The 88835-nt window shown below is 61.1% G+C and carries 109 protein-coding genes and 2 pseudogenes; 41 read left to right on the forward strand and 70 right to left on the reverse strand.

Annotation, left to right across the window (positions count from 1 at the left end; all coding sequences use genetic code 11):
* The coding region (locus APH35_RS12165; RefSeq protein WP_060514858.1) for a peroxidase family protein at positions 1–8187 on the reverse strand (8187 nt) is incomplete at its 3' end.
* A 545-nt stretch (positions 8188–8732) separates the two neighbouring features.
* Between APH35_RS12165 and APH35_RS12170 the strand changes: the two genes are divergently transcribed.
* From APH35_RS12170 to APH35_RS12185, 4 genes are all read left to right on the forward strand, one after another.
* The gene (locus tag APH35_RS12170; protein WP_012272975.1) at positions 8733–10469 is read left to right on the forward strand and encodes a type I secretion system permease/ATPase; all 1737 of its coding nucleotides are present in this window, start codon (positions 8733–8735) and stop codon (positions 10467–10469) included.
* A 6-nt stretch (positions 10470–10475) separates the two neighbouring features.
* Positions 10476–11816: an HlyD family type I secretion periplasmic adaptor subunit gene (locus APH35_RS12175; protein WP_060514859.1), complete on the forward strand. Its 1341-nt coding sequence runs from the start codon at positions 10476–10478 to the stop codon at positions 11814–11816.
* A 1-nt stretch (position 11817) separates the two neighbouring features.
* The gene (locus APH35_RS12180) at positions 11818–13146 is read left to right on the forward strand and encodes a TolC family outer membrane protein (RefSeq protein ID WP_012272977.1); all 1329 of its coding nucleotides are present in this window, start codon (positions 11818–11820) and stop codon (positions 13144–13146) included.
* Between the two features lie 73 nt (positions 13147–13219).
* Positions 13220–14083, forward strand: a complete 864-nt coding sequence (locus APH35_RS12185; RefSeq protein ID WP_060514860.1) for a sensor domain-containing diguanylate cyclase — start codon at positions 13220–13222, stop codon at positions 14081–14083.
* Positions 14084–14116: 33 nt separating this feature from the next.
* Here the strand turns inward: APH35_RS12185 and APH35_RS12190 are convergent, their stop codons facing one another.
* The 3 genes from APH35_RS12190 to APH35_RS12200 all read right to left on the reverse strand — a co-directional run bounded on the left by APH35_RS12190 (position 14117) and on the right by APH35_RS12200 (position 18147).
* Positions 14117–16543 (reverse strand): TonB-dependent receptor, encoded by a 2427-nt coding sequence (locus APH35_RS12190; RefSeq protein WP_082425784.1) that lies wholly within the window; start codon positions 16541–16543, stop codon positions 14117–14119.
* 107 nt (positions 16544–16650) lie between these two features.
* The gene (locus APH35_RS12195) at positions 16651–17634 is read right to left on the reverse strand and encodes a FecR domain-containing protein (protein WP_060514861.1); all 984 of its coding nucleotides are present in this window, start codon (positions 17632–17634) and stop codon (positions 16651–16653) included.
* The gene (locus APH35_RS12200) at positions 17635–18147 is read right to left on the reverse strand and encodes a sigma-70 family RNA polymerase sigma factor (RefSeq protein ID WP_012272981.1); all 513 of its coding nucleotides are present in this window, start codon (positions 18145–18147) and stop codon (positions 17635–17637) included. It abuts the gene before it with no gap.
* 90 nt (positions 18148–18237) lie between these two features.
* Between APH35_RS12200 and APH35_RS12205 the strand changes: the two genes are divergently transcribed.
* Complete coding sequence (locus APH35_RS12205) at positions 18238–18906, forward strand: class I SAM-dependent methyltransferase (protein ID WP_060493911.1); 669 nt, start codon at positions 18238–18240, stop codon at positions 18904–18906.
* A gap of 136 nt (positions 18907–19042) precedes the next feature.
* On the opposite strand, the gene quiC is transcribed toward APH35_RS12205, so the two are convergent.
* Positions 19043–20950 (reverse strand): 3-dehydroshikimate dehydratase QuiC, encoded by a 1908-nt coding sequence (gene quiC, locus APH35_RS12210; protein WP_060514862.1) that lies wholly within the window; start codon positions 20948–20950, stop codon positions 19043–19045.
* Between the two features lie 288 nt (positions 20951–21238).
* Between quiC and APH35_RS12215 the strand changes: the two genes are divergently transcribed.
* Complete coding sequence (locus APH35_RS12215; protein ID WP_012272984.1) at positions 21239–22612, forward strand: MFS transporter; 1374 nt, start codon at positions 21239–21241, stop codon at positions 22610–22612.
* 35 nt (positions 22613–22647) lie between these two features.
* Here the strand turns inward: APH35_RS12215 and APH35_RS12220 are convergent, their stop codons facing one another.
* The 5 genes from APH35_RS12220 to APH35_RS12240 all read right to left on the reverse strand — a co-directional run bounded on the left by APH35_RS12220 (position 22648) and on the right by APH35_RS12240 (position 28758).
* Positions 22648–24060 (reverse strand): DOPA decarboxylase, encoded by a 1413-nt coding sequence (locus APH35_RS12220; RefSeq protein WP_060514863.1) that lies wholly within the window; start codon positions 24058–24060, stop codon positions 22648–22650.
* Positions 24061–24142: 82 nt separating this feature from the next.
* Positions 24143–25087 carry a LysR family transcriptional regulator gene (locus tag APH35_RS12225; RefSeq protein WP_060514864.1) on the reverse strand — a complete coding sequence of 315 codons (945 nt, stop codon included), beginning with the start codon at positions 25085–25087 and terminating at the stop codon, positions 24143–24145.
* 137 nt (positions 25088–25224) lie between these two features.
* Positions 25225–25938: a YebC/PmpR family DNA-binding transcriptional regulator gene (locus tag APH35_RS12230; RefSeq protein WP_012272987.1), complete on the reverse strand. Its 714-nt coding sequence runs from the start codon at positions 25936–25938 to the stop codon at positions 25225–25227.
* Between the two features lie 97 nt (positions 25939–26035).
* Positions 26036–27427, reverse strand: coding sequence for an FAD-dependent oxidoreductase (locus tag APH35_RS12235; RefSeq protein WP_060514865.1), 1392 nt, complete (start codon positions 27425–27427; stop codon positions 26036–26038).
* A 14-nt stretch (positions 27428–27441) separates the two neighbouring features.
* On the reverse strand, positions 27442–28758 hold the full coding sequence (locus APH35_RS12240; RefSeq protein ID WP_060493914.1) for an MFS transporter: 1317 nt from the start codon (positions 28756–28758) through the stop codon (positions 27442–27444).
* 243 nt (positions 28759–29001) lie between these two features.
* On the opposite strand from APH35_RS12240, the gene APH35_RS12245 reads away from it, so the two are divergent.
* Both APH35_RS12245 and APH35_RS12250 read left to right on the forward strand, forming a co-directional pair.
* Positions 29002–29898, forward strand: a complete 897-nt coding sequence (locus APH35_RS12245; RefSeq protein ID WP_012272990.1) for a LysR substrate-binding domain-containing protein — start codon at positions 29002–29004, stop codon at positions 29896–29898.
* A 23-nt stretch (positions 29899–29921) separates the two neighbouring features.
* Positions 29922–30293 carry a DUF2784 domain-containing protein gene (locus APH35_RS12250; RefSeq protein WP_012272991.1) on the forward strand — a complete coding sequence of 124 codons (372 nt, stop codon included), beginning with the start codon at positions 29922–29924 and terminating at the stop codon, positions 30291–30293.
* On the opposite strand, the gene tam is transcribed toward APH35_RS12250, so the two are convergent.
* The 3 genes from tam to APH35_RS12265 form a co-directional block, all read right to left on the reverse strand.
* On the reverse strand, positions 30283–31059 hold the full coding sequence (gene tam / locus APH35_RS12255) for a trans-aconitate 2-methyltransferase (RefSeq protein ID WP_012272992.1): 777 nt from the start codon (positions 31057–31059) through the stop codon (positions 30283–30285). The two genes, APH35_RS12250 and tam, sit on opposite strands and share 11 nt — an antisense overlap.
* Positions 31060–31195: 136 nt before the next feature.
* The gene (locus APH35_RS12260) at positions 31196–32587 is read right to left on the reverse strand and encodes an amino acid permease (protein ID WP_012272993.1); all 1392 of its coding nucleotides are present in this window, start codon (positions 32585–32587) and stop codon (positions 31196–31198) included.
* Positions 32588–32667: 80 nt separating this feature from the next.
* Positions 32668–33492, reverse strand: a complete 825-nt coding sequence (locus APH35_RS12265) for a phytanoyl-CoA dioxygenase family protein (protein WP_012272994.1) — start codon at positions 33490–33492, stop codon at positions 32668–32670.
* 135 nt (positions 33493–33627) lie between these two features.
* On the opposite strand from APH35_RS12265, the gene APH35_RS12270 reads away from it, so the two are divergent.
* Positions 33628–34554: a LysR family transcriptional regulator gene (locus APH35_RS12270; protein WP_060493916.1), complete on the forward strand. Its 927-nt coding sequence runs from the start codon at positions 33628–33630 to the stop codon at positions 34552–34554.
* Positions 34555–34579: 25 nt separating this feature from the next.
* Here APH35_RS12270 and APH35_RS28290 read toward each other — a convergent pair whose 3' ends face one another.
* The gene (locus APH35_RS28290; RefSeq protein ID WP_082421421.1) at positions 34580–35038 is read right to left on the reverse strand and encodes a GNAT family N-acetyltransferase; all 459 of its coding nucleotides are present in this window, start codon (positions 35036–35038) and stop codon (positions 34580–34582) included.
* 138 nt (positions 35039–35176) lie between these two features.
* On the reverse strand, positions 35177–35575 hold the full coding sequence (locus APH35_RS12275; protein ID WP_060514919.1) for a DUF3224 domain-containing protein: 399 nt from the start codon (positions 35573–35575) through the stop codon (positions 35177–35179).
* Between the two features lie 480 nt (positions 35576–36055).
* Here APH35_RS12275 and APH35_RS12280 point away from each other — a divergent pair, with 480 nt between their 5' ends.
* Positions 36056–36886: a hypothetical protein gene (locus tag APH35_RS12280; RefSeq protein ID WP_060493917.1), complete on the forward strand. Its 831-nt coding sequence runs from the start codon at positions 36056–36058 to the stop codon at positions 36884–36886.
* Positions 36887–36997: 111 nt separating this feature from the next.
* On the opposite strand, the gene APH35_RS12285 is transcribed toward APH35_RS12280, so the two are convergent.
* A complete protein-coding gene (locus APH35_RS12285; RefSeq protein ID WP_060493918.1) occupies positions 36998–37606 on the reverse strand; it encodes a hypothetical protein in 609 nt (202 codons plus the stop codon).
* 178 nt (positions 37607–37784) lie between these two features.
* On the opposite strand from APH35_RS12285, the gene APH35_RS12290 reads away from it, so the two are divergent.
* On the forward strand, positions 37785–38324 hold the full coding sequence (locus tag APH35_RS12290; RefSeq protein WP_060493919.1) for a hypothetical protein: 540 nt from the start codon (positions 37785–37787) through the stop codon (positions 38322–38324).
* Positions 38325–38582: 258 nt separating this feature from the next.
* Positions 38583–38810, forward strand: a pseudogene (locus APH35_RS28295) (integrase); the annotation flags it as partial.
* A 294-nt stretch (positions 38811–39104) separates the two neighbouring features.
* On the opposite strand, the gene APH35_RS12295 reads toward APH35_RS28295, so the two are convergent.
* The 51 genes from APH35_RS12295 to APH35_RS12540 form a co-directional block, all read right to left on the reverse strand.
* On the reverse strand, positions 39105–39404 hold the full coding sequence (locus APH35_RS12295; RefSeq protein WP_060514866.1) for a hypothetical protein: 300 nt from the start codon (positions 39402–39404) through the stop codon (positions 39105–39107).
* Positions 39401–39694 (reverse strand): hypothetical protein, encoded by a 294-nt coding sequence (locus APH35_RS12300; RefSeq protein WP_060514867.1) that lies wholly within the window; start codon positions 39692–39694, stop codon positions 39401–39403. Before APH35_RS12300 ends, APH35_RS12295 begins: the two co-directional genes overlap by 4 nt.
* 66 nt (positions 39695–39760) lie before the next feature.
* Complete coding sequence (locus APH35_RS12305; RefSeq protein ID WP_060514868.1) at positions 39761–40279, reverse strand: DUF2514 family protein; 519 nt, start codon at positions 40277–40279, stop codon at positions 39761–39763.
* Positions 40264–40581, reverse strand: a complete 318-nt coding sequence (locus tag APH35_RS12310; protein WP_060514869.1) for a DUF6527 family protein — start codon at positions 40579–40581, stop codon at positions 40264–40266. The genes APH35_RS12305 and APH35_RS12310 overlap by 16 nt, the downstream gene beginning before the upstream one ends.
* On the reverse strand, positions 40578–41066 hold the full coding sequence (locus APH35_RS12315) for a glycoside hydrolase family 24 protein (RefSeq protein WP_060514870.1): 489 nt from the start codon (positions 41064–41066) through the stop codon (positions 40578–40580). The genes APH35_RS12310 and APH35_RS12315 overlap by 4 nt, the downstream gene beginning before the upstream one ends.
* A 60-nt stretch (positions 41067–41126) precedes the next feature.
* Entirely contained in the window at positions 41127–41861 is a 735-nt protein-coding gene (locus APH35_RS12320; RefSeq protein WP_060514871.1) for an SGNH/GDSL hydrolase family protein, read from the reverse strand.
* 38 nt (positions 41862–41899) lie between these two features.
* The gene (locus tag APH35_RS12325; protein WP_060514872.1) at positions 41900–43870 is read right to left on the reverse strand and encodes a hypothetical protein; all 1971 of its coding nucleotides are present in this window, start codon (positions 43868–43870) and stop codon (positions 41900–41902) included.
* Positions 43871–43926: 56 nt separating this feature from the next.
* Entirely contained in the window at positions 43927–46650 is a 2724-nt protein-coding gene (locus APH35_RS12330; RefSeq protein ID WP_060514873.1) for a host specificity factor TipJ family phage tail protein, read from the reverse strand.
* Positions 46647–47042, reverse strand: a complete 396-nt coding sequence (locus tag APH35_RS12335; RefSeq protein ID WP_060514874.1) for a hypothetical protein — start codon at positions 47040–47042, stop codon at positions 46647–46649. Before APH35_RS12335 ends, APH35_RS12330 begins: the two co-directional genes overlap by 4 nt.
* Before the next feature lie 11 nt (positions 47043–47053).
* The gene (locus APH35_RS12340) at positions 47054–47551 is read right to left on the reverse strand and encodes a DUF1833 family protein (protein ID WP_060514875.1); all 498 of its coding nucleotides are present in this window, start codon (positions 47549–47551) and stop codon (positions 47054–47056) included.
* A complete protein-coding gene (locus APH35_RS12345) occupies positions 47548–48702 on the reverse strand; it encodes a phage head spike fiber domain-containing protein (protein ID WP_060514876.1) in 1155 nt (384 codons plus the stop codon). Before APH35_RS12345 ends, APH35_RS12340 begins: the two co-directional genes overlap by 4 nt.
* Positions 48692–49369 carry a hypothetical protein gene (locus tag APH35_RS12350; RefSeq protein ID WP_218187672.1) on the reverse strand — a complete coding sequence of 226 codons (678 nt, stop codon included), beginning with the start codon at positions 49367–49369 and terminating at the stop codon, positions 48692–48694. The genes APH35_RS12345 and APH35_RS12350 overlap by 11 nt, the downstream gene beginning before the upstream one ends.
* Positions 49366–52239 (reverse strand): phage tail length tape measure family protein, encoded by a 2874-nt coding sequence (locus tag APH35_RS12355; RefSeq protein ID WP_060514877.1) that lies wholly within the window; start codon positions 52237–52239, stop codon positions 49366–49368. Before APH35_RS12355 ends, APH35_RS12350 begins: the two co-directional genes overlap by 4 nt.
* A gap of 57 nt (positions 52240–52296) precedes the next feature.
* Complete coding sequence (locus tag APH35_RS12360) at positions 52297–52596, reverse strand: hypothetical protein (RefSeq protein WP_148043764.1); 300 nt, start codon at positions 52594–52596, stop codon at positions 52297–52299.
* 52 nt (positions 52597–52648) lie between these two features.
* Entirely contained in the window at positions 52649–52900 is a 252-nt protein-coding gene (locus APH35_RS12365; protein WP_060514920.1) for a hypothetical protein, read from the reverse strand.
* Between the two features lie 107 nt (positions 52901–53007).
* Positions 53008–53451 (reverse strand): hypothetical protein, encoded by a 444-nt coding sequence (locus tag APH35_RS12370; RefSeq protein ID WP_060514879.1) that lies wholly within the window; start codon positions 53449–53451, stop codon positions 53008–53010.
* A 57-nt stretch (positions 53452–53508) separates the two neighbouring features.
* The gene (locus APH35_RS12375; protein ID WP_060514880.1) at positions 53509–54678 is read right to left on the reverse strand and encodes a phage tail tube protein; all 1170 of its coding nucleotides are present in this window, start codon (positions 54676–54678) and stop codon (positions 53509–53511) included.
* Positions 54679–54772: 94 nt separating this feature from the next.
* Positions 54773–54961, reverse strand: a complete 189-nt coding sequence (locus APH35_RS12380; protein WP_060514881.1) for a hypothetical protein — start codon at positions 54959–54961, stop codon at positions 54773–54775.
* A 293-nt stretch (positions 54962–55254) separates the two neighbouring features.
* Complete coding sequence (locus APH35_RS12390; protein WP_060514883.1) at positions 55255–55659, reverse strand: phage tail terminator-like protein; 405 nt, start codon at positions 55657–55659, stop codon at positions 55255–55257.
* Positions 55656–56042, reverse strand: coding sequence for a hypothetical protein (locus tag APH35_RS12395; protein WP_060514884.1), 387 nt, complete (start codon positions 56040–56042; stop codon positions 55656–55658). Before APH35_RS12395 ends, APH35_RS12390 begins: the two co-directional genes overlap by 4 nt.
* Positions 56043–56045: 3 nt before the next feature.
* Complete coding sequence (locus APH35_RS12400; protein ID WP_060514885.1) at positions 56046–56429, reverse strand: hypothetical protein; 384 nt, start codon at positions 56427–56429, stop codon at positions 56046–56048.
* Between the two features lies 1 nt (position 56430).
* Positions 56431–56802: a hypothetical protein gene (locus APH35_RS12405; protein WP_028699406.1), complete on the reverse strand. Its 372-nt coding sequence runs from the start codon at positions 56800–56802 to the stop codon at positions 56431–56433.
* On the reverse strand, positions 56802–57104 hold the full coding sequence (locus APH35_RS12410; RefSeq protein WP_028699407.1) for a hypothetical protein: 303 nt from the start codon (positions 57102–57104) through the stop codon (positions 56802–56804). Before APH35_RS12410 ends, APH35_RS12405 begins: the two co-directional genes overlap by 1 nt.
* Before the next feature lie 42 nt (positions 57105–57146).
* On the reverse strand, positions 57147–58115 hold the full coding sequence (locus APH35_RS12415; protein WP_028699408.1) for a major capsid protein: 969 nt from the start codon (positions 58113–58115) through the stop codon (positions 57147–57149).
* Between the two features lie 9 nt (positions 58116–58124).
* Complete coding sequence (locus APH35_RS12420; protein WP_028699409.1) at positions 58125–58871, reverse strand: DUF6651 domain-containing protein; 747 nt, start codon at positions 58869–58871, stop codon at positions 58125–58127.
* Between the two features lie 149 nt (positions 58872–59020).
* Complete coding sequence (locus APH35_RS12425) at positions 59021–60097, reverse strand: hypothetical protein (protein ID WP_028699410.1); 1077 nt, start codon at positions 60095–60097, stop codon at positions 59021–59023.
* On the reverse strand, positions 60097–61476 hold the full coding sequence (locus tag APH35_RS12430; protein ID WP_060514886.1) for a DUF4055 domain-containing protein: 1380 nt from the start codon (positions 61474–61476) through the stop codon (positions 60097–60099). Before APH35_RS12430 ends, APH35_RS12425 begins: the two co-directional genes overlap by 1 nt.
* A 2-nt stretch (positions 61477–61478) precedes the next feature.
* A complete protein-coding gene (locus APH35_RS12435) occupies positions 61479–62798 on the reverse strand; it encodes a phage terminase large subunit family protein (protein ID WP_060514887.1) in 1320 nt (439 codons plus the stop codon).
* Positions 62773–63249: a DUF2280 domain-containing protein gene (locus APH35_RS12440; RefSeq protein ID WP_060514888.1), complete on the reverse strand. Its 477-nt coding sequence runs from the start codon at positions 63247–63249 to the stop codon at positions 62773–62775. The genes APH35_RS12435 and APH35_RS12440 overlap by 26 nt, the downstream gene beginning before the upstream one ends.
* Positions 63250–63279: 30 nt before the next feature.
* The gene (locus tag APH35_RS12445; RefSeq protein WP_060514889.1) at positions 63280–63903 is read right to left on the reverse strand and encodes a putative metallopeptidase; all 624 of its coding nucleotides are present in this window, start codon (positions 63901–63903) and stop codon (positions 63280–63282) included.
* Positions 63878–64330, reverse strand: a complete 453-nt coding sequence (locus APH35_RS12450) for a proteasome subunit beta (protein WP_016487771.1) — start codon at positions 64328–64330, stop codon at positions 63878–63880. The genes APH35_RS12445 and APH35_RS12450 overlap by 26 nt, the downstream gene beginning before the upstream one ends.
* Positions 64327–64491: a hypothetical protein gene (locus APH35_RS29005; protein ID WP_177335368.1), complete on the reverse strand. Its 165-nt coding sequence runs from the start codon at positions 64489–64491 to the stop codon at positions 64327–64329. Before APH35_RS29005 ends, APH35_RS12450 begins: the two co-directional genes overlap by 4 nt.
* Positions 64492–64541: 50 nt before the next feature.
* Positions 64542–64805 (reverse strand): hypothetical protein, encoded by a 264-nt coding sequence (locus APH35_RS12455; RefSeq protein WP_012273045.1) that lies wholly within the window; start codon positions 64803–64805, stop codon positions 64542–64544.
* 1 nt (position 64806) lies between these two features.
* Positions 64807–65130 carry a hypothetical protein gene (locus tag APH35_RS12460; RefSeq protein ID WP_054882101.1) on the reverse strand — a complete coding sequence of 108 codons (324 nt, stop codon included), beginning with the start codon at positions 65128–65130 and terminating at the stop codon, positions 64807–64809.
* 155 nt (positions 65131–65285) lie between these two features.
* Positions 65286–65957: a hypothetical protein gene (locus APH35_RS12465; RefSeq protein WP_060514890.1), complete on the reverse strand. Its 672-nt coding sequence runs from the start codon at positions 65955–65957 to the stop codon at positions 65286–65288.
* Complete coding sequence (locus APH35_RS29010; RefSeq protein WP_177335369.1) at positions 65954–66100, reverse strand: hypothetical protein; 147 nt, start codon at positions 66098–66100, stop codon at positions 65954–65956. Before APH35_RS29010 ends, APH35_RS12465 begins: the two co-directional genes overlap by 4 nt.
* Positions 66097–66456 (reverse strand): endodeoxyribonuclease RusA, encoded by a 360-nt coding sequence (locus tag APH35_RS12470; RefSeq protein ID WP_060514891.1) that lies wholly within the window; start codon positions 66454–66456, stop codon positions 66097–66099. The genes APH35_RS29010 and APH35_RS12470 overlap by 4 nt, the downstream gene beginning before the upstream one ends.
* Positions 66453–66755 (reverse strand): nuclease domain-containing protein, encoded by a 303-nt coding sequence (locus APH35_RS12475; protein ID WP_060514892.1) that lies wholly within the window; start codon positions 66753–66755, stop codon positions 66453–66455. The genes APH35_RS12470 and APH35_RS12475 overlap by 4 nt, the downstream gene beginning before the upstream one ends.
* A complete protein-coding gene (locus tag APH35_RS12480; RefSeq protein WP_060514893.1) occupies positions 66746–67045 on the reverse strand; it encodes a response regulator transcription factor in 300 nt (99 codons plus the stop codon). Before APH35_RS12480 ends, APH35_RS12475 begins: the two co-directional genes overlap by 10 nt.
* Positions 67042–67512, reverse strand: coding sequence for a hypothetical protein (locus APH35_RS12485; protein ID WP_060514894.1), 471 nt, complete (start codon positions 67510–67512; stop codon positions 67042–67044). The genes APH35_RS12480 and APH35_RS12485 overlap by 4 nt, the downstream gene beginning before the upstream one ends.
* Entirely contained in the window at positions 67505–68077 is a 573-nt protein-coding gene (locus APH35_RS12490) for an ead/Ea22-like family protein (RefSeq protein WP_060514895.1), read from the reverse strand. Before APH35_RS12490 ends, APH35_RS12485 begins: the two co-directional genes overlap by 8 nt.
* Positions 68074–68271, reverse strand: a complete 198-nt coding sequence (locus tag APH35_RS29015; RefSeq protein WP_060514896.1) for a hypothetical protein — start codon at positions 68269–68271, stop codon at positions 68074–68076. The genes APH35_RS12490 and APH35_RS29015 overlap by 4 nt, the downstream gene beginning before the upstream one ends.
* Positions 68268–68582, reverse strand: coding sequence for a hypothetical protein (locus tag APH35_RS12500; protein ID WP_060514897.1), 315 nt, complete (start codon positions 68580–68582; stop codon positions 68268–68270). The genes APH35_RS29015 and APH35_RS12500 overlap by 4 nt, the downstream gene beginning before the upstream one ends.
* Positions 68582–68851: a hypothetical protein gene (locus tag APH35_RS12505; protein ID WP_060514898.1), complete on the reverse strand. Its 270-nt coding sequence runs from the start codon at positions 68849–68851 to the stop codon at positions 68582–68584. Before APH35_RS12505 ends, APH35_RS12500 begins: the two co-directional genes overlap by 1 nt.
* Positions 68848–69039, reverse strand: coding sequence for a hypothetical protein (locus tag APH35_RS12510; RefSeq protein WP_053870490.1), 192 nt, complete (start codon positions 69037–69039; stop codon positions 68848–68850). The genes APH35_RS12505 and APH35_RS12510 overlap by 4 nt, the downstream gene beginning before the upstream one ends.
* The gene (locus APH35_RS12515; protein WP_060514899.1) at positions 69039–69845 is read right to left on the reverse strand and encodes an ATP-binding protein; all 807 of its coding nucleotides are present in this window, start codon (positions 69843–69845) and stop codon (positions 69039–69041) included. The genes APH35_RS12510 and APH35_RS12515 overlap by 1 nt, the downstream gene beginning before the upstream one ends.
* Complete coding sequence (locus APH35_RS12520; RefSeq protein WP_028697945.1) at positions 69835–70644, reverse strand: hypothetical protein; 810 nt, start codon at positions 70642–70644, stop codon at positions 69835–69837. The genes APH35_RS12515 and APH35_RS12520 overlap by 11 nt, the downstream gene beginning before the upstream one ends.
* A complete protein-coding gene (locus APH35_RS12525; protein ID WP_080694549.1) occupies positions 70644–71279 on the reverse strand; it encodes an HNH endonuclease in 636 nt (211 codons plus the stop codon). The genes APH35_RS12520 and APH35_RS12525 overlap by 1 nt, the downstream gene beginning before the upstream one ends.
* 87 nt (positions 71280–71366) lie before the next feature.
* Positions 71367–71603 carry a hypothetical protein gene (locus tag APH35_RS12530; RefSeq protein ID WP_028697944.1) on the reverse strand — a complete coding sequence of 79 codons (237 nt, stop codon included), beginning with the start codon at positions 71601–71603 and terminating at the stop codon, positions 71367–71369.
* A 20-nt stretch (positions 71604–71623) separates the two neighbouring features.
* Positions 71624–71818 carry a hypothetical protein gene (locus APH35_RS12535; RefSeq protein ID WP_028697943.1) on the reverse strand — a complete coding sequence of 65 codons (195 nt, stop codon included), beginning with the start codon at positions 71816–71818 and terminating at the stop codon, positions 71624–71626.
* A 30-nt stretch (positions 71819–71848) separates the two neighbouring features.
* Positions 71849–72088 (reverse strand): hypothetical protein, encoded by a 240-nt coding sequence (locus APH35_RS12540; RefSeq protein WP_028697942.1) that lies wholly within the window; start codon positions 72086–72088, stop codon positions 71849–71851.
* A 38-nt stretch (positions 72089–72126) separates the two neighbouring features.
* Here APH35_RS12540 and APH35_RS12545 point away from each other — a divergent pair, with 38 nt between their 5' ends.
* The 18 genes from APH35_RS12545 (at position 72127) to APH35_RS12630 (ending at position 83263) form a co-directional block, all read left to right on the forward strand.
* Positions 72127–72924 (forward strand): S24 family peptidase, encoded by a 798-nt coding sequence (locus APH35_RS12545; protein ID WP_226342910.1) that lies wholly within the window; start codon positions 72127–72129, stop codon positions 72922–72924.
* A gap of 3 nt (positions 72925–72927) precedes the next feature.
* Positions 72928–73368: a hypothetical protein gene (locus tag APH35_RS12550; RefSeq protein WP_028697940.1), complete on the forward strand. Its 441-nt coding sequence runs from the start codon at positions 72928–72930 to the stop codon at positions 73366–73368.
* A gap of 2 nt (positions 73369–73370) precedes the next feature.
* Positions 73371–73616: a hypothetical protein gene (locus tag APH35_RS12555; RefSeq protein ID WP_060514900.1), complete on the forward strand. Its 246-nt coding sequence runs from the start codon at positions 73371–73373 to the stop codon at positions 73614–73616.
* A 54-nt stretch (positions 73617–73670) separates the two neighbouring features.
* Positions 73671–74138, forward strand: a complete 468-nt coding sequence (locus APH35_RS12560) for a DUF6932 family protein (RefSeq protein WP_060514901.1) — start codon at positions 73671–73673, stop codon at positions 74136–74138.
* Positions 74139–74161: 23 nt separating this feature from the next.
* Positions 74162–75088 (forward strand): hypothetical protein, encoded by a 927-nt coding sequence (locus APH35_RS12565; protein ID WP_152606249.1) that lies wholly within the window; start codon positions 74162–74164, stop codon positions 75086–75088.
* 1176 nt (positions 75089–76264) lie between these two features.
* Positions 76265–76471, forward strand: a complete 207-nt coding sequence (locus APH35_RS12575) for a hypothetical protein (RefSeq protein ID WP_060514902.1) — start codon at positions 76265–76267, stop codon at positions 76469–76471.
* Positions 76468–76683, forward strand: coding sequence for a hypothetical protein (locus APH35_RS12580; protein ID WP_060514903.1), 216 nt, complete (start codon positions 76468–76470; stop codon positions 76681–76683). The genes APH35_RS12575 and APH35_RS12580 overlap by 4 nt, the downstream gene beginning before the upstream one ends.
* 78 nt (positions 76684–76761) lie before the next feature.
* The gene (locus APH35_RS12585) at positions 76762–77160 is read left to right on the forward strand and encodes a hypothetical protein (protein WP_060514904.1); all 399 of its coding nucleotides are present in this window, start codon (positions 76762–76764) and stop codon (positions 77158–77160) included.
* Positions 77161–77598: 438 nt separating this feature from the next.
* Positions 77599–78087: an HNH endonuclease gene (locus APH35_RS12590; protein ID WP_060514905.1), complete on the forward strand. Its 489-nt coding sequence runs from the start codon at positions 77599–77601 to the stop codon at positions 78085–78087.
* Between the two features lie 122 nt (positions 78088–78209).
* Positions 78210–78407 carry a hypothetical protein gene (locus APH35_RS12595; RefSeq protein WP_060514906.1) on the forward strand — a complete coding sequence of 66 codons (198 nt, stop codon included), beginning with the start codon at positions 78210–78212 and terminating at the stop codon, positions 78405–78407.
* Positions 78408–78430: 23 nt separating this feature from the next.
* On the forward strand, positions 78431–78850 hold the full coding sequence (locus tag APH35_RS12600) for a hypothetical protein (RefSeq protein ID WP_060514907.1): 420 nt from the start codon (positions 78431–78433) through the stop codon (positions 78848–78850).
* On the forward strand, positions 78847–79050 hold the full coding sequence (locus tag APH35_RS12605; RefSeq protein WP_012273069.1) for a hypothetical protein: 204 nt from the start codon (positions 78847–78849) through the stop codon (positions 79048–79050). The genes APH35_RS12600 and APH35_RS12605 overlap by 4 nt, the downstream gene beginning before the upstream one ends.
* A complete protein-coding gene (locus APH35_RS29020; RefSeq protein ID WP_165919294.1) occupies positions 79047–79217 on the forward strand; it encodes a hypothetical protein in 171 nt (56 codons plus the stop codon). Before APH35_RS12605 ends, APH35_RS29020 begins: the two co-directional genes overlap by 4 nt.
* Before the next feature lie 286 nt (positions 79218–79503).
* Positions 79504–80628: a hypothetical protein gene (locus APH35_RS12610; RefSeq protein ID WP_060514908.1), complete on the forward strand. Its 1125-nt coding sequence runs from the start codon at positions 79504–79506 to the stop codon at positions 80626–80628.
* A gap of 7 nt (positions 80629–80635) precedes the next feature.
* The gene (locus tag APH35_RS12615) at positions 80636–81580 is read left to right on the forward strand and encodes a recombinase RecT (protein WP_060514909.1); all 945 of its coding nucleotides are present in this window, start codon (positions 80636–80638) and stop codon (positions 81578–81580) included.
* Positions 81567–82196: a lambda exonuclease family protein gene (locus APH35_RS12620; protein ID WP_028697928.1), complete on the forward strand. Its 630-nt coding sequence runs from the start codon at positions 81567–81569 to the stop codon at positions 82194–82196. Before APH35_RS12615 ends, APH35_RS12620 begins: the two co-directional genes overlap by 14 nt.
* Positions 82193–82705, forward strand: coding sequence for a hypothetical protein (locus tag APH35_RS12625; RefSeq protein ID WP_060514910.1), 513 nt, complete (start codon positions 82193–82195; stop codon positions 82703–82705). The genes APH35_RS12620 and APH35_RS12625 overlap by 4 nt, the downstream gene beginning before the upstream one ends.
* A gap of 249 nt (positions 82706–82954) precedes the next feature.
* Complete coding sequence (locus tag APH35_RS12630; RefSeq protein WP_060514911.1) at positions 82955–83263, forward strand: hypothetical protein; 309 nt, start codon at positions 82955–82957, stop codon at positions 83261–83263.
* Between the two features lie 3 nt (positions 83264–83266).
* Here the strand turns inward: APH35_RS12630 and APH35_RS12635 are convergent, their stop codons facing one another.
* Positions 83267–83566 (reverse strand): hypothetical protein, encoded by a 300-nt coding sequence (locus APH35_RS12635; protein WP_156341216.1) that lies wholly within the window; start codon positions 83564–83566, stop codon positions 83267–83269.
* Between the two features lie 11 nt (positions 83567–83577).
* On the opposite strand from APH35_RS12635, the gene APH35_RS29345 reads away from it, so the two are divergent.
* Positions 83578–83700: a hypothetical protein gene (locus APH35_RS29345; RefSeq protein ID WP_256213763.1), complete on the forward strand. Its 123-nt coding sequence runs from the start codon at positions 83578–83580 to the stop codon at positions 83698–83700.
* Between the two features lie 30 nt (positions 83701–83730).
* On the forward strand, positions 83731–84123 hold the full coding sequence (locus APH35_RS12640) for a hypothetical protein (RefSeq protein WP_256213764.1): 393 nt from the start codon (positions 83731–83733) through the stop codon (positions 84121–84123).
* Positions 84124–84146: 23 nt separating this feature from the next.
* Here APH35_RS12640 and APH35_RS12645 read toward each other — a convergent pair whose 3' ends face one another.
* Positions 84147–84368: a sigma-70 domain-containing protein gene (locus APH35_RS12645; protein WP_028697923.1), complete on the reverse strand. Its 222-nt coding sequence runs from the start codon at positions 84366–84368 to the stop codon at positions 84147–84149.
* Positions 84369–84574: 206 nt separating this feature from the next.
* Positions 84575–84877 (reverse strand): hypothetical protein, encoded by a 303-nt coding sequence (locus APH35_RS29350; protein WP_028697922.1) that lies wholly within the window; start codon positions 84875–84877, stop codon positions 84575–84577.
* A 172-nt stretch (positions 84878–85049) separates the two neighbouring features.
* Here APH35_RS29350 and APH35_RS29600 point away from each other — a divergent pair, with 172 nt between their 5' ends.
* The 9 genes and pseudogenes from APH35_RS29600 to APH35_RS12685 form a co-directional block, all read left to right on the forward strand.
* Positions 85050–85793, forward strand: coding sequence for a hypothetical protein (locus APH35_RS29600; protein ID WP_306303409.1), 744 nt, complete (start codon positions 85050–85052; stop codon positions 85791–85793).
* On the forward strand, positions 85790–86143 hold the full coding sequence (locus tag APH35_RS29720) for a hypothetical protein (protein ID WP_082425782.1): 354 nt from the start codon (positions 85790–85792) through the stop codon (positions 86141–86143). The genes APH35_RS29600 and APH35_RS29720 overlap by 4 nt, the downstream gene beginning before the upstream one ends.
* Positions 86140–86352, forward strand: coding sequence for a hypothetical protein (locus tag APH35_RS12660; RefSeq protein WP_060514913.1), 213 nt, complete (start codon positions 86140–86142; stop codon positions 86350–86352). The genes APH35_RS29720 and APH35_RS12660 overlap by 4 nt, the downstream gene beginning before the upstream one ends.
* Entirely contained in the window at positions 86349–86738 is a 390-nt protein-coding gene (locus APH35_RS12665) for a phage protein NinX family protein (protein WP_060514914.1), read from the forward strand. Before APH35_RS12660 ends, APH35_RS12665 begins: the two co-directional genes overlap by 4 nt.
* A complete protein-coding gene (locus APH35_RS12670; protein WP_060514915.1) occupies positions 86735–87220 on the forward strand; it encodes a class I SAM-dependent methyltransferase in 486 nt (161 codons plus the stop codon). The genes APH35_RS12665 and APH35_RS12670 overlap by 4 nt, the downstream gene beginning before the upstream one ends.
* 51 nt (positions 87221–87271) lie before the next feature.
* A complete protein-coding gene (locus APH35_RS12675) occupies positions 87272–87628 on the forward strand; it encodes a hypothetical protein (RefSeq protein ID WP_060514916.1) in 357 nt (118 codons plus the stop codon).
* A gap of 36 nt (positions 87629–87664) precedes the next feature.
* A complete protein-coding gene (locus APH35_RS12680; protein ID WP_060514917.1) occupies positions 87665–88402 on the forward strand; it encodes a metallophosphoesterase in 738 nt (245 codons plus the stop codon).
* A 14-nt stretch (positions 88403–88416) separates the two neighbouring features.
* Positions 88417–88593 (forward strand): hypothetical protein, encoded by a 177-nt coding sequence (locus tag APH35_RS29025; protein WP_177335370.1) that lies wholly within the window; start codon positions 88417–88419, stop codon positions 88591–88593.
* A gap of 17 nt (positions 88594–88610) precedes the next feature.
* Positions 88611–88835 (forward strand): annotated as a pseudogene (locus APH35_RS12685) (hypothetical protein); the annotation flags it as partial.

An 88835-nucleotide genomic window follows, 5' to 3' on the forward strand; every position in this document is an offset into this window, starting at 1 on the left:
GAGGATGTCATCGCCGCCACGGCCTTCGATCAGGTCGCTGCCGCTGCCACCGAGGATGATGTTGCCGCCATCGTAGAATGTCGCACCCGCCGCCAGCAGGCTGGACAGGCCGTTGATCAGGCTGATGTTGGTCAGCACGCTGCCCGTGGCGCCATTGGTCGGCAAGCTGGCGGCATCTTCGTTGTCACCGCGCAGGAAGTCGCCATGGGCCGAACCCGACAGGCCCTCCATGATGTCGAAGCGCACCAGCGCCGAAGCGCCCGAACCCGGTACTGGCGGCACATCGAAGAAGCGGTCGCTGTAGTCGATGGTCACGCCTTGGGCCAGGCCCTTGAAGGTGGCCCAGTCGTAGCCCGAGCCGCCGATATAGCGGTCGCCGAAGCCCAAACTGCCGACCATGATGTCATCGCCGCCTTCACCGTTGAACTTGTCGTTCTCGTTACCGCCGATGAACACGTCGTTGCCGATGATCGGGTCGTTGCCCAACGGGTCGAAGTTATCGCCAGGCGCACCGTCCGAGGTGCCCTTCTCGATCCAGTCGTCGCCTTCGTTACCCATGTCCTGCTCGTTGGCCTTGCTGCCCAGGATAAAGTCGTTGCCCTGGCCGCCGATGGCTTCGGAGGCGTCTTCACCGGTGACGATGAAGTCGTTGCCGAAACCGCCGATGATCAGGTTGACGCCATTGCCGCCGTGCAGCACATCGTTGCCGTCGCCGCCCTGGATGTTGTCGTCACCGCCCATGTCGCTGATGATGTCGTCGCCGGCACCACCGCGCAGCTGGTCGTTGCCGTCACCGCCCTCGATGCGGTCGTTGCCGGCATCGCCCCAGACCGTGTCGTCACCCTCGCTGGACACCAGGATGTCGTCACCGTTGGTGCCGCCCAGCACGATGTGCTCGGCACCGGCATAGCGGATGTAGTTGCTGTCCGGGCCAGCCGTCAGCGGGCTGTCGCGGAACACCACCTGTTCGCCGTTTTCGCCCAGCGGGTCGGCATGACCAAGGCCGTCGTTGTATTGCTTGCTCTGGTCCAGCTCCAGGTACAAGCCTGGGTCGGAGAACACCAGGCCCGGCAGGTGGGTGGCCGAGGTGTTGGCCATGATCAGCTTGGCGAACGAGTTGCTTTCCAGCTCGGCGTTCATCGACAGGCCAGAGGTGCGCTCCAGGTAGTAGAAGCGGTCACCGTCCTGCAGTTTCTCCATCTGGTTTTCGAACACGAAGTTGAAGGTGCTGCCGAGCATGCCACCGAACGGGGTCTTCTCTTCGGCCAGGCCGCCGATCCACAGGTCGATGGCATCGACACCGGTGATGGTGACGGCCTTCAGGTCGTCGGCAGTACCCAGCACACCGTCCTTGCCGGGCAGCGTCACATTGGCCCAGGCGCCACTGCTGTTGAGGAAGTCCAGGCGGTCGGCCGGCGCACCCTCGCCGCCGAACACCAGGGCCATGGCCGCAGCGCGTTTTTCCAGCAATGTGGTGGCCCCGGTGATGCTGCTGTGGGTGCCATAGGCCGCGATGAAGTTGATCAGCGACTCAGGGTGCTTCAGGTGCTGCACCAGGTCGACCCAGCTGGTGTACGGCTTGAGCTGGGTATCACCGGTTTGCCCGTAGACATCACGGCGCACGGCGTTCAGCGAAGGGATGCCAACGTCGCGACCACGGGCGATGTTGATCGCTGGCAGGTCCAACGGCAGGCCGAGCAGGTTGTTGCGCAGCGCTTCGGTGACGAACTCGTCGATCTCGTTACCGCCCTGGCGGGTGACGCCACGCACGATGGCGCTGGTGGCGTCCTCGGGGGTAACGCCACTGGCGGCATACGCCAGCGGGTTGAGGAACGCGGCGATCAGGCCCAGTTGCTGGTCGGGGTTGGCGCTGGCCGGGTCCTTGATGACGTTGAAGTCGATGTCGAAGCGGTCGACAGTCTCGGTCAGCATGGAGTGGCCGAAACGGTAGACGGTGTGGGCGAACTCGGCCACGATCGACGCGTCGAGGTCGACGTCGTACACCTGGGTCGGGGCAAAGAACAGGTCGACCCGTGGCTGCACGGTACGGGCGAACTCCTCGAACACCAGATGCTGGTATTGCATCTCGGTACCGAACTTGGCCGCCTGGAACAACCGCTCGCCGTTCCATACCAGTGCGTCGATCTCGGCCGGGGTGACCGGCAATGCGGTGACCGGGTTGAGCAGCCATTCGTTGAGGAACGCCAGATCGTGCGAGTCGAGCACGGTGTCCATGGTCTGCGCCACCAGCCGGTTGTGCTCGGCGTGGAAGATCGCATGCACGGCAGTCAGGCCGATGTTCTCGTTGACCCGACCGTCGCCGGCGATGTAGTGCGCATCCAGCAGTTCGTTGTCGTAGGCCAGGTTGGCACCGGTCTGCGGGTTGACCGGCACGGCGTTGCCAACGGCGTTGTCGGCGTCCGGCGCCAATACCCCACCACTGAACACCGGCACAGCATTGTGGGCAATGTCGGCGAGGAACTGGTGCCCGGTACGCACGGCGTTGGTGAGGCTGATCGGCGCCAACGGGTTGCCTTCGACCTGCTGGTCATCGGCCGTGCCGGCAATGCCGTCGAGGCCCTTCATCACCACCATGGGGTAGCCGTTCGGCCCCTTGATGAAGTTGCCGTAGGCGTCGGTGGCCAGCAGCGGCACGTTGTCGACGTCGGCATCGGTCAGGTTGATGCCGAGCAGGTCGCGGGCCTGGGCCTTGACCACCTTCCAGGTCGCCATGCCGCCGATTTCGGTATCGTCGGCGGTGCCGAACTTGCCATCGGCGCCCAGGTCGCGGTTGGTGATCAGCCGGCCAGTGGCAACGGGGCCGTCGTCGGTCATCACATAGGCACGCAGGAACACCTGGTGCGAAGGGTGCGAGCTGTAGGTCTGGTTCTGGTCAACGAACGGCGTAGTGGTGTTGGTGTGCTCGTGGATATCGTCGGCGTTGCCGAGGATGCCATCCGGCCCTGGCAGGTTGGTGGCACGGGTCACCACCATGAAGTTGGTGAAACCACCCTCCACGTACAGCGGGTCATCCGGTTGCAGCGGGATGTAGATGGTACCCGAGCCGCCCTTGGTGACCAGGTCCAGGCCATGGTCGAAGAACTGCCCGAAGAACGTCATCCAGGCGTTGAACGGCGCGGACAGGCCGGCATCGGCAGCGGTGTTCTCGAACAGGTACACATCGTGGTCGTCCGTGGTGCCGAACTGGCCATCCATACCTGGGCTGGCGACGATGCGTACGCCATCCTTGAGTACGTCATCGTTGCCAGGCGCGCCGAAGTTGAGCACGCCATCGGCACCTGGGTCATAGGCGGTGGCATAAGCTGCCGGGTTATTGGAGGTCTGGTCGACGATCAGGTTGCTGATGGTGCGCGGCTGCGAGTCGAACACCGGGCCGCTGGTCTGCTGGTACGACGAGCCGGGAATGGCCGGCGAGCCAGGGCCGAAGAAGCCGGCCGGGGCGCCTTCCGCGGGGTTGAACACCGGGTCGGTCAAGCGCGGGAAGACATTGTCGGCGGCACCGAACTGGGTGTTGTTGTGGCCATTGAGGTTCATCAGGTTGTTGTTCGAGCCATCGACCGCCCGCAGGCCCAGGGGCGCGCGGATGTTGGGGATCAACGAGAGGATGTCCTGCCCGGCGGCATCGGCTTCGGCGATCTTGATCTGGGCCAGGATGAAGTTGAGGTCGGAGCGCACCATGTGCAACCCCTCCCCCCCTGCCGTGGCGTCCACCACCGGGGTGGCCGGCGTCGGCACCACGGGCGCACCGGGCTGCACAACGGCCGTTGGCGCAGAGAACAGCACTTCGGTGGTGCCATGGGCGTCCTGGTAGATCGCCTTGACCCGCAGGCTCAGCCCGGCCAGGTCTGGCGATACCTTGAACGAGGTGCCATCGGCGCTCTGGAATGCCAAGTCGCCGGCCGGCAGCAGGATGATGTCCTGGAACACACCGCTACCGGGATCCGCCTCGAACTGCCAGTAGTACGACACCGAGCGGTCGGCCAGCGTACCCAGCGGGTTGCCTGCGCTGATGTTGTCGGCGTCACGCACACCGGCCACGCTCACCGTAAGCAGATCACCTACCGTAATGGCAGCACCGTTGCCATCGGTGATGGTCGGGCTGCCCGTGGGTTGTGCGTTCACGCCTGTCACCAGCACGCGCTGGCTGTCGGCGAACTGCAGGCGTTCGATATGCAGCAGTGTATCGACGCCATCGCGGCCCGCCACGGTGTCGGTCACCGTCCACACATCATCGGCAACATCGGCCGTGCCTTTGGTGTTCTGGCTCACTACATATTCGCTTTGCACCCCCGAGAAAATGGCAGTGTCAAAGGCCGCGCCGCCCGTCGAGGTGCCAGGCAAAATTTCACGCACAGCCTTCAGCTGGCCTGGGTTGTAGGTGCGATCGAGCATGAACGGGATCATGTCGACCATGCTGTCGAAGCTGGCGATTTCGGGGCCGGTGTGGTTGACGTCACCCGGCGCGTACACGGCAATGCGCACGTTCAGCCATTTGTCACCGTCGATCAGGTCATCGCCGCCTCGGCCTTCGATCAGGTCGCTGCCATTGCCACCGAGCATGATGTTACCGGTGGCAAAGCCCGTGGTAGGCAAGCCCGCATCGGCCAGGAACTGCTGCAGGCCACGAATCAGCGCCACGTTGGTCAGGGCGCTACCGGTGGCGCCACCATGGTTGAGGATGGTCACGGCATCGACATCATCGCCCTTGAGCACGTCGGCGTAGTTGGAACCGGACACCCCTTCGACCTCGGCAAAGCGGTCGAGGATACTGGCCGGCGAAGCACCGACCGGGTTGAACACGCCGGCGTTCTGGTTCGGTGCATTGCCATGGGGCTGGGCCAATGCGGCCAGGCTCAGGTCCACGGTGACACCGACCTTGTCGTTCTTGTTGGTAATCCAGTCGAAGCCGGACATGCCGTCCATCTTGTCCTGGGCATCGCTGCCGACGAAGATATCGTCGCCGCCCTCACCGATCATTTCGTCGAAGCCACCACCGCCGACGAAAATGTCGTTGCCGACCACTTCGTCACCCAGCAGCGGTGCAAAGTTGTCGCCGGGCGCACCGTCCTGGGTGCCCTTCTCGATCCAGTCGTCACCCTCGTTGCCGGTCGGTGGCAGGTTGGTCTTGGCGCCGAGGATGAAGTCGTCGCCCTGGCCGCCGAAGGTGGTGGAAATGTCTTCGGTGGTGATGATGAAATCCTGGCCGTCACCGCCCAGGATCAGGTTGCCGGCTGCCAGCATGCTGCCGGCGACGATCACGTCGTTACCGGCGTTGCCCTCAAGACGGTTGTCGCCGAACGAGTCGGTGATGATGTCGTCGCCGGCACCGCCCAACACCGCATCGTTGCCCGCACCGCCTTCAAGCACGTCGTCACCGGCATCGCCATAGACGGTATCGTCGCCGTCGCCAGAGATGATGATGTCGTTGCCGGAGGTGCCACCCAGCACCACGTGATCTTCGCCGGTGTAATGCAGATAGTTGCTGTCTGGCCCGACGGTGTCGGGGTTGTCGCGAATCACCAGCGGTACGATTTCCACGCCGTTGATCTCGATGCCGCCAGTCGGGTCGGCCTTGCCGTCGGCGCCCAGCCCGGTGAACTGGTTGGCCTGGTTGACTTCGAGGGTGAAGGTCGGCGTGAGGAACACGGTATTGGACAGGTGGGTCACGTCGGAGTTGAGCATGATCAGCTTGGCAAAGGAGTTGTTTTCCAGTTCCGTCCCGAAGTTCATGCCCGCCGTGCGCGACAGGTAGTAGAAGCGGTCGCCGTTCTGCAGCGCTTCCAGCTGGGTCTCGAAGACGAAGTTGAAGCTGGAACCCAGCATGCCGCCAAAGGGCATTTTTTTCTCGGCCAGGCCGCCGACCCAGAAGTCGATGGCATCGACCCCGCTGACCGTCACCCCGGCAATATCGTCAGCCGTGCCGGCGATGCCGTCTTTGCCGGCCAGCGTCACGTTGGCCCAGGCACCGGTGCTGTTGAGGAAGTCCAGGCGGTCGGCCGGCGCACCCGCGCCGCCAAGCACCAGCGCCACCGCGGCAGCCCGCTTGGCCGCTTCGGTGGTGGCCCCGGTGATGCTGCTGTGGGTACCGTAGGCGGCGATGAAGTTGATCAGCGAGGCCGGGTGCTTGAGGTGGTCGGCAAAGTCGGCCCAACTGATGTAGGCCTTGAGCTGGCTGTCACCGGTAGCGCCATAGAACTCGCGGCGCGCCTCGTTCAGGCTGGGGATGCCGGTGTCGCGGCCACGGGCGATGTTCAGCGCCGGCAGGTCGAGCGGCAAGCCGAGCAGGTTGTTGCGCAGGGCTTCGGTGACGAACTCGTCGATTTCGTTGCCCAGCTGGCGGGTAACGCCGCGAATGATCGCGCCTGCCGCTTCGTCGGCGGTGGCACCGCTGCCGGCGAATGCCAATGGGTTGAGGAACGCGGCGATCAGGCCCAGTTGCTGGTCAGGGTTGGCTGGGTCGCCGGAGACTGGGTTGAACGATGGGTCGAAGCGGTCGACAGTTTCGGTGAGCATCGAGTGGCCGAAGCGGTACACCACATGCGCGAATTCGGCGAGGATGGCCGGGTTGATCGAGGTGTCGTAGCCATTGGGGGCGAGGAACTCGTCGATCTGCGGCTGGATGGTGCGAGCGAACTCTTCGAACACCAGGTGCTGATACTGCATTTCGGTGCCGAACTTGGCGGCCTGGAACAGCCGCTCGCCGTCCCACACCAGGGCGGCGATGCCGGCGGGCGTGGTGGGGATGGCGATGACGTCATCGATCAGCCATTCGTTGAGGAACGCCAGGTCGCCTGCGGCCAACAGGGTGTCCTTGGTCTGCTGCACCAGGCGGTTGTGCTCGGAGTGGAACACGTGGTGCACGGCGGTCAGGCCGATGTTTTCGTTGACCCGGCCGTCGCCTGCGATGTAGTGGGCGTCGAGCAGTTCGTTGTCGTAGGTCAGGTTGTTGCCGCCTGGGCCCACTGGCTGCACGTTGCCGACGGCGCTGTCGGTGTCGGCTTGCAGTACCCCGCCAACCTTCACCGGCTCGGCATTGTGGGCGATATCGTCGAGGAAGCCATGCCCGGTACTCACGGCATTGGCCAAGCTGATGGGCGCGGCGCGGTTGCCTTCGACCAGCGTCGTGACGTCGTCGGCGGTACCGGCGATGCCGTCGGCGCCGTTGTTCACGCGCATGACCACCTGCGGCATGCCGTTGGGCCCACGCAGGAAGTTGCCGTAGGCATCGGTGGCCAGCAGCGGCACGCTGTGCACATCGGCGTCGGTGAGGTTGATGCCCAGCAGGTCGCGCGCCTGGGCCTTGACCACCGCCCAGGTGGCCATGCCGCCATTTTCGCTGTTGCCGTCGTCGGCAGTGCCGAATTTGCCGTCCGCGCCAAGGTCGCGGTTGGTGATCAGCCGGCCGGTTGCCACCGGGTCACCTGCGGCGTCGAGCATGTACTCACGCAGGAACACCTGGTGCGAGGGGTGCGAGCTGTAGGTCTGGCTTTGGTCGACGAAAGGCGAGGTGGTGTTGGGCTGGCCATCATCGGCGGTGCCCACCACGCCATCGGCGCCGGCGGTGCGGACGGCGCGTGACAACACCATGAAGTTGGTCGGGCTGCTGGCGTTGTACAGCGGGTCGTCCGGGCGCAGCGGGATGAACACGATGTCGGTACTGCTCTTGGTGACCAGGTCCAGGCCATGGTCGAAAAACTGGCCGAAGAAGGTCATCCAGGCATTGAAACCGGCAGTCAGGCCCACGTCCGGCGACACGTTGGGGATGAAGAACACCGGTTTGTCGTCGGCGGTGCCGAACACCCCGTCGATGCCGGGGCTCATTACCGGGGCGGCGCCCCCGTTGGCCTCGACTGCAGCCGGGTTGTTCGCCGTCTGGTCGACGATCAGGTTGCTGATGGTACGGGGCTGCGAATCGACAACATTGCCGGTGCCTACATAGTTGGCACGGTAGGAGGCATCGAGCAGACGCAGGAATGAGTTGTCGGCGGCACCGAACTCGCTTTGTCCGGCCACCAGGTTGTTGTAGCTGCCGTCGACGGTGCGCAGGCCAAATGGCACCTGGCTGTTGGGCAGCAGGTCGATCAGGCTGGCGCCATCTGCGTGGGCTTCGGCGATGAAAATTTGTTTGAGAATGAATTCCAGGTCCGACTTGCTGAAATTGGCCATTGCAATTGCCCTCGATCTTTCGGGAGAAATCACAGGGCAACAGGGTCCATCCCGCGCCCAGTCAGTGTTGACGTGCGCAGTATCTGGTCATGGGTTCTGGGGACAGGTGGGCGGTGCAGTACGGGCGCCACTGGCCTCATCGCCGGCAAGCCGGCCCCCGCTGACACAGCGGAGGCCTTGTTAATTGTGCGAAACAGCGGTGTAACGCACATGTATCGGCCCCAGCTCGCACAGGGCCCGAATACATCAGACTAAAGTCGTAGGCGAAAAGCTTGTCAATATCCCGTCAAAAATATCGCTCACCGATGATAATGCGATGCAACTAACTGTTTTCACGGCACTTATGAAAAGTTCAAAGTATTTATAGAGCAAAAAGATATTACCGAATATTTCGTTGCAACCTACGCTCCAGCATGTGGGAGCAACGCAGCGATTTGGACTATTCGCCCTGAGAGCGACCCGTCTGCGCGCCGACCAAGAAGCCACAACTACCGTTGTACGGGGGCCGCAAGGGCTTCCCGCTTAGCGATAAAGGGAGGCCCCCGATGCCTAAGCCACCGCGCACCCGCTCCGAGCTGGCCGACGTGTTGTTTCGCTTGCGTCGCAGCTTTTACGCCCTGGCCGCCTTCAGCGGCGTGATCAACGTCATGATGTTGACGCCAGCCATTTACATGCTGCAGGTGTACGACCGCGCCCTGGTGAGCCGCAATGTCACGACCTTGGCCATGCTTACCCTGCTGGTGGTAGGGCTGTTCCTGCTGATGTCGGCGCTGGAGATGGTCCGCACCCGGGTGCTGATCCGGGTCGGTAACTGCCTGGACATGAACCTCAACCGGCGCCTTTTCAGCGCCGCCTTCGAGCGCAACCTGAACCGCGCCGGCGGGAACCCGGCCCAGGCACTGCAGGACTTGGCGCAGGTGCGCCAATTTCTTACTGGCAACGGCCTGTTCGCCTTCTTCGACGCGCCCTGGACGCCGATCTACCTGCTGGTCTGTTACCTGATCCACCCGTGGCTTGGGCTGGTGACGACAATCGGCTCGCTGATTCTGGTCGGCCTGGCCTACCTCACGGAAAAAGCCACGCAAAAGCCCTTGGCCGAAGCCAACCAGGCGGCCATGTCGTCGGCCAGCTACGCCAACAACAACTTGCGCAACGCTGAAGTGATCGAGGCCATGGGCATGCTGCCGGCAATCGGCAAGCGCTGGTACCAGGGCCACTTGCGCATCCTGCAGATGCAGACCCTGGCCTCCGACCGCGCGGCACTGATCAGCAGCACCGGGCGCTTCGTGCGTATCACCTTGCAGTCACTGATTCTTGGCACCGGCGCACTGCTGGCGATCGAGGGCAAGATCACCCCCGGCATGATGATCGCCTGCTCGATCCTGACCGGCCGCGCATTGGGCCCGGTGGAGCAGGTGATCGCGTCCTGGAAGCAACTGCTGGGCTGCCGCCTGGCCTGGGGCCGGCTCAACGACCTGCTACAGGACTACCCGCAACGGCCACCGAGCATGTCCCTGCAGCGCCCGATGGGCATGCTGGCCGTGGAAAATGTGATCGCTGGCGCCCCCGGCAGCAGCACCAGCATCGTGCGCGGGGTGAGCTTCAGCCTGGCCCAGGGCGACAGCCTGGGCATCATTGGCCCCTCGGCCTCGGGCAAATCCACCCTTGCCCGCCTGCTGGTGGGGGTGTGGCCGACCCAGGCCGGCAAGGTGCGCCTGGACGGTGCCGACATCTTCAACTGGAACAAGGCCGAACTGGGCCCGTGGCTGGGCTACCTGCCACAGGACGTGGAGCTGTTCGAAGGCACCATCGCCGAAAACATCGCACGCTTTGCCGAGGTGGACAGCGACGCGGTGATCCGTGCTGCCCGCAGCAGTGGCGTGCATGACATGATCCTGCGTTTCCCGCAGGGCTACGACACCCGCCTGGCCGCCGACGGCAGCCCGCTGTCCGGTGGCCAGAAGCAACGCATCGCCCTGGCCCGCGCATTGTACGGCGAGCCTAACCTGGTAGTGCTGGACGAGCCAAACGCCAACCTTGATGACGTCGGCGAAAAGGCCCTGGTCGATGCCCTGGCCGAACTCAAGACGCGCGGGGCCACGGTGGTCCTCATCTCTCACCGGCCTAACGTGCTGTGCGCGGTGGACCAGATACTGATGCTGCGCGACGGTGGAGTGCACATGCTCGGCAGCCGCGACGAAGTGTTCGCAGCCTTGCGCAAGGCTGCGGTGATTCCGGCGACCGCGGCCGCCCCGCTGGCTTCGGTGAAAGTACGGGAGTAACCGATCATGCAGATCATTCAGCACGCCGAATTGATCCCCGCCGAAGCCAACAACCTGATCGACCTGGATGCAGGCCGTCCGGCACGCTGGGGCGTATGGATGGTCATTGCCGGCTTTGGCGGCTTTCTGCTGTGGTCTTGCCTGGCGCCACTGGATGCCGGGGTGGTCGCCACCGGCACGGTCAAGGTCACCAGCAACCGCAAGGCGGTACAACACCTGAGCGGCGGCACGGTCGAGGCGATCCTGGTGCGCGAAGGCGATGTGGTGAAAAAAGGCCAGGAAGTGGTGCGCCTCGATGCCCTGCGCGCGGTGGCCGAACAAGGCGCGCTCAGCGCCCAGTACATCGTCAGCAAAACCGTGGAAAACCGCCTGGAAGCCGAACGCGACGGCCGCGACAGCGTCACGTTCGACCCCGCCCTGCTCGAACACTATGGCAGTGACCCACGCTTGCTGGCAGCCATGGACCTGCAGCAGCGGCTGCTCGACACCCGCCGCGCCGGGCTCGCCGGTGAACTGAGCATCCTCGAAGAAAACCTCACGGCCTCGGCGGTGCAACTCAAGGGCCTGCAGCAGGTATACGGCGCCCGCGCCTCGCAGATCGGCTTCCTCAACCAGGAACTGCAAGGCACCCGCGTACTCGCCGCCGAAGGCTATGTGCCGCGCAACCGCCTGCTGGAGCTGGAGCGCAGCAATGCCGACCTGGCCGCAGGCCAGGCCGAAAACCTCAACAACATTGCCCGGGCGCGTAGCCAGGCCACCGAAATCAAGCTGCGCATGCTGCAACGCCAGCACGACTACCTGAAGGAAGTGGAATCGCAACTGACCGACACCGCCAAGGAAAACACCACCCTGGCCGACCGGTTGCGCGCGCTGGACTATGAAGTGACCCACACGGTGATCCGCTCGCCCATCGACGGCATGGTCCAGGGCCTGAGCATCGCCACGGTCGGCGGCATTATCCAGCCAGGTGCCAAGATCATGGAAGTGGTGCCGCTCGACCAGCCGCTGCAGGTCGATGCGATGATCCCGGTACAGGCCATCGACAAGATGGTGCCAGGCCTGGCCGTAGACATCGCCTTCCCGGCTTTCAACCATGCTCAGACGCCGAACATTCCGGGGCGGGTGAAGACCATTTCCGCCGACCGCCTGCTCGACGAAGAAAGCAAGCAGCCGTTCTACCTGGCCCAGGTGGAAGTGACGCCAACCGGCATGGGGCTGCTGGGCAGCAACCATATTCGCCCCGGCATGCCCGCCACCGTCACCATCAAGACCGGCGAACGCAACCTGCTCAGCTACCTGCTCAAACCCATGCTCGAACGCGTAGACGCCGCGTTCAAGGAGCAATGACATGAAACGCCCATGCCTGCTGTTGTGCCTGTTGGGGGTGGCCGTTCAGGCCAGTGCCATGGACCTGAAGGAAGCCTGGGACCTGTTGCAATACCAGGGCCCGATCTACCGCGCCGCGGTGCATGAGAAACAAGCCGGCGGCGAGAACCGCGCCATCGGTGAGGCGGGCCTGCTGCCGCAGATCAACGCAGCGGCCTACTTCAACAGGGTCAATGGCAGCCAGCGCCAGAATGGCCAGGACAACGACCTGGACTACGACTCCAAAGGCGCCAACGTGCGCCTGCGCCAGCCTCTGTTCAACAAGCAGAAGATGGCCGAGTACCGCCAGGGTCAGCAACGGGCCGACTATAGCGTGGCGGTGTTCGATGCCAAGAGCCAGGACGCCGCCGTGCGCCTGGCCGACGCCTACTTCGATGTGCTGCTGGCCAGCGAAACCATCACCCTGGCCAAGGCCAAGTTGAACGCCTTCGAAGAGCAACTGGCCTCGGCAAAGCGGCGCAAGGAGCTGGGGGCCGGCACCATCACCGATGTCGACGAATCGGTGGCCCGCCGTGACCTCGCCGAAGCCGACCTGATCGAGGCCCAGGACAACCTGATCAACGCCCGGCGCAAGCTGGAGGAATACATTGGCGAAACCCCGCAGTCGCTGACCACCCTGCAGCCAGGCTTCGCCACGCCGCCGCTGATGCCAGGCAACCTGCAGGACTGGCTGGTGAAAGCCCAGGCCGACAGCCCGCTGATTCATGCGCGCCGGCACAACTACGAGCTGGCCGAAGAAGAAGTCAACCGCGCCCGCGCCGGGCACTACCCCACCCTGGATTTCGTGGCGGGCTATACCGCTGGCAGCAGCCAGTCGATATCCGAGTTGAACCAGCGCAACCACTACAGCTCGATCGGGCTGGAGCTGAACATTCCGCTGTACAGCGGCGGCAGTACGAGCGCCCTGACCCGTCAGGCCAGCGCCAACAGTTCCAAAGCCCTGGACGAACTCGACGCAACGCGCCAGGAGGTGATTTCCGACACCACCCGCGAGTACCGTGGCGTGCAGAGTGGCGCCTTGCGCGTTCATGCGCTGGAAAAGGCCGTGGCCTCCAACGAACGCTCGCTGACTTCGACCCGCAAGGGCTTCAAGGAAGGCGGCACCAGCACCAATTCGGACGTGCTCAACGCCGAGGAACTGCTGTATGACGCCCGCCATGATCTGTTCGAGGCCAAGTTGAACTACCTGATGTCACGGTTGCGCCTGGCCTCCTCGGTGGGCAGCCTCGGGGATGACGATATCGAACAGGTCAACAGCTACCTGGGGCCGGAACTCATGGTGAGCAACTGACGCTGACTTCCCATAGCTGCGACGCATTTCTTCGCGCTATGATCGGTCACCCTTGCCGCGGACGTCCTGAACCATGCCCGTAGACCTGCAAGCCTTGTACCCCAGGCTGATCCACCTGATGCTGGATACGGTGTTCGTGGTCGACAGGGACAACCAGATCGTCTTCGTCAGCGATGCCTGCGAAGTGTTGCTGGGCTACAAAGCCTGCGAACTGGTTGGCACACCGATCACCGACTACATGCACCCTGACGACCTTGCAGCCACGCGCGCCTCTATTGTGCGGGTGATGAACGGCCAGGCGCACTACGACTTCCGCAACCGCTATGTACGCAAGGACGGCGGCGTCGTGCACATCCTGTGGGCAGCCAGCTGGTCCGAAGAGGCTCAAGCGCGTATCGGTGTGGCGCGGGATGTGACCGCCTTGCGCCAGGCCGAAGATGAACTGCGCTTCCTCGCCCATCACGACCCGCTGACCCGGCTGGCCAACCGGGCCATGTTCAATGAACGCCTGGACACTGCCCTTGCCACGGCACGGCGACACGATCACACGCTGGCGTTGCTGTTTCTGGACATCAACGACTTCAAGGAAATCAACGATGTGCACGGGCATGCCGTGGGTGACCGGGTGCTGTGCACGCTTGCACGGCGGCTGGAAGGTTGCGTAAGTGCAACCGACACGGTGGCGCGCATGGGCGGTGACGAGTTCACCGTGCTGTTGACCGACTGCCCATCGCCAGAGGCCATCGCCGAGCAGGTAGCCCGTATTCTCGCAGCCATGGCCGAGCCACTCGGCATGGAGTTGTCCGGCATCGACGCGCCCTCCTGCAGCATCGGCGTGGCGTGCTTCCCTGAAGATGGCCACGATGCCGACATGCTGCTGCGCCATGCCGACGGGGATATGTACCGGGTCAAGCGAAAACACACAGCGACCGGGTAACGATACCCCCTGCGCTTTGGCACCGGGCCTGCATCAGAAGTCTACCGTGGCCGACAACTGCAACGCCCTCGGGTAACCCGGCGATATCGCGCCGTACGAAGCTACGCCCGACCAATACTCGCGGTCGAACACGTTCTGCACCGTTGCCCGGAATGTTGTAGGGCGGCCATCGATCCGGGTGGCATAGCGCGCCCCAACGTCGAACCGTGTCCAGGCATCGAGTGCCTGGGTATTGGCCTGGTCGATGTACTGGCTGTCGGTATAGATAGCACCACCGGTCAGCGTCACGCCCTCAGCCCAAGGTGTATCCCACTCCGCCCACAGGTTGGCCTGCACGTCCGGCACGCCGACCGCTTCGTTACCCTTGTTGGCGGGGGTTGCCGAATCCGTCAGCTTGCCGTCCAGCACCGTCACGCCGCCCAGCAACCGGGTGCCCGGTGCAACCTCACCGAACATGCTCAGCTCGATACCGCGGTTACGTTGCTGGGCCTCGACCGAGAAGCGGCGGTCGGCGCCAAGCTCACCGCTAGGTTTTTCTATCTGGAACACCGAAACTGTGGTCATGAACGTGTTGTGTTCGTACTTCACACCCAGCTCGTGCTGTTTGGTCTTGTAGGGTGCAAAGGCATCACCGCCATTGGTTGCCGTGTCCGGTGCGATATCGCCTTTGCTCAAGCCTTCGACATAGTTGTAGTACAGCGCGACGTTTTCCCACGGCTTGACCACCACGCCTACGACGGGGGTAATTGCACTGTCGTTGTAGCGCGTGGTGAACACCCCCGCTGTGTAGTTGCGCGACTCGATTTCCTGCCGGCGCACCCCCAGCGTCAATTGCACGCGGTCGTCGAGTACCGACAAGGTGTCTGTCAGGGCAACGCCGGTCAGCTCGGACTCAGACACCCGGCTCACCTTCGGCGCAGCGATGTATTGCTTGGGCACATCCACCGGGTGATAGATGTTCGAAACGATCTCCTTGCCGAAGTTGATGCCGCGTGACAGCTCATCCTGGTAGCGGGTAGCCATGGCCGTTACCGTATGATTGACCGCTCCGGTTTCAAACAGCGCACGCAGCCCCACATCGGCGGTGGAACGATCGACGTTGAACTTGTAGTAACCGGGGGTGTTGCTGGTGTCGCCCGCCGCATTGAGAATTTTCGGTACTTGGTCGGACATCCGCGCCACATCTGCCCTGCCGCCACCGGCATGTGCAAACACCGTCAGTGAGTCACTGATGTCATATTCTCCACCCAGCAACGCTGATTGTTCGCGGGTATTCGACCAGCCCCAGTCCTGCGGCAGGTTGGTTCGACCACTGGCGGCAGAGGGCACACCGAAGCCAGGCGCTACGGTGAAGGGCCGCGAGGCGGCATCCCAACGCTCTTTCTGGCTGATGAAGTCCAGGTTCAGGCGCAAGCGCTCACCTTGATAGTCCAGGGCGATGGCGCCAATGTCCAAGGCACGCTGCTGGTCATCGATAGCCGTGTCGCCCTGGGCGAGGCTGCCGTTGAAACGCACGCCCCATTGCCGCTGGTCCCCGAAACGGCGGCTGATGTCGAGGTGGCCACCCACCTGGGTGTCAGAGCTGTAGCTGGCGGTGACACGCGTCAAATCCTCGGCGAGCGCGCGTTTGGGCACGATGTTGATCACGCCGCCAACGCCGCTGTTCGGGGAAATACCGTACATCAAAGCCCCCGGCCCCTTGAGCACTTCTACCCGCTCGGCATATTCGGTGAACACGCGGTAATTGGGGGCAACCCCGTACACACCATCGAACGCCTGTTCGCCCAGGTTGCCTTCACCCACCGGGAACCCGCGAATGAAGAACGAATCGACGATGCCACCCGTTTGCCCGGTAGAACGCACAGAAGGGTCACGCTCCAGGGCATCGGCCACGGTAACCGTCTGCAGGTCGGCGAGGGTTTTTGCGGTGTAGCTGGTAACGCTGAAAGGCGTATCCATCACGTCCTTGTTGCCAAGCATGCCTAGCCGCCCACCCCGCGCAACCTGCCCCCCGGCGTAGGCTTCAGGCAAGGTTTCGTGGCGTATGCCATTGGCTTCGATGGTGGTAGCGGCCAGCGTGAGGCTATCACCACTGCTTGGCTGGCGGATCAATTGATAGCTGCCGTTACTCAGCTCCACCAGCTCAAGGCCGCTGCCGGCAAGCAACTGGGCGATACCATCCCGCGCCGAATAGGCGCCGCTAAGCCCGGGGCTGTGCAGGCCATCGGTCAATGCCGGTTCAAACGAAAGCGCAACGCCGCAAGCCAGCGCGAAACTGGACAAGACCCGCCCTAGCGGGCCCGGGGCAATCTGGTAAGTGCGGATGGCCACCGCGTCCAGGGGCTGCGCGACAGCTGGCAGCAACTGGCCAACCCCTGCCACCAGAACTGCGCCAAAAAGGGAGCCGCGCACAGCAACAGCTAAAGCACGCTTACGGAATGGACGACTTGCAACAGGCATGAAAGGCGGGTCCTTCTGGCTGGGAATGGAAGTGTTCATTCCTGTTGCCAGCCGAGATTGAAAAAAGTATCACCCGGGTAGCCGTTTTTTTTGCTGTACCTTGCATTTCAGGGCTGCGCGGGAGAAAGCAGGGTCCAGTAGCCATTCATGTGCGCGGAGACCTGCAAGGCATAGGTCGACTCCAGCATGCTCAGGCTGCGCCTGGTATCGCTGACCGGAAAGGCCCCCGAAATGCGCAGGCCGGCAATACGAGGGTCGCAGCGAATGAAGCCCCGTTGGTAGCGCGCCAGCTCGGCCACAAATTCGTCCAGCCGCATGCTGTCTGCCAGCAGCATGCCTTGGGTCCAGGCCGTTGCAGTGAGGTCGACCGGCATGGGCCGGCCGACCTTGTGCGCATTGAAATCAACACGCTCGCCGGCCTGGACAACGGCGCCTGCATTGGCGCCTCCACCGGCGGGTTCGATGCGAACGGCCCCTTCGACAACGGCCAGCCAGGTGCGCCCATCCCGCTCTCGCACACTGAAGCGAGTACCCAAGGCTTGCATGCGCCCTTCCCGTGTTCCCACCCGTAGGGGCCGCGCCGGGACCACGATGTCGGGCGCAGTCTGCACCAGGATTTCACCGCGGCGCAGTTGAATGAAACGCTCGTTGCCATCGAAGCGGATGTCGATTGCAGAGTCGGTATTGAGGTAGACCTGCGTACCATCGGCCAGGGTGAGCTGGCGGCATTCGCCTACGCTCGAGCGATAGTCGGCGGCCCAACCATGTTGGTCGGTCAGCCTCCAGCTGGCCCAACCTGCCGGAAGCACGGCCAGCAGCAACGCCACCCGGCTGATCATCGCCCGACGGCCGGGGTCGGCCGGGCGGTCGAGTGCCGACATCGACAGCGCCGGCGGTAGACCTTCCAGCTTGCCCATCAGCCGTTCGGCACGCTGCCAGGCCTGCGCACGCGCCGGGCTGCTGCTGCGCCAGGCCAACCAGTCGGCCCGTTGCGCCTCGGTGACATCACCGGCACTCAGGGTCATCAACCACTCGGCCGCTTCTTCAAGCACTTCGGTATCCGCCGGGCCGGCACGCTGGACATCGACCATCTAGTCGACCAGCCTCAAGCACTGGAGAAACGCCTGTTTCATGTAACGCTTGATGGTGATGAGCGATACCCCCAGCTGTTCGGCAATGGCTGCGTACTTCATGCCGCCCAGCTGGGATAGCAGAAACGCGCGCCTGACCAACGGCGGCAAGGTGTCGAGCATGGCATCTATCTCGTGCAGGGTTTCCAGAATCAGCAAGCGGGCCTCGGGCGAAGGCACCTCGGGTTCCGGCAAGTGTTCAAGGGCCTTGAGGTAGGCACGCTCCAGCGATTTGCGCTGGCACCAGTTGGCTAGGATGCCGCCTGCGACACAGCTCAAGTAGGCGCGTGGCTCGTCAAACACCACGGTCTTCGAGGCCAGAATGCGCGCGAAGGTATCCTGCACCAGGTCGGCTGCATCCACCGCGTTGCCCAGGCGCCTGCGCAATCTGGCATGCAGCCAGCCTTGGTGGCCGTTGTAGAGTGCCTCTACATTGCGCAGGTGATTGTCGGAGCCAGGTAGCACGTCGCTCATGGGGGCGATTCTGTTTGCGCAAGTGAGAATTGTTTTCAATATTAAGGTAGCGTTTCAACGCAACGCAAGTTCAACTACCGGGACACCACCATGTCTGACCCTGAAAGCACCCTGCTCGACAGTTGGCAGCACAACGCCCAGGCCTGGATCGATGCCGTGCGCAGCGGCGCCATCGAGAGCCGCCGGCAAGTCACTGACCAGGCCATTCTGCTGGCCATCCTCGGCCGTCAGCCCGAACGGGTACTTGACCTGGGCTGTGGCGAGGGCTGGCTGCTGCGCGCGCTGGACGACCGTGGAATCGAGGCTGTGGGCGTCGATGGTGACAGGGCTCTGGTGGATGCCGCACGTGCTGTGGGCGCCGCCGAGGTGCACCTGGCCAGCTACGCACAATTGGCCGAGGGCCAGGTTTACGTGGGCAAGGGTTATGACCTCGTTTGTGCCAACTTTGCGCTGCTGCACCAGGACATCATCCCGCTGCTGGCGGCAATGAATGACCTGCTGGTGCCGGGCGGCGCACTGGTGATCCAGACGTTGCACCCATGGAGCGTGGCCGGTGGGGATTATCAGGATGGCTGGCGGGAAGAATCATTTGCCGGTTTTGCGGGGGATTGGCAACCGATGCCGTGGTACTTCCGTACCCTGGCCAGCTGGCTGAATGCGCTGGACATGGCAGGGTTGAGGCTGGTCAGCCTGCAGGAGCCACAGCACCCGCAGAGTGCGGTTCCGCAGTCGTTGTTGCTGGTGGCTGAGCGCCGCTGATGCATACACGGTCGGTGTAGGAGCGGCCTTGTGTCGCGATGGGCCGCTAAGCGGCCCCAGGTTCTGTGTCGCGGCATCAATTTTTGGGGCCGCTTTGCGGCCCATCGCGACACAAGGCCGCTCCTACACGTTGGGGTCAGAGGACCGGCTTGCGCGCCGCGCCGCTACGGGCCTTGGCCATGGCCGCCAGGCGCACCGCGACGTTGGCCGCGCCGTAACCGGCATAGCCCCCCTTGCGCTGGATGATTTCGAAGAAGAAGCGCTCTTCGAACGGTTCGGTGTACACGTGGAACAGCTCGCCGCCCTGGGCGTCGCGGTCATACAGCACGTTGTAGTACGCCAGCTCGCTGAGGAACTCGTCGTCGAAATCGAAGCGCGCCGCGAGGTCATCGTAGTAGTTGAGCGGGATTTCCAGCAGCGGAACCCCGGCCAGCTTGGCCCGTGCCACCTCACGGAAGATGTCATCACAATCGAAGGCGATGTGGTGTACACCCGACCCCCGGTAGCTGGACAGCGCATGGGCAATAGCCGTGTTGCGGTTTTCCGAGATGTTCAGCGGCAGGCGCAGGGTGCCGCACTGGCTGCGCAGGGCGCGGCTCTTGACCAGGCCATACGGGTCGGGCAGCACCACTTCATCGTCGGCGGCAAAGTCGAACAGGCTCTTGTAGAACAGCACCCAGCTGTCCAGCGACTCGGCCGGCAGGGCCAGCGCCATATGGTCGATGCGGCGCAGGCCGCCAGTGGCAGTGGCGCTCTTGTCCAGGCTGAAATCGGTGTCGTACAAGGTATGGCCAGCAGTGCCCTGCTCCACCAGGTACAGCAGGCTGCCGTCCGGTGCACGTACCGCGGGTACTTCGCACTCGTTGGGGCCGACCAGGCCACGGAACGGCTGGCCACGGAAGGCGGTGGCGCGTTTCAAGGCGGCTTGCGGATCCTTGACCCGCAACGCGGTGGCGCACAGCGACGGGCCGTGGGCCTCGAAGAAGTTGTGGCCGAAGGAATACGGTTCGGCGTTCAGGACAATGTTGATATCGCCCTGGCGCAACAGTTGAACGTCCTTGCTGCGGTGCTTGCCGGCTTCGGCAAAGCCCAGGCGCTTTAGCCAGTTGCTCAGGCGCGCGCCGACGGCTTCGTCGACCGCGAACTCGAGGAACTCCACCCCATCATAGGCGCTGGCCGCCGGCGGGGTGAACAGCACGCCAGGTTCGATCAGCGTGTGTTCCTGCTCCAAGCGCAAGCGGGTCTGTTCTTCGAGGTACAGCAGCGAACGCAAACCGTCGGCGGCATTCTGCCGGGTCGGCGCGGCGCGGAAGCCGTCGTTGAAAATTTCCAGCGACAGCGGCCCACGGTACCCCGTGGCAAGGATCGGCGCGAGGAAGCCGGCCATATCCATTTCGCCCTGCCCTGGGAAGCAGCGGAAATGGCGGCTCCACTCCAGCACATCCATGGCCAGGATCGGCGCGTCGGCCATTTGCACGAAGAAGATCTTGTCGCCTGGGATGTCGCGGATCGCGCTTGGGTCGCCCTTCAGCGACAAGGTGTGGAAGCTGTCAAGGATCACCCCGAGGGCCGGGTGGTCAGCCTGGCGCACCAGGTTCCAGACTTGCTGATAGGTGTTGACGTGGCGGCCCCACGCCAGGGCTTCGTAACCAATGCGCAGGCCGCGCTTGCCGGCATGCTCGGCCAACAGACGCAAGTCGTCGACCAGCAGTTGCTCATCACCCAGGGCATCGGCCTGGACGTTGCTGCACACCAGCACCAAGTCGGTACCCAGCTCCTGCATCAGGTCGAACTTGCGCTCGGCGCGGTCGAGGTTTTTCTGCAGGCGGTCGCGGCGGCAACCTTCAAAATCACGAAACGGCTGGAACAAGGTGATGGCAATGCCCAGGTCGGCACACATCTGACGCACCTGGCGCGGGCTGCCAGCGTAATAGAGCAAGTCGTTTTCGAAGATCTCGACGCCGTCAAAACCGGCGGCGGCGATGGCTTCGAGCTTTTCCGGCAGGGTGCCGCTCAAGGACACGGTAGCGATCGAACGCTGCATGGCGGGAGTTCCTTGTTGTTAGAAAATTACGGTGCCGGTCAGGTAGAAACCACGGGCACAGTTTATGGCACGATCGATTATTCGCAGGTAAAGTCCTCGCTTCAATTCATTTGTACGGAATGGTTAGTTTTTCGTTCGATTATCGCACAAAACCCGTTTTGGCGAATTGCTAGACCGCTGGCCCGTGGTCAACATGAACCACAGACGCAGGCACACCGACCGTTGCCTCCTGCCTTGGCATAACCTCTGGCGGAACCTGCGCAAACAACAATAACAACGGAGACAACGATGGCTCACTCCAGCTCGCAAGCAAAGAAAGCGACCGCCAGTGGATGGATAGGCTCGGCACTCGAGTACTACGACTTCTTCATCTATGCCCAGGCCGCTGCGCTGATTTTCCCGCAGATCTTCTTCCCCAATACCGACCCGAAAATGGCCATCATCGCCTCGTTGGCCACGTACGGCGTGGGCTACCTGGCGCGCCCGGTCGGCGCCTTCGTGTTGGGCCACTGGGGTGATACCCGCGGCCGCAAGAACGTCCTGCTGCTGTGCATGTTCCTGATGGGCCTGTCGACCATGGCCGTAGGCCTGCTGCCCACCTACCACGACATCGGTTATCTCGCACCGGCCTTGCTGGTGGTACTGCGCCTGATCCAGGGCTTTGCCGTGGCCGGGGAAATCTCCGGGGCCAGTTCCATGATCATGGAGCACGCGCCATTCGGCCGAAGAGGTTATTACGCCAGCTTCACCCTGCAGGGCGTGCAAGCGGGCCAAGTACTGGCGGCGGCGGTGTTCCTGCCACTGGCTTACTTCATGCCTAGCGAAGCCTTCACCGAATGGGGCTGGCGCATTCCGTTCCTGATGAGCGCCATCGTGCTGATTGCCGGCTTCATCATCCGTAAGGAAGTGCACGAAACCCCGGCGTTCGTGAAAGAAGAGAAACAGGACAAGGTTGCCAAGTCGCCAATCAGCGAAGCTTTCCGCCACAGCTGGAAGCACATGGTGCTGGTGATGTTCATGGCGCTGATGAACGTGATCCCGGTCGTGGCCACCATCTTCGGTGCCGCCTACGCGGTGCAGCCGGCGTATGGCATCGGTTTCGACAAGAGCGTGTACCTGTGGATCCCGGTAGTGGGTAACATCGTCGCGGTGCTGGTGATCCCGTTCGTGGGTAACCTGTCGGACAAGATCGGCCGTCGCCCGACCATGATCGCCGGCTGCCTGGGCTCTGGTCTGCTGGCCTTCGTCTACCTGTATGCAATCAGCATCCAGAACGTGCCAATGGCGTTCGCCGCCTCGATCGTGATGTGGGGCATGGTGTATCAGGGTTACAACGCGGTGTTCCCAAGCTTCTACCCAGAACTGTTCCACACCCGCTACCGCGTTTCGGCCATGGCCATCGCGCAGAACATCGGCACCATGCTGACTGCCATGCTGCCGGCGCTGTTCGCACTGGTTGCCCCGCCTGGCTCGGACAATATCCCGCTGGTAGTCGGTAGCCTGGCGTTCTTCATCACCTGCGTGTGCGCCTTGGCGGCCTACATTGCCCCGGAAACCCACCGCCTGGCGATGGAAGACCTGGGTAACCCAGCGGCCAAGCCGATGGAGAAGGAAGCGTATGAAGCTAGCCGTAAAGGCAGCTTTCAGGCAGTGAGCCACTGATAGACCGCCGGGGCCGCATTGCGGCCCCGGCATTGTCAGCCTTCAACCACTTCCTGCAAGCGCGCCCAGAGCCGCTCGACATCCCCCCGCTCAGTCGGCAACGCACCAACCGACACCCGCACCATCCACCGCCCATCCAGCGTCGCCGGCGTCACATACGCATCCCCAGACGCATTCAACCGCTCGGCCCAACCCTTGGTATGCGCATCCAGCGCTTCCCCTTCCAGCCCCGCCGGCCGATGGCGAATGCACAAGGTCTGCAATTGCACCGGCGCCAGCACTTCCCACTCTGCTTTAGCCCCCACCTGCCCTGCCAACCACTGGGCATTGTCCAGGTCACGCCGCAGCCGCGCCTGCAACGCGTCAACGCCCTCGCTGCGCAGCATGAACCACAGCTTCAGGGCGCGGAACCGACGGCCCAACGGGATCCCCCAGTCACGCAGGTTCTTCACCTCGCCGTCCACCGCCGACTGCAGGTAGCTGGGGTTGGTGCTCATGACCCGGATCAGGTGCTGCGGGTCACGGACGTAATAGATCGAGCAATCGAAGGCCACACCCAGCCACTTGTGGGCATTGACCACCACCGAGTCGGCCAACTCGATGCCGTCCCACATCCAGCGGCACTCGGGCAGAATCATCGCCGAACCTGCCATGGCCGAGTCAACATGCAGCCACAGGCCATGGGCCTGGGCAATTTCGCCGATCGGGCGCAACGGGTCGAGGGCAGTGGTCGTCGTGGTGCCGGTGGTGGCAACTACGGCGCATGGCTGGTTACCGGCGGCCAGGTCTTGCTCGATCGCCGCCTGCAACGCCTCGGGGCGCAGCGCGTAACGCTCGTCAGTGGGGATAAGCCGGATGTTGTCGCGGCCAAAACCGGCCAGCAGCGCGGCCTTGTCCACCGAGCTGTGGGCATGGGCGCTGACATACACGATCAAAGGCTTGGCTTCAGCCTGCAGGCCACCGCGTACCAAGGCGTAATCGGTGGCGCGTTCACGGGCGCTGATAAGCGCTACCAGCGTGCTGGTCGAAGCGGTGTCCTGGATGACCCCGCTCCATTGTCCAGACAAGCCAAGCAGTTGGCGCAGCCAGTCGAGGGTGGTTTCTTCCAGTTCGCTCAGGGCCGGGCTGGATTGCCATGACAGGCCCAGCACACCCAGGCCGGTGCTGAGGAAGTCCCCCAGTACCGAGGACAGAGTGCCGTTGGAGGGAAAGTAACCGTAGAAATCCGGGTGCTGCCAATGAGACAGGCCAGGCATCACCAGCTGGTTGACGTCGTCGAGGATGGCCTCGAAGGGTTCGCCTTGCTGGGGCGCGGCTGCGGGCAAAGCGGCCTTGAGGTAGCCAGGTTCGACCTGGGCCATGACCGGGCGTTCGCCGACGGTTTGGCGATAGTCGGCGATCAGGTCGATCAGTTGGTGGCCGTATTGGCGGAATTGTTCGGGGGTCACGTGGGGGCTCCTTTGGGTGATCCACTGCCACCCAGTCTAGGCACCCGTGCCCAACCGAATAACCCCGCGTTGTGCATACCTGCTATGGCGAACCCGCATGCCCGCCTTGCACGCCGAACTGCGACTGGCGCCACAGCTCGAACACGCGGTTGCGGAACCAGCGGTGCTCGGCCGAAGCCTGCAGCCTTTGGTGCCACACCACCCAGTAGCGCTGGCTGTGGTCGATGAAGCCAAGCGGCCGCCAGGCCAGGTCATGCAAACGGCATAACTGCCGGGCGATGTGCTCGGGAACCGTGGCCACGGCCTGGCTGTTGGCAATGACTTTCACGGTGGCGGAAAAGAACGGCACTTCCAGGCTGACCCGCCGCTGCACCCCCTGTGCACGCAGGTGGCGGTCGATGAAGCTGTCCTTGTCGCCACCGCCGGAAATGCGCACATGCTTGTGCACCAGGTAGTCGGCCTGGCTGAGTGCAGCATGCGCTGCCAGCGGGTGGTCGTGGCGCATCAGGCACACGGCGCGGTCTTCACCCAGCAAGCGCCCATGCAGGTTGGGTGGCGACTCGTCGAACAAGGTGGTAGCCAGGTCGATTTCGCCACTGGCCAGCAAGGCATACTGGCCAGCCTGCCAAGTGCGGTACTCCAGCGATACGCCTGGTGCTTCACGCTCCAGCGCCGCCACCAGCAACGGCAGCATGTGTTCGGCTACATAGTCAGAGGCCGCCAGGCAGAAGCGCCGCTCGCAGCGTGCCGGGTCGAACACTGCGGGCTGGCGCAGAGCGTGAAGTTCTTCGAGGACCTGGCGCAGCGGTTCAACCAGCGCTTCGGCGTGTTCGCTGAGTACGTAGCCGCGGCCTTGGCGCACCAGTAACGGGTCGTCGAAGGCTTCGCGCAGGTGGGCTAGCTGCCGGCTCAGGGCCGACTGGCTGACACCCAGGCGGTCGGCAGCGTGGCTGAGGTTTTTCAGCTGCAGCAGGTGGTCGAGGGTACGCAGGTGGGCGAGGCTTAGGGAGGCGAAGGTGGGGTTCATCGAGGGTTCGGCTCCAGACCGCAGGCGAGGGCTTTGCCCTCGTTTCGCGACACAAGGCCGCCCCCACAGGGGAATGCATAACCTGTGTGGGAGCGGCCTTGTGTCGCGATGGGCCGTAAAGCGGCCCGTTACGCAGATCAGTCAGTCAGACCAACGTACACGTTCTGCACGTCATCGTTCTCGTCGATCGCCTCGAGGAACGCTTCAACCTCAGCCAGCGCTTCAGCACTCAGGCTGGCTGCGCTTACCGGGTTTTTCGGGGTGTAGCCGATTTTTGCCGAGGTGACGGTGAAGCCCTGTTCCGGCAGCGCCTTCTGCACTGCGTCCAGGTCGGTGGTGTCGGTGATGAACAGGGTCGAGCCCTCTTCTTCACCTTCCTCGAAGTCCTGGGCACCGGCTTCGATGGCGGCCATTTCCGGATCAGCGTCAGCGCTTGCAGGGGTGGCTTCGATCAGGCCTACATGGTTGAAGTCCCACGCTACCGAACCGCTGGCGCCCAGTTGGCCCTTGCGGAACAGCACACGGATTTGCGCGACGGTACGGTTGATGTTGTCGGTCAGGCACTCGACGATCAGCGGTACCTGATGCGGTGCGAAGCCTTCATAGCTCACCGCATGGTACTGCACGGCATCACCGTCCAGGCCAGCACCCTTGCGAATTGCCCGGTCCAGGGTCTCGCGGGTCATCGAAGCCTTCTTGGCTTGCACGATGGCCAGGCGCAGGCGCGGGTTCATGTCGGGATCGGCACCCGACTTGGCAGCGATCTGGATTTCCTTGGACAGCTTGCCCATGATCTTGCCTTTGGCATTGGCTGCTGTTTCTCTATGTTTGGCTTTCCACTGTGCGCCCATGTCGACTCTCTTGTTTCAGCGACCGGTTCAGGAAGCGACCGGCCAAAAGTGGGTGCATTTTATACGCCCTCAGGCATGGGATCGACAAGAAATCTCATCAGCCTTTATCGGCCTTGCCCGCCGCCGCCGCAAACCGCGCCAACCGCACATCCAACCGGCGCGGGCGCAAACCGCGATCTTCGGCGTGCTCCTTGCGGCGAATGGCATTGCGCACCAGCAGTGAGCCCAGGTAGCGGATCGGCTCGGGCGGGAACAGGCCCAGCGGCCCTTTGACCAGTGGCGAGCGGGTCCACGGGTTGTCCAGCCCCAGCGCCAGCGACGAAAGAATCTGCCCGCCCATATGGCACGGGCCAACGCCGCTGCCGGAGTAACCAAAGCCGTAGAACACGTTGCCCTGCCCGTCCAAGCGACCAAAGAACGGCAAACCGGTCACCGAGCGGTCCGACGGCCCGTTCCAGCTGGCCGCCAGTGGCACCTCGGCCAAGGCCGGGAAAAACCCGCCAAGGCTTTCGCGCAGCAAGGGGCGGTACGGCGACGGCTGGTCGAACACCGGCAACATGCGCCCGCCGTAGGCGAACGTGTTGCCGCCCTTGCCGAGCATCAGCCGGCCATCGGCGGTGTTGTGGTAGTAGTGCACGAAAATACGCGAGTCGAGCACGCTGATACCGCTGTCCAGGCCGATCTGGCTCAACAGCTCGGGGCACGGTTCGGTAATCACCATGTCGCTGGAGACAATCGCCACGCTGCGCTCGAACTGCGGGAAGGCCCGCGCCATCCAGGCATTGAGGCCCAACACCACGCGGTCGGCGCGCAGCGTGCCATGGGCCGTGCGCACCTGCACCGGGGCGCCATGCTCCAGGCCAGTCATGGCGGTACCCTCAAAGATACGCACGCCACGCTGCAAGGCCACCCGGCGCAAGCCACGCACCAGCTTGCCCGGCTGCACGGTGGCGGCGGCCGGCGAGAACCAGCCTTCCAGATGCCGCGCAGAACCTGCCAGGCGCTGCACCTGCTCCAGCGGCAGGCGGCGGAACGAGTTGATACCCTTTTGTTCCAGCGCGGCGATGACGGCATCGGTGGCACCCACCTGGGCTGCATTGGTGGCCGTGTACAGCGTGCCGTCCAGGCGGTAGTCGCAGTCGATGCCATTGGCTGCGCAGAACGCGCCAATGTCGCCGATGCTGCGCTCCGACTCACGCACCAGGCGTACCGCCTCGACCACCCCGAACAAGCGTTCGAGGGTGAAGTACTTGGCCGACCAGGACAAGGCGCAACCACCATTGCGGCCACTGGCACCGGCGCCGCAGATGTCGGCCTCGATCAACACGATATCCAGGGCCGGCACCGCTTCCTTGAGCATCAGTGCCGTCCATAGGCCGGTGTAGCCGCCGCCCACGATGCACACATCGCAACGGGCATCGCCTTGCAGTGGCGGGCACACCGCCTCCTGCGTCGATTCCAGGGCCTGTTGCAGCCAGAAGGGTCTCATTCGCTCGCTTTCCTTTAGGTACGCAGTGGCTTGATTGCCATGCTGGTGTTCGGTGCCACGTCATTGCTTTGCGCGCTGGTGGCTGGGCGGCTGTTCCAATGCGGCAGCAACACCAGCGCGGAGAACAGTGCACAGCCGGCGAACACGATGAACACCGTGACGCCGTCGAAGTAACCCGGCAGCAGCCCGCCCAACACCGCCCCCACCGAACCGCAGCCATTGACGAAGCCGGCCGCGGTGGCGCCGGCCTTGGCGGTGCCGAAGTCGATGGCCGCCGCGCCGCTGATCATCGAGTCCGGCCCGTACAGGGTCAGGCCCATGACGAACAGCAAAGCCACCACCAGGATCACACTGCCGGTGTGCATGGCCGCCATGAACGCCGCCAGGGTCACGGTCAGCAGCACCAGGCTGATCACGCAGGCCGGCATGCGCCGGGCGCCGAACAGTTTGTCGGAGGCCAGGCCGATCATGATCGGGCCAAGCAGCCCGGCCAGCTCGAAGGCGGTCGGGATGATTGCCGCGCCCACCTTGCCCACCGAGGGCATCTGCTCGAAGACGATCACCGGGCCCCACAGCAGGATGGCGTAGCGCGCAGGCTTGAGCAGGAAGTACGCCAGGCCCAGGGTCAACACCGTGCGGTTGCGCATGATCTCCCTCAGTGGCGCCCACACACTGCACAGGTTGTCGGCGGGGGCCATGCTCTGCGGCTCGGGCTCCACCGCCGGCAGGCCGACGTCTTCAGGTTTGTTGCGCTGCAAGAAGAAGAACAGCACCGCCACCAGCGCCACTACGGCTGCGCTGGAGAAGAACGCCGCATGCCAGGTGCCGACCAGGGTATAGGCCCACCAGCCGGCGAATGGCGAGGCCACCAGGCCGCCGAAGGCATAGCAGGAACTCCACAGCCCCAGCACCCGCCCGCGCTGCGAGGCCGGGAAGAAGCTGCCGATGTTCTTGCATAACCCTGCCCAACCGGTGGACTGCGCCAGGCCCTGCACCAGCATGCAGGTGGCGAAGATCGGGAAGGTGGCGTAACTGCCCATCACCACCGCCGCCGCCGCAGAAATCAGCAACCCACCGAGTACCACCACGCGTGGGCCGAAGCGGTCGGCAAGCATGCCCCAGGTGAACTGGCCTACGGCATAGGCGGCCAGGTAGATGGCGTCGAGGTTGGCCATGGCGGCCTTGTCGAGCATGAAGCTTGGGTCTTCGGCGATGCCCAGCTTGGCCACCGAGAAGGCTTTGCGGGTGAAGTAGAAGGCGGCGTAGGCCAGCCAGGTGATAGCGAAAATCTGGATGCGCCAGCGTTTGAACGCGGCTAGGGATTGATTCATGTGAGTCTGACCTCTTGCTCAAGTGTGCCGGCAGAATGTGAAGAAACGCCTGTCTTGTTCTTGTGTTACGCACAGCGATGACAAAGCTGTCATCGGGTCAGATGGCACCGTGTGGGCACCATGGCCCTGGCGGCATTCGTGGTGCCAGCGTCGGGCTGACATGCATGGAAACAGTTGCGCTAAGATAAATAAAATCGATTTATCGTATTACACACATAAGCCCAGCTTGTTACTGAGGTCGTCATGTCGGTTTCCCACGCACAACTCAAGGCTTTCCACGCGGTGGCCGTACACGGCAGCTTTACCCGTGCAGCGGAAAAGCTGTTTCTTACCCAGCCTGCGGTGTCGGACCAGGTGCGCAAACTGGAGGAGCGCTTCGGCGTTTTGCTGTTCCACCGCAACAAGCGCTCGGTACAGCTCACCGACCTGGGCGAGCGCCTGCTGGGCATCAGCCAGCGCCTGTTCGCCTGCGAGGCCGAAGCCCATGACCTGCTGCAGGACTCGCGCGCGCTGCACACCGGCAGCCTGGTGCTGGCGGTGGATGCGCCGGTGCACGTGCTGCCGCAGATCGCCCGGTTCTGCCAGCGTTACCCAGGTATTCAGGTGAAAATCGAGACCGGCAATACTGACGAATCGCTGGCCCGGTTGTTCAGCTACCAGGCCGACCTGGCCTTGCTGGGCCGGGATGTCGACGATGAGCGCCTGCATTGCCTACCGCTGCGCCGCGACCCGATGGTGGCGTTTGTTTCGCACAACCACCCATGGGCCAGCCGTGGGTCGATCAGCCTGGCTGACCTCGATGACATGCCACTTGTGCTGCGTGAGCCTGGTTCAGTGACGCGCCAGACACTGGAGGAAGAGATGCAACGGGCGGGGCTGCGGATTCGTCCGGCGATCCAGGTGGAGGGCCGGGAAGCGGCGCGTGAGGCGGTGGTGGTGGGGATTGGCGTGGGGGTGGTGTCGGCGGCGGAATTTGGCGCTGATGCGCGAGTGTGTGCGTTGCCAATTGTGGATTGTCAGCGGCATTTGACCGAGACGTTGGTGTGCTTGAGCGAGCAGCGCACACGACGCGTGGTGGCGACCTTCTTGCAGATGGTTGAAGAAGAGGCCAGTGCAGGCAACCCGACTATGCTGGGATAACCTCAGCCCACAAACCCACGCCCATGCTCTACCGCCTGGCCGCCGACACCCTGGTGCTGCTACACCTGGCCTTCATCCTGCTGGTGCTGTTCGGCGGTTTGCTGGTGCTCAGGTGGCGCCCTGCCCTGCTCATCCACCTGCCGGCCCTGGCCTGGGGCCTGGCGGTGGAATGCCTGCACCTGGGCTGCCCGCTCACCAGCTGGGAAAACCGCATGCGCAGTGCCGCCGGTGACGCAGGCTACCAAGGCGGTTTCGTCGAGCACTACATCTGGCCGCTGATCTACCCCACCGGGCTGACCCCGCACGTGCAGCTGCTGTTGGGCAGCATCGTGCTGCTGCTCAACCTGTGCATCTACAGCTACGTGGCCTGGCGCTGGCGCCACCCTAGCGGGTAGCGATCACGAACAACCGCGGGAACGGCAACAGCACCTTGCCATCGGTGGCCGGCGGGTAGTCGCGCTGCAGGGCTTGCAGGTACATCTGCAGGAAGTCGACCTGCTCCTGCTCATCAAGCCTGGCCAGGTAAGGCCGCAATGCCGATCCCTTGAACCATTCCACCACCGCCTCGGCGCCGCCGGCCAACGGATGGTGATAGGTGGTACGCCACACGTCCACCCGCGCGCACAGCGGGCTCAGCAGGTCGTAGTAGAACGCCGCGCTGTGCCGTGGCGGCAGTTGGAAGTCAGCGAACTTGGCCGCCCAGGGGCCTTGGCTGGCGATTTCGCGCAACTGCCGGTGGGCCGGTTCGTCGAGATTATCTGGCGTCTGCACGGCCAGGCTGGCGCCTTCGCTCAACTGGCGCACCAGGTGCGGATACAGCGAGGCGTGGTCGGGCAGCCATTGCAGCGAGGCATTGGCCAGGATCAGGTCCTGCGGCTCGGGGGCCGTCCAGCCGGCAATGTCGGCGATGACCGTGCGTACCCGCGGGATGCACAGCCGCTTGCGCTCGCGAGCCTTGTCGATCATGTCTGGGTCGCTGTCCAGCGCTGTCACCTGAGCGTCGGGGTAACGCTGCAGCAGCACTTCGGTGGAGTTGCCAGGGCCGCAGCCCAGGTCGGTGGCGTGGCGCACCGGGCGTGACGGGATGGCGGCAAGCAGGTCGCGTACGGCGCGGGTGCGTTCGTCTTCGAACAGGGAATACTGGGTGGCGGACCAGGCCATGTGAAGCTCCTTGGGGCGGACAATGTGTTCAGCATATGCCATCTGTCGCCTGTGGCCACCCTCTAACGGTCCACACACTGCACCATCGCTCGCGGCATCTCGGCATTCCATTGCCGGGACGCAAGCGGTTCAACACCTAAGCGCTGGCAGACACCGGGCGTGGTGTACGCACGCCCCAAAGCCAATAGCCCAGGGATAGCAGGATCAACCAGCCTACCCCGACGTACATGGCCGTGCGGCTGGCTGGGAACCAACCAAGAACGCCAAAAATGAAGACCATGAAAGCAATCGCGCAAGCGGGCCCTACTGGCCACAGTGGCACTCGATAATCCAGTGCAGCAACCTCCTCCTTGCTCATGCCACGCCGCATGGCCACTTGCGACAGCAGAATCATCAACCAGACCCAGACAATGGAGAAGGTGACGACTGCGGCAAGCACCAGGAACAAGCCTTCTGGCACCAAGTAGTTCAATACCACGCCGAGTAGCAGAGCGACACCCATGACAGCAACCGTCATCCACGGCACGCCGAAACGCGACAGTGAGGCGAAGCCGGCAGGCGCCTGGCCGTTTTGCGCCATGCCGTACATCATGCGCCCGGCACTGAAAATGTCGCTATTGATCGCTGAAACAGCAGCGGAAATGACCACGATGTTCAACACGGTGGCCGCGGAACTGATGCCCAGGCCACTGAAGATCTGTACGAACGGGCTGCCGTGGCTGCCAATACCGGTCCAAGGGTAAATGGACATAAGTACCAACAGGGTGAGGATATAGAACAAGAGGATGCGCAACGGCACTGAATTGATCGCCTTTGGCAGCACGCGCTTTGGGTCCCTTGCTTCGCCTGCCGTGATGCCGATCATTTCGACCCCGCCAAAGGCGAACATGACGACAGTGAAGGAAGCAATCATCCCACCGATGCCATTGGGGAAGAACCCGCCGTGGCTCCACAGGTTCGAGATACCGGCAACCGTGCCCGCATCGTCATTCAACTGGATGCCCAGCAGCAGTACAGCCCCGCCTGCCACAATCATGGCAACGATAGCGGTCACCTTCAGCAACGACAGCCAAAACTCCATTTCGCCGAACACTTTCACGCTACACAGGTTCAGCGCCCCGATAAAGAAGACGATCCCGAGCACCCAGATCCAGGCGGGTGTTTCAGGGAACCACAGCCCCATGTAGACACCAAACGCGGTCACATCCGCCAGGCACACCACCAACATCGAGAACGCGTAGCTCCAACCCGTCAGAAAACCAAAGTAACGACCTAGATACTGGCTGGCATAGTGTCCGAACGAGCCAGATACCGGGTTATGAACCGCCATTTCGCCGAGGGCGCGCATCATCATGTAAATGGCTGCACCGCCTATGAGGTAGGCAAGTAAAACAGAAGGGCCTGCCAGTTTTATTGCCGATGCCGAACCGTAGAAAAGCCCGGTGCCAATAGCGGAGCCTAACGCCATGAAACGAATATGTCGGGTAGACAGACCCCGCTTCAGCTGGTGTGAAGATTGAGCGTTCATAGATACCTTCTTGATTTTATTATCAGGTCCGCACAACGCACAGGTTGCGCGGTTTTATCAGGCACGCAGTATTTCAATCATCAAGCCCGTGGCCACAGCACCGGGAACAGTTCATGGTTCATCTTGGCGCCGCTGGCCAGTTGCGTTTCCAGCCCGGGAAACTGTGGCGACGTTTTCCACTGGCGCGGTGCATGAGTAATGTCGTCACCCAGGAAACGCACCGAGAAGGCACGACGCCGACGATTGCCCCCGACACCTCCAGAGGCATGCAAGGTCAGCATGTGGAAGAACACGGCATCGCCTGGGGAGAGTTCCCAGCCGAGAATGTTCCAGGCACTGCGATCGGCCTCGATGTCCGGCAAGTCAGCCAGGCTGCCTTCCGGGAACCATTGCGCCTGGCTGTCGAGAAAGCTGCGCGGCATCAGCCACGGCCCCAGGTGCGAGCCCCCCACGAATTCGAGGGTGGACTCCCTCGCAACAGGGTCGATTGGCATCCACATGCTGCAGTTCTGGCGCCCATCGATGTTGTAATAGGGCTGGTCCTGATGCCAGGGCGTCCGCTGGCGCGTATTAGGCTCCTTGACCAGCAGGTGATCGTGATAAAGCCGGGCTGTCTCGCTGTTCATGAGTTGGGCTGCAACACCCCCTACCCGGCTCTCGAAGATGAACTGACGATAGGCGGTGATATCGCCCCAATTACAGAAGTCTTCAAAGAACCAACCGGGGTCATCAGGACGACTCGCCACCTTGGCGCGCTCGCTTGGGGTTTTCAAGTTCTGTTCAATGCCGGATTCGAGCAGTGCAACTTCTTCCGGCGTAAACAAGTTACGCACGCAAACAGCACCGTCACGCTGAAAAGCCTCGATGGTTTCATCGCTCAGTTGGAATTCTGCGTATTGATTCATAAAGCACCCTTTAGTCTTTTTATTGGGGCAGGCGCACGCAAGTTTTCAAGAGAAATAAGCAAGGTGCACAGCGAGTATTGCTTTTTGGCACCAATAGGAAAAGAATATATTTCCTAATTTTGAGTATAGGAAAAAATGATAGGGTTCTCTTTAAGGCAGCTCGAGTACTTCGTGGCCGTGGCCGAACATGGCAGCATCAGCGCTGCAGCGAGAGCCCGGCACGTTTCACAGCCCTCGGTGTCGGTTGCCATTGCTCAGCTTGAAGAGGCGCTGAATGAGCGGCTGTTCCGGCGCCAGGTCAGCCGTGGGCTGGAGCTGACCTCAGCGGGCACGCGCTTGCTCGCCCAGGCACGCGATATCATTGGCATGGCCATCGCCATGAATCAAAAAGCGGATACGGTGCAAGGCTCACTTCGCGGCAACTTGTCGCTTATCTGCTTTCAAGACTTGGGCCCTTATTACGCGCCCAGGCTGCTGTCGAGCTTTCGCAAGCAGTATCCCGAAGTCGAGGTAACACTGTTCGAGACCGACCTGGCAGGCGTGCACCGCCATCTGAGCGCCGGTAAAGCCGAGCTTGCGCTTACCTATGACATAGGCCTCGATCCCTCGCTGCCGCGTCAGGTGTTGGCCGAATTGAAACCCTACGCGCTCATCGCCACTGACCATCGGCTCGCCCACCTGGCCGCGATACCGCTGCATGAACTGGCGCAAGAGTGTTTGATTCTTGAGGATATCGCGCAAACCCGCGAGTATTTCCTTTCACTGTTTTGGGCGCATAACCTGCAACCGCGTACACAGCAATATACCCAGACCTTCGAGATGCAACGTGGCCTGGTCGCCCATGGCTATGGGGTTGCGCTTTCATGCACCCGGCCTGCTGGGGATCACTGTTATGACGGCACACCGCTGTTGTGCCGGCCATTGCTGGAAGCCGTATCACCGCAAAAAGTGGTGCTGGCTCAATCAGGCATGATGCACCCCTCGCCGGTAGCGGAGGCGTTCAAAAGTTGGGTCGCTCGGGAAATAGCAGTCGGGGCCCCTGCGGGACCGAGCTCACCCTAAAGTTAGTTAAGCTATTGGGGCCGACTTAAATGCGTGATCCTAGATTCAGGTCCATCGCCTGGGACATCAACATAGAACCTTCTCGCAAAGGCTCTGGTAAGCCGCTGTCACAAAATCCGCTTTTTCTGTACAAGCTCATCGCCGGGGAGTCTGCGATCGTCACACCTAACCTGACAGTTTGCGCCCCGCGACTTTCAGCCCAAGCAATAGCTTCTGCTAGCAGAGACCGGCCGACTCCGACCCCTCGCACGGCAGGTTCCACCCACATCTGAAAAATCTCGACGACTCCTGACGCCGCTTCTGAAGATTTACACCACACCAAACCACAAGGCTCAGCGTGCTGAAAAGCCAAAAACGCCTGTGCGTATTTCGAAGCTGCGACAGCCGAGATACGGGCCGCCCAATCGTCATCACTTCTGGTCACTTCAGAAGCGTAGGTACTTGCGAAGGCAGCGGGTGAGTCTTGCAGAGCCCTCAAGCGCATATCCCGATATAACGGCCAATCACGTGCAGCTATAGGGCGAACGAACACATTGCTAATTCCCACGTCTCTGCTCCTTTACCGGTCACGGCAAGCCGTGAAGCCAAAACTGCGTCATCGCAGAACGACTGCAAATGCAAATCAGCTTTGATCGGGTAGCATGTACTCAAACTTGTATGAGTGATGCCTGTCGGTGATCGTGGTCACCATGCTACCTGTTAGCCCAGAAAGCGCGTCAGTGCCGGAGTCAGGTACGACGGTGATGGACTGAACGGGCGCCCCACGGTTCATGGTCGAACTGTGTTGAAGTACGAAACTACCGCTGCGACCGTGCAAGGTTCCCTGCACAGTTTCCACGTAACCGGCAGAACCTGGAACGCTGCTGCGAAAGGACAACATCTCACCTTGACTGGTGGCGTCCAGGTCACCCTTGAACTGCTTGTCCAAAGACAATCGACCGAGGCCAGATTTCTCAGTAGCACGGCTCAAGGGTTGCGGATTCAGCGTGATGTCGAATGACCCTACGGCGGTCTGTTGCATTGCAAATTCCTTTTTGACCCGGCTCCGTGCCGGTGCCTTGTAATACTCCATCCAAGCTCCAATTGCCATCATTCAGCCCTGTGTACGGCTGGATCTCATTATCCAAGCAACCATCAATTACCGTGGACAGGTCCAACGATGCGTGACCGAAACGACACTCGCCCAGCTGGGCGAGCGGGATGCGCTGCTCGGTGAAGTTCTCGAGGCATTCCAAATTGGGGAATTCGGATTTCTGTGTGTAATCGGAGCCTATCCCTAAAGTAGTATTTCGAGTGGGAAGGCGCAGCAAGGCAAATCCACCCTATTGCGCAGGTGCTACGGAAACATTTGATTGGCATTTCGGGGTGGCGGCGGGGTTAGATGAATTCGCCCCTGAACAAAACGCTGAAGCCCAAAGCTGAAACGGCAAAAGTGTTATAAACCAATTTGCGGCGCTGCATCAGGCTCTTGTCAACCTGAGCTCACTCTCAAGGATGTGCTATGAACTACAACGAATTCACCAGTTACCTCGCAGACCGAATTGTGGCGATTCGCACCCGCGAGCTCGTACCTGGTACTCAAAGGCGGCGCGGGCGGTACTACGATGCAGCCTATGCCTCGGTGTTGGAGTGCCGGGCATTTTTCGACCGACTTTCTCTTGATGAAGGCCCTCATAACGACTACAACCCCACAAGCAAGGCCTCGGTCGAGGCCTATCGTGTGGCGTTGTACGCAGAATTGGCCGAAGAACTGGGTAATCGGGTGGCGGATGCTTGCGTGCAGGGCGACGTATCTTTCCTGGATTCTGTGCTCAGGTACCCGGTGCCTTACGGGGAGGGGGTGTCAGACCAGAGGTTTGCCCGAGTGGCTGCGGAGTATTTTTCCAATATTGTTTTTGAGCGCACCTGTGTCGGGTGTCGTGCAAAGTACAAGGTAGCGCTGAAGGCCCAGACCTACCGGATGGTTTCAAATCATCACCCGGAAACCTGCGCTGCCGTGCGAGTAGCTCCCGTACAAGCAGCTGAGCCAGAGGTCAAGGTGGCGGAAAAGAAGGGAACAGACCCTATCAAACGCTTGTTCGTCGATCTGAATCGACCTGTGATACCCGAAGAGATGCTCAAGCCAACACAAAAGCCCGCTTATAATTCCCCTGCGTATCGGGCCAATGCCAAAGCTGCCTTGCGGTTGTACGCAGAGTTTCTCAAGTTCTATGAGAACAACCCGTTCACGGAGAGTGATCCAGAGGAAAACCAGCGCCAAATGGAGCGCATGTATAACGTCGCTGTGCGCACGATATTCAACTTCGATCCAAACGCAAACAAGCAACAATGATCACGACATGAAAATAGTCACCGCGTCGGTGCGCAGTAATCGCGAGTTCGGCCAACCAGGCCGGTGGCAGTTCTTTTTGCCTGGGCATCTGATGGGCAGGCGTGGCAGAAACTACTGAACAGCAGGTGCCTGCCGCTTCCAATCCTTGGCCGCAGCGGCTACGTAACCCATCATCGATAGGGGCACTTTGAATACCGGATAGGCAAGCGTCTGCATCCTGATCATAGTGTCCAGCATCAGCGTGCCGCTGCCCTGCTCGCCAGCAGTGCCAGTCCAGGCCTGGTAAGTGGGGTGAGACGTCAGGCTGGTACTGATGAAAGTCCTGCCCAACGCCAGTACCAACAGCACCACAGCTACAATGGCACATGCCTTGAACAAAGGGCTCCTGAAGCGCCAACCACTCTTCAACTGCACACCCAGCAACGCGCTCTTGGCGATATGCACCAGCGCCCCTAGCAACGACAAGGTCAGGGCGAACACCGGGGCAATCATGGCCTCGTAAGCCTCTTTTCCGTCGTCTGCCTGCGAACCTCCATCACGGTAGTCGTCGAGTTGATGGGTGTAATTGCGCAGGCCATCGTGTGTACGCCCGGCAAGCGCTCGATGGTAGAAACGCTGCTCGAACTGTTCGCGGGTAATTTCCGCCATCGGCAAATTGCCAATGTTGTCAGGGAACTCAAGCCCCTCGCGCCACAGCGCAAACCCCAGAAAGGAGCACATCCGTACTCCTACGCTGTAACCCCTCTCCCCTCTATCCACTGCCACGATATGGCGACCAAGTATGCTAAGCCCTGCCTACATGGGCGGGGTGGTCAAGCATTGAAAAAGGCCCCTCAGCAAGCAAAAATGGTAATAAGCCATCGCATTGATGCAGCCGCAAATAACAGGGGAAAATGGAATGACGTTGAAAGTTGCCATCGCGCTCAGCTGCCTCCTTGGCGTCTCGAGCACTGCTTTCGCCCGGCTGGATTTTCAGTATCAGGAGCTACCGCAGGATAGATCTAGCAGGGAATATGGCGCTCAAATTAAAGCCCTTGAGAAAGTGATGGAGGGTTACAAGTGGGCCGCTGACAATGGGGCTGGCTTCATTATTACTTCAATCCCGAACCCCATACCGAATGTCACCAGTGATCGAGCCGTCAACGGCTTGTACTTCGGAATGCAGCGATTTATTTATGACAAAGAGCAAGTTCGAGCTGCTCCATATGAGCTTTACGCGCGACAAAGCGGGCGCGTCGGGTACGTGGAGCTCTGGGACGATGAAAGCGCCGGGTCAATGCACGTGAAAATCATTGACGACAATACTCTTGAAGTTTTCAACGACGCAAAGGAGAGCGACGAAAAGGATCGCCTTATATACAAAAAAGTAGCGCGCTTTGAAAAGAACCCTCGAGAAGACAGGCTCGAAAGCGCAGAAGAGTCCGGCGTATTCCGCTAACGTCCCACTTTATTCGAGGCTACGCCTGTAGCCTCATCATTTCGAGCTCGGCGCAAACTATGTGCTGGCAGAACCTTCCTTTCATTTAAACATCTCCTCCTCCTTCAAAGTCAGCCGCTTTAGCGGCAAGGACGAAGTCATACTGAAGAAAAGTATCCGCTAGAGGTTCAGAGCGCTACCAGCGACACCTTCATCGCTATGAGCAAAGGCATCACGACCTTGCGGCGTTCATGGTCGAAGCCGGAAAGAAATACCCGGTTCGCTTCCATCAAGGTTCACGACCTGAAGCATACATTCGGACGTAGACTGAAAGCAGCAGCTGTGAGTTTGGAAGATCGGAAGTCGCTACTTGGCCACAAGAGCGGAAGCGTGACCCGTCATTACTCCGGAGCGGAGATTGGTCAGAAGATTGATGCAGCAAACAAGGTATTGGCCACCGACTCGCGCGGGCCGGCACTGACAATTGTGAAGAGCAGAATCGGATGAGGAAAAAGGCGAAGTCACTTGAAAAGTTACTATGCCCAAAAATGAAAAAGCCACCCGTGGGTGGCTAAGTCATTGGGATTATTTGGTCGGGACGGAGTGATTCGAACACTCGACCCCTTGCACCCCATGCGTGCGGGATGTACGAAACGCCTTTAAATCCAAGGCATAGAGCGGGCGCTCGCTGCAAACGGTGCCGCACTGTGCAGAACCAATTTTCACAACCCCCCGAAAATCTCCCCACGGGCTTCGGCCTGCATCCGGCGTTCTGCCGACCGTTTCCCTTCCTTTATATAGCTACTCACAGCTTGGCGGTTTTCCGGAACCCTTGATCACCTGGTGTCCGCCATAGTGGTCAGGATCGTAATCCCCGAAGAGACCAATAGCCCAAGCCTCCTCGTGCTCCATCAGCGCCCACATCCTGCCTGCCTCGGCAAGCTCGAGCATGTCGACCAGGTCATTGTCATCGACATCCAGCCGCCGGCGAGCGGCATAGGCCATCTCACTGAGCACCGCAGCGCGGCCATCAGGATCAGTCACCAGAGCAACCTGATCGCTTAGCTCGGCCATCCAGGCCTGTGGAATTCCATTCTTCATTCTGCCCTGCACCACCACGACTGCGCATACAGCACTCCGTCGACCTCCTCCACGCCATTGATGTTGATGCCGAGCTGGGCCATGCCATTGACCTTGGCGTCGTGCAGCCGGGGGATGATGTCTGGCCCGGGCGAGGGGTTGAACACCCAAGCCTGGGTCGACACCCGGCCCAGCGGCTCACTGTGGTGGTCGCCAATATGGATGTCGGCCCGCAGGGGCTGGATCTTCCTGAGCTGATCGGAAGGGATGGCCACGCCATTCACGCGGCGGCGAACGAGGAGAAAGTACATGCTGCACCAATGCTGTATATCGATACAGTATCGTATCCACCATAGCGGCTCGTGGACAACTGCCGGTCAGCGGGTCGACTTCATCCTGTCGACCACCGCCTCACAAGCCAGGCCGGCTATTCGGCTTCGCTCAAGCGCTGTCGCGAGGTCTCCCGCCATTCGGTCAGAGTCTTCAAGCAATCCCCCGAGCACCACGACGGCAGAGGTTCCTGCCTGGCGTTGCTGGGCAGCGATGGTATCGCAGGTGGCTCGGTGCCCGGCGCGCAGTCGGGCGATTTCCCCACGCAGGCCGACAGCCCGAAACTCAGCATCAGCAGCCCTGCCTTCAAGATCGGTGTATTTCTCATCTGCTTTCCTGTCTGCTTCGTCCGCCACGGCCTGGCGGCGCTGTTCTTCGGTTCTGGCCTGGGCGGTCGCGCGCCGGTCGCGCTCTGAAACCTCCAGGCGGTAGTCGGCCAGTTCGGTACGAGCCTCGGCTGTCTCGCCCTGGGCAACCACCACCCGGTACTGCTGGCCGCCGGCGAACAGCACCAGAGCGATCAGCCACCAGCACCAAGTCGGCACAAGCCTCACCAACTGTTCCATGACGCCTCCCAGTCCGGCAGGTCGACCGTCTGGCCCGCCAGCCCATGCGTGCAGTCATTCAGGTACTGGATGCGACCATCAGTGACGAAGGAGTGGCAGATAGTCTCCTTGCTGCCCATCCGGTACCGAGACAGAACCGACGGTGTGAAGGTGGGTGACTCGGCATTACCGTTGTAGCCCCATCGCGGCCCAGGCCCCGCTCCCACGTTCAGGCTGTGAGGGAGATTGCACCCACTACAGAAGAACCAGAGCGAACCGTCATCGGCCTGGCCCAGGCAGCGGCCAATCGTCTTGATCGTCATGCCAGCACCCCGCCTAGCTCTTTCCACTTGACCAAGAGCTTTTCCAACTTGTGCGGATTCTGTCCGTAGTTGTTCCCGGGGAAACTGGCCCATTCCCTTGAGCACTTGGCGATCGCCTCGGAAATACGGCCATCCTTGATTAGCCGCAGGGCGCCGCGCTCGCCTAGCTTCTTGATCGCGGCTAGGTCCTGGGCCTCGGGCGTGAAGCGCCCCTTGAAACCATACTTGGAGACGACTTCATCCCATGTACCCGCGAGGAACTGGTATCGGCCGGCCGCGCTGCTGGTCACCGACTTTCCGTTGATGGGCAGTGTGATAAGCCGTCGCGGGTGATCGGCATAGCCTTGGAACAGGCCTTTGCCATACAACACGTTGTAACCGTCTTCGCTCGCCTTGACGGTCGAGGTGCCCTCTGAAAAGGCGATGAGATCCAGAAACCGGAGCACGTTCGCTCCTCCGGCCTGGGCGTCGGTGAGTCTGGCCATGTTTTCTCCAGGCACAAAAAAGCCCGCGCTTGGCGGGCTGTATGAGTTTGGGTATGAGGGTCAGTTTTGCTTGTACATCTCGAATATCTTTTGGGCGTACAGGGAGTGTCCATAGTCATTCGGGTGCCACATTACGCCGGCGGACGTGCCGCGGCCCTGCGTCCCTAGGATCGCCGCAATGTCAGAAACGGACCTGTATGGGACCCGCTTCAACGAGGCGATTGAGCGCATTTCTTGGTCGATTTTGACCTGGTCGGCAGGATAGATCCCGTTCGACTCCAGCGCTGAAGGATACCAAGGGCCCACCGCGACCACCTTAGGGTGACTACTCATACCTTTGGCCAGATCCAGAAGTCGGCCATAGTCGAAGCGGAACTTGTAGACATCGGCCTCGGCATCATCGTGCTCGCCGAGCTGGATCACCACCAAGTCGGGCTTCGTGTCGACAACATTCTTGAAGCCTTGGATTCGCTCGGCAATGCTGCCGCCACCGCCATAGGTGTGATAGCAGCGCACAACCGGCTGACCTCGATCCTGCTGAATCAAACGAGAAACAACGGCAGGGAAGTCCATCTTGTCGCTGGTGGCGGCCATGCCGGATACGTGCCCCCACCCGAGGTTGCGAATAGTCTCTTCGCTGAATGAGTGGCGGGTGATGCTGTCGCCGATGAACAGAATGCGATATTGCCCAGGCTCCGGCGCCGGGCATGCAAGGTGGTCATCCAACTGCGACTTGAGCCCAGCGAAGCTGGAAAGGCTGAAAGCCATTGACGCAAGAAAAACAGCGACGCGCATCATCAACTCCTTTATTCGATGCGCGCAATATACACGGGTCAGTACCGATTTACGGCAACCACCAGGTATGTCGAGCCCGTGTAGTACATCTGGATGACTACTGTTACACCAGCTGCGATTGCTCCAACCGGCGTGATAGCCCCCCAAGTGACGCCAGTCCAGTTGTTAACGCTATACGCTGCATTTGCCTTCAGGCGAAGCGTAACTGTGGTTCCCTTCGGTACGTTTGAGCCTGAAACATCCAGCAAGTTGATGTTACCGGTCATTTCGATGTAGGCAGCTTTCGAGCGCCAGAACAAACTGAGGTTGATGGTGTATGGGAACGGAACCTCTGAGTCGGAAAGCTGACTGCCAGCGTCGATCACCGTCCAGGCCGATGTAACCGAATCCCATAACAACTCAATGGTGGAACCTTTACCGGCAATGGCCCGACCGGCGATGGCCAGGGTTGTCACGTTGTCGTCTACCAAAACCTTCAGCCGTCGAGTGCGTGCCGAAGTAACCAATTGCGTCACGGTGGATGCAGCACTGCGCTGCAGGATTAGCAGGCTTCCCACAATGTCGACATTGATCGCCGCGGCTGTGCCCGCGTCAACGATGAACGGCGACAGGATGCCGGGGTTGATCGATCCATAGCAGCTGACCGCTGGTGAAACATAAGGATCGACCACCTGGTCGCCGTAGACTATTGGGTTAGCGCAGTTCTGGAAGTGCCCGGCCAGCACTCGCGGGCGCGCGGCATCGTCGAACCTGATTCCAAAAAATGGGGCATTGAAATACTGGCCGCCGTCGATCGTCACCTGGTCGTTGAACAGCGCCGTGGTGCCTGCGTCCACCGGACGGAACAACCCGACGTGAATGAAGCCTGCGGTAACGTTGGTGTGTGTGCCGCGCCAGTAAGTCCCAATGGTACCGGCCACCCCATTCGCGTTTGAAGCGCTAAATGCGTCACGAGAGTAAATGGTCAGGCCGATATTGCAGCCATCCCCGCCGCAGTCGATGAACTGGGTGTTCTCTGCTCGACTGTATACGCCAGCACCATTGATGTTGTCCGACACGGCCACATGGGCCTGCACAGTAACATCATAAGCAAGGCACCGTAGGAACGTGACATCTTTCATCTTCGAGACGAAGCCGTTGGGCCCGTCATAGTGCTTGCAGTCGCGCACGAAGATATTGCCGCCTTTGCCACGCGCTGCCCCAGTGGCGTTCTGCTCCCACAGTTGCCCGTGGTCATTTGCCCTGGTGTTGACCTCGTAGATGTAGTGGTCACGGGTACTCGAGTTGACACCTGCGAGCGCGTTTCCACCCAATGCGTAGGCATCGATGTTCATGGCGCCAATCACGCAGCCCTGGGAGCCAGTAACCTGGATTGTCCCTAAGATCGTGGTTCCGCCTGGCAACCACGCCTTTGTGACTCGGTTCAGATCAGTCCTGCCGGCACCAATAAGGCTACAACCGCTCGGAACGATGAGATTGGAGAGCTTGATCGCACCTGCCGGCAGTCTGACGCGCTTGTAGGTGTTCAAGTAGCCGAGAATCTTTGCGCTCTGGTCGGTAGAGCCCGAAAGATCCACATCATTCGGCTGATAGAAGCTACCGTCGATCTTCTGCCGGAATCCTTCCCCGAGCTGCTGCCGCAGCGCCTGGTCGCCGACTGCAAGGAGCTTCGGCGAATCAGTAGCCCACGTTCCAGATAAGGTGAGCGGAAGGTCAGCGGCGTTGATCACTCGGTAGAGATCACCGTTTCGCTGAACGAGCTGGGTTTGACGTTGAACGATGGCGCCAGCTGCGTAAGAGACGTAGGCCGACTCGTATCCTGAAGCAATGAGGTAGGCGGTAACTTGCTGCTCCAGGCCCCGCCAGCTCTTTCGAGGTGCGCCGGTTCTATCTGTCCAGGATGGATTTTCACCATTAAGCGCAAGGTCCATGTTCTTGGCATTGTCGTCCAGGTCCCGCGGATCACTCGATCCATATGGTTCAACAAGATTGCCGGTGTCGTATCGCATGCTGTCTCCAGGCGAAAAAAAGCCCGCTCATGGCGGGCATACTCAAATTGAGCCGATTAGACCGGCGGGAAGTTGTCGTCATCGAGGTAGACGCGCTCGTCGTAGTTCACCGCCATTACGTTGCAGCTCACGGTGCCGCTGGGATTCACTTCCTTGATGAGCGCCGGATAGCAGAACATCGCCTTCGGCCCAAACTGAAGGACGGGCGGGTCCATGGCACTGTCGAGCACGGGAGTGAAGTCCAGTCCGCTGATGGTCATGCGATAGTCATCAACCCGGGTTGCAACATACGGCCCGGAGGCGCTGCCATCTCTCCGGCGCAGCGCCACCCAGTGCTCGGCGCCAGGCGTCCAGATGAGCCGCTCGGAAGAGACCAGAATTTGCTGGCTTCCCATCGGTGCGAAGCCCTTGAGCATGGCGCTCTGCCCGTACCCCGGGGTGGTGTCGCCGAGCAATGCGTAGTCGAGGTACCCGCTGTTCAGGGCATCCAGTTCGGTCGAGAAGCTGTAGCGCTTGCGTTGATAGACCTGCTGCCGGCGCCGGCGCATGCCGTAGCGCCACGCCCGAGTTTCATTGCTGATGCCCTCGACCTTGATCTTCTCAGTGCGTAAGCCGAGATCCCCTGGCAGTCGGCACTCAATCGTCTCTATCTGCCAGGTGGTAGAACTGAGGTACTCAACATCCACGCCATCAAAGTCATCGGCGGTGACGTGCTCGGCCTCGCGCTTCAGCGGCTTGGTCATGACCTGTGGGTTGAATAGCGGGGAATACTCGTGATCGAAGTCCGGGCCGCGCTTCTCATCCCTGACGGGTCGCAGGAGGCCACGGTCGATGGTCAGTTCCGCAAATCCTGCTTGTAGGGCCTCGATCATGCAGGCCTTCACCGTGCTGGCCGACTCGATCGTCCTGTCGTAGTAGTCGCCGCGGGCAGTCCAGATGGCTTGCAGACGGTCCAGTTCATCCAGGTCGATATCGGAATTTCCATCCTCGATCAAATAGCCGACGCTCTGGGCGATGTAGCCGAACCACGCGGAGATGTCGCGGGTTGGCTCGGGCTCAGTCCAAGCTCCACCTCTTCGGGTTGGCAGCTTGCGCGTGGCGATGCAGGAAACCTGGCTCTCGGACTGCGAAGCGATCCGGTTGCCGCCTTTCACGCGCAGGGCGATGAGGGTGACACCGTCATACTTGATCGGCGCATCGAGGTTGGAGCGCAGGCCATACCATTGCACGGTGTTCGCATCCTGGGTGCTAGTCGACTTGGCGCCGATCCTGCGGATGCGCACCTCTGGCCGGATAGCCGAAGGCAGATTGGTGTAGTTGGTGAAACCGAGCTGGTCGAGCGTAGCGGCCTGATAAATCTTGACCTCAGAAGTCCAGGCGCCGGCAGTGGTGATGTCCCGGTACTGCATTTCCACAGTCACTTCTAGTGAGTTCAGGTCACCCTTACCGCCTACGTGGACCAGGCCTTGCGGGAAGAAGATATCCCAAGCGATGCGTCGAGTGGTCTTGCCAGGAGGACAGGCCGGGAACGGGCCTGACCAATCCCCCTCTTGGGTTGATCCGTCCAGGCGCAGCACAGCAGTGGCCGTGGTCAGCGCATCGAAGCCTGGCCACGTTGTGTCGGCTACCCCAGCAGCATTGATCCGTTCTACCGTGATGGAAGCCGTACTGGCCGCCGTGATGCGATACCGAAGCCCACGGAACCCTATCCCCATCTGCAGGGCTGACCCGGCCTGTAGCCCCGTGGCTGGTCCGCCACCCTGCCAGTCTAGGGTCATCTCATCGGGCGCGCTGCCAACACCAGGGGTAAAGCTGGCTACGGTGTAATTGCCAGCGTTAGCGCCTGTGATCTCGACCGGCATGCCCACGTACGGCGCGATCTGATCAAGGTTTCCGCGAATGATGTCTCGCGCTGCACCGCCATCGATGACGTCGTACGGATACGAGACCTCAATGCGCACAAGCATCCCAGCTGCCCAGCCTTCCGGGAACTGCCCGGCGCCAGTTGGCACCGTGACGGTATAACCGGCAAACCGGAATGACTGAGCTGTCGGAACGGGGTTTACGGCATATGTTGCCTTCAGCTCAATGCCTGCGGTGCCGGTTGAGGTGGCACCGACTTCTGGCGCCGAGTGCCACCACTTGGCTGCGGCCTCGTATGAAAGGTCGTCTCCAGGTTGATAGATGACCATCTGGGCATCGGCGCCCAACGAAATGACAGGCGTATCGCCAATGAGCACGCTGCTCAATGGGATGTCATAGCTACCCCGCCCTACGACCAACAGCATCTCGATCCACTGAGAGCGTGGGTCATCGAAGTAACGGTTCGGCGGGAGGGCGTAATCCGGGTAAGGGCGCTGCCGTCCGGCGATCTCACGGATCACGGCATTCAGCTTCACCTGGTTGCCTTTCACCGTAGCCAGACCAAGATCGTCACCTCGCTTGGTGTTGCCGCCGCTGTTCAACGAGGGCATCTTCGGCATCAGCGCGCCAAGCACTGCTTTGGCGCCGAACACCAGGGCGAGGGTGATCGAGAACGGGTCGGTGCCCTTCGGCTCTCGGTAGATCTCGACACGATCTTCAGGCCCGAACTCGATCTTCGCCCACTGCGTGGGTAGCGCACGCTCACCGTTGACGAAGACGCTCAATGGCAGCGCGGCGGGCTCTACCTGTTCCGGCAAGCCATCGGCATGGAACCAGTCCAGCAGGCTCTGGCGTGCCTCAACCTGATAAGTCTCGGCCGGGAACGGCACGATCTTGTTAGGGAATACTTCGATCATTGTCGGTCCCGGTAGTAGATGACGGTGTTGTGGTCTCGCGCCCACTGCGCCAGCGGCAGACACCGGGCACCGCGCGCTGGATTGATCTCCAGGACCTTGAGCCGGCCGCCGGCCTCAACAACCAGGGCCACGTGCACACAGATGTGGCCGCGCATGACTGCAGCGATTGCCCCAGGCTCTGGTTGGCAAACCTGCATGTGCTCGGCTTCTGCCCGGTAGGCACGGGTGAACTCCTTCGGCTCTGTGTTGCGGACATGCCCCCAGCTGGGCAACAGGCGCTTACCCTGGTGCCGATGGCGTGCGTCCCGCACCAAACCCCAGCAATCGAACATTTCTGGACCGCGAGCGCCGTCCTCATACCTGCAGGACAGGTATGTGTTGATCCATTCCATGAGGGAAACCTTTAGAGGTAGGTGAGGCCTGGGACGAACCTGGTTGTGTAGAGCGCGCGCGGCCAGCCAGTGCCGATAACATCGAAGAAACCGCACTGGAGCGTTGCCTGGTTCTGCTCGAACGAGTCGCTGTCTACGCTCATTCGGTATGGCCTTTCGCACGGCGCTGAGGTGTCGCTGGCCAGGTAGACCCGATAAATCGCAGTGACCCGGGCATTGCCGTCCAAGGCCTGGTCAGCTTTGCGCTGGACCTCGCCTGTTGTGTTGTCCACCGCAAAGGCCAGGGCCTGATTACCCTTGTTGTTCTTCTGCGGTAGCGCGATGCCGATATTGGCCGCTGTAAAGGTGAGCAGGCGCCCATCCTCTGTACCGCATACCCGGTCCTTAAAGCCGTTGCAGATAAGCACCGGCGAATCCCAAGCTGGGCAAGTGATCTCCAACGTGCGGACGAACGCTTCCTTACCGCCAGAGGCAATTGCCTCGCGGTAGGTATCTTCGAGTATCGTCATGAGGTGATCGCTTGAAGTTCTGAGGCGCTGAGCCGGTATGGGTAGTATTTAAGCTGGCGCAAATGCCCGTTGAGCACGTCACCCGAAATACCCCGTGCGCCCAGTGAAAGGCGCGATGGCGTCGGTACTTCACCAGACGTATCAACCAGCGACAGCGCGCCATTTGCGGCGGCCTGGAAATCATTTCTACTGTAGGCTACTGCCTGTTTCATGAGCACCCCAGGCGTGACGGTGGCCATGCTGGCAGAAAATGATGTAGACCCGTCATCTGCAACTATCTGGCTATTCAGCAGCCCTGTGGCGCTCTTCCAGTTTGCTACGCGTGGACCTGAAATGGTGGTAGATCCCAGCGAACCTACAAAAGTCTGCCCACTCGACGCATAGGCTTCCGTGAACAGAGTGCCCTCACCGCCCTTGAGCCATGCCCCGACATCAACGTATGCGACATCGGCGTTGCGAGATACCGCAGCGGTAGTGGTGGCGATGTAGGATGAATGCCACGCTCCCACTTCCAGCTGTGCCCCCCATATAAGGAACGAGCTAGTTGTAGTGGTTCCTAGGTTTATGGCGATCCAGTTACCCCCACCAACTGCAGTCGTGGTTGCCATAACACAACACTTGAACCACCCGTTAGCCAACTTGATAATTTGCGCTACTGTAGTGGCACTTCCTGAGCCGACAACAAACGAACCGTCGCCACTCAGGTCGAAGCTTACAATTATCGCAATACCGAAAGCGTCAGTTGGCAGCCGCAATGAAAGCACAGTGCCGGAGCCAGCTTTGGCGAACAGGCTGAACGCATAGGCGGTGCCTGACAACCAGCTTTGCGAACTTCTGAACAGGTAGGAATCACCCGCAACACCGTTGCCTGCGACAGACCACGCCGTGGGACTCCCATCTGGAGCCGCGCCAGACAAGGTGGTCGTAGAACGACTTTTCACCCATGCGGAGTTGCTGAAGTCCTGGGAAAAGGTAAGGGTGTTTTGTCGCTGGGGCTCCAACAGCAAACCCCTGGGCTGCAAAGTTGCGGCGTCGTAATCAAAGCGCGGCTCATTGACAGCGGCTTGTACAAGCAGCCCGGCTGCATTGAAATACGACGCAACCGTAGACCTCGAAAAATTGATCAGATCCCCGAATGCTTTAGCTTCCATAGGCCCTCACCAGCACCAGGTAGTCGTTTGGCTGCCCAACCTTGTAGACCTGGGCCATGAAGTCGAGGCTGAGCGACGGGCTGTCGGCGCGCACCACGTTGTATACGGCGTGCTGGCCACCTTGCGTTTCGTCTGCCTCAATCGTGATCTGCAGGCCAGGCCTCAGGGTCCTGATAACAGCCATGGCGGCCGCATAGGTCGGGTAGTCGAAGTGCATCAGCGGCCATTCGCGGTTAAGCGCCAGGTCGATGATGTTCATCATGAACCAGTACTGCGGGAACTCCTCCCAGCCAGGGTTCATGAGTGGCGGCTCGCGCAGCTCAAGGACCGCTGAAAATTCCCAGCGGCTGACCTGAACCAGCGACGGCCCAGTGTAGTGGCCCGTAAACCTGCACTCGTATTCCATGAAGCCGATTGGCGTCAGGAGGGTGGCTTTGAACCACTCAACCCCCTGCACCAGCTCGCGGGCGTACCACCCTTGGAAGAACGCCATCTGGTTGCGGTCGCAGTTCCATTTGGCGTTGATCAGGTACGGTACTTCATCGAAATTCAGCCGCTGCCTTGCCCGCCCAGACTGCATCGATGTCCGCAGCATCGGGTCGACAGGGGTGTCCAGCGCGTATCCATCCTGCAGCGGTAGCGGCAGTTCTACTGGGTACTCGATCATGAACCAACCCCTTGAAGTCCGTATTTCGCCCGCAGGGCCTGGTCTGCCTCACCGTCACCCATGACGCTGGCCACCCATACCTTGATGAAGTCCTGGTTCCCTTCCCTGGTCACCTGTGATGTACCGGCACGCGATGGATCCTCAAAAATCTGGACGATTGGCTGAGGCATTGCCGACGCGCCACCACCAGAGCCAGTTCCGCTGCCAGTCGAAACACGCTCTCCGGAATTGATCGCCTCAAGGAGGGCCCTGTTCTTCCGTGTAGCCGCAGCGTTGACAATGAACTCGCCGTTGCTGAGCTTGGCCAGGTTGCTGTCGGATGTGCCTGTGCCTGATCCAGTGAAGTAGCCGCCGGTGGCAAAGCCGGGAACCGCTGCCAGGGTGGTAGCCAGGGCAGTGGTCGAGGTCAGGGCTGCCGCAGCAGGAATGGAGTTGCCACCAAAGCTGGCCAACGATGCGAGCGCAGCAGCTGGCGCCCAGGCTGCAGCCGTGGTACCGGCCAGCGCGATGGATGTGCCGGCCGTAGCCGTGCCGAGGGTAGCGGCCAGTGCCGCGTTTACCCCCATCTGTACGCCCATCCTCACAAACCCGGCCACAACATCGCGAAGGACGTTCTTGCCCAGCTCACCCAAGCTCTGGAACGACAGGTTCAGGTTCATGATGTCGTCCGTCAGGCCCTGCGTAACCGATCCGAACGCCGTCGAGAAGACCGATTGCGTCTGCCCGGCCACGTTCATGGCCTGATTGCCGAAGTTCTGCACCGCGGCAGTCCACCCATTGATCGGGTTCATCATGGCCTGGTCCATCTGAGCCCAACCGTTCTGCAGCGCCTCCAACTGACGTGGCAGGAACTCGTTGGTCAGATCGATCTGGGCCTGCAGGTCCTGGCGCTGCTTCTCCGTCGTGGCGTTGGCCAGTTCGGTGCGCAGCTGAAGGATGCGGTCGTTGGTCTGCTGCTCCAGCTGAACACGCTGCTGTAGGCGCTGCGACTGAAGATCACCCATGCCGACACCAGCGGCAGCTACGCTGTACTCGTTGCGCTGACCGGCAAGCTGCCGCTCAAGCTGCGCACGGTACTGCTCGGCCTGGGTGAGACCTTGGGCGCCCTTGATGGCGGCGGCATAGTTGATGGAGGCCTGGGCCAGCGCCTTGCCATATTCCTCCTGGCTGATCTTGCCTTTGCTCAAGGCGAGATCCAGCTGGCCCTGCTCCTTGGTCAGCGTGCGCGCTGCTTGGGCGGCGGGGTCATATTGGTTGTACAGGCGCGCGAACGTGGTTTCAGCTTCCGACACTCCTTTGTTGGCGCCCTTCGGCGTGTTCTTCTTCGCCTCTCGCTCCTTGATGTCGGCAATCTCTTTCTCGATGTTCTTGCGCGACTGGGCGTATTTCGCTTCCTCGGCGGCGGTGAACACTCCAGCCGCCACCGCCTTGGCCCGCGCCTTATCGAGATCGGTTAACTCCTTGTTGAGCCGCTGAGTCTGGGTCAGTGCGCTCTTGTAGCTCGTGTCCAGGTCCTGCAGACCTTTCCGCCCCTCCTCCTGGATACGGCGCCGCTTTTCTTCCTCCTCCAGAGTGGCAGCGTTGACCTGCTTGATGTCCTGGCGCTTCTTCAGCTCTTCTTGAAGGCTCGCAATACGCGCCCTGGCGTCGTTGTCCTCATATGCGGTGTCGAGCGTGCTTTGGAGGTAAGCGATTTTCTGTTGCAGCTGGGTAATGGCCTTCTCTTCGCTCTCCACGCTCTTGCGGCCGATGCTGGCGAAAGCGTCCAGGACCTCGTTCGTCGCATCCTTGATGTTGAGCCATCCGCGCTCGATCAGGCCCAGGTTCTCCCGGATCTTTGCCGTGCGCTGCCCCATGGCTTCGGCGTAGGTGCGCTCCGCCAGGTCGGCGGCTGCCACGGCGTTGCCTTGATCCGAAAGCGCCTTGATCTGAGCGTAAACCGACGCGGTCAAGAATCGGTATTTCTCATCCAGCTCAACGATGCCGGCGACCGGGTCCTTGCCCAGCTTGATGAACTCGGCGACCGTATCCTCTACCGCCTTTCCGGTGACGCGCTGCATCTCTACAGCGGTCGTCGTGATCAACTTCAGGTTGCCGGTGGTGTTCGTGCCGGCGGCGGTCAACTGCGCCAGTGCGCCGGCCGCCTGCCCAAACGTGCCTGTCACCTGGTCAGCCGAATCTGCCAGGCTGATCAGCTGGGCTTCGGATGCCTTCGAAAAGTTACCGGTCAGGATCAGGCTGTCGCGCAAGGCGTCCGACTGCTCGGAGCCTTTGTAATATGCCAAAGCGAGCGCGCCAGCGGCAGCTGCTGCAAGGGTGAAGGGGTTTACCAGGCCAAGGATGTATCCACCCATTGCCTTGGCAGCAGGGCCGATACCGCCGAACATGTCCTTAAGCTGTCCGCCCTGCTGCAGCAATACCGTCAGTGGGGCCTGGCCAGCCTGAAGACTTACCGCGATGTCAGTGAACTGCGCTGGAAGCATGTTCAGATTGTTGCGCATGGCCTTAGCCGACATGCCGGTCCTGTTCATGCTTTCAGCTGATTCGCCTAGAGCATCCCGCAAAGTGTTGATCCGCTGGGTGTACTCGACGAAAGTGTCGCTCTCGACGATGCCGGCCTTCTTGTATTTGGCAAGCTTCTCCTGCATGTCATCCAGCCGGCCGAGCGCTGCTACCGTTGGATTGATCTGACCCAGCAGCTGCGACAGCTCCTTTCGCTGCTCGTCAAGGCTTGAAGACAATCCTTCGGTGCTCTTAGTGGCGCCATCGCCAGCCCGTTCCACACCCTCAAGGGAATCTTTAAGGTCGTCAGCATTGCGCTTGGCGCCCCGCGAGTCGATCGTTACCGCCAGGCGGGATTCCTGAGCCATGTCATTCTCCGGGCATAAAAAAACCCGCTCAAGGCGGGTTCTTTATTGAGTCGTTGTTCAGTTGTGCGCGTCGTAGCACTCTCTGTAAGCAGCATTCTGGAACTCGGATATAGCGGTTGCCCGCTCCTTGGAGTCCTCGAAAACCCTGACCTGGTAGGCTTTCATCACCATTCCTTCTGAAAACTTGCTGCCGTCACCGACCGACCTGATGGCGTCCTTCAGCAAATCACCGTCTTGGCGCGCCTTCATGGCCTCGGCAGCCAGGTCGGAAATCTTCTCGCACTGATCCGGTGCTTTTGCAAAGGTGGCGCCGCCTGGCAGCAGGCAGAGAGCAGCGATCAGCATCAGTCGATTCATGGCTTCCTCCAAAGAGATAGCGTGAATCTACCACACCACAGGAGTGGCGCACTCACCGCTTATTCGGCCTGCTTTTGCCCGCCGCCTCCTGGGCCTTCTCGTGCTCCTCGTCCCAGTGCTTACGGAACTGGTCATCAAGGGCAAACACGGCTGCGTCGAGCTCTTCGCGGCATATCGCTGATGGATAGCGATCGAGGTATTCGGTGATGGCTGAAGGCGGGATCGGCGCAGGCGCGCCGACCATGCCCACATACTGCCTGGACCGGCTGATGTAGGCGTAAGCCTCAAGTATCTCGGCAGTCACACCGTCAATCTCGGGAGCATCTGGCACTCGAGATCCCAAGCGCTCATGCTTCCAGCGCTTCTTCTCGTTGGCATCACCTGCCCACTCGCGCCCCCATAGGTATGCCGCTACTGCTTTTCCGCTGTGGCTGCGGCCTTCTCCTCGACTCGGCGGGCGATGTCGTTGCCAGTGCGCAAGGCCAGGAAATACACGCTGTTCATCTGCTTGATGAGCTGGATGCACAGCTCAGGGCTGTATGGCGCTGGCTCGCCAGGCTTCTCTTCAACATCGACCCCTTTCCAGTCCTTGATCAGGTGCTTCGCGGCCAACTCGATGAAAAGGTCATCATCGGTCTCGAGCTCTACGTTAGGGATGTCCGACAAACTGAACTCAGCGGTGCCGATGCGGGCCTGCTGATTGATTGCCGCCAGGTGACGGTTGATCAGGGCCTGGTGAGATTTGTAGAGCGGATTGGCGATCGAGCCGACCAGAATCTCTGCGCCTGGGGCGAACTCAACCCAGCGCTCGCCGTTGATGTCCAGCTCAGGCTTCTTTGCGATGGTGAATGCCATGGTATTCCTCTGCGGTAAAAGGCCCGACGCACACCGCAGGGCGCGCCGGGCAAAGGGTTAAGCGGTAACCGTGATAGTTGCAGTGCCGCTCTTGGTCGGATCTGCTGCGCTGGACGCGGTGATGGTGGCTGTGCCGACGGCAACAGCCGTGACCAGTCCGGTCTGGCTGACAGTCGCCTTGGTAGCGTCAGAGCTGGACCAGGTGACCTGCTGACTCGCACCAACAGGAGCGACCAGCACCTCCAGATCTCGAGTCTGGCCGACGGCAACGCTGGCAGTGGTCGGCGACACGGTCACGGTGCTTACAGTGATCGGAGCCGGTGTGCGGGTGATTGTTGGCGGCACGCGGCGACCGGTGTAGCTCAACTCAACCTGGATGATGTCGGTGGCGCCGCCGTCAGGCCAATCACCACTGACCTCCATCTCCGGCAGCTTGAAGGTGTAGCCCCCATCTGCGTTGTTCAGCGTGAACTCAAAACTCAGTGCACTGCTGGTTTGCTGCGCCTTCCAGAATTCATACGCTTTTTTTGACCAACTGATCGTGATCGATCCCGACGGGGTGAAGATGGTAGGGATGATGTTGCCAGGGAACGGGTTGCCATTACCGATGCAGCGCTGGGTCTGCACGCCGTTGTCGAACTGCAGGTTGAAGCTATCGACACAGGCGTTGTCCTCGCCAAGCTGCTCACCATTGATTTTGAGGCCGCTCACGTCCTTGAAGCCGTAGCGGCGCTGCTTTGCCTCTGCCTGCGGATTGACGATAAACGAGGTGTTGTCGGCCTTGTCCTGCCACGACGTGGCGGCAAAGGTGGTGGTGACAGTGATCTCGTTATCACTCGGGATCTCGAAGTTCATCGTGGCGACTTGTGCACCGCGCGCGATCGCCGCCACCCCGATGTCGCTGGCGTAGGAGCCAATCGAGAAGGTGATGCGCTGGTTGCCCATAGTCAGCTGGTTTCCGACCCAGTCCGCACCGAAGCACGAGGCCATGAAGTCGTCCAGCGCGCCGTAACGCAGCTTGGTCTCTACGTCGCCACCGACGTCTACAGTGGTCTGGGTGGTGCCCTGAGCCATGCGGTCAATGCCAATCTCGTTGTTCTCTTCGCTGTTGTAGGTCGGCAGAAGACCGAAGCTGACTCGAGTCAGCACGTTCCAGTTGCCTGCCGGGGTGACTCCTGGGGTGACTTCGCGCTTCCACGCGGTCGATACTTTTGCGCCCGAACTCATCGGTGCCTCCTTAGATCGTAGTGATCCGGGGAGGCGTTGCGATCAGAGGGGCCTTTCGGCGTGTCTGGTCAGCGTGCCCGGTGGTTCAGGTTGTTCAGATGTTCAGCTCGACCTCGACGGAGGTCAGGACTTTTCGGCTAACTTCGCCGAAGCTGGTGAGGTCGACGTACTGCAGATTGACGAACTCGACGCTAAGCCCGGTCTTCTCGTTGAAGGCCTTGACGGCGCCATGGATCTGATCGGACAGGATGCGGCGCTCTTCGCGCACCTGGTCAATGGTCATGCTCTCACTCATGGCTGCGCACCCTGATGATGGTTGGAACCGGTTCTCCAAGCGCCCACACAACCTGCTCCCCATCAAGAAGATCAGGCTCTTCGCCTGTGGCGCTACCGAAAGGACCGCGTTCGTTATCCCGGACGAAGTAGCTGGATCGCTCGACGAGCTTACCGTCAATTCGGACTTGCATCGCCGCCCTCCTTCGCTGAAAGCCAGCGCTCCCAGGCGGCAAGCGCAGCCTTAGCCGCGCGGATCAAGCTGCGGTGCAGCTCCACGGTTGTCTTGGACATGCTTGCCTCTCAGTAGGCGCGATAGGGTATTGAAACGTTGACCTGGTACCAGCCATGGCCGTCATCGCCAATCGTCGCAGCAGATGCCGCGTAGCAGTCGAATGGCCCGGTCGGATCGCTGTAGAACTCAAAGTGCTGCACCAGCGTGTCGGCGGCCCTGGTTATGGCCAGCGTGCCCTTGTAGCTCGGCACGAACAGCTGAATCACAAGTACGCCAGTGCGGCGCACGCTAGGCCCGTTGCCGACCTCTGGCGTGCTGCTCAGGCCAGGGATATCAGCCAGGCGGGCCCAGATGGTCATCCCAGCCGGGTCGAATGGCGCCACGTTGTTCGGGTAGTCCACGTTCGCGGATGGGATGCCGGACCACTGCTGCATGCGGCCAATGACGATGGCGCGGATCTGTTCGAAGGTCATGAGCTATAGGCCTGGGAAACGCTGTGGAATGAAACGGCGTAGATGCCGGCCGGAGCCTGTTTCGAATGACCGCCTTCGAGGGCGGTGGCGTACGGTAGCGAGTTCTGGATGAACACCTGCGTGTACGGCTCAAGCCCGCTCATGGCGGACAGGCCGCGCTGGATAGTCTCGCTGCCGCTCTTGTCCACGTTGGTGGTGGACGTGTAGACCGGGGCGCCGACGCTCACGATGTTGTTGCCCCGGAACCGCCCGGTGTCGACCGGAGACCGCAGCACGATCTCGTTGAGCATGGCCAGGGCGATGACCCGGACGCGCTGCGTGAGCGCCTCCTCGACCACGCCCGCGAACAGGCTCGGCGGTGTGCTCCAGCCTCGTCTGGCCATGGGTCACTTCCTCAGTTGTACGCGGTAGGTGGCCGAGGCCGGATCAGCTCGCACCGACTTGACCAGGTAGACCACCTGCTTGGACCGGTCCATCAGATCGGGAGCGGTGATCTTGTGCCCAACATCCGGGGTATCGGTGACCTCGTTGGCAAGCGCGGTGAGGCGCAGGTCGCCGACCAGGATGTTCACATTGTCGATCCGGCTATCTTCGTAGCGGGACAGCACGCCACGGCCCGTGTACGTTACTGGCTGGGCGGTTGTGGTCTCGCCGACCGGATCCCACACGCCAGGCCCCATGTACTCGCCCGTGAAGGCCAGCACTGCGTCGGCTAGGTCCGTATTGAAGGCTTCCGCAAGGTCGGCCTGCAGTTCATCGCGAAGCCCCATATCAGCCCCTCACGATCTTGGTCTGGCCGCTGCTGTTCAGGTAATGCGCCAGCAGCGCCAGGGCGAACGATTCGCCCGCGCTGATGTTTCGGGAGTACTCGGAATAGGTCTTGCTGCTGGACACCCCGTCAGCATCCACCGACTTGCTGAGTACGCCGGTTTCCTTGCTGCCGTAGATGTTGCCCGCCGCAGCCTCTCGGGCGATCTCGGCGCCTGCCTGAATCACGTCATCCGGAACCGGATCGAACTCAGGCAGGCCGAGATTGGTAAGCCAGGTGTTGGCCATCAGCACCGCCCGGGCCTTCTGGTCGTCGGGCGCCCAGGTCGGCCCAAGCAGGGCGTCTACCTGCTCGACGGTGATGTAGGTGGTCATTACGCGGCCTCATCCAGCAGTTTCTGCAAGTCAGCGGCGCTCGCCTCGGGCGAGAACTCAATGCCCTTTGCGGTCAGGGCAGTCTGCAGCTTTTCCTTGGCCTCAGCTTCGGCTGCGGCCTTTTTCTCGGCTGCGGTCTTGCCATTGCCACCATTGCCGGCCTTCACTTCCTTGACCGGCTCCGGGTGTTTGTAATCCTCAGGCGCGAAGCGCGCATCGAGGATCTTGTAGCCCTTCTGCCGCAGGTAAGTCTTGCGCTCAGCAGAGACCGGGTGTTTCTCGTAAACGATCTTTTCGGACATGTCTGTCTCCAGTTGAATGCGCCCCGAAGGGCGCTATGCCGATTACTGCGCGGCGTCACCGATGGTCATTACGCCAGCCGAGGCCTTGATGCTGTTCGCCACCAGGTCCCAGTTGGAGCCGGTCGCCAGCTCAGCGTCGGTAGGAGACTTGCCACCGTTGGTGGTGTCCCAGGTGTAGCCCTTGAGACCCATGCCGAAGGTGTAATCGGCCTGCATGGTGGTCTCGATGCGCTGGTTGCCGTTGGTGGTCTCGATGTTGGTGATCAGGTCGGAACCATCCATCACCATCGCCGCGCCATCGGCCAGGCTCAGCACCTTCTGCTTGTCCGGGGTGCCGGACTCGAACAGTGCGGCGGCGTCGGTGATGATCACCGCCTTGCCCAGGATGTCGACCACCTGCACGCCGCTGAACTGGAACAGGCGCTCGGCGTTGGCGAGGTTCTGGCCCATCAACTTGTGGTACATGGCACCGGTCATGACCTGGGCAACCAGGCGCTGGGAGGCGTCACCAAACAGCGCGTGGGCGTTGTTGATGGCGACGTAGGTGATGCCGGCGGTGGCCGAGACATCGTTCACAGCGGTCGGCTGGTTGCCGATGGCGGCCACCAGGGCGGCGATCGCAGTGTTCAGCTGGTCGGCCATGATCGATTCGGACAGGTTGCGGCTGATGACCTCCAGCGCTTCCTCCGGGTTCTTCTGCACCCAGGACAGCTGGGAAGGCTCCCAGATGATCGGGCCGAAGCCGCCGGCGATCTTCACCGAGTCGTACTGCTTCTGCGAAAGCGGGGTCGATGCCTGCGAGCTGTTGGCGGCGTAGCGGTCAACGCGGCGTTGAGCGCCGTGCAGGCCAGCCCAGAAGGATTCCTGCAGGAAGTCGCCGTCGATGCCCTGAGTGGTGAGGCGGATAGCCCCGGCCGAGGCAGCGTTGAACTTCTCGACGTCCTGCTGCAGGGTCTCGATGGTGGTTTGCTTGAGGTATTCGTTGAACACCTTCATGTTCGAGAGAGACATATCGTTTCCTTATGCGTCTGCGGTCATGGCCTTGATGGCTTCCAGGCGCGCAGCCTTGTCGCCGCCAAGGTTTCCCTTGGTCTGAGGCTTTTGACCATTGGTCGTGTGGGCACCCGTGCCTTGAGCGCCGGAGCCCTTGAGGATGTGATCGCGGTGCGGGTACTGCGAGACGAGGGTTTCGAGCGCTTCGTTGAAGTCGGCCAGTTCACCCGGGCGGGAGCGGCTGAAGATCTTCTGGCCCTGGGCGTCGTAGGCGACGACCTTGCCTTCCTCGATCTTGAAGTTGCTGCCGAAGGTGGCCTGGACCATGTCAGCAGGAACAGCCATCTTCTCGGCGATGTACTGCGAGCGGGCGAAGCTGCCGCCGATCTTCTCGGCATACAGCTGCTGCTCGAAGCCCTGCGCCTTGGTGTTGGCTTCATCCAGCTGGGTTTGGAAGGCTTTGCTGATTTCGCCCTTCACCTTCTCGATCTCGCCGGCATCCACCAGCTTCTTGGCGTCGAGGTTGGCGACGATCTCCAGGGCTTTCTTGGCGGCCGCAGCATCTTCGATGCCTTCGAACGCCTTCGCAGTATTCTCGAAGCCGTCCGCGCGCTCACGGTGCGACTTCGCCTCGGCATTCAGCCGGGTGATGGTGTTGCGGGTGCCGACCGCATCGAATGCGACGTCCTTGCCGTCGTCATCTGTGTAGACGGGCTTGCCATCTTCGATCACTGCGTACTGCTTGCCATCCACTTCAACGGTCTTAAGTTTCATCTCGTCTCTCTGGGCCATCCGGCCTGTTGTTGAGCCATCCGGCCCATTGCGCCCCGTCCATCCGAACCGCAGGCAGAAAAAAGCCCCGCGCTTAGCGAGGCCTGCATTGCGCGCCACAAAATGCTGGTGTTGCGTTTCGTGGCGCGGAATTACTTGAGCCGCTCGCGCAGCTCGTCGAGGGTGAGGAATTTCCCACGCTCGTTGTAGAAGTCTTCGAGCTTCAGCTTGTCCTGGCGCAGTAGCTTCCCGCGCTCAGGTCCGAGGATCTCGTCCTGGCGGGCTGAGGACTGCCTGCCGAGCCATTGCGCGTAGGTGGTCTGCTGCGGCACCTGGCCATCCATGCTTGCCCGTGTTGCCGTATCGCTGATTCCCAGTGCCAAGGCACTCTTGAGGATCGGGATCTTGGTCGAGCGGCAGCAAAAGTGGATGCGGCCTGGCCCGGCAAGCCACGGGATCTTGTGCCCGATGGGCTGATACGTGCCCAGCGTGTACGGCAGCCTGTCCCTGATACGGCAAGTGGTTGAGGTCCGGCTGTCCAGGGTGCTCAACCACTCAACGTGGCTGATGATGTCGCTGTTGGCTTCGAAAGCCCGGTCACTGGCTGTCTCGGCGGTGTGCGACACGGCTGAACGGACAACCGACTCGACCTCGCGCCGTGAGCGATGTATCAGCCCATCGGCGTACTTCTCGGCCCGGGTGCCCATGATCGTTCGCACGATCTCGGGGGTTGTCTGGCCATTCACCACGCCAGCGCGCACAGCGTTGCGAATCAGCGCCTTTCGGTCTGCCTCGATGCCATCCATCCATTCGGACAGCAATCGCCCCTGGAATGGCCTGGCTGCGGCCTGTGCCCTCACCTGGCTGAACTGCGCCACCTGAATCGGGAACTTGGCCTGCACCAGGGCGGGCACGATCGACTGGAGTAGTCCTTGCTGGAAAGCGATCTCGTAGGTGGCCACGCCATCGGTCAGCGCAGCCATGGCCTGACGAACCTGGGCGAAGGTGTCGCTGTTCAGTTGGTTGACTCGAAACAGCGCCGCATCCACCGCCGAAGCGCTCAGGTCAGTGCCAAGCGCCTCGATGGCAGCCACCAGCGCCGCACGCAGCTCAGTGTCGTTACCGTTCAGGATCTTGATGATCGCGACGACTTGGGCATTGCTCAACCTGGACAGATCGACCTCATGCCCTATCAGCTCATCAATCAGCTGCTCGTTTGCCGTCTTCATCAGATCGCCCCAAGGGCTGGGCCTTGGGAGTCAATCTTGGCCAGCTCTTCCGCCCAGTCGTATTCGTCGCTGATCACGCCACGGCGCTGCATCTCGGCGAACAGGGTCTCTTTCGAGATCATCCCGGCGTTGGCCATGGAGACCAGGGTAGGCAGCGACACTTCTGGCATGTAGTCGACGTCGAAGTTGCCGCGCATCTCGACGCTGCCGCCGTCACTCAGGCCGCGATACTCGGCCATGTACTGGAGCAGCTGCCCAAGGCAGTCGGCGAACTGGTGCGCCATGCGCGCCAGCGGGGAAAGCTCCTGCGCGGCCTCTTCCTCGGCCTGGGTGGCGGTCTTCGTCGTGGACTTGTCCGGGGTGAGCAGCTTGGCGCCGGCCATGCGCATCTCGTCCAGCAGGTCCTGAAGCGCGGTGCGCCCAGACTCGACAGCCTTGCCGGTGTGCTCGACGTACTTGAGGTCACCGTCCTTGGGCAGGTCGGTCAGCGATCCAGTGCCCACCTTGAACTCAGGCGGTACCGGCTTGCCTTGGTTGTCGTACAGCGGCTGAACACCGATACGGGCCAGGATCGGCACCCGAATGACGTGCAGGATATTGTCTTGGTCGCTCTGGCTCTGCCAGTGCTTGACGTTCAGGTGGGCCAGTTCGAGCAGCGGCGGCTTGGCCGTCATGAAGCCAGTGCGACCGGTGTAGAAGGTGACCAGCGGGATGTGGTCCAGGCTGGTGACGCCTTCGTCATGGATCGCCCAGGCCCCGCCATTCTTGGCGACACGGTAGGTCCACCACAGGCCAGGCTCAAGCACCCGGATCTGCAGGACGCATTCCACCCCAAACTCGCCATCCTCCTCCTCGATCATCTCGATGTAGCGGAAGTGGGTCAGGACGCTGCCGTTGGACTTCCAGCCCAGGACTTGCTCAGGCTTCACCAGCACGGTGTAAGGGCGAACCCCGGAGGCCTTCTCCTCTGCCCGCGTGCGGCCAGCCTGCACTGCAGGATGATCCACCAGCGCATGGCACAGGCCATGGCTCAGGCCGTTGCGGAAGAACTCCACTGCCCAGTTGTTCAGGTCATTGCCAGCCAGGTCGATATCGACGGCCATTTCGGCAATCTCTGGCGGCACGTCATCGCCAACCTGCAGCGGCTCTGCGAACACGCGAGAGGTCATGTTACCGACCGTCTCGGAATAGGCAGGGAGCAGCGTGGACTGGGCCAGGCGGTCCTTGTAGACGTCTTCGTCCTCAGCTGGATACCGGGGCAGCAGCTTTTGTCCAGCAGCCCGCATCGCCAGCGTTCCGCCCATGAGCGGCGAAATCACCGCCCAGTATCGGCGCATCTCGTCGACAGCTGGAAGGGTGAAGCTCGGGTTATCGCTCATGCTCACATTCTCAGGGATTGGGTCGTAGTCATCGCCACGTTGATCGGGAAGCGCTTGGCGATGAAGTAGCCAGCGGCGTCAACCATGTGGTCGTGACCCTTCTTCGGGTCTTTATCGGGCTCGCCGTGTTTGTCGTAGGTCTGTCGCTCAAGACAGAGGGTGAGCTGCGGGCATTGGTCGATGTTGACCATCAGCCGGCGCTCGCCGTATGCGTTCATGAACATGGCGTTGACCGAGTTAACCCGGTCTTTGACGCTTGGGTTCTGGGTGTCCACGATCACCGTGAAGCCAGCCTTGCGCAGCAGGGACAGGTCCGACTCGCTGGCGTTCTTGCTGCTGGTGTTCTGGCCGCTGGCGTCGGGATAGACCGCCACGCCATGTCCAGGGAATCGCGCCTGAATCTTCTCGATCATCTCGGGCGTATCCCGCACCGAGTGGAACTCATCCAGGGCCAGCGGCAGGCCGTCACGGACCACATACACGACCGCAGCCATCTTCATGACGTTGAAGTCCATACCGATGTGCAGGGCCTCTCCCGGCTTGATTCGCTCGCTGGTGCGGCAGTCGGTGCGACTGAACGTGTAGTAGACGACCCCGGCGTAGTTCTCGAAGCTGGCTTCGTACTCTTGCCGGAACGTCCGAGGGTCCATCTTACGGCGGGCCGCATCCAGCTCCTCGGCCGGGACGTTTCCGCCCTGCAGCGAGGTATAGAGCCAGCTCTTGTGGTCTGGCTCGCCGTCTTTCTGCCCATCGCGGTATGTGTCGTAACAGTGGTTGAAGCCCTTGGGGGTGCCGATGCGCAGAGCATGACCGCCCTTGCACTTGCCGACGCCCGGTATGACGTACTCACACGTCGACAGCATCGGGCGCAGCACTTCCTCCCAGGCCGCCCACTTGCAATCCGCCCACTCATCCACCAGGACGAAGAACAGGCCAGAGCCTCGCAGGTCGTCGTAGTTCTCCAGGCCAACACAGCGGATCAGGTGACCGCTCTTGAGCGTGATCAGCATGTCCGACTCGTTCGGCTTGCACTCACGCCATTCGCGGGGGATAGCCTGTTTCAGTCGGCGCCAGAAGACCCGGCGGGCCTGCTTCTGCGTCGGAGCCGCGTACCAGATCTCATCCTCGACGCTTACGCCCCACTCAGCAGCCAGGCGAGCCGCGCGGCGCATCTCGGCTTTACCGAGGAAGGTCTTGCCGAATCGACGCCCGCACACCGCATCACGGAAGCGCGCATTACGCTGGAAGCCCCACACGTAGATGTTCGCCTGCTTTGGCGTCAGCTTGACCGGCGCCTCATAGGTACGGGGTAGCGGGGACATTCTCATCAGGCTCCAGCTTGTACTCAGCAACGGCGTGCTGCTGGTCCGCCTGGGAGCCCAGGGGCTTTTCGGGTTCGAGTTTGCGGTTCACATACACATCACCGACCTCTTTGGCCGCCTGCTCCAGCAACTGGGCGGTCAGGGCCATGTTCTTCATGGACTCGGCTTTCTCGGCCATTCGGCCCAGCGCACGCAGCCGGTAGGCTCGGTTGGCGATCGGTATTTCTGCCGTCTCTTCGCGGAAACGCTTTCGAGTGTCCTCGAACAGGATCACCCAGCGCTTGGCCAGGCGGTGCGCAGCGCGCTTGGTTGGGTCGTGGCTTTCTACCGACTGGCGGCTCACCACAAGCCCGAATTCGTTTTTGACGGCCTCTGCCACCTGAGATGGCGTATCGAAGCAGGCCAGCGCCTGAACGATGAAGGCCTTCACCTCGTTGCTCAGGGCTGCCATAGATTGGGTTCCGTCAAGCGCCTGTCAAAACTACGCCGACTTCAGCAGGCAGGTTCCGCAGGCCCTCGCAATGTTGATATTGGCCACCTCGGGCGGCCGGCTTGCAGCGTCGATCAGCTGCTGTACGTCATGGCTCGGACCGTAGCGGCGTACCACGCCGACGAACTCCTCCACATCATGACCACGCAGTGTCAGGCTGGGCAGCCCGTCCTGGGTGAACTTGGGCGCGCCGTACTGATCGAGCTTCTGGGCTATGTGGTAAAGCTCATGCTCGATGAGGGCACAGAACTCAGTGTCGGAGCACTGGGAGCAGTAATCGGCAGCAAGGGTGATGACGAAGCCCGGTACCTCGCCGAACCAGTCGATCATCTGCTGCTCTTGCCTGGCCTTCTGCCATCCGCCAGCTCGAAACATCACAGCCTCGGCCTGACCTACCACGGTTCGACCTTGCTTCTCGAAGCAGGCTGAGGCCCAGAGGAAGCGCAGCGGCGCATCGATCAGGTGTGCATGGTCAGGGTTATGCAGCTCGCCACCCTCAATGAGGATCGATGCCTGCACCCATTCACCCACCTCGGGCGCTGGCTGAAGCCTGATTCCGAGCATCGATAGCTCGGTCAGCTCAAGGAGATCAGCCGGAGGAACTGGCCTTTCCATGCTGGTCAATCCTCATAGTCCGAACCTTGCCGCCGGTGTAGATATCCCGCTTCATCGCGGCGCGCACAGCCTCTTCGGCACTTGCGCCCATGTCCATTGCTGCCAGGGCATAGGCCGAGCCGCTGCCGATCGCGTCAGGGTTTGCCGGGTCAAGGTCCTGCCGCCATACGCCAGTCTTGTCGTCATGGCCCACCATCTGCAACCTGCCGCCATCCACCACGTAGCCCGAGCACTCGACAGGTACCGGCGATGGCGTGCCGAAGTAGGCTGCAATCAGGGCCTTCTCGTCGCATACGGCACCGGACAGGAAGAAGCTGACGCCATCCACAACGGTGAGCTTTTGGCAGTCATCGGAAACGATGGAGCCACTGCGGGTCTGGCGGGAGTCGTAGGCGATAACGCCGTCCTTGTAGGCGATAGTGGTCATTCAGGGTGAACCTCGATCTTGATGCCGCGCCCCACCCAGTAGCTGAAGCGCTCAGGGCATGGCTCTCGGCCAGTCAGCCGGGCCATGACGAGGACGCCGGCCAGGTAGTACTTGAGCCACCACTTATGGCGGCAAGCGATGAGCACGGTGACCGATGCCATTTGCCTGTCCTCGCGCCACGAAACGGCGCACCTCTGTTTTGTGGCGCGGATCAGCTGAAGACGTGGCCGCGACGAGCCCAGGCATAGGCAACCACCCCAGCGTGGAGCACCACACCAAAAGGGTTCACCCAATGCCCTTGCAGGGCGGTGATGAACGCACCGAATCCGCCGATGGCCACCAGGTAGAAGGCGACACTCAGCAGCGGCTGATCCACCGGGCGGACCTTGCGCAGGTAGTCGCATGCAGCGAGCACGACCATGACACACAGGAACACGTCCAGGGCCGTCAGCGCTGAAACCAGGATGTTGTTCATATCAGGCACCTCGCGCCGTGACGAACGACCCCATGGCAGCCTTGATCGCGGGGATGATGTTCATGGCGGTGAGGCCAAGCACGAACGCTACCCCGCACAGCAGGTCATCGGTGACCGCGAGTTCAAGCTTTGGGGCGAGCCAGGCGGTAACGGGCTGGGTCAGGTAGACCGAGAAGCCGAAGCCGGTGGCGACCGCGGTCGCGGCCTGGAACCGGGTTAGGTCCTTCAGGAATCCTAGTGAGAGGATCGAGCCGATGAATGCAGCCATCACCACCCCGTACTTGCCCAGCACTACGCTCGCGGCGGCGCTTGTTGGTTCGGCCATAGGGGTGTCCTTGGGAATTCAGGGCCTCTTGAGGGCCTATTCGGGCAATAAAAAGCCCGGCTCAATGGCCGGGCTTTTGTGGTCACTCCTCAACTAGCGCAGGAATGACAGGATGGGTGAATATTCGGCGAAGCGGCATGTGATGTCAATAGGCTTTATGCAGCATCTTGATCATCGAACAAAACCCCCTCGCTGCCCAGGATCTCGCCTGCCTCCACCAGCGCTTCATCCACCATCTTGTCCAGCCCCTTGAAGATTTTGCGGCGCCAGTCTCGGCGGGTGCGCTCTGGGTTTCCATCGAGATCCCAGGTGTTCATGTCGTAGTTGTGCGCGGGCAGGATGATGACCCCTTCGCACGGCGCTTCCTGGCGCTGCTTCAGCTTTGTGTTGATGGCCTGTTGGGCTTTCGCCACGGCGGCCTTTCGCCAAGCCGGGGCATCTTCGTCAATCTCGAGCGTCACCTTTTGAGAGACCGGTCGCTCAGCGCCACCAAGCTGCGGGTAGGCCCAGGCGGTCACCGCCTTGGTGAGGAACAGCCTGGGCGCCGGCGAGGTTACGTGTGCAACGATTCGGCCTATGGCACCAACCTTGGAAGCCATATGCGTCGAGTAGCGCGCATTCAGGGCCAGCCAATGCTTTTGATCCAAGCAGGAATGCAGCCTCCCGAAAACCCAGCAGTCAGTCAGGAATGCCGCGTCCTTGCCAACGATCTCGCCCTTCAGCTTGCTGGACTGCACCTTTGGGGTGTAGTCACAGCCGCCAGCGCTGTTGATCGTCTCGGATGCCAGCGCTCGAATTACTGCGGAAATCACGTCCCGATAGATCATTGCCCACCCCCTGCCCGCTTGGCCTTGCTCAAAATGAATTCTTCGTAGCTGCGCTTGCGGCGCACTGCGCCCGCCCAGGACAGCGACAAGCCGCCCACCACCATGAGGGTGGCCAAAATCAGGAATCCCCATGCTGGTGTCATGCTGCTGCCTCCTGGGCCTGGATACGGACGCGCACGGCGCCGCCCTTGGTCGTTTCCTTGCTCACTCTGATCTGGGTGGCAAACACGTTGTCGTCGATGCCCAGGGCATCTGCCAGGCCGTCACGGCCCGCCTTGAACATCGCCAGCAAGTTGTCGTCGTCGCGCCGGCGCCGATCGGGCGGCACAAACTCGAGCATGAGCAGCGCGTCACCTTCCGGCGCCTTGATGCCGGCCTGCTTCGCCAGCAGGTGGCAGGATGCCCGGTAGGACTTGGCCGCCTTGCTCTTCCTGGTCCAGTGCACCCGGGCGTTAGGGCTGCATGCGGCCGGTGGCCACGGTAGTGTCAGTTCCATCAAGCAGCCCCTTTCACGGTCAAAATGCCGGCCCGAATCAGGGCCTCATGAGTCTCAGCGATTGCCCGAGGCATGTCGGACCAGTCCACTTCACCTTTCCCGCGACCGTCGAGCACGTCATGGCAGGCGCTGCAGGCGTATACCGCCACGGTGTCGAAGCCCTTCATGCCCATGCCCTTCTGCCCGCAAGGCAGGTGAGCCAGCACGGTGGTCTCCGGGTTGAAGTTGCAGCTGCCGGGGATGCGGACGGTGCAGTCCTGGCCGCGGGCGCTCTCACGCACCTTCTTGCTGACTACGCGCATGGCTCGGCCTCCGATGCGTAGATGATCCCTGCCGCCACTGCCTTAGCGACCAATTCCGTTCGGTTGGAAGCTCCCAGGTGCAGGCGGGCGTCCGCCATCCTGCTGGTGACCGTTCCCGGCGAAATGCCGAGCTCACGAGCGATCTGCTTTCCGCTCTTTCCTGTTGCGGCGAGAACCACGCACTGCACCCCGCGCCGCGTCAGGCCATGGCCATACCGCCCTCGCCAGCCGGGCGCTGCGAAAATGCCTTGGTCCTTGTTCCGCTTGAGATTTGCTTCCTGGCTCTTCATGCCGCCTCCTCGCTCAGCAAGTCGCTGAACACCACACCCTGCGGTGCGAACTCGGCCACGATGCGGTCGGTGTACTGGCAGCCCTGGGCCCGGTCGAACAGTCGGGTGACCGGGAAACCATCCGGCCCGAACATCGCACAAGGCCCCATCAGGCGAAGCTTCACCTCATACGGCAGGTGGATGAACGACTCGGCCCAGCCGGTGCGGAACTCATCACAGCCAGCGCGCATGATCGGCACGCCGAAGTGCAGCTTGCAGTACCGGCGCACGTCCTCGATGTCTCCCATCTCGGTGCTCTTGGCGATCCGGTCGTACATCGCAAACCACAATGCGTTTTGATCCAGGGTCCGGTCCTTGCCCGGGCGCATGCTGACCACGACGAACTTCTTGTCGCGGAACATACGGGTGAGCATGGTCACGGCCTCGGAGAGCTTGGCCTGGCTGTTGACGCTGATCTTCTCAGTCATGGGCCGCCTCCTTGGCGATGTCCGCATCCACGGCGTCATCGACCTCGCTTTCGAGCAGAACCTCATACCGGTCGCAGTCACAAGAAACGGCGTTGTCAGGCTCGACCACGATCACTTTCCCCATGCCTTGGCGCAGCCACTGGTACCGCTCTGCATCCCTGCGCAGCGCCTCGTTCTCAGCCTTGAGATCTTCAATGATCTGCTCATAGCGCTCCTGCCCGGACTTGTAGTCTTCGTTCTCGGCCTTGAGCTGGTCGATCTGCTCAGCCTGGGACCGCATCACCTCCCCGAATGCGCGCATATGCATGGCGTCTTCTTCGATCTCCGCGAGCAGGGCCAGGACAGCGGCAGGACTGCATGCAAGGAAAAATGCCTCGTCAGCCTCACCGCGGTCGCCCACAAAGCCGAACTCATTGTTCTTGTGGTCGACCTTGAGCACCAGAGAGCCATCGTCGCCAGCGCACTCGTACTTGATGCCTCCGCCAGCAGATTCAAGGCGATCGTAATGGCGACCAGGTGTTGCATCCTCAGCCAGCGCCTTCAGTTTTTGCTTGTCGATGGTCATGCGTACCACCTCCCATGTGCGCTGTGTCCGCGCAGCCATTCGCAGCGCTCATAGTCTTGGCTTGCTCCGACATACGGGCACTGCGTCCACGCAGTACCATTGGCGGCAGCTTCTAGGCCCTCGACAAAGGGAGACTTGAAAGGAGGCTCCTTGCCAGTCAGCGCCTTGATGATTTCGGCTTTGTCGATGGTCATGGCTGCACCTCGACCTTCAGACCCTGGGCCTCGATGGCCTCGCGGCAGTCGTCAATTGCCTCGTCGTAGTGCTCCGCCTCGGGCCGAACAAAACCGCTTTCGGTGGTGTTGTGTGCGCTGATCTTGGGCGGTAGATCCACCACCACGGCCTCGCGGGAGGCTTGCCACCCGCGCCAGGCGTGGTTGATGTTGCTCAATCGGTATCCATCACCAATCTCGGCTCGAACGAACAAATGGCCAATTCCTGGCGGAACGACGTAGTTCTTTGCGGCCCACACCTCGAACTGCTCGCGCATCTTGTTGGTGTCCATCAGTGCTTCTCCCCGGCCAGAAAGTCCGATACCGATTTCCCGGTCGCGATGTGTTCAAGGTTCCCCTGGGCGTTGGTGCAGAACTCGCCTTTCGGCAGGTACAGGCGATCGAACTCGCCGTGCCATTCGCGGATGCTTGGATCGCATGCGGAGCACAGCATCCAAGGCTGACTTGGCAGGCCGCGCCACTGCCCTTCCATGCGGACCCAGAAATTGCTGGTGGCCGTGTTCTCTCGGCAGCCACAGGCGTAACACTGGAACAGGCTCATACGCCCTCCCCGGCCGGCTGCCCGGCGCGCTTGAACTCAACGTGATACCCGCGCTTCTGGCTGCCATCTGCCATCACGACACGGCGGTCGGCGCCCTTGGTCATGCGGACGATTTCGCGGCCTTCCACGACCTGCGCGAAGCCCTGGCTCTTGAGCTGGGCGACTGTGATTTCTTGTGCAGGGGTCATCAGATGGCCTCCTTGCCGCGGTGCGATTCCCACTCGAACGGCACGACGATCATCCCGCCCTCGCGCAGGCGATCGACGCAGCGCTCGCCCATAGCCACCGGCAACTGCTCGGGGCCAAGGTTGGAGATCACCACCGTGGGCTTCACCTGCTCGTACCGACCGTTGATGATCGCGAACAGGGTGGTCAGCTCGAAGTCGCTCGGCTGCTCCTTGCTCACGCCGACTTCGTCCAGTACCAGCAGGGAGGGTTCGATGAGGCTGGCCAGGATGCTCGCCTCGGTCGCCTCGCTGGAGCGGTCGTAGGTGGCGCGGATGGCCTGCAGGATCGATCCGACAGTGCGGTACACAGCCGAATGCGAGGTGTTGCGCATCAGGTCGTTGGCCATGCCGGCGCCCAGGTGGGTCTTGCCGGTGCCAGGCTTGCCCAGCAGCACCATGCAGCGCCCGTTCTCTGCGATCTGGTCGAAGGTCTTCACGTAGTGCCGGCAGAAGCGCAGGGCCTCGGCCTGGCCCTTGTGTTCGGCCTTGTAGTTCGCCAGTGAGCGGTCCGCGAAGCGCTTGGGGATCAGCGAGTCGCCCAGCTTGCGGGATATCGCCAGGCGAACGTTCAGGGCCTGCTCGGCCTCGGCGCGGGCCTCACGCTCCTCCTTGGCAATTCGGGCGCACTCAGGGCAATGACTGCGCAGTGCCTTGCCAAGCAGCATGGTGACCTTCTGCTCGAAGGCGCCGTGCTTCTCGCATTCGGCTGGCTGGATACGGGCAACGACCGCGCCTTGGTCGATCTGGACGACTTTTTCAGAGCGCATAGCTGCCGTCCTCCCGACGCTTCAAGCCTGAGGTGTAGTCGCGCTCAGCGAAGCCGTGATGGCGACTGGTGGGCAGGTGGTGGACGTTGTCAGCAGGAACCTCGACCTCGTCTTCCCAGCGCTTGCCGTTGAGCCAGGTAGCCGGGTGCGGGATGAATTGGCCTTTGTCCTTGATCCAGCCGGGGGAGGCACACTGCTTGGCCAGGCCCTGGGCGATCAGGGTGAACAGGTCGTCAGTGACCTTGAGTTTCTTCCACGCCTTCTCCGCAGCCGCCTTGCCCTTCTTGTTCGGGTACAGCTTCCAGAACTTCGGGAAAAGGTCGTCACTCGCCGGAGTCGGCAATGCCGTAGGCGTTGACGTGTTTCGGGTATCAGCAGTCAGGGATCCGGAATCAGGAATCAGAGAATCAGCCCGAGCGCTACCGAGATTGGCAGAAGCAGTCCCGCCAAAATCGGTACTGATACAACCCTCTGACGCAGAAGGGATAATCGACTCCGGCTCATTACGATGCGGGTTCTGATGTTTGTCGAAGTTCTGCACCTGGATATAGCGCTTACCGCTCACGGTGTATCGAACGATGAAGTCTTCCCTAGCAAGCCAAGACAGAAGACCTTCGATATCCACACCATCGCGATAGGGGAAAAGCTCACCCTTAATGCGCAGAGGGCGATCTTCCAGTCGCCCAGCCTTATCAGCGAGCAGCCAAAGACCCTCAAAAAGCAGAGTCAGCATGGGGTCAGCCACGCCGAGGACTTCGTTCTTGAACAGGGCTGGCTTAATGTTGCGAGCGCGGGCCATTATGCGGACCTCATGATGCTATGGGTGCCGAACGATTTGGCGCCGTTACGACGCTCAGAATCTGTCCTCCCGTGGTTCGGGTGGAATCCGTAAAGAAGCTCAGCGGATTTACGGGCGGCAGCGGCTTCCTCTAGAGATTTGAATCGCCCCAGGTGCAGCCGCTTTCCGCGCACTCGAATCTTTGCGGTCCAGGCACCACTTTCCAGGCGCACGCCGGTCGTGCCCGAAGTGTTGTCAACACGCATGTGCTGGTTCTGCTGATTACCTACGACGCTTACGGCGCGCAGATTTTCAATGCGGTTATCATCACGAACGCCGTTAATGTGGTCGATCTGACCTTCTGGCCATTCGCCGTAGGTGATCAGCCAGATAACGCGATGCACCCGAAAAGCAACATTGTTGATCTTCACGCGAAGGTAGCCGTCGCTGTTTGGAGATCCTGCAAACATGCCAGGCATGGCCCTGCTGCCACGCCTGACCAGATTCACAAGCTTTCCGTCCTGGACCTTAAACAACTCCCTGGCTTGGTCAGCGGTAAGGAGTTGCTCGATGTCTTTCCGCGCCACAGATTCGCAGCTAGGATTTTGTGGCGCGGGACTGATTAGCCCCTTGCCTGAGAGTTTCGATTCAGTCATGATTCACCTCACAGATGAGTTACCGCTGTACTTAGAAGAAGCCGCCCCGCCAGGCGGCTTTTTTGTTTCCGCGAATCTGCTGATTCGCTAATTCGGGTCTTCATCAGTCCCTCCTTTTTCAGGCCCTATCGAGTCCTGATTCCTTTGTGGCACCGGGAGGTTTCGGATTTTTCCGGCCCCTCTCGGCCTGGTCTTCTCGAAGAAGCGCTCTGTTCCAAGCTTTGCGGCGTACTGCTCAGGCGACATGCCTGCCTTTTTCGCCAGTCGCACAAGCTTTTCGTAGAGGCGTCCATCGATCCCGTGGCAGATCGTGGTTTCGGGCACGTAGGCCTCCTTCCGGGCCTTCAGGCCGTCTGGCTTTTGTCGGTAACATCGCTCTCGATGATGCTTTCCAGTTTTTCCTCAACGCACATGCGCACGAAGACGGCCAGCTGAAGCTTGTGCAGCCGGGCTACGGCCTTGAGCGCTTCATAGGTCTCTTGGTCGTAGCGCGACTTAATCTCCCGGTCTTTAAGGTGACTTTGGTCGTGATAGGCCATACGGGTACTGCTCCTTGCGGTTGAAGTTGGTTATGCGGCGGACTTGGCTGGCGCGGTTACAGCCAGAAGGCGCTGAGCCTTGAACGGCTTGCCATTGGCCTTGGCCAGGACTGCGATCTTTTCCGCGTAGCTGGTCTCGCCGGTGTATTCGGTGCGCGGGAGGCAGCCAGCGGTGAGCCACTTGTAGACGGCGCGCGGCGTTTTCCCGCAAGCGAGCGCAACGGCAGTTACGCCGCCTGCGTCATCGATTGCCTTCTTGAGCTCCTGCATGGGGCCTCCAAACGAAATATGAACTGTCAGTACATATTATGTCGGAACTGAAAGTACATGCAAGCGCGTGCGATATTGAACCTATGGTTCAGATAGAAGAAATACGCGCAGCCTTCGCGGCGCGCCTGAGGGAGGCCCTGCTCGCCAACGACATCCCGTCGTGGGGCGCTGGCGCTCGTCTTGCGAAACTTGCCGGCGTTACGCCGAAGGCCAGCAGCAAGTGGCTGAACGGAGAGTCAATGCCGGGCGGCGCCAAGATGCTTGCCCTGGCGTCAGCCCTAAAGGTGCGAGTGGAGTGGCTGGAGTACGGGCGTGGCGCCATGCGCGACGGTGATCAAATGCCTGCGAAGCAGCTGGCATCTCAGCCAGCGGACGTACCGGCGTTCCCCACTGACGAGGATGAGGAAGACACCTACGTCCACATCAAGCAGTACACCGCTCTGGTTTCAGCAGGCCCCGGCCAGTCCAATGATCACGTCGAGGTTAGGGGCACGCTGGCGTTCAAGCGCGAGTGGATTCGATTCATGAGCCTCAACCCGAAAAACCTAAAGGTAATTTATGCCCAAGGCTCAAGCATGGAGCCAACCATCAGTGATCGCGATGTACTACTGATCGATGAGTCGAGAATCGACCCCGTCGACGGGCAGGTTTTCGCCCTCTTCAGCGAGAACAAGGGGGCAATCGTCAAGCGCCTCATTTTCTCTGACCTTGAAGGATGGATTATCCGTAGCGATAACCCGGACAAAGCGCTCTATGCAGACCTGAAGGTGCCAGATGGAGAGATCCATGAGCACCGCATCCTTGGTCGCGTAATTTGGCGCGGCGGAGTCCTATAGCTCATGGAATACAGGTCCGGGGATCAGGCGTGGCCTGGCGAATTCGTCACGCACTTCATGTTCGCTGCAACCATGCAACTGCGGACGCCATACTGCGTACTTGAACGACATGGTGAAACCTACTGGGATCGATCAGCACCGCCCCCAATCTTCATCCGCGAAGAGTGGCAAGGGATATGGATTCCCCAAACCGAATTTTCTGACCGCATGGTTCCTTTCTCGAAAATGGCATCCGAGATTGGCCCCGTGCCGACGCACGGAAGCGACTTTCACCGTTTTCTGCTTTCTATTCGCCAGCTAGCCGAGGTGATTGATGGCTCGGATGAGCGTTGCGAAGCCATCTTGCAAGAGTGTCTACGGGAGCCGTGGTCAGAGATCGTCGAAAAGCTCGGCGGCGCAGAGATGATCTCCGGTCGGTTTTCCGGCGATGTTAAGAAGGCCTAGCCATGACGCTAACCAAGCCCAACCAAGAACTCCGTCGCGACCTCCAGGGCCTTGCCTCCGACCTCAAATGGTCAGCGGTCGAGCTGATGCGGATAGCCGAGCGACTGAGCCAGGCCGGTAACGAGCCTGACGCCCAGGCAGTGATCAGGATCTGCCAGGTGATGCAGAACGGGGAGGATCGGTTGGCGGGGTATGGGGATGAGGTGAAGGGCGGATCGCTGGGTCGTTCTGTCGACACGAAAAAGTGAAACGAGGGCTGAAGCCCTGATTTCTTCAATGAATTTCAACGCAAGGAGGCGGCAGTGGCTCTGCCATCGCTTGATCATAGAGGACTGCTGCCGAAAGGTGAGCACGCTTGCAGCTTTAGAGACATTGAGCAAATTTTTCTCCATACATCTCAGCGCTCGGACCTCTACTGCGACGTACGCAGGTTTATCGACGGGCCTTTAAAGGGCTCGGGATCTGGGCTAAGGCTTTTTCTTGGAGGGAGTTTCTTTTCCGACAAACCTCAGCCAGAGGATATCGAAGCGACGGTATACTTACCCGCCATGCCGCCAGATCGATTTGCTGCCGTGATGGGCCTTTACGCCATGCATGACCAGCACAAAATTGATTACAAGGTAGACTTTTATCCGTCTATACAAATGCCGGGCCAAAATGATTTCGTGAAGTTTTTTCAGTATGTTGGTCCGAAGACAGCCTCTGCCAAGGGGATCGATGAGCGCGCAGCGCGCGGCGTTGTGGAGGTAATCCAATGGGAACGTGGGTAGAACAGGTGCATGGAAGGGCTGGCGTGCTACTCGACCAGATGCTTGCCTGGCAGTCAGCTCAGGCCCAGGCCCAAGTGGATATATCGCCAGCCATTGCCCGGCTTCGGAAGATGATCGAGGATCTCTATGCGGAAGAAATGCCTTTAGCCAGAATCCTTGATTCTTCTGACCTTGTGATGCATGCAGAAGGCCCGTCCACGGCCACTACAACGCCTGGCCTGCATGCGTTCAACTGGCTGTGCACTGCGGCCGAGAAGCAAATCAGGATTCTGGCCAAATCGATATTTGACCTCTCCGATATAAACTCCAAGCTTTTTGCCAAAAAACTAGACCTCCGGTTTTCGGGATTTGCTCCAGGCAGCATCTATGCTGGATTTTCTCTCTCGCCAATTAGCTCTATTTTGGGGAGCGATGAGCCAGAAGTGGTTTTTGAGACGCTGCGCATGGCTATCCGCCAGCTTCCGACAATTCCTGAATTCATCGACGATGAGAAGGTTAGCGTAGGAATATCTGAACTCATGCCGGATCCAGCCCTGAGAGATGCAAGCCTTGAAGCCGTTTTTCGTCTTTCTCCGACGGGCCGGGCCGGGATCCATACGATCGATATCTCGTCACCTGACGCCAAGAGGAACGCTCTTACTAATCGGGACAGGGTTGTATTGCGTGAGGCTCTGCTGAAGCCCATGACCAAGACCAAACGGTTCGGGAAGTTTGTCGGAGAGATCCGGGCTATCGATCTGGACTCGTCCCGCGTACTTTTGCGCAGTGTGGAATCAATCGGGAGTCTCAGGTGCGTAATTCCAGAGACCACTGGCGAAAGCGCGAAATCTCTACTTGGTAGCTTGGTATGCATTGAGGGAGAGTACGAGGTTGATGCGTCTGGACGGCCACGATTGATGTTTGCCCAGAACATATGGCCAGCTGAAAAAATGGTCCAACAGAGCCTGTAACTTTAAAATCGAGAACCCGCCCCGGCGGGTTTTCTTTTGCCTGATGGATGCCTGCCAGCGCCCTACTCGTCCAGGTACAGCCCTGCAAACTTAAGCATGCCCGCTTCGGCGGGCTTTCTCATGCCTGCGTGATGGCGGAAGGCCAGAGTGGTAGGATGGCGGCTCAATTCACAGGGAGGTCGTCATGAAGGCTTGGGGAATCGCACTGATCGGGATCGGGCTGGCCGTCATCGCCTACGCTCTGGCCATGGATGTGACATTGCCTTACGGGCTCATGTACTGGGAGCGAGCGAGCAATGCTGAGCTTCTATCCAGGCGCACCATGCTGGCAGTGCTTGGGGCTGCATCTGCTGTTTCTGGCGTGATCCTTCTTTCGGTGCGATCAAGACCCAGCATTGACTCCGTCGGCGCTCCCCTCTCTGGAAGCTCAGGCCATCAAGCGCATGAGTCCATCAGCAAGCCTGTATCAATGCCCCAAGGAAGCGGAGCCTCGCACGGCTGGGTCGCCATACTGCCAGCCACCAGCCAGGCTGAGCTGGACAGGCGCCTTGGGGTCGCCAGAGAGCTTGGTCTTCCAGTCGTATCCGGCTCAAGCATGCCAATCCATTGCGGCTATTACGACTCTCGGGCAGAAGCCGATCAGATCTGCCAGAGGCTGATAGCCGAATGTGGCATGGACGCCAAAACAAAGTACGTCCCGCAAAACTAGAATCCGCCGACATGAGAGCCCGCCTAGCGCGGGCTTTTTTGTGGGCGCGAGAAAAATGTGTACTTTTGGTACTTGACGACTGTGAACCACTGGTACATATTTACACCCATCGAGGCGCTACACAGCCCCTCGGGAGGCCCTCAAGCCTCACCGCTCTTTCACATTGATGGGAACCTCGCGGATCGATCCCGGCAACGGTACAGCGCGAGCAATAAATTCGATCCCCATGCCAGCTCTGGAACTGGTGAACAGACCGCATTGCCTCTACCGGCGACCGGCGCCAGACAGCCCCGAAAGGCTGCCCACGACAGGGAGAACCTGTACGGCTGACGAAGGCGAAATGCCTTAACCGAGTGAATGACCCGGGCATGCAATGCGCCCCGCCATCCCGGCGGTAATGGGACAGAACGATTCACTGAAGCACCTGGGCGACCGGGTGCTTTGGGAATCCACTGGAGGAAGACGAAATGGCTCAGTTCTACATCGACAATCACCTCAGCAACGGAAAGCGCTTGGAATGGCTTGCACTTCCCGATCAAGGCGAGGCTGTTGAATCGGTTGTTCAGCAGGTCAAGCAGGCCGCGATCAACAAGTTCGGGAGCCTCGTTTACTTCAACCGCTGGGAGCACGCCGTTGCCAGCAACGGCTACGTAATGGTGAGGATGTACGCATGATGCGGTTCTTCAAGCCAATGCGCGGCTGCCGCGTCTTCGCAAGCGCAAGGCACATGACCAGGCCAGCCGGTGAGTTCATTGGATGGTGCGAGAAGGTCGAGGAGAACATCTGCATTTTCCGCGACGGCGCGACAGTTGACCGACTTATCTGGAGGTTCAACAACAGCAATGGAGCACAGGAGCTGAATAGTTGGTACGAGTATTCGGCATGACAGGCGATTCCCCGGTGCGCCTCAAGCGGGGCGCATCAGGGGGAATCCACTGAATCAACCGCCCTGGAGGGCAAGACGATGACACCTGCAGAAGCGCTGGATTACCTGCACAAAAATGCTGACCCGCGAAACATGATCTTCAACCCATCGCGGCTGAAAACAGCACTGTTCACCCTTGGCATCCATGAGAACTACTTGGAATCCGAGAACGCCGAACTGGAATGCTTCATCCGCGCGGTTCGGTGCGAGGTGATGCGGGCTCAGAAACTGTTCCCAGGGCGCCGCCTCATGGGCCTGGCTTTCAACGAGGAGGTCGGAGAACTGAACAAAGCCCTTCTGGATGAGCCTTGGAAGCAGGTCTACAAGGAGGCCGTGCAGGCCGCGACCATGGCCGCCAGAGTCGCGCTGGAAGGTGATGAATCTGTCGATCACTGGCGGACCAGCAAAGGCCTCGACAACCCAACGCAAGCTGAATGATTCCCTGACAGCCGGAAAGACGGCCTGATGCCCTGCTCCCCATCGCAGGCTGCATCGGAGTGTGATCTGAATGCGCAGGCTGATGCGCGAGTGTAAGACCTGGTGGATCGCGGGAATCATGGCCGGCAAAGTGAGTAAGCGCCCAGATGGCCATGGCGAGTCCAAAAATAAGCGGCTGAAACCTTCGCCCCGGTGAAACCCCGGTGTCACTGAGGCTGCTAATAGCCAAGCCGGAGATCAGCGCCGGCCAGATCACACCCCGATGCAGAGAAGCGCCCAGCTCAGGGCGCGGTTACCGAAGCACCTGTGGACGTCCCTTCCCTCGCACCGGGGGTAAACGAATTGCGCCGCTGGATGGGTCCACGCCAAGCCAGCTGCCGGGGTAGCGCCCGGAATCTGCATCACCCCTTCCCTTCATATCGACTCAAGGAGACGCAAATGCTGACGCATGAGCGCCTGCGCGAGCTATTGGTTTACGACCCAGAAAGCGGGGTCTTCACCTGGCTCCAATCGAAAGGAACCCGCGTAGCTGGAAAGCCTGCCGGGTATATATGCCTAGACAAGGGCATGTACGTAACCATCGACAAGAAGGGTTATCGAGCCCATCGCCTCGCTTGGTTCTACATGACTGGAAAGTGGCCAGCTGATCAGGTTGATCACATCGACAGAAACCCAAACAACAATGCCTGGGCGAATCTGCGAGAGGCCACTGGCTCCCAGAACAGCCACAACACCAAGCGTGCTCACACCAATACCAGCGGTGTAAAGGGCGTTTCATGGGTGTCGAGTCTTGGAAAGTGGCGCGCACAGGTAAAACTTCGCGGCGTCCTCTACTGCGCTGGCGACTTTGACGACCTTCAGGAAGCTGCAGAGGCTGTTCGATCTCTGCGATCCAGGCTACACGGCGAGTTCACTTGCCACGGGTAGCCACCCATTCCCCTAAATCAAAAGTGACCGCATTGGCAGGCGCCAGGCCACCTTTCACGGTGGGTTTGGTCACCCGCGCCTGCGCCTGACCAATGCGGTTGCACAACCTAAAAGAGTTCGCCATGAGCGATATCAAATGCGAGGTCGTCGACGGCGAAGTCGACCATGACTGGAAGTACGTCAGCGACTGGGGTGGTGACGCTTCAGTACCTGGCGGCACGTTCGATTGTAGCTACCTCAAGTGCCGCGCTTGCGGCGAAGAGGACCACAACCATCCCAATCCTAGTGCTTACGCCGACGACGCAAGCGACTACGAGTAACCACGGATCATCTGGAGGCGACCATGGGCGCACTTCGAGCAGCACAATGGCAGTACGACAACCAATTGCCGCCGGCGGTGAGCGCATGTGCGGCTGAAGAAGCTGAGGCCCGCTGGATCGGCGACGGCATCGCTGAGCTTATGGCGCGCCGAGATTTCGTGTTCAAGCGCAACTTCCGGCAGCTGGGCGTCACCTACGAGCGCTTCGCCCAGGCGGTTGATGAGTTCGTGATGGGCCAGCTTGGCCTTTCGGGCATTAGCAACTCGGTGCTTGGGCGCCTGGTCCTGGCGGCGCGCTGCAAAGTCACCAGCGACTCAGCGGCATGCGCCGACGAGATCATGAGCGTCGCTAACCCACAGGCGCAGCTTGAGGAAATCGCCCGCCAGCTGCTCACTCCATTCGCCAAGGAAGGAGTTCTGGCCCAGGCCGAGGACGCGCAATGAGCCCGCACAGCGTAGCGATCAGCGCGATCGAGGCCGCAATCGAGACGATGCTTCTGCCTAGCTCTGGCCCAGTCGAGGATGCCAAGGCCGAGACCCTGGTGGTGGCCTACTTCTCCCTCCTCGCCATCGACGCCGAGGAGTTCAAACACTACTGCGAGCGCGTCCGGCGGATTGCTGAGCGGCGCAAGGAGGCTGCATGAGTACTGCACCTGTGAAGTCCCTGATCGACGAGCAGCTTGAGCAGATCGAGCGCAGCCTGGCCATCATCGGCGCCGGCCTGCCCCGTGAGCTGCCTGTCGCTAACCTGCCGCCCAAGTTGGTGGCTGCCATCAAGTCCGGGCGCATCGCTGTAAGGCCTCGGCCATGACCAGCTACCAGCGAGCACGCCGTATCGCCACCTGGCGCGGCAGCTTCATCGCCCTCACCTTCTGCACCGGCTGGCTCCTCCTGAGTGCCCTGGCCGGCAACATCACTTCCTGATTCACGTAGCCGAGCACGGCGGCCCCTCGGGATAACCGTACCCCCTCGGGAGCGTAAGCGGCGAGAGCGCGCAACCATCCACCGCAGCCAGGGCCTGGAGCGTACCTCCGTGCCTGGGTGACCTGGCATTCCCTATTCCTACTGACGGCGCCGGCCTGGCGCGAGGTTTTCTAATGTCCGCAGAACAGAAACTGATCGCGATCGAAGAGATCAGCGAGGCGAACGCCCCGGCCATCTACGTGGCTGGCGGCCTGCAGCAATTCATCGACCTGGTGAAGGATGAGGTCCTGGGTGAAGTTCCCGACCTGAAAACCCGCAAGGGCCGCGAGCGAATCGCCAGCCTGGCCGCCAAGGTCAGCAAGTCGAAGACTGCGGTCGAGAAACCGGGCCGCGACTACCTGCGCCGCCTCAAGGAAATGCCGAAGGTGGTAGAGGCCGAGCTGCGCGAGTTCGTGACCAAGATGGACGCGCTGCGGGACGAAACCCGCCGCCCACTCACCGAGTGGGAAGCCGCCGAGGATGCGCGCATCGATCGCCACAACGACCGTCTGAACTGGCTGAAGACGCTGGCAGACGACTTGGGCGAACTGTCCTCGCTGCACATCAGGGGCCTGATCGCTGAGGTGGAAGGCATGCAGCTTGGCTCCCACTGGGAGGAATTTGAGGCCGAGGCAGCGAACGCCAAGGACAAGGTGCTGACCACGCTGCGCGCTGCCCTACTGAAGCGAGAGCAGTTCGAGACTGAACAGGCCGAACTGGCCCGCCTCCGCCGCGAAGCAGACGAGCGCGCCGAGCAGGACCGCATCCGGCTGGCACAAGAGGCCGCCGTCGAGGCTGAGCGCCTGCGCGTGGCCCAGCAGCAGCAAGCAGAACGCGAAGCCGCAGCCCGCCGAGAGCAGGAACTGCTTGACCAGGCAGCCGCACAAGAGCGCGAAGCCGAGAACCAGCGCTTGCAGCTTAAGTTGCAGGCCGAGCAAGCCGAGCGAGCCCGCATCCAGGCCGAGGCCGACCGCGTTGCGGCCGAGCAGCGGATGGAGCAGGAGCGCCAGGACGCCGCTCGACGGCAAGAGGAGGCAGCCGAGCAGGCGCGCCAGGAGGAGCGGCGCCGGGCTGATGCCGCTGCCGCCGAAATCGTCCGGCAGCAGGAAGCCCGCGAGCGCGACCAAGCGCACCGCCGCAGCATCAACCGTGCTGCTCTTGAAGCTTTTATGGCCGAGGGCATGCCTGAGTCCTGCGCCAAGCAGGCGGTCAAGCTAATCGCTCAGCGCAAGATCCCGAACATAGCCATTTCCTACTGAGGTCGCCATGAGCCAGGCAGTAGCCATAATCTCGCAAGACATCTATGCCCAGCGGAATCAATTCGCCAACGTACTGACGGATCGCTCGCTGAACTTCGAGCGCGAGGCCGAATTCGCCATCCAGGTGATCACCTCGAGCGAGTACGCAACCAAGGTCGCGATGCAGAACCGGCAGTCGGTGGCCAATGCGATCACCAACATCGCCGCCATCGGCATCAGCTTGAACCCGGCCAAGAAGCAAGCGTACCTGGTACCGCGAGACGGCCGCATCTGCTTGGACATCAGCTACATCGGCTTGATGGACCTGGCCATGTCGACCGGCGCCATCCGCTGGGCGCAGGCCGAACTGGTCTACGCCGCAGACGCTTTCAGCCTGAACGGCTTCGACAAGCCGCCGACCCATTCCTACAACCCGTTCGCCAAGGATCGCGGCGAGGTGATCGGCGTGTACGTGGTGGTTAAGACTGCTGACGGCGACTACCTGACCGAAACCATGAGCATCGAGGATGTGAACGCCATCCGTGACCGCTCCAGCGCCTGGAAAGCATGGGTCAGCAAGAACAAATCCTGCCCATGGGTCACCGACCCGGGCGAGATGGCCAAGAAGACCGTGGTCAAGCGCGGTTACAAGTACTGGCCAAAGACTGAGCGCCTGGAACAAGCAATTCATCACTTGAACACGGATGGTGGCGAAGGTCTGGCCAGCTTGGCTGGATCGGCTCCGACCGATCCGGAGATGGTGATCAACTGGATCGCCCTGGCGCAGAAGGCAGGCAGCCTTGAGGCGCTGACCGACGTGTACCAGCAGGCAACGGCCGCCATGAAGCAGGCCAAGGATGCAACTGGACACGCCCGGTTCAAGGCCGAGGTGACCAAGCGCGCCGACGCACTCAAGGCCCAGTCGGCGCCCATCGAAGGTGAATCTGAGGAGGTGTTAGATGGAGCAGCGTAGCGCTGAATGGTTCGCGGCACGACTTGGGTGCGTGACCGCCAGCCGGGTGAAAGACGTTATGGCTAGCGGCCGAGGTGGCGCGCCGTCTGCGACCCGCAAGAACTACATGATGGAGCTGCTGTGCGAGCGCCTCACCGGCCAGCAAAGCGGACCTGACCTGTCCAACAAGCCTGCCGTGCAGCGCGGCGTCGAGCTTGAGCCATTTGCTTGCATGGCCTACGAGGCCGACAAAGGCCTGATGGTGGTTGAAACAGGCCTGGTGATGCACCCGAGCATTCCGGGTTTCGGCGCTTCGCCGGATGGATTGGTCGGCGACGATGGTGTGCTGGAGATCAAGTGCCCGAATACTGCGACCCACATAGCCACCATGCAGTCTGAGCGACACGACCCGCAGTACGAGTGGCAGATGCTGGCCCAGATGGCATGCACCGGCAGGGCCTGGGCAGATTTCGTCAGCTACGACGACCGCCTTCCTGAGCCGCTTCAGTACGTGTGCCACCGCTTCGAGCGCGACTTCAAGCGCATCCGCGAAATGGAGTCAGAGATCAAGGCGTTTCTGGAAGAGCTCAGCGACCTGGAGAAGGAGATGCGCGAGCGAATGAAGGAGGCAGCATGAACCAATCAATCGACCTGGAGGCAGCCAAAGCGACCTTCTTCGCGTCTGGCGGCCGGATCATTGTGCTGGAGGGGCTCCAGTACGTGCCCTTCCGCCAGCGTCATCACCCTGAGCCGAAGCCGAAGCGGGTCAAGTCAGTCAAGCAGGAGCGCGGCGGCGAGCGTAAAAGCCGCGCCAAGGCCCGCACAGCCCAGGTAGAAGAGCTCGCCAAGACCATGACCTGTGGCGAGGTTGCAAAGCTCCTGGGCGAAACCAAGACCGCTCTCTGGGGCGTAGCAGCGCGGGGAGGATTCAGGTTCTTCAGCCCGCCGAAGCCGGCCAGACCGGAGAAGGTAAAGGCCGAACCGAGCCAGGAGGATCGTGACCTCGCCGACAAGATCATTGCCCTGCGTGATACCGGCATGTCCCGGTGGGGCGTGACTTTGGAGCTTGGCATCGGTAACTGCAGGTTTGCGCGAATTCTTGCCGAGTTCGACATTGACTTCCCGCTCCAGCGGAATCGGGGGTAGGCCATGATCGCCACAATCTCCCAGCCCGTGCCCGCCGTGAAGTACGCGGCGGCCATGGCCAGATCCACTGGTCAGCCTTGGGGCGTATACCGAGGAAACAAGCGTCTACTGGTGGTTATGCCGTCTGGCTCGACGAAGAAAACGCCCATTGAGGTGTGCCACCCATGAAACGCATCCAGAAGCTCACGCAGCAGCGTCGCCGCCAGCTGCACATACACATCCCGCCCAGCGGAATCATGGAGGTGCCGTATGGCGATGTCACCCAAGGAACGCGACGAGAAACGCCGCGCCAAAGCCGCACGGTTGCAGGAAGAAGACCTGCGTTTGAAGGTTCGACCAGGGACTAAACAGGCCCTGCTGGAGCTGATGGAGTGGACCGGGATCGAGGAACAGGGCGAGGCGATGACGCTGATGATTCATCACCTGCATGGGCTGGGCCCGGGCGGCGCGCTACCTCTTCTGGAGCCGCCGCGCCACGAAATAACGGTGTCACCGGCTGTGGCGCGGAAGCTTGAGAATTTCCGGGCGCGCGAGGCGCTTCGGATAGCAGCTGATTGAGGCTTAGTCAGCCTTTGCGCCAAACAGTCCCGATTTGATCAATTCAACTGCCTTGTGGAAACCCCGTTCGCCGGACGCCTCGTGCAGGGGCATTTTTCGAGAGCTCTCATTGTTGGTGCGGCTAATGTACTCGATCACGTAGCTGAACTGGTACGTGTTCTCGTCGAACTCCAAGTAGTAGAACTGCTCATCGCCCATCTTGTCCCGATAGCCAACCTGTTTCCGCATAACCGCTCTCCAGTTGAGGTAGCGGACCAATATACCGCAATAGCCGCATCCGGCCACGGAGGGCGGCGCATGCATGGAGTACCGCAATGCAAGTCGAGACCTCCACTGTCACCAAGCTGCTGATCACTGGCGCCGAAGGCCTGGACCCGATCAGCGTCTACCTCGAAGACTTTGAGCCCTGCAAGGGCAAGATCACCGTCAGCTGCTAAGACAAGACCTGGCACGCCTACTGGGGCGGTATGTGGGATGGCCTGACCATCGGCCAGTTCTTCTGCAAGCTGCACGACGCCTACATCATCGGCTACTTCGACCGGTCGCTGAGTTCTCGCCGGTTCAGCGCTGAAGCGCTGGCCGACAAAGCGCGGAAGGTGATCGTGCAAATGCGGCGTGACCGGGATCTGGACGCAGAAGATGCCAGAAGCCTGCTCGACGAGGCTGAGGATGTTCGACACACCAGCTCGCTCGATGAGTGCGGCGGCGCCCACCGCGAGTTCATGCACCGCGTGTTCGGTGACGACTGGTGGAACCTGCCTGCCGATGCCATGGAGCCCAATCCAGATTGGGCCTACCTCTGCCGCATCATCGAAACGGTGCAGCAGGCCCTTGCCAAACAGTTCCCGATAGACGCCTGACCGTCCTTCGCTGCCAGCCAGCCTCAGTCGACTGCGCGCCCGTCAACACAAGATTCAACGCACGCAACAATCGCCGTAAAGCTACCGGTGAAGCTGTGCCGAAGCTCTCTCGGCATGTCGTAGGAAAAGTGGACAAGCCAAGATCCGTCGCCCAGCAGCACAGCCTCCTGACGGTACTTATCAACCTGATCCTCATCAATGCCGAGAGCTGCTGCGATTTCCTGGTTTGTTGGCTCGCGGTCCATCGGGTATTCATCTCGTTGACTGGTATTACAATGAATAACCCAAATGCCATTAAATTGCCACTATCAGGTACAACACCGGCCAAGCCGGTGCATGCATGGAGAAAACCATGAGCGATAACCAGACCCCAATCGGCTAGGGTCGGCGGCGAACTCACAAGGGCTTCACCTTCTCCCGCATCAACACCCAGCTGTAACCCCTCTCCCCTCTATTTCGAGCAGGTCGCAGCACGAGGCGTGCTCCGGGCACCCTCAGTAGCAACCCGGCGAGCAAGGCCAACGCCCCACGCCATTGCCCTGGTCATCGATTCGCCAGGGCGAGAGTCAAAGGCCTCTTCATGCAAGGGCATGCCTGAAGGCGCATAGACCCCAATAAACATTTGCGTATTGCCTATCCGCGACAGCCGCACCTGGACATTTATGAGCGTTCCATCGTCGAGTGTTTCGTCATGAGTCCTATGGTGAAGCGTCGGGTCAGCCCAAGACCAAAAAACATCACCGCGAATTCTCATGCCGTCCTCCTACGACTTTAGTTGTGTGCGTTAACCCAACATAGCCTAACCGCAGCAGCTCGAAGCCGCATCTGAATGATTAATGATCTGAATCAGATAATTGGCTAGTACCGCTGTTCCTAACCCCTCTCCCCTCTATTCACTGCCGCGATATGGCGGCCAAGGAATCGTCATGCCTGAAGAAATCAAGCTGATCCAACGTGTGGCCGTCGAGCGCGATGAAGGCGGCTGGTGGAGTCATCCCGACGAGCCGGACTTCGACGAAGACTACGCGGCCTTCAAAGCCTGGCTCTTACAACAGGGGCTGGAGCTGAAACAGTGGCACATGGATTCGGATATCGGCGAACACCACCCTTACGACGACGGCGAGTGCCACTGCCTCGGCTGGGAGCCTGAATGCCCGGGGCCTGAATGGTTCCTGCTCGGGATCTTCGATACAGAGGATGGCCCTTGTGTCAGCTGGGCGAGGCGGAAGGCCGAGGAAGCCTGGTCAGTGAATGGCGATGACGGATCGTGGGACTACCCGAACCTTACCGCGCTGATTCGTGACAACTTCGGCAGCGCAGCGGATAGCACCAGCTTCGGCCCAGGCCGGGGCAACGGCCTCAAGGTGGGCGACACTGTACATACCGGAACAGTCTGCAAGGAAGACCCTGCCAGCTTCCTCCCCGATGCCGATGACCTGCTCAATCACATGTTCGAGGCCGCCGCCGGAAGCGACGCGGGGGAATGGGTCGACAACTACCCGGACATTGACGACGAGGCGAAGGCTGCCCTTGAGCAAGCCATGAAGCCGCTGCAGGCTTGGGCCCGCCAGTTCTGCCAACCCAACTTCTTCACCATCGAGAAGATGGACACCCACACCATTACGAAGGAAGACGTACTACAAGCCGCACTAGCTGGGGCTCAGCCATGACCCGCCTCGCCCTCTGCCTCCTGCTGCTGGCCAACCTGGCCGGCTGCCAACCTGACTGCTGGAGTAGCGACCCTGACCAGTGCAAAGCCCAGCGCCAGCAGGTGAGAACTCAGACCGCTGGCACCAGTGCAACCGAACTGCCGTCAGGTGTCTGGTCCTTCGAGGACAGGACTCGCGGCGTGGTGTGCTACGTCATGAACTCGCTGGACAGCAACGCCATCAGCTGCGTAAAGGTCTGGATGCAGCAAGTTACCGGCAACCAGCGCCAGCTCTCCCCGCACGAAACACAACCCGAACCTACACCCGCTCTGGCGCCTGGGCGCTGGATTGATGAGAGGTATCAGCTGTGAGCAAGATCGTCCATCTCGTTTCGCACTTCGGCTGCTTCGAAGACCACGACTGCCAGATCGCCTGCAACCAGGTTGGCGAAGACATGGAAGGCTCTGACCGACCGAAAGAGGTCACCTGCAAGAAATGCCTTCGGGTGTATGAGGCACGCGAACGGCATGCGCGGGAGCAATTCGACAAGCGAGAAGCTGAGCTGAAGGTGGCGCCATGACCGACCTAATCGAAGTGAGGACTGCCGACCTGGCAGGCGAGGCCTTGGGCTGGGCAGTAGGTAAGGCGGAAGGCCTGGACCTGCAGCTGGCCCCGCCCGGCTACAACGGCGTGCCGTGGCGCGTGTTCGCGCGTTATAAGGGCCAGACGATCGAGCACACCAAGCGCTACAACCCGTGGGAGGACTGGGCGCTGGGCGGGCCGCTGATCGATAAGTACGAGGCCGACTTTCAGTGGGCGCGCCCCGGAATGCTGAGGGCAGTTGTTTCGGTTGGTCAGTCTGTCGGGGCGGCTCGCGCAGAAACCCACTTGCTTGCCGCCGGACGCGCGATCGTCTCCGCCGCCCTCGGCGATACCGTCCAGGTGCCGAAGGAGCTGAGGCCGTGAGCGCCGCCGTCAAAGTGCTCGATCCTTGCAGCGCCAGCCGCATGATGTGGTTCGACAAGGAGGACCAGCGCGCCCTGTTCGGTGACATCCGCGACGAAGAGCACCTGCTCTGCGACGGCCGTGTGCTGAAGGTTGAGCCCGATGTGCTGATGGACTTCCGTCGCCTGCCCTTCGAGGCCTCTACCTTCCGCCTAGTCGTGTTCGATCCGCCGCACCTAACCCGGGCCGGCGTCGATAGCTGGATGCGCGCCAAGTACGGACTACTGACCAGCGACTGGCGGGAGGACATCCGTCAGGGCTTCGCCGAGTGCTTCCGCGTGCTGGAGCCCGAGGGAATCCTGATCTTCAAGTGGAACGAAACCCAGGTGCTGGTCAGCGAGCTGTTGGCCCTCACCGATGAAAAGCCCCTGTTTGGCCACAAGTCCGGCAAGCGCGAAAAGACGCACTGGATCACCTTCAAGAAGCGCCCAGCTTCGGACTAACCCCCTCCCCTACAACTCAAGCCCGCCGACATGCGCGGGCGAGGAGCAACCATGTCTGATTTTCAGACCACGACCGAGCCCGTGGCCCGGAAGCGCCATACCTGCTGCGAATGCCGCGGGCACATCGATCCCGGGCAACGGTACCAGCTGGTGGCTGGCTGCTGGGAAGGCTCGATGGAAAGCTTCAAGACCTGCCTTCCGTGCGTTCAGGCCCGCAATTGGGCGACAGCCCAACCAGAGTGGATGGGTGACGGAGAGCACCTCTACTACTTCGGCATGCTGGAAGAGGACTTGGCAAACCTCGCTCCGGAAATTTCACCGGGTGACGGCCGCCGCTTCCGATCCTACCGGCTGCAGGTGCAAATCTGCCGCCGGCGTGACGCTGCGCACTCACAGAAAGCAGCCTGACCACCAACCTGCCGCCGCCGGCGGCGTGGAGACACCATGCTCGAAAACATCGAGGTGATGCGTATCAAGCGCTTCGCCGCAAACACGGCTGGCCGCGATTTCGCGGTCGGCGATATCCACGGGCACTTCACCCGGCTGCAGGCTGCCCTGGATGCAGCCGGATTCAACCCGGCAGTTGACCGCCTGTTCAGCGTTGGTGATCTGGTCGACCGTGGGCCCGAGTGCCGCGACGTGCTCGAATGGCTGGCCAAGCCCTGGTTCCACCCGGTGCGCGGCAACCACGACGACTACGTCTGCCGGTTCGACACCTGCGACGTAGACAACTGGGTGTACAACGGCGGCGCCTGGTTCGCCGGCCTGGCCTGGGATGAGCAGCGCGAGTTTGCCGGCCAGTTCCGCGAGTTGCCAATCGCCATCGAGGTGGAGACACCCGGTGGCTTAGTCGGTGTCGTGCACGCCGACTGCCCATTCCCGTCCTGGGATGAGCTGCGGGCCGCGCTTGAGGCGCCGGAAACCGCCAAGCAGCTGAGGCTGACACAGAACACCTGCATGTGGTCGCGCAGCCGAATCGAGCTTGGCGAGACCGAAGGCGTGCACGGTCTGCGGGCTCTGGTGGTCGGCCACACCCCGCTGCACAAGCCTGCGGCGCTCGGCAACGTAATCCACATCGACACCATGGGCTGGCGGCCGCAGGACGGTGGGTATTTCACCCTACTCGATCTGGCCACCCTCGAAACAATCCCGACCACACCCTCAAAGCTCAGTTGGGACTGAGCCGGGAGCCATCCATGAACCTGATCGACTGCTACGTCACGAAGATCCTCGACGAGCCGTACCGCAAGTTCGGCCACTGGTGGGTATCCGTGGAATACACGGCCGAGGGCTGGCCTGGAACCAAAGAACTCATGTTCCGCACCGAGGAAGCCGCCCGGTCGGCGCAGGTCGGATATCACTTCACGGCCTGAACGGCATGGAGAAAGACATGGCGAATGCCACAGCAGCAAAGCCCTCAAGCATTCAGCCGCGGTTCATCCGGTTCGGCGATGCACCTGGATATCTCGGCATGTGCCGGGATGAGTTCAACAAGACGGTCAGGCCGAACGTGCGGGAATTCCCCATCGGCAAACAGGGCGTGGCCTTTGACCGCCAGGAGCTTGATGAGTGGGCGGACGCCTACATCGAAGCCAAGGCGATTGAAAAAGCCACC

The sequence above is a fragment of the Pseudomonas sp. NBRC 111132 genome, assembly GCF_001320565.1.
Classification (GTDB): Bacteria; Pseudomonadota; Gammaproteobacteria; order Pseudomonadales; family Pseudomonadaceae; genus Aquipseudomonas; species Aquipseudomonas putida_P.

Excerpts from the sequence above, each read along its gene's own strand:
- APH35_RS12170 (WP_012272975.1), top strand. The coding sequence starts at position 8,733 with ATGCCTAAGCCACCGCGCACCCGCTCCGAGCTGGCCGACGTGTTGTTT.
- APH35_RS12175 (WP_060514859.1), top strand. The coding sequence starts at position 10,476 with ATGCAGATCATTCAGCACGCCGAATTGATCCCCGCCGAAGCCAACAAC.
- APH35_RS12180 (WP_012272977.1), top strand. The coding sequence starts at position 11,818 with ATGAAACGCCCATGCCTGCTGTTGTGCCTGTTGGGGGTGGCCGTTCAG.
- APH35_RS12185 (WP_060514860.1), top strand. The coding sequence starts at position 13,220 with ATGCCCGTAGACCTGCAAGCCTTGTACCCCAGGCTGATCCACCTGATG.
- APH35_RS12190 (WP_082425784.1), bottom strand. The coding sequence starts at position 16,543 with ATGCCTGTTGCAAGTCGTCCATTCCGTAAGCGTGCTTTAGCTGTTGCT.
- APH35_RS12195 (WP_060514861.1), bottom strand. The coding sequence starts at position 17,634 with ATGGTCGATGTCCAGCGTGCCGGCCCGGCGGATACCGAAGTGCTTGAA.
- APH35_RS12200 (WP_012272981.1), bottom strand. The coding sequence starts at position 18,147 with ATGAGCGACGTGCTACCTGGCTCCGACAATCACCTGCGCAATGTAGAG.
- APH35_RS12205 (WP_060493911.1), top strand. The coding sequence starts at position 18,238 with ATGTCTGACCCTGAAAGCACCCTGCTCGACAGTTGGCAGCACAACGCC.
- quiC (WP_060514862.1), bottom strand. The coding sequence starts at position 20,950 with ATGCAGCGTTCGATCGCTACCGTGTCCTTGAGCGGCACCCTGCCGGAA.
- APH35_RS12215 (WP_012272984.1), top strand. The coding sequence starts at position 21,239 with ATGGCTCACTCCAGCTCGCAAGCAAAGAAAGCGACCGCCAGTGGATGG.
- APH35_RS12225 (WP_060514864.1), bottom strand. The coding sequence starts at position 25,087 with ATGAACCCCACCTTCGCCTCCCTAAGCCTCGCCCACCTGCGTACCCTC.
- APH35_RS12230 (WP_012272987.1), bottom strand. The coding sequence starts at position 25,938 with ATGGGCGCACAGTGGAAAGCCAAACATAGAGAAACAGCAGCCAATGCC.
- APH35_RS12235 (WP_060514865.1), bottom strand. The coding sequence starts at position 27,427 with ATGAGACCCTTCTGGCTGCAACAGGCCCTGGAATCGACGCAGGAGGCG.
- APH35_RS12240 (WP_060493914.1), bottom strand. The coding sequence starts at position 28,758 with ATGAATCAATCCCTAGCCGCGTTCAAACGCTGGCGCATCCAGATTTTC.
- APH35_RS12245 (WP_012272990.1), top strand. The coding sequence starts at position 29,002 with ATGTCGGTTTCCCACGCACAACTCAAGGCTTTCCACGCGGTGGCCGTA.
- APH35_RS12250 (WP_012272991.1), top strand. The coding sequence starts at position 29,922 with ATGCTCTACCGCCTGGCCGCCGACACCCTGGTGCTGCTACACCTGGCC.
- tam (WP_012272992.1), bottom strand. The coding sequence starts at position 31,059 with ATGGCCTGGTCCGCCACCCAGTATTCCCTGTTCGAAGACGAACGCACC.
- APH35_RS12260 (WP_012272993.1), bottom strand. The coding sequence starts at position 32,587 with ATGAACGCTCAATCTTCACACCAGCTGAAGCGGGGTCTGTCTACCCGA.
- APH35_RS12265 (WP_012272994.1), bottom strand. The coding sequence starts at position 33,492 with ATGAATCAATACGCAGAATTCCAACTGAGCGATGAAACCATCGAGGCT.
- APH35_RS12270 (WP_060493916.1), top strand. The coding sequence starts at position 33,628 with ATGATAGGGTTCTCTTTAAGGCAGCTCGAGTACTTCGTGGCCGTGGCC.
- APH35_RS28290 (WP_082421421.1), bottom strand. The coding sequence starts at position 35,038 with ATGCGCTTGAGGGCTCTGCAAGACTCACCCGCTGCCTTCGCAAGTACC.
- APH35_RS12275 (WP_060514919.1), bottom strand. The coding sequence starts at position 35,575 with ATGCAACAGACCGCCGTAGGGTCATTCGACATCACGCTGAATCCGCAA.
- APH35_RS12280 (WP_060493917.1), top strand. The coding sequence starts at position 36,056 with ATGAACTACAACGAATTCACCAGTTACCTCGCAGACCGAATTGTGGCG.
- APH35_RS12285 (WP_060493918.1), bottom strand. The coding sequence starts at position 37,606 with ATGTGCTCCTTTCTGGGGTTTGCGCTGTGGCGCGAGGGGCTTGAGTTC.
- APH35_RS12290 (WP_060493919.1), top strand. The coding sequence starts at position 37,785 with ATGACGTTGAAAGTTGCCATCGCGCTCAGCTGCCTCCTTGGCGTCTCG.
- APH35_RS12295 (WP_060514866.1), bottom strand. The coding sequence starts at position 39,404 with ATGAAGAATGGAATTCCACAGGCCTGGATGGCCGAGCTAAGCGATCAG.
- APH35_RS12300 (WP_060514867.1), bottom strand. The coding sequence starts at position 39,694 with ATGTACTTTCTCCTCGTTCGCCGCCGCGTGAATGGCGTGGCCATCCCT.
- APH35_RS12305 (WP_060514868.1), bottom strand. The coding sequence starts at position 40,279 with ATGGAACAGTTGGTGAGGCTTGTGCCGACTTGGTGCTGGTGGCTGATC.
- APH35_RS12310 (WP_060514869.1), bottom strand. The coding sequence starts at position 40,581 with ATGACGATCAAGACGATTGGCCGCTGCCTGGGCCAGGCCGATGACGGT.
- APH35_RS12315 (WP_060514870.1), bottom strand. The coding sequence starts at position 41,066 with ATGGCCAGACTCACCGACGCCCAGGCCGGAGGAGCGAACGTGCTCCGG.
- APH35_RS12320 (WP_060514871.1), bottom strand. The coding sequence starts at position 41,861 with ATGCGCGTCGCTGTTTTTCTTGCGTCAATGGCTTTCAGCCTTTCCAGC.
- APH35_RS12325 (WP_060514872.1), bottom strand. The coding sequence starts at position 43,870 with ATGCGATACGACACCGGCAATCTTGTTGAACCATATGGATCGAGTGAT.
- APH35_RS12330 (WP_060514873.1), bottom strand. The coding sequence starts at position 46,650 with ATGATCGAAGTATTCCCTAACAAGATCGTGCCGTTCCCGGCCGAGACT.
- APH35_RS12335 (WP_060514874.1), bottom strand. The coding sequence starts at position 47,042 with ATGGAATGGATCAACACATACCTGTCCTGCAGGTATGAGGACGGCGCT.
- APH35_RS12340 (WP_060514875.1), bottom strand. The coding sequence starts at position 47,551 with ATGACGATACTCGAAGATACCTACCGCGAGGCAATTGCCTCTGGCGGT.
- APH35_RS12345 (WP_060514876.1), bottom strand. The coding sequence starts at position 48,702 with ATGGAAGCTAAAGCATTCGGGGATCTGATCAATTTTTCGAGGTCTACG.
- APH35_RS12350 (WP_218187672.1), bottom strand. The coding sequence starts at position 49,369 with ATGATCGAGTACCCAGTAGAACTGCCGCTACCGCTGCAGGATGGATAC.
- APH35_RS12355 (WP_060514877.1), bottom strand. The coding sequence starts at position 52,239 with ATGGCTCAGGAATCCCGCCTGGCGGTAACGATCGACTCGCGGGGCGCC.
- APH35_RS12360 (WP_148043764.1), bottom strand. The coding sequence starts at position 52,596 with ATGAATCGACTGATGCTGATCGCTGCTCTCTGCCTGCTGCCAGGCGGC.
- APH35_RS12370 (WP_060514879.1), bottom strand. The coding sequence starts at position 53,451 with ATGGCATTCACCATCGCAAAGAAGCCTGAGCTGGACATCAACGGCGAG.
- APH35_RS12375 (WP_060514880.1), bottom strand. The coding sequence starts at position 54,678 with ATGAGTTCGGGCGCAAAAGTATCGACCGCGTGGAAGCGCGAAGTCACC.
- APH35_RS12380 (WP_060514881.1), bottom strand. The coding sequence starts at position 54,961 with ATGACCATTGACCAGGTGCGCGAAGAGCGCCGCATCCTGTCCGATCAG.
- APH35_RS12390 (WP_060514883.1), bottom strand. The coding sequence starts at position 55,659 with ATGACCTTCGAACAGATCCGCGCCATCGTCATTGGCCGCATGCAGCAG.
- APH35_RS12395 (WP_060514884.1), bottom strand. The coding sequence starts at position 56,042 with ATGGCCAGACGAGGCTGGAGCACACCGCCGAGCCTGTTCGCGGGCGTG.
- APH35_RS12400 (WP_060514885.1), bottom strand. The coding sequence starts at position 56,429 with ATGGGGCTTCGCGATGAACTGCAGGCCGACCTTGCGGAAGCCTTCAAT.
- APH35_RS12405 (WP_028699406.1), bottom strand. The coding sequence starts at position 56,802 with ATGACCACCTACATCACCGTCGAGCAGGTAGACGCCCTGCTTGGGCCG.
- APH35_RS12410 (WP_028699407.1), bottom strand. The coding sequence starts at position 57,104 with ATGTCCGAAAAGATCGTTTACGAGAAACACCCGGTCTCTGCTGAGCGC.
- APH35_RS12415 (WP_028699408.1), bottom strand. The coding sequence starts at position 58,115 with ATGTCTCTCTCGAACATGAAGGTGTTCAACGAATACCTCAAGCAAACC.
- APH35_RS12420 (WP_028699409.1), bottom strand. The coding sequence starts at position 58,871 with ATGAAACTTAAGACCGTTGAAGTGGATGGCAAGCAGTACGCAGTGATC.
- APH35_RS12425 (WP_028699410.1), bottom strand. The coding sequence starts at position 60,097 with ATGAAGACGGCAAACGAGCAGCTGATTGATGAGCTGATAGGGCATGAG.
- APH35_RS12430 (WP_060514886.1), bottom strand. The coding sequence starts at position 61,476 with ATGAGCGATAACCCGAGCTTCACCCTTCCAGCTGTCGACGAGATGCGC.
- APH35_RS12435 (WP_060514887.1), bottom strand. The coding sequence starts at position 62,798 with ATGTCCCCGCTACCCCGTACCTATGAGGCGCCGGTCAAGCTGACGCCA.
- APH35_RS12440 (WP_060514888.1), bottom strand. The coding sequence starts at position 63,249 with ATGGCAGCCCTGAGCAACGAGGTGAAGGCCTTCATCGTTCAGGCGCTG.
- APH35_RS12445 (WP_060514889.1), bottom strand. The coding sequence starts at position 63,903 with ATGGAAAGGCCAGTTCCTCCGGCTGATCTCCTTGAGCTGACCGAGCTA.
- APH35_RS12450 (WP_016487771.1), bottom strand. The coding sequence starts at position 64,330 with ATGACCACTATCGCCTACAAGGACGGCGTTATCGCCTACGACTCCCGC.
- APH35_RS29005 (WP_177335368.1), bottom strand. The coding sequence starts at position 64,491 with ATGGCATCGGTCACCGTGCTCATCGCTTGCCGCCATAAGTGGTGGCTC.
- APH35_RS12455 (WP_012273045.1), bottom strand. The coding sequence starts at position 64,805 with ATGAACAACATCCTGGTTTCAGCGCTGACGGCCCTGGACGTGTTCCTG.
- APH35_RS12460 (WP_054882101.1), bottom strand. The coding sequence starts at position 65,130 with ATGGCCGAACCAACAAGCGCCGCCGCGAGCGTAGTGCTGGGCAAGTAC.
- APH35_RS12465 (WP_060514890.1), bottom strand. The coding sequence starts at position 65,957 with ATGATCTATCGGGACGTGATTTCCGCAGTAATTCGAGCGCTGGCATCC.
- APH35_RS29010 (WP_177335369.1), bottom strand. The coding sequence starts at position 66,100 with ATGACACCAGCATGGGGATTCCTGATTTTGGCCACCCTCATGGTGGTG.
- APH35_RS12475 (WP_060514892.1), bottom strand. The coding sequence starts at position 66,755 with ATGCGCGTAGTCAGCAAGAAGGTGCGTGAGAGCGCCCGCGGCCAGGAC.
- APH35_RS12480 (WP_060514893.1), bottom strand. The coding sequence starts at position 67,045 with ATGAAGAGCCAGGAAGCAAATCTCAAGCGGAACAAGGACCAAGGCATT.
- APH35_RS12485 (WP_060514894.1), bottom strand. The coding sequence starts at position 67,512 with ATGACTGAGAAGATCAGCGTCAACAGCCAGGCCAAGCTCTCCGAGGCC.
- APH35_RS12490 (WP_060514895.1), bottom strand. The coding sequence starts at position 68,077 with ATGACCATCGACAAGCAAAAACTGAAGGCGCTGGCTGAGGATGCAACA.
- APH35_RS29015 (WP_060514896.1), bottom strand. The coding sequence starts at position 68,271 with ATGACCATCGACAAAGCCGAAATCATCAAGGCGCTGACTGGCAAGGAG.
- APH35_RS12500 (WP_060514897.1), bottom strand. The coding sequence starts at position 68,582 with ATGGACACCAACAAGATGCGCGAGCAGTTCGAGGTGTGGGCCGCAAAG.
- APH35_RS12505 (WP_060514898.1), bottom strand. The coding sequence starts at position 68,851 with ATGAGCCTGTTCCAGTGTTACGCCTGTGGCTGCCGAGAGAACACGGCC.
- APH35_RS12510 (WP_053870490.1), bottom strand. The coding sequence starts at position 69,039 with ATGACCCCTGCACAAGAAATCACAGTCGCCCAGCTCAAGAGCCAGGGC.
- APH35_RS12515 (WP_060514899.1), bottom strand. The coding sequence starts at position 69,845 with ATGCGCTCTGAAAAAGTCGTCCAGATCGACCAAGGCGCGGTCGTTGCC.
- APH35_RS12520 (WP_028697945.1), bottom strand. The coding sequence starts at position 70,644 with ATGGCCCGCGCTCGCAACATTAAGCCAGCCCTGTTCAAGAACGAAGTC.
- APH35_RS12525 (WP_080694549.1), bottom strand. The coding sequence starts at position 71,279 with ATGACTGAATCGAAACTCTCAGGCAAGGGGCTAATCAGTCCCGCGCCA.
- APH35_RS12535 (WP_028697943.1), bottom strand. The coding sequence starts at position 71,818 with ATGGCCTATCACGACCAAAGTCACCTTAAAGACCGGGAGATTAAGTCG.
- APH35_RS12540 (WP_028697942.1), bottom strand. The coding sequence starts at position 72,088 with ATGCAGGAGCTCAAGAAGGCAATCGATGACGCAGGCGGCGTAACTGCC.
- APH35_RS12545 (WP_226342910.1), top strand. The coding sequence starts at position 72,127 with ATGTCGGAACTGAAAGTACATGCAAGCGCGTGCGATATTGAACCTATG.
- APH35_RS12550 (WP_028697940.1), top strand. The coding sequence starts at position 72,928 with ATGGAATACAGGTCCGGGGATCAGGCGTGGCCTGGCGAATTCGTCACG.
- APH35_RS12555 (WP_060514900.1), top strand. The coding sequence starts at position 73,371 with ATGACGCTAACCAAGCCCAACCAAGAACTCCGTCGCGACCTCCAGGGC.
- APH35_RS12575 (WP_060514902.1), top strand. The coding sequence starts at position 76,265 with ATGGCTCAGTTCTACATCGACAATCACCTCAGCAACGGAAAGCGCTTG.
- APH35_RS12580 (WP_060514903.1), top strand. The coding sequence starts at position 76,468 with ATGATGCGGTTCTTCAAGCCAATGCGCGGCTGCCGCGTCTTCGCAAGC.
- APH35_RS12585 (WP_060514904.1), top strand. The coding sequence starts at position 76,762 with ATGACACCTGCAGAAGCGCTGGATTACCTGCACAAAAATGCTGACCCG.
- APH35_RS12590 (WP_060514905.1), top strand. The coding sequence starts at position 77,599 with ATGCTGACGCATGAGCGCCTGCGCGAGCTATTGGTTTACGACCCAGAA.
- APH35_RS12595 (WP_060514906.1), top strand. The coding sequence starts at position 78,210 with ATGAGCGATATCAAATGCGAGGTCGTCGACGGCGAAGTCGACCATGAC.
- APH35_RS12600 (WP_060514907.1), top strand. The coding sequence starts at position 78,431 with ATGGGCGCACTTCGAGCAGCACAATGGCAGTACGACAACCAATTGCCG.
- APH35_RS12605 (WP_012273069.1), top strand. The coding sequence starts at position 78,847 with ATGAGCCCGCACAGCGTAGCGATCAGCGCGATCGAGGCCGCAATCGAG.
- APH35_RS29020 (WP_165919294.1), top strand. The coding sequence starts at position 79,047 with ATGAGTACTGCACCTGTGAAGTCCCTGATCGACGAGCAGCTTGAGCAG.
- APH35_RS12610 (WP_060514908.1), top strand. The coding sequence starts at position 79,504 with ATGTCCGCAGAACAGAAACTGATCGCGATCGAAGAGATCAGCGAGGCG.
- APH35_RS12615 (WP_060514909.1), top strand. The coding sequence starts at position 80,636 with ATGAGCCAGGCAGTAGCCATAATCTCGCAAGACATCTATGCCCAGCGG.
- APH35_RS12620 (WP_028697928.1), top strand. The coding sequence starts at position 81,567 with ATGGAGCAGCGTAGCGCTGAATGGTTCGCGGCACGACTTGGGTGCGTG.
- APH35_RS12625 (WP_060514910.1), top strand. The coding sequence starts at position 82,193 with ATGAACCAATCAATCGACCTGGAGGCAGCCAAAGCGACCTTCTTCGCG.
- APH35_RS12630 (WP_060514911.1), top strand. The coding sequence starts at position 82,955 with ATGGCGATGTCACCCAAGGAACGCGACGAGAAACGCCGCGCCAAAGCC.
- APH35_RS12635 (WP_156341216.1), bottom strand. The coding sequence starts at position 83,566 with ATGCATGCGCCGCCCTCCGTGGCCGGATGCGGCTATTGCGGTATATTG.
- APH35_RS29345 (WP_256213763.1), top strand. The coding sequence starts at position 83,578 with ATGCAAGTCGAGACCTCCACTGTCACCAAGCTGCTGATCACTGGCGCC.
- APH35_RS12640 (WP_256213764.1), top strand. The coding sequence starts at position 83,731 with ATGTGGGATGGCCTGACCATCGGCCAGTTCTTCTGCAAGCTGCACGAC.
- APH35_RS12645 (WP_028697923.1), bottom strand. The coding sequence starts at position 84,368 with ATGGACCGCGAGCCAACAAACCAGGAAATCGCAGCAGCTCTCGGCATT.
- APH35_RS29350 (WP_028697922.1), bottom strand. The coding sequence starts at position 84,877 with ATGAGAATTCGCGGTGATGTTTTTTGGTCTTGGGCTGACCCGACGCTT.
- APH35_RS29600 (WP_306303409.1), top strand. The coding sequence starts at position 85,050 with ATGCCTGAAGAAATCAAGCTGATCCAACGTGTGGCCGTCGAGCGCGAT.
- APH35_RS29720 (WP_082425782.1), top strand. The coding sequence starts at position 85,790 with ATGACCCGCCTCGCCCTCTGCCTCCTGCTGCTGGCCAACCTGGCCGGC.
- APH35_RS12665 (WP_060514914.1), top strand. The coding sequence starts at position 86,349 with ATGACCGACCTAATCGAAGTGAGGACTGCCGACCTGGCAGGCGAGGCC.
- APH35_RS12675 (WP_060514916.1), top strand. The coding sequence starts at position 87,272 with ATGTCTGATTTTCAGACCACGACCGAGCCCGTGGCCCGGAAGCGCCAT.
- APH35_RS12680 (WP_060514917.1), top strand. The coding sequence starts at position 87,665 with ATGCTCGAAAACATCGAGGTGATGCGTATCAAGCGCTTCGCCGCAAAC.
- APH35_RS29025 (WP_177335370.1), top strand. The coding sequence starts at position 88,417 with ATGAACCTGATCGACTGCTACGTCACGAAGATCCTCGACGAGCCGTAC.